125 protein-coding genes and 1 tRNA gene (1 of these 126 only partly in view) are annotated in these 115050 nt (G+C 42.1%); 94 read left to right on the top strand and 32 right to left on the bottom strand.

Annotated elements, in window-relative coordinates; genetic code table 11:
- The 3 genes from uvrB to mqo form a co-directional block, all read left to right on the top strand.
- Window positions 1-268: the 3' portion of an excinuclease ABC subunit UvrB gene (gene uvrB, locus H3T75_RS09110; RefSeq protein ID WP_198211555.1), read on the top strand. 1760 nt of this gene lie to the left of the window's left edge; only the last 268 of its 2028 coding nucleotides appear in the window; its start codon lies off the left edge, out of view; its stop codon occupies window positions 266-268.
- Window positions 269-431: 163 nt separating this feature from the next.
- Complete coding sequence (locus H3T75_RS09105; RefSeq protein ID WP_198211554.1) at window positions 432-887, top strand: hypothetical protein; 456 nt, start codon at window positions 432-434, stop codon at window positions 885-887.
- 384 nt (window positions 888-1271) lie between these two features.
- A complete protein-coding gene (mqo, locus tag H3T75_RS09100; protein ID WP_084550029.1) occupies window positions 1272-2783 on the top strand; it encodes a malate dehydrogenase (quinone) in 1512 nt (503 codons plus the stop codon).
- Window positions 2784-3715: 932 nt separating this feature from the next.
- On the opposite strand, the gene H3T75_RS09095 is transcribed toward mqo, so the two are convergent.
- The gene (locus tag H3T75_RS09095; protein WP_025330010.1) at window positions 3716-4063 is read right to left on the bottom strand and encodes a helix-turn-helix domain-containing protein; all 348 of its coding nucleotides are present in this window, start codon (window positions 4061-4063) and stop codon (window positions 3716-3718) included.
- 114 nt (window positions 4064-4177) lie between these two features.
- Between H3T75_RS09095 and H3T75_RS09090 the strand changes: the two genes are divergently transcribed.
- On the top strand, window positions 4178-4738 hold the full coding sequence (locus H3T75_RS09090; protein ID WP_078474777.1) for an NAD(P)H-dependent oxidoreductase: 561 nt from the start codon (window positions 4178-4180) through the stop codon (window positions 4736-4738).
- Window positions 4739-4999: 261 nt separating this feature from the next.
- Here the strand turns inward: H3T75_RS09090 and rnz are convergent, their stop codons facing one another.
- The 3 genes from rnz to H3T75_RS11055 all read right to left on the bottom strand — a co-directional run bounded on the left by rnz (window position 5000) and on the right by H3T75_RS11055 (window position 6548).
- Entirely contained in the window at window positions 5000-5917 is a 918-nt protein-coding gene (gene rnz, locus H3T75_RS09085) for a ribonuclease Z (RefSeq protein ID WP_174829776.1), read from the bottom strand.
- Window positions 5918-6011: 94 nt separating this feature from the next.
- On the bottom strand, window positions 6012-6236 hold the full coding sequence (locus tag H3T75_RS11060; protein WP_370570088.1) for a lysozyme inhibitor LprI family protein: 225 nt from the start codon (window positions 6234-6236) through the stop codon (window positions 6012-6014).
- A gap of 84 nt (window positions 6237-6320) precedes the next feature.
- A complete protein-coding gene (locus tag H3T75_RS11055; protein ID WP_370570087.1) occupies window positions 6321-6548 on the bottom strand; it encodes an MFS transporter in 228 nt (75 codons plus the stop codon).
- Window positions 6549-7106: 558 nt separating this feature from the next.
- Here H3T75_RS11055 and H3T75_RS09070 point away from each other — a divergent pair.
- From H3T75_RS09070 to H3T75_RS09045, 6 genes are all read left to right on the top strand, one after another.
- Window positions 7107-7883: a DUF3304 domain-containing protein gene (locus tag H3T75_RS09070; protein WP_198211553.1), complete on the top strand. Its 777-nt coding sequence runs from the start codon at window positions 7107-7109 to the stop codon at window positions 7881-7883.
- Window positions 7884-8283: 400 nt separating this feature from the next.
- The gene (locus H3T75_RS09065; RefSeq protein ID WP_198211552.1) at window positions 8284-9060 is read left to right on the top strand and encodes a DUF3304 domain-containing protein; all 777 of its coding nucleotides are present in this window, start codon (window positions 8284-8286) and stop codon (window positions 9058-9060) included.
- A 296-nt stretch (window positions 9061-9356) separates the two neighbouring features.
- Complete coding sequence (locus tag H3T75_RS09060; RefSeq protein ID WP_198211551.1) at window positions 9357-13835, top strand: phospholipase effector Tle1 domain-containing protein; 4479 nt, start codon at window positions 9357-9359, stop codon at window positions 13833-13835.
- 336 nt (window positions 13836-14171) lie between these two features.
- Window positions 14172-14948, top strand: coding sequence for a DUF3304 domain-containing protein (locus tag H3T75_RS09055; protein WP_198211550.1), 777 nt, complete (start codon window positions 14172-14174; stop codon window positions 14946-14948).
- Window positions 14949-15337: 389 nt separating this feature from the next.
- Window positions 15338-16120 carry a DUF3304 domain-containing protein gene (locus H3T75_RS09050; RefSeq protein ID WP_198211549.1) on the top strand — a complete coding sequence of 261 codons (783 nt, stop codon included), beginning with the start codon at window positions 15338-15340 and terminating at the stop codon, window positions 16118-16120.
- A gap of 398 nt (window positions 16121-16518) precedes the next feature.
- Window positions 16519-17301: a DUF3304 domain-containing protein gene (locus H3T75_RS09045; RefSeq protein ID WP_198211548.1), complete on the top strand. Its 783-nt coding sequence runs from the start codon at window positions 16519-16521 to the stop codon at window positions 17299-17301.
- Window positions 17302-17795: 494 nt separating this feature from the next.
- On the opposite strand, the gene H3T75_RS09040 is transcribed toward H3T75_RS09045, so the two are convergent.
- Complete coding sequence (locus H3T75_RS09040; RefSeq protein WP_084585097.1) at window positions 17796-18449, bottom strand: hypothetical protein; 654 nt, start codon at window positions 18447-18449, stop codon at window positions 17796-17798.
- Window positions 18450-19065: 616 nt separating this feature from the next.
- Here H3T75_RS09040 and H3T75_RS09035 point away from each other — a divergent pair.
- The 4 genes from H3T75_RS09035 (at window position 19066) to H3T75_RS09020 (ending at window position 25851) form a co-directional block, all read left to right on the top strand.
- A complete protein-coding gene (locus H3T75_RS09035) occupies window positions 19066-20757 on the top strand; it encodes a glutamine--tRNA ligase/YqeY domain fusion protein (protein ID WP_198185610.1) in 1692 nt (563 codons plus the stop codon).
- A gap of 128 nt (window positions 20758-20885) precedes the next feature.
- Window positions 20886-23042, top strand: coding sequence for a YccS family putative transporter (gene yccS / locus H3T75_RS09030; protein ID WP_198211547.1), 2157 nt, complete (start codon window positions 20886-20888; stop codon window positions 23040-23042).
- Between the two features lie 191 nt (window positions 23043-23233).
- On the top strand, window positions 23234-24799 hold the full coding sequence (proP, locus tag H3T75_RS09025) for a glycine betaine/L-proline transporter ProP (RefSeq protein WP_084585094.1): 1566 nt from the start codon (window positions 23234-23236) through the stop codon (window positions 24797-24799).
- 107 nt (window positions 24800-24906) lie between these two features.
- The gene (locus H3T75_RS09020; RefSeq protein ID WP_198211546.1) at window positions 24907-25851 is read left to right on the top strand and encodes a hypothetical protein; all 945 of its coding nucleotides are present in this window, start codon (window positions 24907-24909) and stop codon (window positions 25849-25851) included.
- A 320-nt stretch (window positions 25852-26171) separates the two neighbouring features.
- Here the strand turns inward: H3T75_RS09020 and H3T75_RS09015 are convergent, their stop codons facing one another.
- From H3T75_RS09015 to tsaD, 4 genes are read right to left on the bottom strand one after another with little or no spacing between them, the layout of a single operon-like run.
- Window positions 26172-26600, bottom strand: coding sequence for a DUF4124 domain-containing protein (locus tag H3T75_RS09015; protein ID WP_078474794.1), 429 nt, complete (start codon window positions 26598-26600; stop codon window positions 26172-26174).
- A 20-nt stretch (window positions 26601-26620) separates the two neighbouring features.
- Window positions 26621-27106, bottom strand: coding sequence for a hypothetical protein (locus H3T75_RS09010; RefSeq protein ID WP_025330034.1), 486 nt, complete (start codon window positions 27104-27106; stop codon window positions 26621-26623).
- Window positions 27107-27130: 24 nt separating this feature from the next.
- Complete coding sequence (locus H3T75_RS09005; RefSeq protein WP_084585868.1) at window positions 27131-29035, bottom strand: ATP-binding cassette domain-containing protein; 1905 nt, start codon at window positions 29033-29035, stop codon at window positions 27131-27133.
- 39 nt (window positions 29036-29074) lie between these two features.
- Window positions 29075-30097, bottom strand: coding sequence for a tRNA (adenosine(37)-N6)-threonylcarbamoyltransferase complex transferase subunit TsaD (gene tsaD, locus H3T75_RS09000; RefSeq protein ID WP_198211545.1), 1023 nt, complete (start codon window positions 30095-30097; stop codon window positions 29075-29077).
- Between the two features lie 201 nt (window positions 30098-30298).
- Here tsaD and queC point away from each other — a divergent pair, with 201 nt between their 5' ends.
- The 6 genes from queC (at window position 30299) to H3T75_RS08970 (ending at window position 39323) form a co-directional block, all read left to right on the top strand.
- The gene (gene queC, locus H3T75_RS08995) at window positions 30299-30961 is read left to right on the top strand and encodes a 7-cyano-7-deazaguanine synthase QueC (protein ID WP_198207614.1); all 663 of its coding nucleotides are present in this window, start codon (window positions 30299-30301) and stop codon (window positions 30959-30961) included.
- Window positions 30962-31071: 110 nt separating this feature from the next.
- Window positions 31072-31344, top strand: coding sequence for a YbeD family protein (locus H3T75_RS08990; protein WP_025330038.1), 273 nt, complete (start codon window positions 31072-31074; stop codon window positions 31342-31344).
- Window positions 31341-31985, top strand: coding sequence for a lipoyl(octanoyl) transferase LipB (gene lipB / locus H3T75_RS08985; protein WP_025330039.1), 645 nt, complete (start codon window positions 31341-31343; stop codon window positions 31983-31985). Before H3T75_RS08990 ends, lipB begins: the two co-directional genes overlap by 4 nt.
- Window positions 31982-32938, top strand: a complete 957-nt coding sequence (gene lipA, locus H3T75_RS08980; RefSeq protein ID WP_025330040.1) for a lipoyl synthase — start codon at window positions 31982-31984, stop codon at window positions 32936-32938. The genes lipB and lipA overlap by 4 nt, the downstream gene beginning before the upstream one ends.
- Before the next feature lie 459 nt (window positions 32939-33397).
- Window positions 33398-37864 (top strand): glutamate synthase large subunit, encoded by a 4467-nt coding sequence (gene gltB, locus H3T75_RS08975; RefSeq protein WP_198211544.1) that lies wholly within the window; start codon window positions 33398-33400, stop codon window positions 37862-37864.
- Window positions 37865-37913: 49 nt separating this feature from the next.
- Window positions 37914-39323 carry an FAD-dependent oxidoreductase gene (locus tag H3T75_RS08970; RefSeq protein ID WP_198211543.1) on the top strand — a complete coding sequence of 470 codons (1410 nt, stop codon included), beginning with the start codon at window positions 37914-37916 and terminating at the stop codon, window positions 39321-39323.
- Window positions 39324-39400: 77 nt separating this feature from the next.
- On the opposite strand, the gene H3T75_RS08965 is transcribed toward H3T75_RS08970, so the two are convergent.
- Both H3T75_RS08965 and H3T75_RS08960 read right to left on the bottom strand, forming a co-directional pair.
- Entirely contained in the window at window positions 39401-41029 is a 1629-nt protein-coding gene (locus H3T75_RS08965; protein WP_198211542.1) for an FAD-dependent oxidoreductase, read from the bottom strand.
- A 13-nt stretch (window positions 41030-41042) separates the two neighbouring features.
- Window positions 41043-42554 carry a polyamine aminopropyltransferase gene (locus H3T75_RS08960; protein ID WP_198211541.1) on the bottom strand — a complete coding sequence of 504 codons (1512 nt, stop codon included), beginning with the start codon at window positions 42552-42554 and terminating at the stop codon, window positions 41043-41045.
- A 194-nt stretch (window positions 42555-42748) separates the two neighbouring features.
- On the opposite strand from H3T75_RS08960, the gene H3T75_RS08955 reads away from it, so the two are divergent.
- The 4 genes from H3T75_RS08955 to speD are packed head-to-tail and all read left to right on the top strand — an operon-like array spanning window position 42749 to window position 46434.
- A complete protein-coding gene (locus H3T75_RS08955; protein WP_037391781.1) occupies window positions 42749-43147 on the top strand; it encodes a DUF350 domain-containing protein in 399 nt (132 codons plus the stop codon).
- A 31-nt stretch (window positions 43148-43178) separates the two neighbouring features.
- Complete coding sequence (locus H3T75_RS08950) at window positions 43179-44222, top strand: SPFH domain-containing protein (RefSeq protein WP_370570086.1); 1044 nt, start codon at window positions 43179-43181, stop codon at window positions 44220-44222.
- Window positions 44223-44230: 8 nt separating this feature from the next.
- Window positions 44231-46069, top strand: coding sequence for a DUF4178 domain-containing protein (locus H3T75_RS08945; protein ID WP_198211540.1), 1839 nt, complete (start codon window positions 44231-44233; stop codon window positions 46067-46069).
- The gene (speD, locus tag H3T75_RS08940; protein WP_110413904.1) at window positions 46057-46434 is read left to right on the top strand and encodes an adenosylmethionine decarboxylase; all 378 of its coding nucleotides are present in this window, start codon (window positions 46057-46059) and stop codon (window positions 46432-46434) included. The genes H3T75_RS08945 and speD overlap by 13 nt, the downstream gene beginning before the upstream one ends.
- Window positions 46435-46727: 293 nt before the next feature.
- On the opposite strand, the gene H3T75_RS08935 is transcribed toward speD, so the two are convergent.
- Window positions 46728-47534, bottom strand: coding sequence for an outer membrane protein assembly factor BamD (locus tag H3T75_RS08935; protein ID WP_037391728.1), 807 nt, complete (start codon window positions 47532-47534; stop codon window positions 46728-46730).
- Here H3T75_RS08935 and rluD point away from each other — a divergent pair.
- From rluD to H3T75_RS08835, 20 genes are all read left to right on the top strand, one after another.
- Window positions 47533-48663, top strand: coding sequence for a 23S rRNA pseudouridine(1911/1915/1917) synthase RluD (rluD, locus tag H3T75_RS08930; protein ID WP_198211539.1), 1131 nt, complete (start codon window positions 47533-47535; stop codon window positions 48661-48663). The genes H3T75_RS08935 and rluD overlap by 2 nt on opposite strands.
- 9 nt (window positions 48664-48672) lie before the next feature.
- A complete protein-coding gene (pgeF, locus tag H3T75_RS08925; RefSeq protein ID WP_198211538.1) occupies window positions 48673-49464 on the top strand; it encodes a peptidoglycan editing factor PgeF in 792 nt (263 codons plus the stop codon).
- Between the two features lie 320 nt (window positions 49465-49784).
- Complete coding sequence (locus tag H3T75_RS08920; RefSeq protein WP_174829805.1) at window positions 49785-50312, top strand: DUF6882 domain-containing protein; 528 nt, start codon at window positions 49785-49787, stop codon at window positions 50310-50312.
- 401 nt (window positions 50313-50713) lie between these two features.
- On the top strand, window positions 50714-51445 hold the full coding sequence (locus tag H3T75_RS08915) for a beta-ketoacyl synthase chain length factor (RefSeq protein ID WP_037392580.1): 732 nt from the start codon (window positions 50714-50716) through the stop codon (window positions 51443-51445).
- A gap of 41 nt (window positions 51446-51486) precedes the next feature.
- Window positions 51487-52212 carry a 1-acyl-sn-glycerol-3-phosphate acyltransferase gene (locus H3T75_RS08910; protein WP_232335809.1) on the top strand — a complete coding sequence of 242 codons (726 nt, stop codon included), beginning with the start codon at window positions 51487-51489 and terminating at the stop codon, window positions 52210-52212.
- A gap of 3 nt (window positions 52213-52215) precedes the next feature.
- Window positions 52216-52473, top strand: a complete 258-nt coding sequence (locus H3T75_RS08905) for a phosphopantetheine-binding protein (protein WP_037392583.1) — start codon at window positions 52216-52218, stop codon at window positions 52471-52473.
- Between the two features lie 37 nt (window positions 52474-52510).
- Window positions 52511-52768 carry an acyl carrier protein gene (locus H3T75_RS08900; protein WP_025330056.1) on the top strand — a complete coding sequence of 86 codons (258 nt, stop codon included), beginning with the start codon at window positions 52511-52513 and terminating at the stop codon, window positions 52766-52768.
- Window positions 52761-53309: a membrane protein gene (locus tag H3T75_RS08895; protein WP_041879327.1), complete on the top strand. Its 549-nt coding sequence runs from the start codon at window positions 52761-52763 to the stop codon at window positions 53307-53309. Before H3T75_RS08900 ends, H3T75_RS08895 begins: the two co-directional genes overlap by 8 nt.
- A gap of 2 nt (window positions 53310-53311) precedes the next feature.
- Window positions 53312-55015 (top strand): AMP-binding protein, encoded by a 1704-nt coding sequence (locus H3T75_RS08890; RefSeq protein ID WP_172397100.1) that lies wholly within the window; start codon window positions 53312-53314, stop codon window positions 55013-55015.
- On the top strand, window positions 55012-55752 hold the full coding sequence (locus H3T75_RS08885; protein WP_084564741.1) for a glycosyltransferase family 2 protein: 741 nt from the start codon (window positions 55012-55014) through the stop codon (window positions 55750-55752). The genes H3T75_RS08890 and H3T75_RS08885 overlap by 4 nt, the downstream gene beginning before the upstream one ends.
- Window positions 55745-56695 carry a glycosyl transferase family 2 gene (locus H3T75_RS08880; protein ID WP_078474298.1) on the top strand — a complete coding sequence of 317 codons (951 nt, stop codon included), beginning with the start codon at window positions 55745-55747 and terminating at the stop codon, window positions 56693-56695. The genes H3T75_RS08885 and H3T75_RS08880 overlap by 8 nt, the downstream gene beginning before the upstream one ends.
- A complete protein-coding gene (locus tag H3T75_RS08875) occupies window positions 56679-57128 on the top strand; it encodes a thioesterase family protein (RefSeq protein WP_084551338.1) in 450 nt (149 codons plus the stop codon). Before H3T75_RS08880 ends, H3T75_RS08875 begins: the two co-directional genes overlap by 17 nt.
- Window position 57129: 1 nt before the next feature.
- Window positions 57130-57732, top strand: coding sequence for an outer membrane lipoprotein carrier protein LolA (locus tag H3T75_RS08870; RefSeq protein WP_084564743.1), 603 nt, complete (start codon window positions 57130-57132; stop codon window positions 57730-57732).
- Entirely contained in the window at window positions 57716-60064 is a 2349-nt protein-coding gene (locus H3T75_RS08865) for an MMPL family transporter (protein ID WP_078474301.1), read from the top strand. The genes H3T75_RS08870 and H3T75_RS08865 overlap by 17 nt, the downstream gene beginning before the upstream one ends.
- Complete coding sequence (locus tag H3T75_RS08860) at window positions 60051-61304, top strand: NAD(P)/FAD-dependent oxidoreductase (RefSeq protein ID WP_084551340.1); 1254 nt, start codon at window positions 60051-60053, stop codon at window positions 61302-61304. Before H3T75_RS08865 ends, H3T75_RS08860 begins: the two co-directional genes overlap by 14 nt.
- On the top strand, window positions 61298-61738 hold the full coding sequence (locus H3T75_RS08855; protein WP_025330065.1) for a hypothetical protein: 441 nt from the start codon (window positions 61298-61300) through the stop codon (window positions 61736-61738). Before H3T75_RS08860 ends, H3T75_RS08855 begins: the two co-directional genes overlap by 7 nt.
- Window positions 61731-62951, top strand: coding sequence for a beta-ketoacyl-ACP synthase (locus H3T75_RS08850; RefSeq protein ID WP_174829812.1), 1221 nt, complete (start codon window positions 61731-61733; stop codon window positions 62949-62951). Before H3T75_RS08855 ends, H3T75_RS08850 begins: the two co-directional genes overlap by 8 nt.
- Complete coding sequence (locus tag H3T75_RS08845) at window positions 62932-63399, top strand: hypothetical protein (protein ID WP_084564751.1); 468 nt, start codon at window positions 62932-62934, stop codon at window positions 63397-63399. Before H3T75_RS08850 ends, H3T75_RS08845 begins: the two co-directional genes overlap by 20 nt.
- The gene (gene fabG, locus H3T75_RS08840) at window positions 63392-64126 is read left to right on the top strand and encodes a 3-oxoacyl-ACP reductase FabG (protein WP_025330068.1); all 735 of its coding nucleotides are present in this window, start codon (window positions 63392-63394) and stop codon (window positions 64124-64126) included. Before H3T75_RS08845 ends, fabG begins: the two co-directional genes overlap by 8 nt.
- Window positions 64120-65346 carry a beta-ketoacyl-ACP synthase gene (locus tag H3T75_RS08835; RefSeq protein WP_198211537.1) on the top strand — a complete coding sequence of 409 codons (1227 nt, stop codon included), beginning with the start codon at window positions 64120-64122 and terminating at the stop codon, window positions 65344-65346. Before fabG ends, H3T75_RS08835 begins: the two co-directional genes overlap by 7 nt.
- Here the strand turns inward: H3T75_RS08835 and H3T75_RS08830 are convergent.
- The gene (locus H3T75_RS08830; protein ID WP_198211536.1) at window positions 65330-65974 is read right to left on the bottom strand and encodes a 4'-phosphopantetheinyl transferase superfamily protein; all 645 of its coding nucleotides are present in this window, start codon (window positions 65972-65974) and stop codon (window positions 65330-65332) included. The genes H3T75_RS08835 and H3T75_RS08830 overlap by 17 nt on opposite strands.
- 33 nt (window positions 65975-66007) lie before the next feature.
- Between H3T75_RS08830 and H3T75_RS08825 the strand changes: the two genes are divergently transcribed.
- The 11 genes from H3T75_RS08825 to H3T75_RS08775 all read left to right on the top strand — a co-directional run bounded on the left by H3T75_RS08825 (window position 66008) and on the right by H3T75_RS08775 (window position 76314).
- The gene (locus H3T75_RS08825; RefSeq protein WP_198211535.1) at window positions 66008-66433 is read left to right on the top strand and encodes an excinuclease ATPase subunit; all 426 of its coding nucleotides are present in this window, start codon (window positions 66008-66010) and stop codon (window positions 66431-66433) included.
- 239 nt (window positions 66434-66672) lie between these two features.
- Window positions 66673-68463: a 2-isopropylmalate synthase gene (locus H3T75_RS08820; RefSeq protein WP_025330072.1), complete on the top strand. Its 1791-nt coding sequence runs from the start codon at window positions 66673-66675 to the stop codon at window positions 68461-68463.
- Window positions 68464-68943: 480 nt separating this feature from the next.
- Window positions 68944-69246, top strand: a complete 303-nt coding sequence (ureA, locus tag H3T75_RS08815) for an urease subunit gamma (RefSeq protein WP_025330073.1) — start codon at window positions 68944-68946, stop codon at window positions 69244-69246.
- A gap of 91 nt (window positions 69247-69337) precedes the next feature.
- The gene (ureB, locus tag H3T75_RS08810) at window positions 69338-69652 is read left to right on the top strand and encodes an urease subunit beta (RefSeq protein WP_100125125.1); all 315 of its coding nucleotides are present in this window, start codon (window positions 69338-69340) and stop codon (window positions 69650-69652) included.
- Window positions 69653-69755: 103 nt separating this feature from the next.
- On the top strand, window positions 69756-71477 hold the full coding sequence (gene ureC / locus H3T75_RS08805) for an urease subunit alpha (protein ID WP_198211534.1): 1722 nt from the start codon (window positions 69756-69758) through the stop codon (window positions 71475-71477).
- Between the two features lie 30 nt (window positions 71478-71507).
- Window positions 71508-72023, top strand: coding sequence for an urease accessory protein UreE (gene ureE / locus H3T75_RS08800; protein ID WP_198211533.1), 516 nt, complete (start codon window positions 71508-71510; stop codon window positions 72021-72023).
- A 13-nt stretch (window positions 72024-72036) separates the two neighbouring features.
- Complete coding sequence (locus tag H3T75_RS08795) at window positions 72037-72756, top strand: urease accessory protein UreF (RefSeq protein WP_198211532.1); 720 nt, start codon at window positions 72037-72039, stop codon at window positions 72754-72756.
- A 22-nt stretch (window positions 72757-72778) separates the two neighbouring features.
- Complete coding sequence (locus tag H3T75_RS08790) at window positions 72779-73336, top strand: HupE/UreJ family protein (RefSeq protein WP_084563224.1); 558 nt, start codon at window positions 72779-72781, stop codon at window positions 73334-73336.
- 151 nt (window positions 73337-73487) lie between these two features.
- Window positions 73488-74123, top strand: a complete 636-nt coding sequence (gene ureG / locus H3T75_RS08785) for an urease accessory protein UreG (RefSeq protein ID WP_198211531.1) — start codon at window positions 73488-73490, stop codon at window positions 74121-74123.
- Window positions 74123-74935 carry an urease accessory protein UreD gene (locus H3T75_RS08780; protein ID WP_198211530.1) on the top strand — a complete coding sequence of 271 codons (813 nt, stop codon included), beginning with the start codon at window positions 74123-74125 and terminating at the stop codon, window positions 74933-74935. Before ureG ends, H3T75_RS08780 begins: the two co-directional genes overlap by 1 nt.
- Window positions 74936-75204: 269 nt before the next feature.
- Complete coding sequence (locus H3T75_RS08775; RefSeq protein WP_198211529.1) at window positions 75205-76314, top strand: hypothetical protein; 1110 nt, start codon at window positions 75205-75207, stop codon at window positions 76312-76314.
- Window positions 76315-76414: 100 nt separating this feature from the next.
- Here H3T75_RS08775 and H3T75_RS08770 read toward each other — a convergent pair whose 3' ends face one another.
- Genes H3T75_RS08770 through mltG form a run of 6 tightly spaced genes read right to left on the bottom strand, consistent with a single transcriptional unit; the run spans window position 76415 to window position 80986 of the window.
- Window positions 76415-77206 (bottom strand): MBL fold metallo-hydrolase, encoded by a 792-nt coding sequence (locus tag H3T75_RS08770; protein ID WP_174829818.1) that lies wholly within the window; start codon window positions 77204-77206, stop codon window positions 76415-76417.
- A gap of 2 nt (window positions 77207-77208) precedes the next feature.
- Window positions 77209-77985 carry a TatD family hydrolase gene (locus H3T75_RS08765; RefSeq protein ID WP_198211581.1) on the bottom strand — a complete coding sequence of 259 codons (777 nt, stop codon included), beginning with the start codon at window positions 77983-77985 and terminating at the stop codon, window positions 77209-77211.
- Window positions 77985-78344 (bottom strand): PilZ domain-containing protein, encoded by a 360-nt coding sequence (locus H3T75_RS08760; protein WP_025330085.1) that lies wholly within the window; start codon window positions 78342-78344, stop codon window positions 77985-77987. Before H3T75_RS08760 ends, H3T75_RS08765 begins: the two co-directional genes overlap by 1 nt.
- Before the next feature lie 9 nt (window positions 78345-78353).
- Window positions 78354-79343, bottom strand: coding sequence for a DNA polymerase III subunit delta' (gene holB / locus H3T75_RS08755; RefSeq protein WP_174829819.1), 990 nt, complete (start codon window positions 79341-79343; stop codon window positions 78354-78356).
- Entirely contained in the window at window positions 79340-79966 is a 627-nt protein-coding gene (tmk, locus tag H3T75_RS08750) for a dTMP kinase (RefSeq protein WP_174829820.1), read from the bottom strand. Before tmk ends, holB begins: the two co-directional genes overlap by 4 nt.
- Before the next feature lie 15 nt (window positions 79967-79981).
- A complete protein-coding gene (gene mltG / locus H3T75_RS08745; protein WP_084551354.1) occupies window positions 79982-80986 on the bottom strand; it encodes an endolytic transglycosylase MltG in 1005 nt (334 codons plus the stop codon).
- A 239-nt stretch (window positions 80987-81225) separates the two neighbouring features.
- Between mltG and H3T75_RS08740 the strand changes: the two genes are divergently transcribed.
- Window positions 81226-81301, top strand: a tRNA-Ala gene (locus H3T75_RS08740).
- Between the two features lie 167 nt (window positions 81302-81468).
- Here the strand turns inward: H3T75_RS08740 and H3T75_RS08735 are convergent.
- The 9 genes from H3T75_RS08735 to H3T75_RS08700 form a co-directional block, all read right to left on the bottom strand.
- The gene (locus H3T75_RS08735) at window positions 81469-82140 is read right to left on the bottom strand and encodes a site-specific integrase (RefSeq protein WP_174829821.1); all 672 of its coding nucleotides are present in this window, start codon (window positions 82138-82140) and stop codon (window positions 81469-81471) included.
- Between the two features lie 754 nt (window positions 82141-82894).
- Entirely contained in the window at window positions 82895-83302 is a 408-nt protein-coding gene (locus tag H3T75_RS08730; RefSeq protein WP_174829822.1) for an ORF6C domain-containing protein, read from the bottom strand.
- Between the two features lie 96 nt (window positions 83303-83398).
- Window positions 83399-83968 carry a hypothetical protein gene (locus H3T75_RS08725; RefSeq protein WP_084585135.1) on the bottom strand — a complete coding sequence of 190 codons (570 nt, stop codon included), beginning with the start codon at window positions 83966-83968 and terminating at the stop codon, window positions 83399-83401.
- A 143-nt stretch (window positions 83969-84111) separates the two neighbouring features.
- A complete protein-coding gene (locus H3T75_RS08720) occupies window positions 84112-84579 on the bottom strand; it encodes a single-stranded DNA-binding protein (protein WP_084585134.1) in 468 nt (155 codons plus the stop codon).
- Between the two features lie 12 nt (window positions 84580-84591).
- Window positions 84592-84843 carry a hypothetical protein gene (locus H3T75_RS08715; RefSeq protein ID WP_174829823.1) on the bottom strand — a complete coding sequence of 84 codons (252 nt, stop codon included), beginning with the start codon at window positions 84841-84843 and terminating at the stop codon, window positions 84592-84594.
- A gap of 215 nt (window positions 84844-85058) precedes the next feature.
- Window positions 85059-85193 (bottom strand): hypothetical protein, encoded by a 135-nt coding sequence (locus tag H3T75_RS10975; RefSeq protein ID WP_255454428.1) that lies wholly within the window; start codon window positions 85191-85193, stop codon window positions 85059-85061.
- Between the two features lie 235 nt (window positions 85194-85428).
- Window positions 85429-86253, bottom strand: a complete 825-nt coding sequence (locus tag H3T75_RS08710; RefSeq protein WP_174829824.1) for a hypothetical protein — start codon at window positions 86251-86253, stop codon at window positions 85429-85431.
- Window positions 86254-86837: 584 nt separating this feature from the next.
- A complete protein-coding gene (locus tag H3T75_RS08705) occupies window positions 86838-87674 on the bottom strand; it encodes a hypothetical protein (RefSeq protein ID WP_174829825.1) in 837 nt (278 codons plus the stop codon).
- Window positions 87675-87862: 188 nt separating this feature from the next.
- A complete protein-coding gene (locus H3T75_RS08700) occupies window positions 87863-88234 on the bottom strand; it encodes a hypothetical protein (RefSeq protein ID WP_198190254.1) in 372 nt (123 codons plus the stop codon).
- An 810-nt stretch (window positions 88235-89044) separates the two neighbouring features.
- Here H3T75_RS08700 and H3T75_RS08695 point away from each other — a divergent pair.
- Window positions 89045-89791 carry a LexA family transcriptional regulator gene (locus tag H3T75_RS08695; RefSeq protein WP_198211528.1) on the top strand — a complete coding sequence of 249 codons (747 nt, stop codon included), beginning with the start codon at window positions 89045-89047 and terminating at the stop codon, window positions 89789-89791.
- 62 nt (window positions 89792-89853) lie between these two features.
- On the opposite strand, the gene H3T75_RS08690 is transcribed toward H3T75_RS08695, so the two are convergent.
- Complete coding sequence (locus H3T75_RS08690; protein WP_198211527.1) at window positions 89854-90576, bottom strand: S24 family peptidase; 723 nt, start codon at window positions 90574-90576, stop codon at window positions 89854-89856.
- Between the two features lie 113 nt (window positions 90577-90689).
- Here H3T75_RS08690 and H3T75_RS08685 point away from each other — a divergent pair, with 113 nt between their 5' ends.
- The 35 genes from H3T75_RS08685 to H3T75_RS08515 all read left to right on the top strand — a co-directional run bounded on the left by H3T75_RS08685 (window position 90690) and on the right by H3T75_RS08515 (window position 110667).
- A complete protein-coding gene (locus H3T75_RS08685) occupies window positions 90690-90875 on the top strand; it encodes a Cro/CI family transcriptional regulator (protein ID WP_198211526.1) in 186 nt (61 codons plus the stop codon).
- Between the two features lie 31 nt (window positions 90876-90906).
- Window positions 90907-91158, top strand: coding sequence for a DUF4054 domain-containing protein (locus H3T75_RS08680; RefSeq protein WP_198211525.1), 252 nt, complete (start codon window positions 90907-90909; stop codon window positions 91156-91158).
- Window position 91159: 1 nt separating this feature from the next.
- Window positions 91160-91741 carry a hypothetical protein gene (locus H3T75_RS08675; RefSeq protein ID WP_198211524.1) on the top strand — a complete coding sequence of 194 codons (582 nt, stop codon included), beginning with the start codon at window positions 91160-91162 and terminating at the stop codon, window positions 91739-91741.
- Window positions 91728-92108, top strand: coding sequence for a hypothetical protein (locus H3T75_RS08670; RefSeq protein WP_232339972.1), 381 nt, complete (start codon window positions 91728-91730; stop codon window positions 92106-92108). Before H3T75_RS08675 ends, H3T75_RS08670 begins: the two co-directional genes overlap by 14 nt.
- Entirely contained in the window at window positions 92078-92584 is a 507-nt protein-coding gene (locus tag H3T75_RS08665) for a hypothetical protein (RefSeq protein ID WP_198211523.1), read from the top strand. The genes H3T75_RS08670 and H3T75_RS08665 overlap by 31 nt, the downstream gene beginning before the upstream one ends.
- Before the next feature lie 8 nt (window positions 92585-92592).
- The gene (locus tag H3T75_RS08660; RefSeq protein WP_198211522.1) at window positions 92593-94065 is read left to right on the top strand and encodes a DUF3383 domain-containing protein; all 1473 of its coding nucleotides are present in this window, start codon (window positions 92593-92595) and stop codon (window positions 94063-94065) included.
- Between the two features lie 90 nt (window positions 94066-94155).
- Window positions 94156-94674, top strand: a complete 519-nt coding sequence (locus tag H3T75_RS08655) for a phage antirepressor N-terminal domain-containing protein (RefSeq protein ID WP_198211521.1) — start codon at window positions 94156-94158, stop codon at window positions 94672-94674.
- 84 nt (window positions 94675-94758) lie between these two features.
- On the top strand, window positions 94759-95208 hold the full coding sequence (locus H3T75_RS08650) for a hypothetical protein (protein WP_110413947.1): 450 nt from the start codon (window positions 94759-94761) through the stop codon (window positions 95206-95208).
- The gene (locus tag H3T75_RS08645; protein ID WP_198211520.1) at window positions 95208-95615 is read left to right on the top strand and encodes a hypothetical protein; all 408 of its coding nucleotides are present in this window, start codon (window positions 95208-95210) and stop codon (window positions 95613-95615) included. The genes H3T75_RS08650 and H3T75_RS08645 overlap by 1 nt, the downstream gene beginning before the upstream one ends.
- A gap of 8 nt (window positions 95616-95623) precedes the next feature.
- The gene (locus H3T75_RS08640; RefSeq protein ID WP_198211519.1) at window positions 95624-95824 is read left to right on the top strand and encodes a hypothetical protein; all 201 of its coding nucleotides are present in this window, start codon (window positions 95624-95626) and stop codon (window positions 95822-95824) included.
- Window positions 95805-96737, top strand: a complete 933-nt coding sequence (locus H3T75_RS08635; RefSeq protein WP_198211518.1) for a hypothetical protein — start codon at window positions 95805-95807, stop codon at window positions 96735-96737. The genes H3T75_RS08640 and H3T75_RS08635 overlap by 20 nt, the downstream gene beginning before the upstream one ends.
- Window positions 96721-96999, top strand: a complete 279-nt coding sequence (locus tag H3T75_RS08630) for a hypothetical protein (protein WP_198211517.1) — start codon at window positions 96721-96723, stop codon at window positions 96997-96999. The genes H3T75_RS08635 and H3T75_RS08630 overlap by 17 nt, the downstream gene beginning before the upstream one ends.
- A gap of 53 nt (window positions 97000-97052) precedes the next feature.
- Window positions 97053-98126, top strand: coding sequence for a glycoside hydrolase family 19 protein (locus H3T75_RS11050; protein ID WP_198211516.1), 1074 nt, complete (start codon window positions 97053-97055; stop codon window positions 98124-98126).
- A gap of 13 nt (window positions 98127-98139) precedes the next feature.
- Window positions 98140-98427 (top strand): hypothetical protein, encoded by a 288-nt coding sequence (locus H3T75_RS08620; RefSeq protein ID WP_198211515.1) that lies wholly within the window; start codon window positions 98140-98142, stop codon window positions 98425-98427.
- Window positions 98396-98557 (top strand): hypothetical protein, encoded by a 162-nt coding sequence (locus tag H3T75_RS08615; protein ID WP_198211514.1) that lies wholly within the window; start codon window positions 98396-98398, stop codon window positions 98555-98557. The genes H3T75_RS08620 and H3T75_RS08615 overlap by 32 nt, the downstream gene beginning before the upstream one ends.
- Window positions 98558-98615: 58 nt before the next feature.
- Window positions 98616-99206, top strand: a complete 591-nt coding sequence (locus tag H3T75_RS08610) for a DUF4236 domain-containing protein (RefSeq protein WP_198211513.1) — start codon at window positions 98616-98618, stop codon at window positions 99204-99206.
- A gap of 48 nt (window positions 99207-99254) precedes the next feature.
- Window positions 99255-99488, top strand: a complete 234-nt coding sequence (locus H3T75_RS08605) for a hypothetical protein (protein ID WP_232339971.1) — start codon at window positions 99255-99257, stop codon at window positions 99486-99488.
- A 290-nt stretch (window positions 99489-99778) separates the two neighbouring features.
- Window positions 99779-100285: a hypothetical protein gene (locus H3T75_RS08600; RefSeq protein WP_198211512.1), complete on the top strand. Its 507-nt coding sequence runs from the start codon at window positions 99779-99781 to the stop codon at window positions 100283-100285.
- Window positions 100286-100388: 103 nt separating this feature from the next.
- Window positions 100389-101033: an RDD family protein gene (locus tag H3T75_RS08595; RefSeq protein WP_198211511.1), complete on the top strand. Its 645-nt coding sequence runs from the start codon at window positions 100389-100391 to the stop codon at window positions 101031-101033.
- A 92-nt stretch (window positions 101034-101125) separates the two neighbouring features.
- Entirely contained in the window at window positions 101126-101335 is a 210-nt protein-coding gene (locus H3T75_RS08590; RefSeq protein ID WP_084562318.1) for a hypothetical protein, read from the top strand.
- The gene (locus H3T75_RS08585; RefSeq protein ID WP_198211510.1) at window positions 101332-102006 is read left to right on the top strand and encodes a type II toxin-antitoxin system death-on-curing family toxin; all 675 of its coding nucleotides are present in this window, start codon (window positions 101332-101334) and stop codon (window positions 102004-102006) included. The genes H3T75_RS08590 and H3T75_RS08585 overlap by 4 nt, the downstream gene beginning before the upstream one ends.
- Window positions 102007-102105: 99 nt before the next feature.
- Complete coding sequence (locus tag H3T75_RS08580; protein WP_198211509.1) at window positions 102106-102732, top strand: phage baseplate protein; 627 nt, start codon at window positions 102106-102108, stop codon at window positions 102730-102732.
- Complete coding sequence (locus H3T75_RS08575) at window positions 102729-103007, top strand: hypothetical protein (RefSeq protein WP_078474652.1); 279 nt, start codon at window positions 102729-102731, stop codon at window positions 103005-103007. Before H3T75_RS08580 ends, H3T75_RS08575 begins: the two co-directional genes overlap by 4 nt.
- Window positions 102997-103893, top strand: a complete 897-nt coding sequence (locus H3T75_RS08570; protein ID WP_198211508.1) for a hypothetical protein — start codon at window positions 102997-102999, stop codon at window positions 103891-103893. The genes H3T75_RS08575 and H3T75_RS08570 overlap by 11 nt, the downstream gene beginning before the upstream one ends.
- Entirely contained in the window at window positions 103871-104581 is a 711-nt protein-coding gene (locus H3T75_RS08565; RefSeq protein WP_198211507.1) for a Gp138 family membrane-puncturing spike protein, read from the top strand. Before H3T75_RS08570 ends, H3T75_RS08565 begins: the two co-directional genes overlap by 23 nt.
- The gene (locus tag H3T75_RS08560; RefSeq protein ID WP_198211506.1) at window positions 104578-104931 is read left to right on the top strand and encodes a hypothetical protein; all 354 of its coding nucleotides are present in this window, start codon (window positions 104578-104580) and stop codon (window positions 104929-104931) included. The genes H3T75_RS08565 and H3T75_RS08560 overlap by 4 nt, the downstream gene beginning before the upstream one ends.
- Window positions 104928-106124, top strand: a complete 1197-nt coding sequence (locus H3T75_RS08555) for a baseplate J/gp47 family protein (RefSeq protein WP_198211505.1) — start codon at window positions 104928-104930, stop codon at window positions 106122-106124. Before H3T75_RS08560 ends, H3T75_RS08555 begins: the two co-directional genes overlap by 4 nt.
- A gap of 20 nt (window positions 106125-106144) precedes the next feature.
- Window positions 106145-106753 (top strand): DUF2612 domain-containing protein, encoded by a 609-nt coding sequence (locus tag H3T75_RS08550; protein WP_198211504.1) that lies wholly within the window; start codon window positions 106145-106147, stop codon window positions 106751-106753.
- Window positions 106754-106886: 133 nt separating this feature from the next.
- Window positions 106887-107951, top strand: coding sequence for a phage tail protein (locus H3T75_RS08545; RefSeq protein ID WP_198211503.1), 1065 nt, complete (start codon window positions 106887-106889; stop codon window positions 107949-107951).
- Window positions 107952-107961: 10 nt separating this feature from the next.
- A complete protein-coding gene (locus tag H3T75_RS08540; protein ID WP_198211502.1) occupies window positions 107962-108603 on the top strand; it encodes a hypothetical protein in 642 nt (213 codons plus the stop codon).
- A gap of 44 nt (window positions 108604-108647) precedes the next feature.
- Window positions 108648-109124, top strand: coding sequence for a hypothetical protein (locus H3T75_RS08535; protein WP_198211501.1), 477 nt, complete (start codon window positions 108648-108650; stop codon window positions 109122-109124).
- Window positions 109124-109456: a hypothetical protein gene (locus H3T75_RS08530; protein ID WP_232339970.1), complete on the top strand. Its 333-nt coding sequence runs from the start codon at window positions 109124-109126 to the stop codon at window positions 109454-109456. Before H3T75_RS08535 ends, H3T75_RS08530 begins: the two co-directional genes overlap by 1 nt.
- 191 nt (window positions 109457-109647) lie before the next feature.
- Window positions 109648-109929, top strand: coding sequence for a BrnT family toxin (locus H3T75_RS08525; protein ID WP_025330148.1), 282 nt, complete (start codon window positions 109648-109650; stop codon window positions 109927-109929).
- On the top strand, window positions 109926-110138 hold the full coding sequence (locus tag H3T75_RS08520) for a BrnA antitoxin family protein (RefSeq protein WP_025330149.1): 213 nt from the start codon (window positions 109926-109928) through the stop codon (window positions 110136-110138). The genes H3T75_RS08525 and H3T75_RS08520 overlap by 4 nt, the downstream gene beginning before the upstream one ends.
- 190 nt (window positions 110139-110328) lie before the next feature.
- Window positions 110329-110667, top strand: coding sequence for a hypothetical protein (locus tag H3T75_RS08515; protein ID WP_198211499.1), 339 nt, complete (start codon window positions 110329-110331; stop codon window positions 110665-110667).
- A gap of 209 nt (window positions 110668-110876) precedes the next feature.
- On the opposite strand, the gene H3T75_RS08510 is transcribed toward H3T75_RS08515, so the two are convergent.
- From H3T75_RS08510 to H3T75_RS08500, 3 genes are all read right to left on the bottom strand, one after another.
- Window positions 110877-111575, bottom strand: coding sequence for a S24 family peptidase (locus H3T75_RS08510; RefSeq protein WP_174829855.1), 699 nt, complete (start codon window positions 111573-111575; stop codon window positions 110877-110879).
- Between the two features lie 263 nt (window positions 111576-111838).
- Complete coding sequence (locus H3T75_RS08505; RefSeq protein ID WP_174829856.1) at window positions 111839-112126, bottom strand: helix-turn-helix transcriptional regulator; 288 nt, start codon at window positions 112124-112126, stop codon at window positions 111839-111841.
- Between the two features lie 496 nt (window positions 112127-112622).
- Window positions 112623-113342, bottom strand: a complete 720-nt coding sequence (locus H3T75_RS08500) for a helix-turn-helix transcriptional regulator (RefSeq protein WP_084585048.1) — start codon at window positions 113340-113342, stop codon at window positions 112623-112625.
- A gap of 474 nt (window positions 113343-113816) precedes the next feature.
- Between H3T75_RS08500 and H3T75_RS08495 the strand changes: the two genes are divergently transcribed.
- Together H3T75_RS08495 and H3T75_RS08490 are read left to right on the top strand one after the other, a co-directional pair.
- Entirely contained in the window at window positions 113817-114416 is a 600-nt protein-coding gene (locus H3T75_RS08495; protein ID WP_038648669.1) for a hypothetical protein, read from the top strand.
- Between the two features lie 248 nt (window positions 114417-114664).
- On the top strand, window positions 114665-114970 hold the full coding sequence (locus H3T75_RS08490) for a hypothetical protein (RefSeq protein WP_198211498.1): 306 nt from the start codon (window positions 114665-114667) through the stop codon (window positions 114968-114970).
- Window positions 114971-115050: the final 80 nt, after the last annotated feature.

The raw sequence follows: 115050 nt of genomic DNA, 5'->3' as shown, positions 1-115050 counted from the left end.
CGGTATCGTGCCTCAGCAAATTAAAAAACAGGTACGCGACCTGATAGATGGCGTTTACCACGATGAAAACGGCAGCAAAGGGCGAGGTCGCAGCAAACTCAAAGTTGGAGAAATCCATAACGAAGATGATGCTGTTAAAGAAATCGCCAAACTGGAAAAAGCCATGCAGGCTGCTGCACGTGATTTACAGTTTGAAGAGGCAGCACAGATTCGGGACAAAATCCGTGCGATTAAAGAAAATCTGTTATTTGGTGCCAGCGAAGCTTAATCACTGGCTTTTTCTGCACCGGCTGCGGTAAAGTATCTAGTATCATGCCGGAGTAGTCAGAGATACTTAACACCAAACAGCATACTTGCATACGGCATTGTCAGGTACACTGAATAACACAAGCCGGCTCCTGTTAGCCGGCCGATCAGAACGGGACAGCATCATGCAGCACAAGCAGATCCATACCCATCATCCATCAGCTTTGGCCAGACTGCCCGCAATTATGCTGCAAACGCTAAGCAGTGTAATCATCACCGCTTTATTCTGTACTATATTATTTTACTGGCGCGCCAATAGTGAACTGCCCTTGATGCAGATCAGCTTACTTAATTTCAATGATATCAAGCTTATTCTTGTACTTATCTGTGGCTGCATGCTTTTTGCGTTAGTCCCTTCACTATTGGCGGCCGTATTCTGCTCTTATTTTATCTGGCGTCTGCCGCGCTTTCTGCTCAGCGCAGCCGCAGCCGCAGCCATTATTGCCTTTTCAGTCGCACTCCTGCAAAACTGGCTATTTAGCTGGCCGCTGGACTGGATACCGATACTGTTTAATGCACTGGTCGCCGCCATCAGTGCGCTGTGTGTAAGCCGTTTGCAACAACAGGCACAGAAAAAATAGCCATAACCGCAGCGGTCATAGCCGGCATAGTTATAATACCCTTGTTATTGATTTGTAAAAATTTGTATAAAAATATATAAAAATTAATTTAAAACAATAAAGATATAATCATTTGCTGTTACTATAAAATAGCATTGTCATGCTAATAAAAAACAATTTTCTTAATAAACAATAAAATAGTTAATAAAAAGCCATAGAGTCTGGTACATACCGTATTTTGCTATTGCTGCCTGTTAGTAAAAGTGCTTAAATTAACCACTTGTTATTGTCAATGATTTAAGTCAAAAACAAGTAAATCACACCAATATTGATTACTCCGTGTGCGAACTTCCAGATAAACATTTAATCAGAGTAGCCTGAAGAGAAGAGAAAAGAGTTTGCGTTATGAAAAACACCAATAGCGATAGCTCAGCAGACGTAGTATTAATCGGCGCCGGCATAATGAGCGCGACACTGGGAACCTTTCTTAAGGGGTTACAGCCAGACTGGCAGATTAATATCTACGAACGTCTCGCTGGAGTGGCTACAGAAAGCTCAGATGCATGGAATAATGCCGGTACCGGTCATTCAGCCCTATGCGAACTCAACTACACCCCTGAGCTGAAAGACGGCACAATCGAAGTATCCAAAGCAATTAAAATTATCGAACAGTTTGAATTGTCCAAACAATTCTGGGCATCACTTGTCGATGCCGGCATGATTGCCAATCCCAGTGAATTTATCCGCAGTGTGCCGCATATGAGCCTTGTACGCGGTGAAACTGATGTTGCTTTTCTGCGTAAACGTTTTGCCGCCTTGCAGCAATACCGCCTGTTTCAGGATATGGTTTATACCGAAGATAAAGAGCAGATTAGCCAGTGGGTGCCGCTCATGATGCAGGGGCGGGATAACAGTGAGCCAATAGCCGTTACCTGGTCGGATCTGGGTACCGATGTCAATTACGGCGCCTTAAGCCGCATCCTGATTAACAACCTCACCAGTCACGGCTGTCAACTGCATCTGCAACACGAAATTATCGACTTGAAACAGCAAGATGGTCGCTGGCACCTGAAAATCAAAGATTTAATTAATCAAACCTGCCAACAAGTATCTGCCCGCTTTGTATTTATTGGCGCAGGTGGCGGCTCCCTCAGACTGCTGCAGAAAAGCCAGATTGAAGCCAGCAAAGGCTACGGCGGCTTTCCCGTATCCGGTCAGTGGCTGGTATGTAAAAATCCCGAAATTGTCAGACAGCATAATGCCAAAGTATATGGCAAAGCATCAGTCGGCGCCCCGCCGATGAGTGTACCGCATCTTGATAAACGGGTTATCGATGGCGAAGATGCATTGCTTTTTGGTCCTTTTGCCGGCTTTACCACCAAATTTCTCAAATGCGGCTCATTTAAAGATCTGTTCCAGACCCTGAATTTTGCCAATATTTGCCCCATGCTCACCGTCGGCGTACATAACTTCGCCCTTGAGCATTACCTGATACAGCAGGTACGATTAAGCTTTACCGACCGCATGCAGGAATTACGTACCTTTTATCCCGAAGCCCGCGATGAAGACTGGCATCTGGCCGTTGCCGGCAATCGCGTACAGGTAATCAAAAAAGATCCGCAAAAAGGTGGCGTGCTACAGTTTGGTACTGAGCTGGTAAAATCTACCGATGGTACACTGGCTGCCCTGTTAGGCGCATCTCCGGGTGCTTCTACTTCCGTATCCATTATGCTTGAATTACTCGAACACTGCTTTGCCGATAAAGTCAGCGGCGAATGGAAGCAAAAACTGCATGAATGGATACCGAGCTATGGTCAGAAACTGGAACAAAACCCCGAGCTGGTACAGCGTATTCGCGACTGGACAATTAAATCGCTTAACTTACATACTCCGCAACAACAAACCATAAACAACTGAACACACACATACTAAAAACCATTATTGCCATAAACTTCCTTACCAAATTCTTGCTGAATTTGGTTTTTTTTGTGTTATTGCCGCAATTTAGAGCATACACGTACCGGTATACAGTGATAGTTTCGTCCGTAATTATTACTGTACTGGTTATACTGTAGTTACTTTCCAACACTATAATTTTAAAATCGCAACTAAAGCATAAAACTGAAAAAAACACTTGCTGTACGGATTAAATTTATTTAGTATAAGTTAAAAGTAAATAACATAGACATACAAAAATATATAATTATAACTAACACTTATAACTATATAGTGCAGTAATAAGCGCCACTTCATTTTTCAAAAATGCAGTGGCGTTTTTTTGTATCAGCCCGGTCGCAACAGGTATGATTTATACCGCCGGATAAAAATTTTTCCTGATAGCAGGGCAGAGCCTGCATTCACCGTCAATCCGGCATCTTCAAGCAATATTCCGTTTATAATAATACCGCTTAATCCAGCGGATATAGGACAATGTTTTTTTCCGTGTATCACTATCAGACACAGCAGAAATCTTATTTTCTGAACAATAGCCGCATATCCGTGCTTATCGCTAAAACTTATATAGAAAATCCATACACCTAAAAATACCGCTATATCGATAACACAATAAACTCAGGATAAACAAACAAACTGATTATGCAAGAATTCCGTATAACTGCATCGACATCAGCTATCACATTGATACTAAAGCTTAAATATAGTCTGATATATTGATTTATATATCTTTACTGCGTATTGTAATCAGCAGAGGAATAAAGATCAGGCAAAGAAATACCATAAATAGAATTTGATAATTTAAAGCTTCCAGGATTACCAATCCCTCCGCCACCAAATTCTGCCTTTAGTCATATAAATACGCCGACAATGTCGGCGGATAAAGTTTTTTCAGATTATGATAATGAGTCATTTTTATGATTATTTCCCCATTGGCAAAGCATATCTAAAATAGGAACTAAAGATTTACCTCGTTCTAATAACCCATATTCCACTTTAGGTGGAATTTGCGGATATTCTTTTCTAAAAATTAATTTATCTTTTTCCATCTCTTTTAGGGTATTACTCAGTGTCTTAAAAGAAATATGATTAATGCTTCGTTTAAGTTCATTGAATCGCATTGAGGGTTGATTTTCGTTTAACCAATAAAGAATAACAATTTTATACTTACCTCGAATCATTGAGAGAGTGTAATTAAATCCACTATCCTCAAAATGATCTTCGGCACAATGATGATTTTCCATGTAGATACTTTCCATAAAGATAGTACATAACAGTAATTACCGTACTTCAAAAATAATCGTATTAATATTAGTATGACTTAATTATTGATAAAAATATAGAAGGAATATTTAACAATGAAACGCACTTTAGTGATTGTTGCTCATCCTCACTTAGCCTCTTCAAGTGTTAACCGATGCTGGGTTAATAGATTAAATCAGTATCATGAACAAGTAACCATACATGATTTATATTCTTACTATCCCTCTTATAAAATAGACTCTGGTTTCGAACAAAACTTAATTGAAAATCATCAAAATTTGGTAATTCAATTTCCGATATATTGGTTTAATTGTCCACCATTATTAAAACAATGGTTAGATGACGTTTTCACTTACGGATGGGCATTTGGTGCCTTAGGCGATAAATTAAAAAGTAAAAAAGTAGGTTTAGCTGTTTCGGCAGGTATAAAGAAAGCGGACTATTCTCAAACAGGACATTATAAATATACACTTGAGCAAATTCTCAGCCCCTTTGAATTAACAATAAATTACGTTCAGGCTGATTATCAGCCCGTTTTTGCAATTTATGGCGCAAATAATGAGCCAGACTATCCGGATAAAATTACACAAAAAGATATAGATAAAAGTGCAGATGATTATGTGAACTGGATGAAAAAATTAGGAATGCTAATTTAAAACAGATCATTAAAGTTTATCCAAGCTTATTACTAAATAAAATCTGCTATGGACAAAAAATAAGAAATATACAGCATATTTCCTATTTTTTCTAAAGTAATGGGTATTTAATGATTTTATTCTGAATAAAAAATGAAACGGTACAGACTCCTGAATATTTTTTACAGAATCTGTAAATTTCAGGCTCAATGAGCTTTTCCTGCGAAATTTTATTACTCATTGAAACATCAGCAAACTAGCCGATAATGTCGGCATATTCTTCTATACCTGGAACGTGGCAAAATCAGTTGCGATTTCAGTATGGATAAAAATGCTCTTAGCCTCATTAACTAATTTAGCATTGTCATTGAGAGAATATCGAGGGCTTATATGCGTCATAATCAATCTTTTAACATTGGCTTGTTTAGCAATCGTGGCTGCATGAACAGTGGTAGAATGACCATGCTCAATTGCTTTTTGTCCTAATGCACTTTCATGCGTTGCTTCATGCACAAGTACGTCAACATCTTTAGCTAATTCAATTGAAGCATCACAAGGTACTGTATCACCTAAAATAGCCAGTTTTTTCCCTTGTTTAAAATCACCAAGATAATTACGACCATCAATGACACGGCCATCAGCTAGTGTTACTGTTTTACCTTCTTTTAAATAGGCATAATGTGGACCAGGATTAATATTATCTTGCTGTAATTTGTCGATATCTAAGACAGGTGATGAATCCTTTTCAATAACACGATAACCAAAACAAGGTACCCGATGCGCTAATAATTTGGCTTCAACCCGCAATTTAGTATCTTCAAATACCAAACCATCTTGATCAAGTTCAATAATGTTTAAAGGATAAGTTATCCAGGAATAACTAATATCAATCACAGTTTGAATAAATTGTTTGATACCTTTAGGGCCAATCAAAGTTAGTTCCGATTGATTTTGAGTTAATGAACGTGTAGTTAAAACACCCGGTAAACCAAACAGATGATCACCATGCAAATGTGTTATAAATATCATCTCTAATTTGGCTAAGCTGAATTTTGCTTTCTGCATTTGCATTTGAGTTGCCTCACCACAATCAAAAAGCCATAATCGTCCTCTTTCTTGTCGGAGATCAAGCATAATACTACTGACATTGCGCTCAGCGGTTGGTGAACCTGAGCTTGTTCCTAAAAAAGTGAGTTTCATAACTATATCAATCTTTTGTTGAATGTCTTATCACATACTGAGAATAACAATACATAACTTTATTTTGATGCAATAACAATAAGTAGAAAAAAATTTATAGCAGTAACAAACAATCAGACCGATAAAGATCAAGTTGTTTTGCTCGTTGAAAATTTAGTTCAGCTAAACATGTGTATTTTAACATATTTAGAGCATTACCAATTGCTCCACCCCCTAACGAATAAGCAAAGTCACACTGTAAATCACGATATTTAATCAATTCTTTATCAGATTTTTTAAGTTTATTTTTTGCAATTACCGATGTACACTTTTTCTTCATAATAATTTGAAAATACATTAAAAAATTTCTGCAGCGAATCTATTTAACTCAGCCTGACTGATATAAAAAATTTTTTCTAAACATTTAGTCAATTCTGCTTCTGAAGAGGAGTAATAGAATCTTCTTACAGCCATACCAATCACTATAAAAACCATAAAACGGTTGCAGCACACCATACGGAAAGAGATATGCAGTTAAAATAATACTTGCCTGAGAAATAGGGCTGCCAAAATCCACTGAAATATCGGGTAAAAAAAGTGAAGCCACCCAATTATCTGCGGCTGAAATAAACCCAGTAAATCCGAGTAAGATAAGAACAAAATAAATTTTTTATAAAATTCATCATTAATTCAGCTTAATATTCTGAGTTATACATTTTGTTACATATCGAAAAAATTTTAACAATCAGGTCACTATTATAGTCCTGAATATTTTCATTTATATATCAAATGATTAACAGATACATTTTAATTATATATTAATGATTACAGAGAGCCGGCGCGTCTTTCAACGATCCTCATTAATTATTTATAATCAACTTTATCGAAATTATTTCAACAACCAATCCTAAAGAAGAAATATCAATTCCATCAATCTTAATAAATTGATTCATATACAAATTTTCGACATAAATCAAACCTTCATCAGCAAAAATTAAATATAATATTCAATCTGTTGAGAGTGAATTAGCATTGCTCAATATGATTAATCCATTGCTATACTGTTTGTTTAATTCAATAACAAACAGGTTTAGTGCAGATAAAATACAGTAAGCACATTTATCGGATGATAGTCCGCTATCTATTATTGATTAAATCTGTAGGCCACAGAAACTAATATTGTCTTTTGTATCTATAAAGTGAGCATTAAATGACTGGAAGAAAAATATTCACCGCAAGCCGACTTATCCGGCTGAGCTTATTACTGCTGTCGGTAACCGCGGTTACCTCTTGTGGCGGAGGCTTCGAACCTTTTGTCGGCGTTACTTCCGGTAAAAACAAAGCTTATGCTTCGCCAGTGGAGGCACTTGTATACGTCTATGAAAATATAGATGGTGGTTCAATCAATGGTGGCTGTATTCCCGGTACTAATGGTGTAGATGATTATGAGGTGGGCAAAAAACGTTACGGGGGTGGTGCTACTTGTGGAGCTGCCTATTTGCCGGCGAAATGGAAACCGGGTATGACCGCACGTATAAACTGGCGGGTTTTTCCTTATCCAGGTTGGCGCGCAAAAGTATTAGATAAACCAGGATTAGTTTTTGATCGTAAAGAGTCAGTTATTATTGATCAATATGATGAAAACTATTCAGCGGTAATACCGTTACCACCTCCGCCACCATCTGCCGGTGATGATTTTGGCAAAGTAAGGAATATCACAGTGCATTTTCTGGCCTGTAATCAATTGTATATTACCTATGGAACAGTAGAAGAAGGCAGAAATACGCCAATGCATTACCAGCTTTTTGCCAAAAGCCAGAAACTATGCACCCCCCGCCCGTCAATCAAATCCATGGCAGATTACCGGCGCAATAAGGCTAAGCTGGATGCAATCAAGCAGGAACGGGCAAATATTAAGCAGGTGATTCTGCCGGAGTACATTAAAGAACTGGAGCAGCAGGGCAAGCTGCCGGTTACTGGTAAATAGACTGGCGGTTTTTGCTGCTTAGTGCGCCGGTTGATTTGGCAACAGTGACAGCCATCGCCGGCGCTGCAACCGGCACTTTCACCACAACGGAATTAATCCCGCATAGCCATAAAAACAAATAAAAACCAGAATATCGCAATATTATGCTGTAAAAAATTAATATATATATAAATAATGTCTTAGTCCGGAAAATTAATTATATTCAGCATATTAATATAAATAATATTCTGCGCCGGTAGTGGTAATTGTGTAAAATATTGATATAGGTAGTAAAAGCCGGAAGCGATACCATCAACCAAAACCGGCATAAAGCCGGCAAATCAGACACGGCTGCTAATACAAAGTTAACACCGAATTTTGCATAAAAATACCGTATCAATTTAAGAATAGTGAGAATCAAATGTCTGGAAGAAAAATATTTACGGCAAGCCGTCTTATCCGGCTGAGCTTACTACTGCTGTCGGTAACCGCGGTTACCTCCTGTGGCGGAGGTTTCGAACCTTTTGTCGGCGTTACTTCCGGTAAAAACAAAGCTTATGCTGCACCGGTGGAGGCACTTGAGTATAACTATGAAAATATGTCTGGAGGTTCAATCAATGGCGGCTGTATTCCCAAAACACCGGGCGTAGATGATTATGAGGTAGGTAAAACGCGCTACGGAGGTGGTTCTACATGTGGAGCAGCTTATCTATCGGCGAAATGGAAACCGGGTATGATGGCGCGTATCAACTGGCGGGTTTTGCCATATCCTGGCTGGCATGCCAGAGGATTAAATGTTCCTGGTATGGTTAGAGATCCTAAAGAATTAGCCATTCTTGATCAGTATGATGAAAACTATTCGGCAGTAATACCATTACCACCTCCGCCACCATCTGCGGGTGATGATTTTGGCAAGGTGGCAAATATCACAGTGCATTTTCTGGCTTGTAATCAATTGTATATTACTTACGGTACAGTTGAGGAAGGCAGAAATACGCCCATGCATTACAAATTGTTTGCCAAAAGCCAGAAACTATGCACACCGCGCCCGTCAATCAAATCCATGGCGGATTACCGGCGTAATAAAGCCAAGATGGATGCAATCAAGCAGGAACGGGCAAATATTAAGCAGGTGATTCTGCCGGAATATATTAAAGAACTCGAGCAGCAGGGTAAATTACCTACGCCGAGTAAATAAAACATCATTTAATTTTTCGCAGCCATACCGCAGCTTGCCGGTATGGCTGCGTTTTTTATATTGTGTTTTTATTTATAATTATGTAAATAAAACTACAGAAATTGTATTAAATATGTTAAAATAAGTGGTTACGGAAACAGTGCATTCAGATAGCGCTTATATCGGCATAAATGCACAGACCAGGGAGCAGCGTCGGCATCCGGGCAAACAGAATCAGCCTGCCTCACAATACGAAGTACTACCGGCCACCGGCACTCAGCTTATTTGTATTTCTTAGTTAAAGAGGGAAACCAGTTATGGCGAGTAACGACGATAATAAAAAACAGCCGAATGCACCTGCTGGTGCTCCGCAGCCGGGAGGTGCCGGTGGCGGTAAACCGGGTGCAGGCGGAAAACCAGCCGGTGGCGGTGCCGCAGGCGGTAAGCCGGGTGCAGGCGATAAACCTGCCGGTGCCGCAGGAGCGGGCAAGCCGGGTGGCGGCAAAGCGCCACTGCCAACGCCGAATAATCCGCACAATAAAGGAATCAGTATAGACAGCATCACTGCCGGCCACTCGCCAGAGCAGAATGATTTCGGAATTTATAAGGATGGTGACGCTGCCGATGCTGCCAATCATCCGCCTCCTGCCAACCCGAAAAAACCGCAGTCCGGGCAAAACCAACCAAATAAACCGCAGTCTGGACAAAACCAGTCGAACAAGCCGCAGTCTGGGCAAAATCAGCAGAATAAGCCGCAGTCCGGGCAAAACCAGCCGAATAAGCCGGCAGCTTCGCAGCAAGGTCAAAAACCGGGCGCTAAAACACCGGCGAATACAACAGCGAATGGTAACAAGCCCGACGACAAATTTCTGCCGCAAACCGGGCCGGGAGTACCCCCTCTGGACAAACCGCCGAGTATCGGAAAAAAGATCGGCGATAAGCTTAAGCCGTATTTGCCGACGATTAAGCCGATTGAATTTCAGTGGCCGGGCGTGCTTAAGCCGGATGAGTTTCCCACTGCCGCCGGTGGCCGCCTGCCGGCTTCAATCAGCAGCATCCAGGAAAACCGCAAAGACAATAATTTTGTCGACCGCACTAAAGCCAAGCCGTGCCAGAAAGTGCTTAAAATCAACTTCTTTTTTGATGGCACCAATAATCATGAAAAAGCCGATAAAGTAGTTTCCGGCGCCACGCCGCCGACCGCAGAGCAGCTTGATCCGCTTAAAGATGCTGCGGCTCAGCAGGCAAAGCTGATTAAGCCGTATACTTATCCGCGTACATCCAATGCGGCGCGTCTGTTTCATGCCTGTATGGGTGCCGGCGGTACACCGGGAGAAAGTAACCGTGATGAGGAAATGATTAAATACGGCTGGTTTAAGCATTATATCCAGGGCGTCGGCACCCGCTTTGAGGAAATCGGCGATGATGATCCGGGGATGCTCGGCGAGGCGCTGGCTAAATTCGGCCAGGCGCGGATTAACTGGGGCTTAACCCGTTTATGTGCCAGTTTAGGTATGTGTAAAATATTTAATGAAAAAGAGCTGCCACTGGAAACCGCGCAGAAAATGGTAAAAGGCATGGATTCGCGTGCCGGGCGCAAAAGCCAGCTCGACAGCTTTCTGGATACCTTGCAGCGCCCGGATTCCAAACCATTACCCGATGCAATTAAGCTGTATGTGGTCGGCTTTTCCCGCGGTGCCGCCGAGGCGCGCACCTTTATGAACTGGCTGCTCGACTATCTGCTCGACCGTGATGAAAATGCTGACGCACGCGAGCAGCTGGAAAAGCTGATGGCGGAGCAGGCGAAAGAGCGCATCAAACAGCGTAAAGACGACCGTGCTGCGGCAGAGGCTAAAGCCAAAGAGGAAGCCGAGGCGAAAAACAAAGACAAATCAGACGAGCAGGACAAGGATAAAGTCAAGCAGCCAGCTCCTACCGCCGCCGCACCGGTAAACAGCAGCGCTACCAAAGCCGCCATGCAGCGGGTGCAGGCGCAGGCTGCCAGCATGAGCGCCAGTGCTCCGAAAGGCAACAAACCGGCTAAGACCGATGATAAGAAGGCAGAAAAACCTTATGAAGGCATAGAGCTGAAGCTGCTCGGTATCCCGATTTATGTGGAGATGTGCGGCTTGTTTGATACCGTTGCCACAGTCGGTATGTCGCCGCTGGTGGCTATGGTAACCGGTCACTGCTCATGGGCGCACCGCACCATGTCGCTGCAGCGCGCCGGCAGCGCCGGCTTTATTAAAAACTGCTATCACTTTGTTTCGGCGCATGAGCAGCGCAAAAGTTTCTCGGTCGACAGTATCTGTGTCGACGGCGGCTATCCGAAAGGCAATTTTAAGGAATATATCTACCCCGGTGTGCATTCTGATATCGGCGGCGGCTATCCGCCCGGCGAGCAGTTTAAGAGTAATTATGGTATGGGGCATGTACTTTCGCAGATTGCTCTGCATGATATGTATGCGCGCTGCTGGCAGCATGGTATGCCGCTGCAAGTATGGCAGGATCATCCCATCTTAAAAAAAGATATGCAGAAACATCCGCGTTTTCAGTTAAAAAACTATGAATTCATGGATAAAGATACAGAAGGGGAATTTGACACACAACCAGAAATGGTTGAGCGCTTTAATGCCTGGCTGAAAACGCTGGAAACCTCGAATATCAGCACCGCACTGCAAAAGCAAGTCCATCATTTTACTGCCTATCGGATTCTGCGCTGGGTACGTTCCGGTATCGCCGGCTATGCGCGTTTCCTTGGTTTACAGCTTTCGAAGGATGGCAGCGTCGGAGAAAAGGAAGACAAAGAAACTAAAAACGGCCGTACGGATATTATCAATAAAGGGCGTAAAGAAGCCAACGAAGCCGGTAAAGGCAATTTCCCCGATAAGCCGGTTGCGGATAATGATGAAATGTGGAAGCAGGCCGGTCTGGAAGATATTCCAAAAGAGAAACGGCAGGAATTTCTCGATGGCATTATCAATAAAAATTACGTACCCGGTAACGACGGCTGGGACTTGATTGAAGGCGCCAAGGATTTCAAAGCCGATTATCTGCATGAATTTCATCTGGAGAATATGCTTTCCGCCGGTTTCCTGCTTGATACCCTGTTTGCCGGCAGCATGTATATGCTGAATAACGACGACGAGGCTGCCGAATACAAAGACATCCATGATAATGGCGATGAGTTGTATTTCGGCGCGAAAGTTGCTGATCTTAAAACGCCTGCATCAGGTAATACCAATACCCTTCCGCTGCCGCCACTGGCGAAAAATATTGTTGCCTCAGGCCCGCCGGCAGGCGGTAGTGCACCGGCAGACGGTAAAGGGCAGAAAGGCGAGAATAAAACCAAAATGCCATGGGATTATTCAACGCAGGAAATCAGCGAGATGTTCAAGAATGCCGATAAAGGCGCACTGGTTACCGGTACTCTGCTCGATGTCCTGCGCCAGCGTTATCAGAAGAATCTCCACGGCCTCGAACTGGCTACAAGTTCGGTGATGGATATCTGGCAGCGGCTGCAAAAGGCAGATTTGAGTGAGAAAACGGCGATTATAAACCGGCTGAAAACCCATGCAGAAAAATATTCCGCCAATTATCCGCAGATGGTGCAGATTTTCGACGACCAGATTCATGATTCGCGTGCCTGGTTTATGCATGATTCGCTGCTGCAAAGCCGCGAACCGTTTACCAGCTATTTTGCCCACCGTCTGGTGTTCAGCGGCGGCTTTTCGAATAAACCGCTGTCGCCGGTGCTATTGGCGAATCGCGTGGTCGGGATAGCCGGGATTGCCCGCAGCGCCTATATGAGCGTGAAATACGGCAATCCGGCCTATATTCTGATTGGTCTGAATAATCCCGAGCTGTTTGTTACCGATGCAGACAGAGCCGCATGGAATCTGCTTACTCAGGACTATCAGGCACTGGCCATTGATCCGGATACTGGTAAAATTCTGCCGACTGCTGACAACCTGAAAAAGCTGCGTCAGTTCACCAAGGATTTGCAAACCGCCACCCAGCAGATTAAAGCCGAATATGACAAGCAGAAGCCGTGGACCGATAAGGAATTTCTCGATAAGACCCTCGGTCAGGTTATTCAGAGCAGTGATGAAACCATCAAGAATCTGAATGAAATCCGCGAGCTGCTTACCGAGCAGCAAAAAGCGCTGGATAAGATGAAAGAGTCCAATGCGCAGCTGAAGCAGCAGGCTGAGCAGGTGAAACAAATGCTGGATAAGGTTACCGAAAATCAGAAACAGCTGGAAAATGCGGTGCAGCAGGCTAAAGCCGGCACACTGGATAAGCAGCAGTTGCAGGAAGCTCTGAAGCAGGGGATGACTGTTTATTCCGATCCGGTAGCGGCGCTGCCGCAGGCAAGCCTGATGCAGCCGCCCGGTCTGGAAGACATCAGCAAAGACAGTCTGGCCGAGCATTTACGCCAGCAAATCAGCCAGTACCAGCAAAACAGCCGCATCAGCGCGCAAAACAGTACTGCCTTGCTGGAGAGCGGTGCACAGGATCCGCAAACCCTTGCGCAGGCTTTTTACAACAACAGCGGCGGCGATATTTACGATCAGGCGGTAGAGCAGATGGGTAAATCCGCGCTCAACCGTCTTGGTCTCGGCGACCTGGAAATCAACCAGTATCTGCCGGAAAATATTGCCAGCCGCAGCCAGCCGGAAATTGCCAGCCTGTTGCAGCAGCTGCAAAGCGGTAATATTCCGCCGCAGATGCAGGCGATTTCGCCGCAAAAGATGGAGTTGATTAAAAAAGTACTGCAAAGCTGGCTGCTGTAGCCGTAAGCGGCACGCAGCGTTTATTCACGCTGTTTTTGTTGCAACGTCATTGCCGCCATGCCGGGGCAATGGCGTTTTATTCTGCTGCTTTGCCTGTATGTGAGTAAAGCGCATAGCCAGAATTTTTATCATCGCCGCTTAATTGCTTAAGCTGTTAACAAATATACTGCGCTATTGTGTATGATTGTGTAATATATTGATATATGGAATAAATACCGGAAGTAATACGATAGCTGACAATTGAATAAAGGGAAGGCAGAGATGCAGCGATGAAATCAATTATTAAATACACAATGCAGTAATCACAGCGTTTAACCCAAGAAGAGTGAGAATCAAATGTCTGGTAAAAAAATATTCACCGCTAGCCGCTTTATCCGGCTAAGTTTATTGCTGCTGTCGGCTACCGCCATTACCTCCTGTGGCGGCGGTTTTGAACCGTTTGTCGGTGTTACCTCCGGTAAAAACAAATCCTATGCCGCGCCGGTAGAGGCTCTTGAATACAATTATGAAGATATGTCTGGTGGTTCGATCAATGGTGGCTGTATTCCCGGAACTAATGGTATAGCTAATAATGAAGTAGGTCATAAACGTTATGGAGGTGGTGCTACTTGTGGAGCAGCCTACCTGCCGGCAAAATGGAAACCGGGTATGACTGCACGTATTAACTGGCGGGTTTTGCCTTATCCTGATTGGCAACCAAAAGTATTAAATAAACCCGGATTGGTTTTTGATAGTCAAGAATCAGCTATTATGGATCAGTATGCTGAAAATTATTCAGCGGTGATTCCTTTACCACCACCCCCACCATCTGCCGGTGACGATTTTGGCAAGGTAAGGAATATCACCGTGCATTTTCTGGCCTGTAATCAATTGTATATTACTTACGGTACAGTAGAAGAAGGCAGAAATACGCCCATGCATTATAAACTTTTTGCTAAAAGCGAAAAATTATGTACGCCACGCCCTATAGTAAAAACCATGGCAGATTACCGGCGTAAAAAAGCAAAAATGGATGCAATTAAGCAGGAACGGGCTAATATTAAGCAGGTGATTCTGCCCGAATATATAAAGGAACTGGAGCAGCAGGGCAAGCTGCCGGTTAGCAGTAAATAAGTTTTGCAGGCTTGCTATGGTCGCCGGCTGACAACTTACCGATGCAAGTAAGCTTGCGCCGGCAAGCCTGAACTGTTCTCTTTGCAAAAAAGCCGGCTGATTTAGCCATAGCCGGAATCTTCTGAAAATAACGCCATTGTTCCCATACGGGTACAGTGGCGTTTTATTATCCGCAGTGTAAATACAGGTTCGACTAATAAAAAATTTCCGTTTCTGCGCCAGATATTGGTAATATCATTGCATAAAAACTGACAGATGTAAGCAGTACCGTCAACAGGGTGATAACAAAAACCGGAATAAAGGGGAAGGTGCAGATGCAGCGATGAAATCAATTATTAAATACACCATGCAGTAATCACAGTGTTTAACCCAAGAAGAGTGAGAATCACATGTCTGCTAAAAAAATATTCACCGTAAACCGCCTTATCCGGCTAAGTTTATTGCTGCTGTCGGCTACCGCCATCACCTCCTGCGGCGGCGGTTTTGAACCGTTTGTCGGTGTTACTTCCGGCAAAAACAAAGCCTATGCCGCGCCGGTAGAGGCACTGGAGTATAACTATGAAAATATGTCCGGTGGTTCGATTAATGGTGGCTGTATTCCCAAAACACCGGGCGTAGATGATTATGAGGTTGGTAAAAAACGCTACGGCGGTGGTTCTACATGTGGCGCTGCTTATCTGCCGGCGAAGTGGAAGCCGGGTATGACGGCACGTATTTATTGGCGCGTTTTACCTTATCCTAGGTGGAATCCCAGAGGTTTAAATTTACCTGGTGTTAATTTTGATAAAAATGAAGCAGCTATTATAGCTCAGTATGATGAAAATCATTCCGCAGTAATACCATTACCCCCGCCTCCACCATCTGCCGGTGATGATTTTGGCAAAGTAAGTAATATTACTGTCCATTTTCTGGCTTGTAATCAGTTATATATTGATTACGGTACTACAGATGATGATACCCGTGAGGCAGTAAAGAAACAGTTCGCGCTGTTTGCGAAAAGTGAGAAACTATGCACACCGCGCCCATCAATTAAATCCATGGCAGATTACCGGCGTAATAAAGCCAAACTGGATGCAATCAAACAGGAGCGGGCAAATATTAAGCAGGTGATTCTGCCGGAATACATTAAAGAATTAGAGCAGCAGGGCAAGCTGCCGGTTACTGGTAAATAGACTGGCGGTTTTTGCTGCTTAGTGCGCCGGTTGATTTGGCAACAGTGACAGCCATCGCCGGCGCTGCAACCGGCACTTTCACCACAACGGAATTAATCCCGCATAGCCATAAAAACAAATAAAAACCAGAATATCGCAATATAATGCTGTAAAAAATTAATATATACATAAATAATGTCTTAGTCCGGAAAATTAATTATATTCAGTATATTAATGTAAACAATATTCTGTGCCGATAGTTGTAATTGTGTAAAATATTGATATGTAATAAAAGCTGGAAGCGATACCATTAACTAGAACCGGCATAAAGCCGGCAAATCAGACACGGCTGCTAATACAAAGTTAACACCGAATATTGAATAAAAATACCGTATCAATCCAAGAATAGTGAGAATCAAATGTCTGGAAGAAAAATATTTACGGCAAGCTGTCTTATCCGGCTAAGTTTATTACTGCTGTCGGCTAGCGCCATCACCTCCTGCGGCGGCGGTTTTGAACCGTTTGTCGGCGTTACTTCCGGTAAAAACAAATCCTATGCCGCGCCGGTTGAGGCTCTGGAATACAACTATGAAAATATGTCCGGCGGTTCAATCAATGGTGGTTGTATTCCCGGTACCAATGGTGTAGATGATTATGAGGTAGGTAAAAAGCGCTACGGAGGTGGTTCTACCTGTGGAGCAGCCTATTTGCCGGCGAAATGGAAACCGGGTATGACCGCACGTATTTATTGGCGGGTTTTACCTTATCCTGCTTGGCATCCTAAAATGTTAAATTTGCCCGGCGTGAATTTTGACGAAAAAGAATCAGCCATTATTAGTCAGTATGATGAAAATCATTCAGCCGTAATACCTTTACCCCCTCCACCTCCATCTATGGGTGATGATTTTGGTAAGACAAGTAATATTACAGTTCATTTCCTAGCTTGTAACCAAATATATATTGATTATGGAACCAAAGATGATGATACCCGAGAAGCAGTCAAGAAACAGTTTGCATTGTATGCGAAAAGTGAGAAACTGTGTACACCACGCCCGACTATCAAATCTATGGCGGATTACCGGCGCAATAAAGCTAAGCTGGATGCAATCAAACAGGAAAGAGCAAATATTAAGCAGGTAATTTTACCGGAATATATAAAGGAACTGGAGCAGCAGGGCAAGCTGCCGGTTAGCAGTAAATAAGTTTTGCAGGCTTGCTATGGTCGCCGGCTGACAACTTACCGGTGCAAGTAAGCTTGCGCCGGCAAGCCTGAACTGTTGTCTTTGCAAAAAAGCCGGCTGATTTAGCCATGGCCGGAATCTGGAATTTTATTAAAATAACGCTATTGTTCCTCTATTGGGGCAGTGGCGTTTTATTATCCGCAGTGAATATGACAAATATCGTTTGAATAATAACAAATCTCCAGTTCCGTGCTGGTTATTGATAATATATTTGCATAAAATGCTGATGGATGTATTTAATTATTTTTAATAAAGCAATAAATATAAATAGGAATACAGACCAGTGGAAAAATAAATTAACAGCTAAATCCTGAATATAAAGATAAAACGTTCAGCTGTTAATTTTGCCGGATTGGTTAGATATGCCGATGGTTTTATTTGATATTATAAATTATTTTCTCTGTTATTATTCTCTCGCTAATAATACGGTATGTGACTATTAAAAATTTATTTGGTTAATGATGTTCTTGCCGGATTTTGTGCTCTTTGTTTCGGGATTGTGTACTGCTATTGCGGATTTTGATGGGAGCAGGTGTATTTTTGATACCGGAATTCTGTAAAGTGTGTGTGTTGGTGATGCTGGCATGTTTTAATCTGATAATATTTCTGACCGATGCAAAGATAATTAAAGCAATACATATTAATACGGAGAATCTGGCGCTTGTTTGCAGTGAGCTTATGCGGTTTTTTCTTCTTACGGTTTTATCAGGGTTGAAATAGTAATGATACAGGCGCAAAAGCAGGGAAGGGGTTGCGGTGCGTGCAGATGTCTGTGTTTCCGGGCTGATTTTCCCTTTGCTTTGGGGCTGTTTATCACTGCCTGTTTGTTGCCGGTTTATTTTTTTAAATTTATTCTGCCGGTTGAATTTGTTTACTCGTACCATGATTAATCCTTTGATATCAGTTGCTTCCTGCCGGATATTCGTGCTCTTAATGCCTGAATAACTATTTGCCGGTATTAACACCTGCACTAAAGATGGTAACTGCGCAGGCTGTATGCCGGATTGTGTCTGGCACTGAAACTGGAAGAAAGCATGTGTTGATAAAAATTTCGGGTTGTTGATTGTGCGGGTAAAGATGTGTGTATTTTTATTTGAATGAATTTTCAAATTTAATTCTGATAATTGTACATAAAAACTTTGTTTTGTAGTCTGATTATTATATGAAATAAATTAATGCTGATATTAATGTATGCATGGGTTTATGGCGGTTCAGTGATTTATTATGGCTTTTTGTAACTGGCTGATGTGATGGGGTTCGTTTCCGGAAGATGTTTTGCTGAAAATATGTTTACGGAATGAATTGTGTTGAAGGCGCAATGCCATTTTAACGGATGTGGTATTACAGCTTGTGTGTTGTATTCTGTGCTTTACGGCTGGCTGGATTTTTATGCTTTGAATATTAAGCATATTTTATTTGGTACGGGCAGTGTGCGTCTGACAGGTAGGTATTGTCGCTGTTGAGTCTGCCCGATGGCAGACAAAGGCAATTTGGGTTTTTCCGGTGATGGATGCTGAATTTAATTAATCGGTAAATTATTGTTTGTATTTCATCTGATTTGGTTTAGTATTTGCTTAATTATTACTAAACTGTTTAATTGATACGTTTTTGGTTAGTATAATTGTATATTGCTTATATAAATTGGGTATATAATTATTACCTTTTAGTTGGTGTTTTCAGGCGTTTTTATTCTGCAAAACACATTTGCACATATTCAGAAGAACTATGCTTAATAAAGATCAGTTTGCCGATAATCATTTTATACGCTCTATTATTGAGGAAGACCTGCAAAGCGGGAAATGCCGGCAGGTAATTACGCGTTTCCCTCCCGAACCTAATGGTTATCTGCATATCGGCCATGCTAAATCGATTTGCCTGAATTTTGGTCTGGCTTATATTTATGATGGTTTGTGTAATCTGCGCTTTGATGATACGAATCCTGAGAAAGAATCGGATGAGTATGTGCGCTCGATTAAGGAAGATGTGCAGTGGCTAGGTTTTCAGTGGCATGAGGAACGTTTTGCTTCAGATTATTTTGAACGTTTGTATGAGTATGCGCTGGAGCTGATTAAAGCAGGTAAGGCGTATGTGGATGATCTGGATGCTGAGGAAATGCGTCAGTATCGAGGTACGTTAACGGAGCCGGGTAAAAACAGCCCGTATCGTGAGCGTACGATAGAAGAAAATCTGGATTTGTTTGCCCGTATGCGCAATGGGGAGTTTCCGGATGGCAGTAAAACGCTGCGGCTGAAAATTGATATGGCTGCGGGCAATATTAATCTGCGTGATCCGGTAATCTACCGTATCCGCCGCGTGCATCATCATCGCACTGGTGATAAATGGGTTATTTATCCGATGTATGATTATACGCATGCGATTTCGGATGCGATTGAAAATATTACTCATTCGCTGTGTACGCTGGAATTTGAATCACACCGGCCGCTGTATGACTGGGTGGTGGAGAATATTACGATTGCGCATCAGCCGCATCAGTATGAGTTTTCACGGCTGGAACTGCTGTATTCGATTACTTCCAAACGCAAGCTGAATCAGCTGGTAGTGCAAGACCATGTGTCCGGCTGGGACGACCCGCGTATGCCGACTATTTCCGGTATGCGCCGCCGCGGTTATACGCCGGAAGGGCTGCGTCTGTTTGCCAAACGGGTAGGTATTTCCAAGAGCGAAAATGTGGTGGATATGAGTGTTCTGGAAGGTGCTATTCGTGAAGATCTGGAAAGTGTGGCACCTCGGATGATTGCGGTGCTCAATCCGATTAAAGTTGAGCTGATTAATTTTGATGAGGCGATAACGCAAAGCCGTGAAGCACCGTTTCATCCGCATCATCCGGAAATGGGCGAGCGTCTGATACCGCTAACGAAAACGATTTATATTGAAGCAGACGATTTTGCGCTGGAGCCGCCTAAAGGCTGGCAGCGTTTAACGCTGGGCGGTGAAGTGCGCCTGCGTTACAGCTATGTGATTAAGTGTGAGGAAGTGGTGCAGGATGCGTCCGGACGGGTGGTGTCGCTGAAATGCTCGATAGACCATGACACGCTGGCTTCTAAGCCGCAGGGACGTAAGGTGAAAGGTGTTATTCACTGGCTGTCTACTGAATATGCTGTGCCGGCTAAGGTGCGGTTGTATGACCGGCTGTTTACTGTGGAACGTCCGGATGCGGTACGCGGTGATGATGGTCAGTATCGTGATTTTACTGAGTTTCTGAATCCGGCCTCGGTAACAGAAATTGATGCACTGGTGGAGCCTGTAGCAAATACGCTGGCACCGGAAACGCGCTATCAGTTTGAGCGTCTGGGCTACTTTGTGACTGACCGCTATGACCATACTGCGGAAAATCCGGTATTTAACCGTACTGTAACTTTGCGTGATACCTGGCAGGCACAGGCTGAGAAGAAATAATTGTGTCTGTATATGGAAAACCGGCTTTTTGAAGCCGGTTTTTTTATGCTGTAAATAATCTGTCCGGTTTATCCGGCAGCTTGCTAAAATGGGGCAGGTTGTGTTTTCTGGTCATTAGAGGCGATTAGATGCGAACAATTCCGGTACGTGCAGGTTATCTGGCCAATTTACCGATGCTGCTCAGTATGATGCTGGCGGCACTGTGGGTATGGTATACGGGCAATACGGCAGAAAGTACGGCACTGTTTCTGGGAATTATTGCCGGCGGGCTGGTGGATCTGGATGATGGATTTACCGGCCGTTTACGCAATCTGTTTTTTACGCTGATACATTTTTCTCTGGCTGCTACTGCGGTGCAGTGGACATTCGGGCATCCGCTGGCGTTTTCGCTGCTGATGGTGTGGGCGGCATTCAGTATGACGATGATGGGTGCTATTGATGTGCGATACCGCACGATTGCTTTTGGTACGCTGCTGGTGATGCTGTATACGGTGCTGACTTATTCGCCGCTTTTACCCTGGTATACCAATCCGATTATGCTGGTTTGCGGTACCAGTTTGTTCAGTCTGTGTACGCTGGTGCTGCATCTGCTGTTTCCCAACCGGCCGGTGCAGGACAATCTGGCCGGCTCTTTTGCCAGACTGGCCGATTATATGCTGGTAAAAGCTCAGTTTTTTGACCCGGATGAGGTGGATTTGCTTGCAGAAAGGGAACTTGAGCTGGCAATGAAAAATACGGCGGTGATTAATGGTTTTAATCAGTGCCGTACTGCTTTGTTTTACCGTCTGCGCCGGCAGCACCGGCAGCGTAGTATTGGCATGCTGCTGCAATATTATCTGACTGCACAGAATATCCATGAACGTATCAGTTCGCGCCATGTTGATTATGCGGCACTGGCGCATAAGCTGGCACATTCTGATTTAATTTACCGTATTCAGCGCTTGATTGTGTTGCAGGCTCAGGCTTGCCGGCAGATGGGTGAATGCCTGCAGGAAGATAAGCCGTATGCATTTAATCTGATGCTTCAGCGTGCCGGTGAAGGTGTACAGCAGGCTGTGGCACGTTATTGTGCAGAACATGGCAGTGATGAGGATTTACCGGGTTTACAGCAGTTAACGGCTAATATTCTGGCGATTAATGAACAGCTGTTGTGGCTGGAACAGGTAAAGAATAACAGTAAAGAACAAAACATCGGTGATTTGCAGATTGCCGGGCTGGATGTTGACCGGATACGCGATATTCTGCCGGCGTTAAAAGCACATTTTACTTTTCAGTCGAATGTGTTGCGCCATGCTGTGCGTCTGGCCATTCTGACTGCTGTTACCTGTGTGGTGGTTGAAAGTTTCCATCTGAAAATGGGTTACTGGATTTTGCTGACCGGGGTTATTGTCTGTCAGCCGAATTATTCGGCAACAACAGCCAGGCTGAAACAAAGAATTGTGGGTACGCTGCTTGGGGTAGTAGTGGGTTCAGCATTGCCTTATTTTGTGCCTGCGCTGTCTGGCAGGCTGATAATTGTGGTGGTTAGTACGGTGCTGTTTTTTGCATTCAGGGTTCGCCGCTACAGTTTCTCCACGTTTTTTATTACGGTTCAGGTGCTGGTGGGTTTTGCGATTATCGGTATGGATACGCAGTCAGCCATGCTGTCACGCTTTACGGATACGATTCTTGGCTCTGTGCTGGCATGGTGTGCGGTATCGTATTTGTGGCCGGACTGGCGTTATCTGACGCTGGGGCGGATTGCCGGGCGCGCCTTAAGTAGTGATGGTGTCTATCTGCGACAGGTAGCGCAGCAGTTGCAGAACGGGCTAAGCGACGATGTTGTTTATCGCGCGGCGCGACGCAATGCACACGAGCTGGCGGTTACGCTGAGTAATACTGTAGCTGATATGTCGATGGAGCCAAAACGTTACGGGCAACATCTGGCTGAGGGTAAAACCTTGCTGCAACTGAATTATGTATTGTTAAGCTGTATTTCTGCACTGGGTGCGATTCGTGCTCAGGTAGATCGCCTGCGTCCACAGCTGACGCCGGAACAGGTGCAATACTGGATGACGATTGCCAGCAGTCTGGCAGAATTGATGGAGCAGAAACCCGATTCCGCACTTTTTCAAACTAAGTGGGAGGCATTGGCAGAGCTGTTAAAAGTGAGCAGGCCGCTGCCGGATGATGATGTGGTTGAAAAGGTATTATGGCGGCAATTGCATCAGATTCATGTACAGCTGCCACTGTACAGGCAGGCTTTGCGGGCTGATGCCGGAGCAGGCAGGATAGCGGCACAGTAATGCGGCAAACAGGCTGTGAAAGTGAATTAATAAACTATGAAAAATCGGGGTGGAATAAAATAATTGTAGCACAAGCGCTCTTTTATCGATTATGCTGTAGATAGTTTTCTTTAAAATTCAATTACAAAGCGTTTTTCAGACGCATGTTATAATTGAAATATCATTTAAATATTAATAATGAGAGGATTATCATGACAGCTGTTAATAAACAAAATGAGGCTTCTTCTCATGTTCCACCACTGATTCCTACTCAGAACGGAACGCTGGAATTACACGATATCACTATTGTTGACCAGAATAAGCTTAAAAAGGCCATTTCTGCCGCTGCACTGGGTAATGCCATGGAGTGGTTTGATTTTGGGGTATATGGTTTTGTGGCTTATGCGCTGGGACAGGTATTTTTTCCGTCTGCTTCGCCCAGTGTGCAGATAATCGCCGCACTGGGTACCTTCTCCGTACCATTTCTGGTGCGCCCGCTTGGTGGTGTATTTTTCGGGATACTTGGCGATCGCTTCGGCCGGCAGAAAGTATTGTCGACTACCATTATTATTATGGCACTCAGTACTTTTTGTATTGGTCTGATTCCATCGTATAACAGTATTGGTATGTGGGCACCTGTGCTGTTGCTGTTGTGTAAGCTGGCTCAAGGGTTTTCTGTGGGCGGTGAATATACGGGAGCGGCTATTTTTGTCGCGGAATATTCACCCGACAGGCAGCGCGGGTTTCTGGGCAGTTTTCTGGATTTTGGTTCAATCTGCGGGTTTGTGCTTGGTGCAGGGCTGGTGGTATTGCTGGAAAATATTATGGGTTCGGCACATTTTCTCTCGTGGGGCTGGCGCATTCCGTTTTTTCTGGCTGCTCCTTTAGGTCTGCTGGGCTTGTATTTGCGCCATGCTGCGGAGGAAACTCCGGCTTTTCAGCAACATCTGGATATGATGGAAAAGGCTGAGCAGGAAGACGTTGGTAACCGGCCTCAGGTTTCGTTTAAGAAAATTATGCAGCGTTTCTGGCCTACACTGCTGGTGAGTGTCGGGCTGGTGTTAACCACAAATATCACTTACTACATGCTGCTGACTTATATGCCTAGCTATTTGTCGCATAATCTGCATTATGGTGAAGATCGCGGTGTGCTGATTATTATTGCAATTATGATTGGTATGATGTTTATGCAGCCGATTATTGGTTTTGTCAGCGATAAAATCGGACGCAAGCCATTTGTGATTGGCGGCTCAATTGCATTGCTGATTCTGGCTATTCCGTGTTTTCAGCTGATTACCAGTGGCAAAGTAGGGCTGATTTTTCTCGGGCTGTTTATTCTGGCGCTGATTCTGAATTCTTTTACCGGTGTTATGGCTTCTACGCTGCCGGCACTGTTTCCTACCCGTATCCGTTACAGTGCTCTGGCCAGTGCATTTAATATTGCGATTATTATTGCCGGTTTAACGCCGACTATTGCCGCTGCGCTGGTGGATGCTACTAATGATTTGTTTATTCCGGCTTATTATCTGATGCTGGTAGGAATTATCGGTATTGTTACCGGTATCTGCCTGAAAGAAACGGCCAACCGCCCGCTGCGCGGTGTGTCTCCTTCTGCTTCGAATAAGCAGGAAGCGCGTGAGCTGCTGGTGCAGACTTATCAGCATATTGAGCAGAGTGTGGATGATATTGATGCAGAAATTGCCCGCTTACAGGAGCAGATAGGTGAGCTGGAAAAGCGTAAGCAGCAATATATTGATTTACATCCGAAGCTGGAGTGAATGATTAAATAGATGGAATAAAATAAAATCAACTGATGTTAACTTGTGTATGTTAATATTAGTTGATTTTTTATTGATATAACATGATGATATGTCAAATTTAATTTATGGAAAAAATTAAAGAAATTACTCAATTAATACTAAATATATTTAAGATTATAAGTATTACATGTCCAACTATTGGAATTATTATTTTTACTTTTTACTGTATGGAGATACATTTTATTCCCCCAGATGTACAAATTAGTGAAACTTTAATATTTATATTAATAACTATAAGTTTTGGTATGCTATATGCATTGATTGTTGGTTTGCTATATTTGACAAATTTAGCAATTTTCTTTTTTGTTTATATATTAATAATAGGATTGCCTTCTATTATTTATTATAAAATAAAAGATTATAAAATTAAAAATTATAAATTAAAAGGAATTCCGTCATTAAGTATTATAATATTTATAATAGTTTATGGAATAATATCAGAAATATTTATATTAGCATTTAGTATTGGATCAGATATTTTTAGTTTAGAAAAAATAGTTATAGTACAAATTTTAATATTTATATTTTTTAGTTTAAAATTCTGTGTTGATAATAATATCTTTAAAAAATTAAAAAAAGTACCAACTCAAAAAATTGAAAAAGAAAAATCTGATAAAAATGAAAAAATTAAAAATATTACATTTTATATATTTTTATTGATTATAATTCTAATAGGAATAGGTCCGTTTTCAACTAATTCATTTAAATTTTCTTTTACTATATATGGTCTTAGAAAAACTAATGTATCACTATTAATAGATAAAAATTATTATAAAGTATTACAAAAAAATATAAATGAATTAAATTCGAAAGATTCTAAATCCAACTTCAAAATTACATGTGATAATAATTTTTGCGAACTAGAACATATAGATATTCTACTAACTAACGTTGGCTCCAAAACTTTAATTTTTATTCCGTCAATAGAGAATAAGACAAAAGGTTTACGTGTGGAGTTACCAAACAGTGCGATAAAATTAAATCTACAGGATTATTCTCAAAGTAATTAAGTTAAAAATTTGAGAAAAGAATCATTAGACGTAGATTGATTAATCAGAAAAAGAAAAATCTTTTTGTACTGATAGTGATGCTTATCTATTATTTAATCAATATTGATAGTAGTTTTAACAGATATTTGATTGATGCGTTGAGGCTGAGGATGATGTTATTACTTTATATCAGAAATGCTTTTATATGGTTTTATCTACGATTTATAATTGATAATACTGCCTGAATAATAGAGTTAATTCTCAGATATATACTTTTAATGAATCATTCAAGTTATTTACCGGCTAAAAAGTATTTTAAGCCGGTAAATTCTAAGCAGATTTTATTTGCCATTCAGAGCTTTATCCAAATCCTGCTGCCGGGATTTTACGGCATCTTCTAGACCTTTTATGCGTTCCTGATAGCGCACGTAGTTGCGTTCATTTCCCATACGAATTTTTTTACCGTCTTCCAGTGCTTTTTTGGCATCGGCAAGGTTTTTACGGGCAGCAGAAATTGCGGCCTGATCGGGCTGGTTGCGGGCGGCTGAATCTGCATCTTTGGAATTGGTATCAGGAGTAGCTACCGCAGGTTTATAGGCAGAAGTTGTTGAGAAATTCCCGCCCAGATTGCTGACAGAATGGCAGTTTTTACCTTTCGGAACTTCGCTGTAACTGTGATTCCCCCGGCTGTCGGTGCATTCATATATCTGTGCCAGTGCAGAAGTGCTTATCAGTGTACACAATGTGGCAAGTATCAGGGATTTTCTCATGATTTATCCTTTATCTGGGTTTACATACGACCAAGTTCCCGCTGTATGGCCTGAATGTTCTGCTGCCGGTCAAGTACCGCACTTTGCAGTTCGGTAATATTACCGCCTTTACCGGTACGGCTGCGGTTCAGTGCCTGCTGTGCCTGAGCAAGAGCATTACGTTCATTGGTCAGCTCCTGCTGCAAAATGGCACGACGGGTATTGTCGCTGCCTTTAGGAACGATATTAACTGTGGGTTGCAGGCCGCTATAGGCTGTTGCTACCTTGGTTGCAGGCCGCGGGCGGCTGCGTATTGTGGCCGAAGCGCTACTGTTGCGGTAACTGGGACGGCTGTCGCTGTAGCTACCGATAGCCGGTAAGTTGGCTACGGCACAATTACCCTTTAGTTTTGAGGTATAGACAACTTCGCCGTTTTCAAGACAGGTATACACTTTTGCAACGGCACTCTGTCCTATAAACAGGCCACTGGTAAATATTAGTATGGGAATGATTTTTTTGTATGTCATTATTGAGCCTTATACTGCAATAATTCAAGTAGTCTGGTTAATGTTTTCGACTTCTTGCTGCCATTCAAGCCATTTTTCTTCAGTCTGAGCTAATTTTACTTTGAGCTCGGCCAATTGGGTAAGGGTTTGTTGTAATTTTGTCTGATTTTCGTCAAGATATGCTTCTTCACTGGCTAGAAATGCTTCATGTTGTTTGCGTTGCTGCTGCCAGTTTCCCATATCCCGTTCGGCTTTTTCGATATTTTTCAATAACGGTTTAATCAGACGGGCACGCTGCTGACGTTGTTGTGCTTCAATGCGTTTCTGCTCTTTGCGATTGTGGTTATCACGCGAATCCTGCGGCTGTTCACCGTTATGCTGATCCTGAGTTAAACGCCACTGGCGGTAATTGCTGAGGTCACCATCAAAGTGTTTCAGTTCGCCATCACTGAGATAAATTAAGGCATCAGTAGTGGATTCAAGCAGACTGCGGTCGTGAGAGACTACGATCAGTGCGCCTTTAAACGTCTGTAATGCTACAGTTAATGCATGGCGCATGTCCAGATCAAGATGGTTTGTCGGTTCGTCCAGCAGCAGCAGGTTCGGTTTTTGCCAGACAATCATTGCCAGTGCCAGACGGGCTTTTTCTCCACCGGAAAAGGGGGCGATTGGTTGTAAAGCCATATCTCCGATGAAGGCAAAGCTACCGAGGAAGTTGCGGATTTCCTGTTCGCGTACGGCCGGTGACAGCTGCTGGATATGCCAGACCGGACTTTGGTCTGCACGCAGTGTTTCGAGCTGATGCTGGGCGAAATAGCCGATTTTGAGTTTTTCCGCACGGATAATCTGGCCGCTTAGTGGTTTCAGGCTGCCGGAAATGGCTTTGATAAGGGTGGATTTACCGCTGCCGTTTACCCCGAGCAGACCATAACGTGCTCCGGATTCAACTGAAAGGTCGATATCGTGCAGAACGGTTTTGTCACCATAGCCAAGGCTGATGTGTTCCAGTTTCAGCAGCGGATTAGGCAGATGGTCAGGCTGCGCAAACTGAAACGAAAACTCACTGTCCAGATGTGCCGGGGCAATGCGTTCAAGCCGTGCCAGTGCTTTGATTCGGCTTTGTGCCTGTACTGCTTTGGTGGCTTTGGCTTTAAAGCGGTCGATAAAGGATTGCAGGTGCTGAATATGAGCCTGCTGTTTAAGATAGGCAGCCTGCTGCTGAGTCAGCCGCTGTGCACGTTCCTGCTGATAAAAATCATAGTTGCCGCCGTAGAGGATAAGCTGCTGTTGTGTCAGTTCAACTGTCTGGGTAGTGGTGGCATTCAGAAAATCACGGTCATGCGAAATGATTATCTGGGTGGTATCCAGACCGGCCAGATGCTGTTCCAGCCACAATACTGTTTCCAGATCCAGATGGTTGGTAGGTTCATCCAGCAGAAGTAAATCCGTACGGCACATCAGTGCCTGAGCCAGATTCAGGCGCATACGCCAGCCACCGCTGAATGATTTTACCGGTTGCTGCTGTTCCTGCTGTGAGAAACCAAGACCGTTGAGCAGTTTGGCTGCACGTGCCGGTGCACTGTATGCGCCGATTTCATCCAGCCTTGCATGATATTCTGCCTGTTTGAAGCCGTCGTCGTCATCTTCGGCCTGTTGCAGTAGCTGTTGCAGTTGCTGCAATTCGCTGTCGCCCTGCAAAACATAGTCCAGGGCGGGAATATCCAGTGCCGGTGTTTCCTGTTTGACAGTGGCCAGTTGCCAGTGTTTGGGTAAACGGATATCACCGCTGTCATGGCTGATTTTACCTTCAATCAGAGCGAACAGGCTGGATTTGCCGGTGCCGTTTTTACCAATCAGGCCGATACGCTGACCCGGATAGATGGTCAGGCTGGCATTATTTAAAAGTTGTTTATTACCACGTTGTAAACTAAGGTTTTTAATTTCAATCATATTAATCTGTGCGGTTAACCGTGCTGAGGGTGCACGGTATTACTGAACAATCTGGCTGAGCGGCCAGCGCGGCTTTACATTAAAACCGGCAGCAGGCTGTGCGTTGCTCAGGTGCATGGCACCGGCAAAAGCAATCATGGCGCCATTATCTGTGCAGTAGGCCATTGGCGGAAAGAATGTCTGTATTCCCGGCAAGTTGCTGAGGCTCTGGCGTAACTGCCAGTTTGCGCCGACACCGCCGGCAACAACCAGCTGCTGATAACCGGTTTGTTTTAATGCCTGTCTGGCTTTGCTGGTGAGTACATCTACTACGGCGTTCTGAAATTCGCGGCAAATATCATTGCGAATTTGCTCCGGAAGCTGTTCTTTACAGCCTGTTTCTGTGCGGATTTTGTTTACTGCGGTCAATACTGCGGTTTTTAAACCGGAAAAACTCATGTTTAAGTCGTGTGAATGCAGCATGGGGCGGGGAAAATGCAGGCTGCCCGGTTGTCCCAGTTTTGCCAGTTCAGACAGTCTGGCACCGCCGGGATAAGACAGGCCAAGCAGTTTGGCGGTTTTATCAAAAGCTTCTCCGGCAGCGTCATCGATGCTTTCACCCAGAAGGGTATAGTCGCCAATCCCTTTTACGGCCATAAACTGGGTATGGCCGCCGGAAACCAGTAAGGCGACGAAGGGAAAGGCAGGTTTGTCTTCGCTCAGTAATGGTGAGAGCATGTGTCCTTCAAGGTGATGTACCGGAATAACCGGTTTGTTCAGGGCGAATGCCAGAGCATTGGCAAAGCTGGCACCGGCCAAAAGTGCACCGCCCAGACCCGGTCCCTGTGTGTAGGCAATAGCGTCGATATCACTGTATGTTTTATCTGCCTCTTGCAGACAGGCCTGAGTAAGCGGTGTCAGCCGGCGGATGTGATCGCGGCTGGCCAGTTCGGGCACGACACCGCCATATTCTGCATGCATGGCAATTTGTGTATGCAGTTGATGAGCCAGCAGACCGAGCGTGCTGTCGTACAGGGCGACGCCGGTTTCATCACAAGAAGATTCTATTCCCAGTACCAACATGTTTGTGTATTTGAAATATCAGCAATAAAGCCGGTTATTTTACCTGTTTTACACGCTTTCGTGACCAAACTGTCAGTATAAGAGGGCAAATGTTTTATAATTTGTAATAAATGACTGCGTGGTTCGCAAACCTCCCACGTCAGGCGGCCGGAAAGAGGGCTTTCCGGCTGGTTCTGAAATCAAAACTAAGGAATCTGGATAATGAAACAATATTCTAAGGCTCTGGTAATTTTTTCCGGCGGTCAGGATTCAACTACCTGCCTGTTGCAGGCTATTGCTGCTTACGGGCGTGAGAATGTGCAGACGATTACGTTTCAGTATGGTCAGCGTCATGCGATTGAGCTGGAAAAAGCACGCTGGATTGCACAGGATCAGGGTGTGGCACAGACAGTGATGGATTTGTCGTTGTTGCAAAGTATTACCCATAATGCGCTGATGGATAAACAGCAGACGATTGAGGCACCGGCTGAAGGGTTGCCCAATACTTTTGTTGACGGACGGAATGCGCTGTTTTTGCTGTATGCAGCCATTTTTGCTAAAGGTCAGGGTATTCATGATGTTATTGCCGGTGTCTGTGAAACAGATTTTTCCGGCTATCCTGATTGCCGTAATGTGTTTGTCCAGTCTATGAATGTAACGCTGAATCTGGCTATGGATTATGAATTCAGGCTGATAACGCCGCTGATGTATCTGGATAAGGCGCAAACCTGGGCATTGGCGGATGAGCTGGGCTATCTGGACTATGTACGGAAACACACACATACCTGTTATGATGGTATAGAGGGCGGTTGTGGTAAATGCCCGAGCTGTGTGTTGCGCGAACGGGGATTACAGGCCTATCTGGCACAAAAAACAGGTGTTTAGTCTGGCTGTACAGCTGTTCTTAGCTTTGGATTAAAAAAATTTACGTGAATAAGCCTGTTTTGCATGGGATTTACATGGTACAAACGTGAGCAGACAGGAAAGGTACAGAAATGAGTGATAATCTGAAAACCAGTATTATTGAATTTCCGCTGGATTTCCCGATTAAGGTAATGGGTGCACAGCATCCGGAATTTGAGGCTAAAGTGCTGGAGGTGGTGCAGCAGCATGCACCGGATACAGCGGCAGAAAATATTAATACCCGTCCGAGCAGTAAGGGTAATTATATTAGTGCAACGGTGGTGGTTCGTGCTGAAAATCAGGAACAGCTGGATAATATTTATCGTGCTTTAAGCAGCCATCCGATGGTGAAAGTTGTACTATGAAAGTGGTACAGCTGGGTTTACGCTCCTATCAGCCGGTTTTTGCGGCTATGCAGGAATTTACTGCACAGCGTACGGCTGATACTGAAGATGAATTATGGGTGGTTGAACATCCGCCGGTATTTACTCAGGGTATGGCTGGTAAGCCCGAACATATTCTGGTGCATGATGATATCGAGGTAGTGCAGATTGACCGGGGCGGACAGGTTACCTATCACGGTCCGGGGCAGCTGGTGGTATATACGCTGATTGATTTCAAGCGCCGGCATATTACTGTGCGTGAGCTGGTCAGCCGGCTGGAAAACAGTATTATTGCTACGCTGGCTGATTACGGAATTACAGCGGTAAATGATCCGAAACGTCCCGGTGTTTATGTGAACGGGCAGAAAATTGCTTCGCTTGGTCTGCGTATTAAACAAGGCGCGGTGTATCATGGGCTGGCACTGAATGTGAATATGGATCTGACTCCGTTTACACATATTAATCCGTGCGGTTATGCCGGTTTGCATATGACCCAGATAGCGGATTTTGTTAAGCCCTGCCCTGAGCTGGCCGATGTGGCTGAGCGTTTAACCGGCTACCTGACTTTAGAATTGAATGCACCTCCGCCTGAGCGGAAATCTACACAGAAAGTTGTACTATGAATCAAGATAACAGCCAAGGGGTAAAACATAAAGGTGCGGAAAAAACTGCGCGCATTCCGATTAAGGTTGTGCCGCTGGAAGAAAAACTGAAAAAGCCGGAATGGATACGGGCACGGCTGCCAAGCAGTCAGAAGTTTTTTGAAATTAAAAGCATTGTGCGTGAGCAGAAGCTGCATACTGTATGCGAAGAAGCCAGCTGTCCGAATATTGGAGAATGTTTCAGCAAGGGTACGGCAACCTTTATGATTATGGGTGATATCTGCACCCGCCGCTGTCCGTTCTGTGATGTGGGACATGGCCGTCCTAATCCGCTTGATCCGCAGGAACCAAAGCATCTGGCTGCTTCAGTGAAAGCAATGAATTTACGTTATGTGGTGATTACTTCGGTTGACCGTGATGATTTACGCGATGGCGGGGCACAGCATTTTGCCGACTGCATTACTGCCATTCGCGAGTCCAGCCCGCATACACAGATAGAAGTGCTGGTGCCTGATTTTCGCGGCCGTCTGGATACCGCGCTGGATATTCTGGCGCAGACACCGCCGGATGTACTGAATCACAATCTGGAAACCGCTCCGCGTCTGTATAAGCAGGCTCGTCCCGGAGCTGATTATCAGCATTCACTGAAACTGCTGAAACAGTACAAGGCATTAAGGCCGGAAGTGGCAACCAAATCCGGTCTGATGGTAGGGCTGGGAGAGAGTGATGAGGAAATTCTGGAAGTTATGCAGGATTTACGTGCTCATGATGTGGAAATGATTACTATCGGCCAGTATTTACAGCCAAGTAACAGCCATTTGCCGGTATTGCGTTATGTTACGCCGCAGCAGTTTAAGGAGTTTGAAAAGCGTGCTTACGAGATGGGCTTTAAGCATGGTGCCATTGGTGCCATGGTACGCTCCAGTTATCATGCTGATGTTCAGGCTGAACATGCGGGTGTCGTTAATGAATAATATTTATCGGGGAGATGCCGGCATCTCCCTTTTTTATTTATTACAGCCGAAAAGTAAAAAAACAGGATGCGCCTGTTTTTTTATATTTAAAGCCGGAAATAATTAAATCAGATAATTTTATATTGTTGAATTAGAATAATAATTGATTATTATTCTCAATTAAAATAATTTGCCAATAGCATAATTTGTGCTTTTGGCAATTTTTTTAGCCTTTTAGACAGTTATTATTAATTATCTCTAAATTGGTGAAAAATAGCAGATATTGTACTCAATTCCATTTTTATACGCAGTAAAACGGATTATCGTAGTGATTTAATCTAAATTTAAATGAAATCACAGAGTTTTTTTTGCGGTGCCGGAGAAAAAAGGTTTTGACGCTTATAGGTAAATTTTTGTATGTTTGTTACCTTGTCTAATTAATTTGTGCTTTGCAGTTAGTGCAGCAAATGAGGTTTCCCGATGTCCAGCTTATACGACCACTCTCTGGTAAAAGAAAACTGCGGTTTTGGATTGATTGCCAATATTGAAGGCGAAGCCAGCCACAAGGTGGTGCGTACCGCAATTCTTGGGCTGTCACGCATGCAGCATCGCGGTGCGATTTTATCGGATGGCAAAACAGGTGATGGTTGTGGCCTGTTACTGCAAATGCCGAAAAAATTCTTTCAGGCTGTTGCCGAAGAAGAAGGAATTACGCTGGCCAAAAACTTTGCCGTAGGGATGATTTTCTTTCCCCGAGATGAGGCTTTGCTAGAAGAATATAAAGCAATAATTGAGGAAGAACTGACCCGTGAAACGCTGAATATTTCATTCTGGCGGCCTGTTCCCACCAATCCGAAAATGCTTGGTTCCATTGCTCTGGCGGATATGCCTTATATTCAGCAGGTGTTTGTTAATGCGCCTGCCGGCTGGCTGCCGCGTGATTTGGAACGGCGGCTGTTTATGACCCGCCGGCGTGTTGAAAAACGGATTAATCATCGTGATTTTTATATTTGCAGCTTATCCAATCAGACGATGATTTATAAAGGGCTGTGTATGCCCAAGGATTTGCCGCGGTTTTATCCTGATCTGGCTGATTTGCGCATGCAAAGTGCTATTTGTCTGTTTCACCAGCGCTTTTCAACCAATACATTGCCACGCTGGCAGCTGGCTCAGCCATTCCGTTATCTGGCACATAATGGTGAAATTAATACTATTTCAGGGAATCGTGCCTGGGCGCGCGCACGCTCGTATAAATACCATACACCGCTGATTCCCGATTTGCAGACTGCTGCGCCGTTTGTAAATGAAACCGGTTCGGATTCCAGCTCTCTGGACAATATGCTGGAGCTGTTTGTGAATGGAGGTATGGATTTGTTCCGGGCTATGCGTCTGCTGGTACCGCCGGCATGGCAGCACAATCCGGATATGGATGAGGATTTGCGTGCATTTTACGATTTTAATTCCATGCATATGGAACCATGGGACGGTCCGGCCGGTATTGTACTGAGTGACGGCCGCTATGCGGCCTGTACGCTGGACAGAAATGGTTTACGGCCGGCGCGCTATGTTATTACTCAGGATAAACTGATTACGATTGCTTCTGAAGTAGGTATCTGGGATTACGCACCGGATGAAGTACTGGAAAAAGGCCGTGTCGGACCGGGTGAGTTGCTGGTGATTGATACGCGTGAAGGCCGGCTGATGCATTCAGCGGATATCAATACTGAGCTGAAAACCCGGCATCCGTATAAAGAATGGCTGGATAAAAATGTATTATCGCTGATTCCGTTTGAAAAACTACCGGATGAAGAGGCCGGTACCTCCAGTTTGTCAGCAGACCAGTTGCTGGTTTACCAGAAACTGTTCGGTTATGACATGGAAGAGTTGGAAAATGTGGTGCGGATACTGGGAGAAAACGGACAGGAACCGGTAGGATCAATGGGTGACGATACGCCATTTGCGGTGTTGTCACAACGGCCGCGGGTACTGTACGACTATTTCCGTCAGTATTTTGCTCAGGTAACCAATCCGCCGATTGATCCTTTGCGCGAAAAACATGTGATGAGCCTGAATACTTGTATCGGGCGCGAAATGAGTGTGTTTTTTGAGGCTGAGGGAATGTCACACCGGGTGAATTTTAAATCGCCGGTATTGCTGTACTCTGATATGCAGCAGTTATTGCAGCTATCAGCTGAGCATTATCAGCATCATCATCTGGATGCTGTCTATAACCCGAACGAAACCAGTTTGCAGGAAGCGCTGGTACATTTATGCGATGAAGCTGTGGCTGCTGTCAGAAACGGTGCTGTTCTGCTGGTGATATCAGACCGCAATGTCAGCCGGAATGCTATTGCTATTCCTGCTGTTTTCAGTGTCGGTGCCATTCAGCAGCGTCTGGTTGAAACCAATTTGCGCTGTGATGCCAATATTATTGTTGAAACTGCCTCGGCACGTAATCCGCACCATTTTGCGGTACTGATTGGTCTGGGTGCCACGGCAGTGTATCCGTATCTGGCGTATGAAAGTCTGGCCAGAATGGTTAGCATTGGTGCAATTACCAAACCATTACGGCAGGTAATGCTGAATTTCCGCAATGGTATTAATAAGGGACTGTATAAAATCATCTCCAAAATGGGTATTTCAACGATTTCTTCCTATCGTTGTGCCTGTTTGTTCGAAGCAGTGGGCTTTCATCACGAAGTGATGCAGTTATGTTTTAAGAATATGATTAACCGGATTGAAGGTGCAACATTTGCCCAGCTGGATGATGAGCTCAGATGGCTTCACAAGCGGGCATGGCAGAAAAGCCGCGGACTGGAAATCGGCGGTTATCTGAAATACAAGCCGCAGGGTGAGTATCATGCCTATAATCCTGAGGTGGTGAATACATTGCAGGCGGCCATAAATACCGGAGACTATAGCCGTTACCGTCGCTATGCAGATGCAGTTAACCACCGTCCGCCTGCTATGTTGCGAGATTTGCTGCGTCTGAAAACTGATAATGCAACGCCGGTTAAGCTGGAACAGGTAGAAGCCGCAGAAAATCTGTATAAGCGCTTTGACAGTGCGGCAATGTCTATCGGTGCACTGAGTCCGGAAGCGCATGAAGCGCTGGCTACTGCGATGAATCGTCTGGGTGGTTTCTCCAATTCAGGAGAAGGGGGCGAAGATCCGAACCGTTATGGTACTGAACGGGTATCACGGATTAAACAGGTGGCTTCCGGCCGTTTTGGTGTAACACCGGCTTATCTGATGAGTGCAGATGTTATTCAGATTAAAGTGGCACAGGGTGCCAAGCCGGGTGAAGGTGGTCAGTTACCCGGGGATAAAGTGACTCCGTACATTGCTCAGCTGCGCTTTGCCGTACCCGGGTCTACGCTGATTTCGCCGCCACCGCATCATGATATTTATTCAATTGAAGATTTGGCACAGCTGATTTTTGACTTGAAACAGATTAATCCGCGTGCGCTGATTTCAGTTAAGCTGGTGTCTTTACCGGGGGTGGGTACGATTGCTACCGGTGTGGCTAAGGCATATGCCGATCTGATTACTATTTCCGGCTATGACGGCGGTACCGGTGCCAGTCCGATAACCAGTGTGAAATACGCCGGCAGCCCGTGGGAGCTGGGTCTGGCTGAAACTCAGCAGGCTCTGGTAGAAAATAATCTGCGCCACAAAGTGCGCTTACAGGTCGACGGTGGTCTGAAAACCGGGCTGGATATTGTGAAGGCAGCTATTCTGGGGGCTGAAAGTTTTGGTTTTGGTACCGGACCGATGATTGCACTGGGCTGCCGCTATCTGCGCATTTGCCATCTGAATAACTGCGCTACCGGTGTAGCGACACAGGATGATACTCTGCGCCATGAACATTTCCACGGCCTGCCTGAGAAAGCAATGAATTATTTCAAATTCATCGCACAGGATGTACGCGAAATTATGGCGCAGCTCGGTGTAACTCAGTTAACGGATTTAATCGGCCGTACTGAGTTACTGGAAATTGTTTCCGGAATTACGCCTAAACAAGGTACGCTGGATTTGAGCAAGCTGCTGTATTCCCCGAAAGTACCGGATGGCAGCTCACGCTACTGTACCCAGACTAATCCTCCGTTTGATCCGGGACGCCTTAACCGTACCATCATGGAGGATATTGGCGGTGCGATACAAAGCGGTGAGGATGTTGAATTAAATTATGATATTAATAATACCGACCGTTCAGTAGGTGCCTCATTATCCGGCCGGATTGCGGAAACTTACGGTAATCGCGGTCACGTGCCTCAGCGTTTTGATATTTATCTGACCGGAACAGCCGGACAAAGTTTTGGCGTATGGCTGGCCGGAACGGTAAATTTATATCTCACCGGGGATGCCAACGATTATGTGGGTAAAGGTATGGCCGGCGGCAAAATTGTGATTCATCCGCACGGCGGCACAGCTTTCCGTCCTGAGGACACGACTATTATCGGCAATACCTGTCTGTATGGTGCTACCGGTGGCAAGCTTTTTGCTTCCGGTAAGGCCGGAGAGCGTTTTGCTGTGCGCAATTCCGGCGCTACGGTGGTCGTAGAAGGCATTGGTGACAATGGCTGTGAATATATGACTGGTGGTGTGGTATGCGTACTCGGTAAAACCGGAATTAATTTTGGTGCCGGTATGACCGGTGGCTTTGCCTATGTACTGGATGTAGACGGCTGCTTTAAACAGCGGATCAATCCGGAGCTGGTGGAAGGGCTGGATATCAGTGAATTAACTATGCATCAGGAAAATCTGCGCGGGTTAATTGCCGAGCATGTAGAGAATACCCACAGTCCGTTAGGGGAGCGCATTCTGGCAGAATGGGATAATTATGTCAGCCGTTTTGTGCTGGTTAAACCGAAAGCCAATGATGTTGATGCGTTACTGGGACATAAGCCGCGTACAGTTACAGAACTGCGTGCAGTGACCCAGTAAGCCCGCCGGATAATGCAGAAATAATTAGAAATATTGCAAGGAACACCAGATGAGTCAACGCGAAAATGTTTATCAGTTTATTGATGTGCCGCGTGTCGATCCCCCGAAAGAACCGCTGACTGTACGTCGGCATGAGTTTGCGGAAATTTATCAGCCGTTTACTACTGCACAGGCTATTGCGCAGGCAGACCGCTGTCTGGCCTGTGGTAATCCGTACTGTCAGAATAAATGTCCTTTACACAATAATATTCCCAACTGGCTGCGACTGGCCAATGAAGGAAGAATTATCGAAGCAGTTGAACTGGCACACTCTACCAACAGTCTGCCGGAAGTCTGCGGACGGGTTTGCCCGCAAGACCGCTTGTGTGAAGGTGATTGCACGCTGAATGCTGAATTCGGAGCGGTTACGATTGGAGCCATTGAAAAATACATTACTGAACAGGCTTTTGCACAGGGATGGCATCCTGATATCAGTAAGGTGGAAAAAGTAGGCAAAAAAGTGGCGGTAGTCGGTGCCGGTCCGGCCGGGCTGGGCTGTGCCGATGTACTGATTCGCAATGGTGTGGATGTTACGATCTACGAACGGGCGACAGAAATCGGCGGTTTACTGACTTTCGGTATTCCGGCTTTTAAACTGGAAAAAGAAGTGATGATGCGCCGCCGTCATGTACTGACTGATATGGGTATTGAGTTCAGACTGGGGGTAACAGTAGGTGAAGATGTTACCCTGCAAGAACTGGAACAGCAGTATGATGCGGTATTTCTGGGTGTAGGTACTTATCAGGGGCTGCGTGCAGGTATTGAAAATGAAGATGCCGCTGGTGTTTATCTGGCATTACCTTATTTAATCGGCAATACCGAACATTTGCTGAATATTCCCAGTAAAGATTATGTTTCTATGGCCGATAAACGCGTAGTGGTTCTTGGCGGTGGTGATACTGCCATGGATTGTGTGCGTACAGCTTTACGTCAGCAGGCAAAAGAGGTTATCTGTGCCTATCGCCGCGATGCGGCCAATATGCCCGGATCAAAAAAAGAATTCAATAATGCGCGTGAAGAAGGTGTTCAGTTCAAATTCAATGTGCAGCCACAGGCAGTAGTGACTGATGCTGATGGTACAGTAAGCGGTATTCAGGTAGTAAAAACCATAATGGGCGCGCCGGATGAACGCGGGCGCCGGCGTGCTGAAATTGTTGCCGGCAGTGAAGAAGTGATTGCCTGCGATGCGGTGATTGTGGCGTTTGGTTTTGCTCCGCACAGTATGCCTTGGTTAAACAGTGTTGGTGTTACTGTGGATGAACGCGGCCGGATTCAGACCTGTGGTGAATATAAACAGCAGACAGCCAACCCCAGAATTTTTGCCGGTGGTGATATTACCCGTGGTTCTGATCTGGTGGTTACTGCTATTGCCGAGGGTCGTGATGCGGCGCAAAGTATTATGGATTATCTTGAAGTTTAGAAACTTTGTTATCTGAATCAAACAGCTTGCTGCCATATTTCTGGCAGCAGGCTGTTTGTTTGTTCTGATACCGCATATTAGTGTTGTGCCAGTATCTGAACTGCCGCACGTTTACCCCAGTAGCAGGCTTCTTCAAAAATCGAATAACCGGATAAATCACTGTGTGCAAACTGTAAGCGACCGGTATAAGTACGCAGTGACTGTAAACCCTGATTGGACAGATAGCCCGGTTGCGGTACAGCCATGGCATGGCCACGTAAACTTAAACGCGCCTGCAACATACGCCGGCGTAGTTTAACTCCATAGATTTGCTCGAGTTCTGCGGCCGCACACTGATAAATTTCATCGGTTGATGCAGACAGCATCCAGCGGCGCACATTAGCAGGGGTATCATGATTCAGTGCAGTATAGGCGGTAAATGAGGTATAGGCTGGTGGCCCCTGCCGGATTTGCTGGTGGGTTGCCACCACATAACCCAGTCCTTTTCCCTGATAGAGGATATTATCCCAGGCGAGTTTGCTGCCCTTGCGTTCTGCCGGAAAACCACGCAGCAGAAAGTTCGCCACAATCCATGGTGCATATTGCGGCATATGGATATCCGGTTTGAATCCGTACTGCTGAATATCTTTAACCACATGGGCTGCAATATAAAGTGGCATGGCACATATAGCATGCTGTGCCTCAAGCCAATAATATTGTTGCTGCTCTGTACAGATAAGCAGGCGAACACCCTGATTATGCTCCTCAATTGAAACAACAAAGGCATTGATACTATATGGCTGAGTGCGTGACAAACTAATATTCGCCAGACTGGTTGCCGGATGCAGGCGGCAGAATGTGCGTATCCGTTGTGACAGTTCATTCAAACCATCAGGCCATGTCATTATTGTGCCATGCTCATTTTGCTGATTACCGCGCGCACAAAAATAGTGCAAACCTGCCCAGGCACTGATTTGTCTGATACCTTGTCCGTAATCATCACGGCAGCAATAGTCCAGATACCATAAAAATGTCGGCGAACGATAGTTTTGCTGCTCAAGCCAGTCAGCAAATGTTATTTTTTCCAGACGGCGCCATTGGCTATCCATGCTGGCTAAATCAAGCGGAATAGTGAATAAACGCTTACCATCCGTACCACGCTGATTACTGAGTCTGTGTATAAACTGAAAAAAGCGTTTACTGTCGGCATCTGTATGCGGCAGTAAATCGTTCTGCCATTGCTGCTGATAAAACAGACGCTCATTAGGTACTTGAAGTAAAGCCCGTTCATCATAGACACCATGCTGACAGAGCTGTAAATCACTAAGTAGTTCGCGAATATGTTCTGATTCAGGCGAAGGCAGGGGCAGATAATGGGCTCCGGTCGGATAGTTTACGCCAAACTGCTGTTCGCCGCGGTTATTGCCATTGCGTTCAGCCCCGTCAAGTAAAATATAATCCTGCATGCCTTGTCTGGATAATTGCCACGCCGCAGCCAGAGCTGCCGCCCCGCTGCCGACAATCACAGTATTCACACTGAATCCGGGTATCTCTGCCGGGACATTTATACGGGCATCACGAATAGCATGGCCGGTTGCCTTACCGGGAAAATCTATACTGACTGGCGGTTGCCCGGGTCTGAAATAGCGCCATGCCTCATAGCCGGTTAGACCTACCATACTGGCACCGAGCACATGGCTGAGAAAACGGCGACGACTGATTTTCATTTCTGCTATTCCTTTAGCGCATGACAGCGCGCCAGTCAGCCTCAAAATACTCTACCAGCTTTTGTGTATTCAGATGATTGGGTTCAACAGAGCGGCGTTGCATATCTTTCGGAAAAATAAACATTTCTTTTGTACTATCGGCATCCAGATAGCGTGTTGGTACCTGATAATGATCAGGAATCAGAAATTCACCGCTCTGATTTGCTATTACATAACCCCATTCACCGAATGACGGAACATAAACATGGTAAGGCAGAGTCTTTAAGCCGGCCGTTTCCAGCGTGTTCACAATACACCAGAACGCATTCGGGGCAAAATAAGGTGAAGTGGACTGCACTACGATATTGCCCAGCGGATTTAGATGCTGTGCAACCATCCGGTACATCGGAACTGAATACAGCTTGCCCAGAGAAAAATTAGACGGGTCGGGAAAATCGATAATGATTGCATCAAATTTCTGCTGATTGTGTTCCAGCCACTGTGCCGCATCCGCATTGATAATATGCATTTTCGGATTATTCAGTGAATTCTGGTTTAGCTGGCGCAAATGAGTAGAGTTACGGAATACTTTAGTCATGCTGGCATCCAGATCGACCAGAGTAACCTGCTTAACCTGAGGGTATTTCAGTACTTCACGAGCAGCCAGTCCGTCACCGCCGCCCAGTATCAGAACACTGGCAGTCTGAGGATTCTGTTCCATTACAGGCAAGACCAGTGCTTCGTGATAACGGGCTTCATCTATTGAAGAAAATTGTAAATTGCCGTTGATAAATAAACGGGTATCATTATGCCATTTTGTAATGACCAGACGCTGGTAAGGAGAGGCTGTGCTGTATACGACCGGATCGCCGAAATAATGCTGTTCTGCCTTATCGGTAATTTTATTGGCATAGCAGAAAAGAAGAATCAGAATAAGCAGAACTACATTACCGCGCAGATACAGGCTGCGGTAGCGGCGTAAGTTTCTTTTAAATAATCGCGCAGTTAATAATGCAACAATCGTATTCAGAATACCGAACAGCAGAGCACTTCTGGCCATACCGAGTTTGGGTGCCAGAATCAAAGGAAAGAGCAGGGAAACAGCCAGTGCACCCAGATAATCAAAAGTCAGCACCCGGCTAACGACTTCTTTAAATTCAACTTCCCGCAAATTGAGTACCCGCATGACCAGTGGCAGTTCCATTCCGGTAACAATACCAATGGTCAGCACCATTCCGTACAGTATCGAACGAAAAGGTGTCTCAGAGAAACCAAACAGAACAAACAGCAGCAGCGCAGAAATACCGCCAACGATACCCACCAGAATTTCGATATCAATAAAACGGCTTAATGCATCTTTGTCCCTGATATAGCGTGTCATATGTGCACCGATACCCATCGCAAACATGTACACGCCAATAATTGAAGAAAACTGAAGTATCGAATCACCAAGCAGATAACTGGCCAGAGCAGCAATAATCAGTTCATATGCCAGACCGCAGCTGGCTACCACAAATACCGATACAATTAAAGCAGGATTCACCATTTATCCTTTTATTCATTTTGTCTGCTTCAGGCACAGGCTGCTGTGAGGCATCCTGTCTGACTAAACTGTATATACTGATAAGGCAGCAGTTATATTCAGATGTTAAATTTCTGCATAATAAAGTAAATTCAACACTATACAAAATAATTATTATACGGTATGTTTAACATCAGAAATAATCGGGATAATAAATAATGACAATTCCTTTATTGCAATATCTCCAATATTTAAAATATTTTGCGGTGGCGCTATCCATGCTAATCGCATTTGCTTTGTTATATATGCGTATTACTCCTATAGCTGAGCTGAAATTAATTAAACAGGGGAATATTGCCTGTGCTGTTTCACTGAGCGGCTCAATGATTGGTTTTTGCATCACTCTGACTTCCAGTATGCTGCAATCAGTTAATCTGGTCAGTTTTATTATCTGGGGCATAGCAGCCATGATTATTCAGATTCTGGTGTATTTGATTGCTACATTGCTGATACCTAAAGCTAATCAGGAACTGGTAAATAATAATATTGCAGTCGGGATTCTGTTTTTTGGTTTGTCTGTGGCTATCGGTATTCTCAATGCTGCAGCATTAAGTTAAAAATTAACTTTATTTAAACTGGATACGAACAATGGTAATGAATTCAATTTTTGGCAGTAATGGTCTGGGTGGCTTCATTAAGAAACAATTTATTGACGTTATCCAGTGGGAAAATCCTGAACCGGATGTGTTAATGTGGCGGTTTCCCTTACAGGATCAGGAAATTCAAAATGGCGCTGCTCTGGTGGTGCGTGAAGCACAGTCTGCTCTTTTTGTGGATGAAGGTCAGATTGCAGATCAGTTTGGTACAGGAACATTTACCCTTAATACCCAGAATCTGCCTTTACTCACCAATCTGAAAAACTGGAGTAAATTATTTCAGTCTCCATTTAAATCGGATGTGTATTTTTTCAATCTGCGTCAGCAATTATCCAGACGCTGGGGAACTGCACAGCCGGTTACCATTCGCGACAGTGATTTTGGTGCCATCGCTGTACGCTCGTTTGGCATGTACACTTTCCGCATTGCCCAGCCGGCAGTTTTCTTTCGTGAAGTAAGCGGTGTCTGTGAAGAATACCGAACTGAAACATTGGAAGAGCAGCTGCGTAATCTAGTTATTACTCAGATGGCCACTGCTTTTGGCAATTCTTCTATTCCTTTTCTGGATATGGCTGCTAACCAGCTAATGCTGTCACAGCAAATGATAACATTACTGAAACCAGCTTTTGCAGAGCTCGGACTGGAGCTGGAAAAGTTTACTGTGGAAAGCATTACTCTGCCGGAAAATCTGCAAAAGCGTCTCGATGAGCGTATCGGCATGGGTATTGTCGGGGATATAGCACGTTACACCCAGTATCAGACTGCACAGGCCATTCCGCTGGCAGCGGAGAATGAAGGCGGTATTGCCGGAATTGGTGCCGGACTGGCTGCCGGTATGAATATAGCCACTGTGATGACTTCCGGTCTGACCGGAACGGTGGCTGCACAGACTGCACCGGCCGGTAGTACTGAAAACGGAACTTCAGATTTAACTGCCCGGCTCGCGCAACTGAAAACATTGCTGGAGCAAAACCTGATTAGTCAGAATGATTATGATACTGCCAAGGCTGAGATTATCAAAAAAATCACCGGTTAATTCGCAGTATGAATAGTTCATCCTCTTATCTGCTGCACACAAGCTGTCCCAGCTGCGGGGCTGAAATCGGAATCCGTTCAGCGACCGCTGTCACTGCGGTTTGCGGCTATTGTCATTCTGTTTTATTAGTTAATCAGAATAAACTGCTTCAGTCAGGGCGCCATTCTGCAGTATTGAATGATTTATCTCCGCTGCAAATCGGTACTACCGGTAAGTGGCAGGGTAAATCATTTATTCTGATCGGGCGTATACAAGTACATTATGAAGCAGGTTTATGGAATGAGTGGCATGCACTGTTAGAAGATGGCAGCAGTGCATGGCTGTCTGAAACTAATGACCGTTTTGCTTTCACCCGTTTGCAGCCGCCATCTGCCGGTGAGGAAAAATTACCCGAATTCAGTAGTCTGAAAGTCGGTAAAACATTTTTTAAGTATCAGTCACGTTGGTATGCTGTAGCTGATATTCACAAAACCAGCCGGGGTCAGTATGTGGCTGAAGGTGAGTTACCTGTATCGCTGCCAAATTCTGAAACAGCACTGGTAGCTGATTGCCGTAATGGTTTGTCATTTATTACGTTGGATTACTCATCCGGTCAGCAACAGCCTGAAGTATTTGCAGGCCGGGGAGTGAGCCTGAAATCACTGAAACTGCAAAACACTCGCAGAAAAGAACAGATACGCAGCCAGGCCGGTTATGTAAAAGGCAGTACTAAAAGAGGTAAATGCCCGAGTTGCGGCGGTGAAATTCTCTGGGTAAGCGGGGTAACCGATTACGTACTATGCCAGTATTGCCACGGTCAGATGGATATGAGTGAAGACGCGGCATTACAGAAAAACATCAGTGAGAAGCGTGAATGGTATGAGCGTCAGTTAACCATTAAAATTGGCAGTAAAGCACGTATCAACAATGAAGACTGGTGGGTACTGGGTGCAATGATACTGGTGGAATTACCAGTACAGATAGCTTTTCCGGATGTACCTTTGTATGTTCAGGTTATGCGTGAAGAGACAGAGGAAGAAGACAGTCTTGGCTGGACTGAATATCTGCTTTACTCACCCAGAAAAGGCTTTTTATGGCTGCTGGAGCTGGAAAATAATCAATGGGCAATGGCTTCAACACTGGACGATTGGCCTATTTTAAACGGACCATTGCAACCTCTCGATTTAAAAAGAGAAGATATTCCGTTTTTATATGATTATGCTGCCCATGTAATGTATGCTGCCGGTGCATTTTACTGGCAGGTTGCTCCGGGCGACAGAATGTATTATATCGATTATGGTTGTAAGGCGCATAAACTGTCTACAACGCTCACGGACAACGAACAATCATGGTCTGTGGTCAGCACCATCCCTGCTTCTCTGGTGGCTGCATGGTTTCAAAATGATAAAAATATCAGTATTAAAGCAAAACCCCTTGAGCGGGATAAAGCTGTTGAAATTGTGCGTGAACATCAAGGCATTAAAGCAAAAGATTTTAATGCCGACAATATCAGAAAATGGTCCCGGCAAACCTTTATAAATTCTCTGTTTAATATTTATAACCCTAATTTCTGGATAGCTTTATTTGTTGTTTTAAATTTACCAGTAATTTTTATAATATTGGTCGGCGGACCGGCTGATTATGACTATGGAATTGATGCGGTACTAGTGTTTATACTTGCTTTTAGTTTACTGTCGACTGTGCCCAAATTAAAAACTCGTCAATTAAATAAAACCAGAAAATATAATATTTATATTGCTGCAATACTATTAATTGCATTTACATGGATGGATTATGCCGCGCATGAAACAGATACAAACTCTTCGGGCGGGCATTATTATAGTAGCAGCGGGCGATGGCACAAATAAAACAGCTTAGTCATAGTGTAGGGCAGCACTGTTTACTGGATGTTTATCAAACAAACGGTAACTGGTTGCAGGATGCTGTTGCCATCGAAGAATTATTGCGTCAGGCTGCGCAGGCAGCACAGGCGCATATTCTTACCAGTTATTTTCATACTTTCGGCGGCAACGGTGGTGTTACGGGTGTATTGTTATTGGCTGAATCACATATCAGTATCCATACATGGCCTGAACATCACTATGCTGCCATTGATATATTTATGTGCGGACAGTTACTGACTGAAGCTGCTGTGGCAAAATTACAAAAATTATTACCGGATGCACAGATGCAGATTCGCTGGTTAGCACGCGAATATTTGCCAAAAGGATAAAATTTTTTCTGAACTGAAATCAGGGTAATAATAATCAAAACATACTTTTCAATTTCCGAAACGATGCCTGCAGAAATTCCGAGCATATTGAATAAATATTTGCTGTAAAAAAGAATACAGATTACTTGTACTTGTATTTGTAAGTCCTGATGACTTCTGTGCACCATGTGCAATAACTATACAGAGCAGAATAATCAATTGCGCATATACAAAAAATCAGACCAACATCTGCGCATTGGTCTGATTAAGAAGTGTAGCTTATCTGAGACTGAGTACCGGAATATCAGCCGTAATTACTTCCAGTAACGCCACCATGGAATGGTATTGTGATCCTGCCATGGTTTCTGTAAATACGGGCTGTTCGGGAAATTCTGTGCCAGTACACGTTTGGTATCATCACTGAGTTTCTGCTCGCCCAGATTTGCATATGCTGAAACCATGATTGCCAGAGCTTCTTCAACATTTGGCGTGTTCTGAAATTGAGAAATGACAGTCTGTGCCCGTCCTACCGCAGCAAGCCATGCACCGCGCTTCATATAATAGCGTGCCACGGAGAGTTCATTACCACCCAGTGCATCCAGCAGTTTCTGCATTTTGGCACGGGCGTCGTCAGCATATTTGCTCTGTGGAAAATACTGTACGAGCAGAGCAAAAGTAGCATAAGCTTCACGGTTTGCTTTAGGATCGCGGTCAGACCAGTCCTGTTTTGCCAGTTTGCTGACAAATGATTTGTCTTCATTGAGCTGAATCAGCGCTTTCAAATATAGCGCATAATCCATATTCGGATGTTGCGGATAAAGACGCTGGAACTGTTCAATAGCAACCAGTGCCTTATCGTTCTCATCATCCTTATAATAAGCATAAGCCGTATCCAGCTGAGCCTGTTCGGCATAAGAACCATAAGGAAAACGTGCCTGCAGAATTTCGTATAATTTCTCTGCATGAGTATAATTACGGTGCATCAGCTCATCATGTGCTTCATTGTACAGACGCTGAACTGACCAGTCCTGGGTAATCTGGGAATCTTTATCTACCGTACTTGTGCTGGCACAGGCACTCAGTAACAGGCCTAAGGCCACCGCCAAAAACAAATTTTTCATGAAAGACACTTCTTTGTTAGAGAATGATGACGATTATAACGATGATTTGCCATTTACGGCAGATGATAGTACACAAAGTTATAAAAATTGGACAGTACCTAATGAACTGGCCGGCCTGCGTCTGGATGCCGCACTGGCAAAACTGGCACCGGAATTTTCCCGCAGCCGGCTGACTGCGTGGATAAAAGACGACCATGTCACAGTCAATGGCAGCGTAGTCCCGCCCAAGTATAAACTGATTGGCGGCGAAGCCATACAGGCTGCCATCCAGCAGGATGAAAGTCAGCTGGCTTTCATACCGCAGGCTATGTCACTGGATATTATATATGAAGATGATAGTGTACTGGTACTGAATAAACCGGCCGGGCTGGTTGTACATCCTGCAGCAGGAAACTGGCAGGGCACATTACTCAATGGTCTGCTCGCGTATTGCCCGGCACTGACACAAGTACCACGAGCCGGTATCGTGCACCGTCTGGATAAAGATACCAGCGGATTAATGGTTGTTGCCAAAACCATAGTCGCACAAACTCATCTGGTTCGTCAGTTACAGGCACGGACAGTCAAACGTACCTATCGTGCTGTTGCTGACGGGGTAGTGCCGTTTGACGGTAAAATTGAAACACTGATCGGACGTGATCCGCATAATCGTACCCGTATGGCTGTTGTCCCTTTTGGCGGCAAAGAGGCCATTACGCATGTAAAAGTACTCGAACGTTATGCTGATTTCAGCTATATCGAATGTCAGCTGGAAACCGGCCGTACTCATCAGATTCGCGTGCATATGAAAGCTGCCGGACATCCGCTTGCCGGAGATGCTCTTTATGGTAATCCGCGCCATCACGCCACAACAGAAGTCAGAGACGCTGTTAAAATGCTGGCACGTCAGGCACTGCATGCCTACCGGCTGAGTTTTATTCATCCGCAAACTCAGGAGAACATGCAATTTGAAGCTCCGTTACCGGCTGATATTTATCATTTACTGTCTGTACTGCGTTTACAGGCTGGCATGGACTCTTCCATTAAAACCGAAGACCAATGGCAGCAGCGGCTGAGTGCGGAAGCATCTGAAGATGAAGACTGGGACGACGATGATTATGATGTGGATGTTATTTATGTACGCGAATAGGACAGAGGAATGAATCAGTGGGACATGAATCGGGCACTCGGTCTGAATCAGAATAAAAATGTCTTTTTTAATGCACAATGGCCGGCACCAGCCAGTGTGCATACCTTGTTTACAACACGTCAGGGCGGTGTGAGCCAGCCACCGTTCAGTTCATTGAATGTCGGAGCACATGTCGGTGATAACGCAGATGCCGTGCAGCATAATCGTGCATTAGTACAACAACAGGTAGCAAAACCTCTGGCTTATCTGAATCAGGTGCACAGCGCAGATGTTATTAATGCTGTGTCTGCGTTAACTGCGTTGCAGTCAGGTACACCGGCCAATGCTGATGCAAGCTTTTGTCACCGCGGCGAATCGGCAGCCTGTGCGATTATGACAGCCGATTGTTTGCCGGTATTATTGTGTGACCGTGCCGGAACTGTTGTTGCTGCTGCACATGCCGGCTGGCGCGGACTGGCAAACGGAGTATTGCAGAATACTGTAGAGGCTATGCAGGTTAACCCTCTGGAAATATTAGCTTACCTTGGTCCTGCAATCGGGCCGGAAGCTTTTGAAGTCGGCGCTGAGGTATGGGAGGTGTTTTGTCTGAAACAGCCAAAGGCACAGACTGCATTTACAGATATTGGTAATAAGCACTATCTGGCTGATATTTATGCTCTGGCACGGCTGGCTCTTGCAGATGCCGGCGTGCATCAGGTATATGGTGGAACGGAATGTACTGTATTGCAGCGTGAGCGTTATTTTTCTTATCGTCGTGACGGGAAAACCGGACGTATGCTTAGTGCAATCTGGCTCGAATAAAACCGCAATGGATTAAATTGCTTACAAATTGAATTCATTTTTTAGCCAGAGCATCAATGTTTTTTAGAAAAGAATCAACTTAAAAATAAATCGTTGATGTTTCTGCCGAAAAATTTAATCCGGTCATGCATGCTAATAAAGTGGTAAGTATCTAATAATAATGCTTAAATAATATTGTAGGTATATACTTTGTTAAATTAACTATATAAAACTGATTTAGAAGTTGATAATTATCGTGATATAATTCAACTAGTTATAACAATCAATAAATTATGTAAAATAATTGTTTCTTAACCAGCATTATAAACAGGGGATAAAACATGGGTAATTTCTTAAAAAAACTTTTTGGCAGCAAAGAGAAAAATACTGATCAGCATACAACAGAGCTTTCCGAGCCAGAGCTTACCATTGCACGCGCAAATAACGAGATACAATTACGCACGCAGATAGCAATAGATACTTGGGGTCTTGATACTGCTGAATGGAGTGCAGACCTTGATACCGGTACGATTACTTTTGTCAGTCATGAAAAAAAACTGATGGTAACTGCCCCAGTACAAATAGTTGGTACATACAATACTGAAGACAATACCTGGTTATGGGGATGGGATCATCCGTCAGTCAGTGAATCGCTCAGTGTAGCTGCACAAAAAGTACGAGATTTTGGTACAGAATATAATCTGGAAGCACTCACCACTCGCAAACTTGAGATTTCTATGGATGATGCATGGGGATTTGCTGCACTTGCGTGTTACCTCAGCGGCGGTGAAGGCTGCTATACCGGTTCGGCAGACACAACGAAAATATTCATGGTCTATGGTACGGTAACAATAAGTAATAAAGACTAACTAGCAAACTATTATCGAAGTAATCAGTAAGATTAGATGTGCATTACTTTGCGGATATGACATTGAAATTTCCATAAATAAGCGCTTTAACAGAGGAGCACGGCTTTTATGTGCTGATAGGTATATACTAATATCTGCAAATAAATTAATTTAAAATCCAAATAATAATTAACACTTAATTTAAATTTTAAATTACATTTAACCATTTACTCTTAATATTTTTAATCATTCACTATTAGATATTTATGGTATTTAATATTGTATAATCAAATACTTTAAAATTTACCAAATATATTGAAATTAAATTGATTCAAATGACATTAACAATTAACAAAAAATCTTATTGTTTATTGTTATATATTTACATATAATGCCAAGTTTATAAGATTTTCAACAGATATATGAAATTTTCAATATCTGACTGGCATGCTGTTAGTCCTTTTCATCATACGCCGGAAGACTGGCAAAAATGGGTTGCTCAGCGCAGAAATGTAGGTGGTTTACCGGTTAAAGATGTGGATTTATCTTTTTTGCCGGCAATGAAAAGACGCCGCTTAAGCTCTGCTGCTCGTTTGATGTTTGCTGCGTCATGGCCGCTGCTGCAAGAGGATGCTTCCTGTCCGGTAGTTTTTGTTTCTCATGATGGTGAGATCAACCGCAGTTTTCAATTGTGGAAAAGCCTGATACAGCAAGAAGAGTTATCACCCACTTCGTTTGCCTTATCAGTACATAATGCCATTATCGGACAATGGTCGCTGATGCGGGGTGATATGAGCGAAAGTATTGCGCTGACTGCCAGATACAATGGTTTGGAAATCGGAGTTACTGAGGCTGTAGGTCTGCTGGAAGAGGGGGCATCACAGGTTTTGGTAGTCGTAGTAGAAGAACCTCTGGCTGAGGAATATAACGTAGCTGCTGTACGTGCTCCGTTTCCGCTGGCACTGGGGTTAATTATTACCAGAGGTGAACAGGTAAGCCTGACTTATTCAACAGCAGATACTGGCAACGAATTATTATCTGGTGAACTGAATTATTACAGTAGTGCACTGGAATGGATTACACAGCAGATTACAGCGCAACCGGTGCGTCATCAATCTGCGGAGCAAGGTATCTGGCAGTGGCAAATTGGTTAACGGATTGGTGTAACTGGCTGTGGCGCTGGTGTGCAACAGCAATGGGTTTTGTAATTTTTGGTGTATTCGGGCTGCTGTTTAAAATAATTCTGTGGCCTTATACCTTACCTGCTGCAAGAAAAAATGCAGGCAGCCAGATAAAGGCGCGACGGCTGGTTGCATCTGTCTGGGCGTTATTTATCCGTTATCTGAGTATCACAGGAGTTATTGCTGTCCGCTATCATGGTTTTGAACGTTTGGGTCGCCCCGGGCAACTGATTTTAGTGAATCATCCTTCATTACTGGATGTTGTGTTTATGCTGGCCAAAGTACCGGTGCTCAACTGTATTGTTAAGAAGGATTTGTTGCATAATCCGGTAATGAAAAACTCGATACTTGCCTGTGGATTTTTACCGAATGATGAATCCTTACAGGTTATTGAGGATGCGGATGCAATACTGCGCAGCGGGCAGAGTATGCTGATTTTTCCTGAAGGCACACGTACCGGATGGGATAATAAAATTTGTTTTAATCGTGGTGCTGTGTCTATCGGATTACGCAGTGCCAGCGTAATTACTCCGGTCGTGATTGTCATGAATCCGCCGGCACTGAAAAAAAACCAACCCTGGTATCAGATACCAAAACAGAAAATTCATTATGATTTTTATGTTGGTGATGATATCGATCCACAGCAGTGGTTACAACACAAACCTTTGCCAATTGCGGCAAGACAACTTAACCAGCAGTTGCAGGAATATTTCCAGCAGGAATGCAGTAGAAGAAAGTAGTAAATGAGCGATTTAGTTATTCAGATTAAAGAATTAATTATTGACAGTTTAGGGCTGGAAGATATCACAACAGATGATATAGGTGATGATATGGCCTTATTCGGGGATGATGGTCTAGGACTGGATTCAGTAGATGCTCTGGAGTTAGGTCTGGCCATTCAGAAAAAATTTGGTTTGCAAATGGAAAGTGACAGCAGCCAGCTGCGCGAGTATTTTTTTAGTGTTAATACATTAGCAAATTACATCCAAAGCAAACGTTAAAGATAACCTGTTTTTATTTTAAAAGGGAAACCTGTGTATGACTGAACAGGAAATTTATGCCATTCTGGCAAATGCACTGGAAAATCTGTTTGAAATTGCTCCAGAGCGAATCAAGCCGGAAGCCGATTTATTTGCAGATTTAGAAATTGACAGTATTGATGCTATTGATCTGATTGATTATATCAAGCGCCAGACTGGACACAAATTACAGGCAGAGGATTTTCGCAATGTGCGTACGGTAGCTGATGTGATTCAGGCAGTCATGAACAAGGCCAAACAGGCCGAGAATGCCTAAATTATATCCGGTAATTAATACTGTACTCGTTCTGGTCAGTATCCTTTACCCGTTTATCTGGTATTTTGGTCAAAAATACACCGGTGTTATTCCGGTTGCAGTATTAATGGCGCTGATCTGGCTGTTACGGGCATTACTTAATCGTCAGCCATTACAAAAGCTGTTGTCATGTGCAGTAATGTTACTGTTTATCGTTTTAGCATGGCTGCATTCAGCTAAAGCCATGTACTGGTATCCGGTAATGGTAAGTGCGCTGCTTTTGCTGGTATTTGGTGCAAGTCTGTATAGCCGGCAGTCTTTAATTGAGCGTCTTGCCCGCTTACAGCGTCCTGATCTGCCTGCTTCAGGTGTACGCTATACCAGACGTATTACTCAGATATGGTGCGGTTTTTTTTGTGTGAATATCATAATTACCGCTGGTTTGATTACCGGTGAATACTGGCACGCATGGACTGTATATACAGGGCTGATTTCTTATCTGCTGATGGGAATACTGTTTGGCGGAGAGTTTCTGTATCGGCGGTTAATATTAAAAATATAAATATGATGACGTCAGAGCAATTCTGGGCAGAGCGGGCCCGAAGTCAGGCTTTATTTACTACTGGTCAGAGCAGCCTGAGCTGGCAGCAGGCCATGGCACAAATAACGGCATTAAGCCAGTATTTGTCTGATCATTCTGTCAAACGTGCCGGTCTGTATTTTGATGATAGTGCTCATTTTGCTATCGCTTTACTGGCATGTGTGCAGGCCGGTACAGATGTTTATCTGCCGGCTAATCTTTCTGATGAAAATGCTCAGTGGCTGGAGCAGACTGTAGATATTTATCTGTCTGATGAAATTAATAATCAACTGAATATTCCGTCATTACCGGCATCTGCATGGATTTCACAGAGTTACAGTGAGTCTGACAGAAAGCCGATAAATAATATCGCGGTATTTTTGCAAACATCAGGTTCTACCGGTAAAGCCAAACTGATTAAAAAAGACTGGAACGTACTGTGTCTTGAGGCACAGATTCTGGCAGCGGTATTACCGGATTCAGTTATCAAAGACCGGCCGGTTGTGCTGGGCAGTGTCAGTGTACAGCATATGTATGGGCTGAGCTTTCTTATTATGCTCAGCATGTATCTTGGATTGCCGCTTTATCGCCAGCGCCTTATTTTTCCGGAGTTATTGCTGGTAACTAGTCAGGCTTTTAAAAAAGTGATCTGGATCAGCAGTCCGACTTTACTGCATACATTCCGGCAAACTCATGATATCTCTCTGGCTAAAGGGCATGTAAGTGCTGTTATTTCTGCCGGCGGAATACTGGCACAAACCAATAAAGATTTTTTGCATGAACACATCTGCTCTGAAGTAATTGAAATTTATGGTAGTACTGAAACTGGCGCGGTAGCCAGTCGAATCAAACAGCCATACTGGCAGTTTTTTCCTGATATTAGTTATAGCGTTAGTCAGAATGGTTTGGCTGTTCAGTCGCAGCGCTGTACTACCGAGCAATTACTGGCTGATGCAGTGGTGGAACATGAAAATGGTTTTGATTTGTTAGGCAGGATAGACCGGATTATCAAACTGGCAGATAAACGTATTTCCCTTATGCAACTGGAAAATCAGCTTATGCAGCATGAATGGGTTGCTGATATTCATATTCTAAAGCATCCTGAGGGTACTCATCTTGCTGCATGGGTGGCTTTGACCGATGCCGGCATTCAGGAATGGTGCAAACAGGGGCGCAAAGTTATTATTCATCAGTTAAAAAACTATCTGGCTAAAAGTCAGGAAAAAATTGCCTTGCCGCGCCATTGGCGGTTTACAACAGTGTTACCGCGCAATACACAAAGTAAACTGAATCCGGAGGATGTACAACAGGCCATTTTACAGCCAGTTATCAATCCTGTTGTTCTGGATCAGAAAATGATTTCTGCAGATGAATACTGGTTACGTATTCAGGTCCCTCTGGATCTGGAGTATTTCAAAGGTCATTTCGATGTATTTCATCTGGTACCGGGCGTTATTCAGATTAAATGGATAATAGAACTGCTACAACAATGTTCGTGGCTGGTTCAGGCACCGTTACAAATGGAAAATCTGAAATTTCAACATTTTCTTCGGCCGGCTGATGTTGTTGAACTGGTATTTAAGCGTGATTGTGTCCGCAGAAAAATTTCCTTTCAATGCACAATGCAGGATAAAAAAATTACTTCCGGCCGGTTGGTGATACCTGATAGTGAAAGTGATGCATCATGAAAGTGCTGGCATTGATTCCGCATTATAACCATTTGCATACAGTAGGTAAGGTAGCTCAGTCGATGCTGGGCTACGGGATAGATTGTCTGATTGTAGATGACGGTTCTGATGAAACAATTCGTACGCAATTACGTGAATTATTACAACCCGGCATTGAAATAATTTATCGTGCCAGTAACGGTGGCAAAGGTGCAGCGGTTAAGGATGGCATAAAGTATGCTGCCGTACATGGCTATACACATATTTTGCAGGTAGATGCTGATGCACAGCATTGTCTGGAAGATACGCAAAAACTGATAACTGCCGCTGAAGCACAGCCTCATGCAGTTATTTGCGGGCGACCGGTTTACAATGACGATACACCAAAAGCACGTCTTTATGGACGTAAAATTACTAATTTCTGGTTGGCAGTAAATACGTTATCAATGGATATTCAAGATGGAATGTGCGGATTCCGTATTTATCCGCTGGTTCCTACCTTTGATGTGATCAGAGAAAAAAAAATCGGTAATTACATGGATTTTGATGCTGAGCTTCTGGTGCATCTGCATCGGCGGGGCTGTGTCTTTATCTGGATTGATACCCCGATTACTTATGCTTCCGATGGTATTTCCCATTTTCGGGTCTGGAAGGATAATGTTCTGATTTCCAGAATGCATGCACGTTTATTTGTCAATATGTTATTGAATTTACCGGAGATTTTGAGGCAGCGCCGGAAAAGGAAGCTCCATGGCTAATTCAATCCGACACTGGGCTAATCAGCAGGAACGGGGAAGTAGCTTTGCCTTGCTTCTGACCCGTTATCTGGTTAAATATTGTCCTGTACTGCTTTTGTCACCGATAGTTTGTATAGTAGTGGCATATTTTTATCTGACCGCGTCATCGGCACGCCGAAATGTTGCCTGTTATCAGCATTTATTAGCAGAAAACCATACAGAGCTGTCCCGGATTCTGTCCGTAAAAGGATCTGTATTCCGGCAATTTTATGCTTTTGCTCAGGCTATAGTCGACCGCTTCGCGGTCTGGCAGGGGCGCATCAGATATGAAGATCTGATTATTCATGATCCGGATAATCTTACTCAGTATATTGATCAGCCTGTTGCAGGTACTACGGGTCAGATATTTGTCTGTTCACATTTAGGAAATACAGAAATCTGCCGTGCATTAGTCAAAAAACATAAGAGTCTTATACTGAATGTGCTGATTCATAGCAGCCATGCAGTGAAATTTAATCAGGCTTTAAAAGACGCCGGTGCTTCACGGATTCGTTTAATTCAGGTGACATCTCTGGATACAAAGGTAATGATGGAGCTGAATGAAAGAGTGCAGCGTGGTGAGTGGCTGGCTATTGCTGCTGACCGTGTACCGGTAAGAGGAGAGAAAATTGTAGCCATCCCATTTCTCGGGCAGACAGCAAACTGGCCGCAGGGACCATGGTTATTAGCCGGATTATTAAAAGTACCAGTCAATACCTTGTTCTGCTTTAAACAGCAGGGTAAGTATCATTTACATATTCAGCGTTTTGCAGCAAATGTGAACTGGAAACGGCAAAAAAGGGAGCATTGTATTAAACAATATGTTCAGCAATATGCTCAATTGTTAGGTACTTATTGCTGTAAAGCACCAAGACAATGGTTTAATTTTTTTGATTTTTGGAATCAGAATGACAGAGCAATATAAGCAGTTACGGCACAGTGTGATTATTGAAGTACCTTTCTTTGATGTCGACTCAATGGATATTGTCTGGCACGGACATTATGTCAAATATCTGGAAGTAGCACGCTGTGCTTTTTTAAGTGCTATAGGTTATGATTACAACGTCATGAAAACCAACGGCTATGGCTGGCCGATTGTGCAACTGAATCTCAAGTATGTACGACCGGCTGTTTTCGGACAGAAAATCCGCGTTGAAGTTGTATTAAAAGAATATGAAAGCTGTTTGAAGTTTGATTATGTCATTAGTGACATTATCAGCGGCAAAAAGCTTACCAAGGCATCAAGTATGCAGGTTGCTGTGTGTATGCAGACACGGGAAACTCAGTTTCAGACGCCTGAAAGCTGGTTACAGGCAGTGCGAAATGCCATGCAAAATGGTTTGAAAGGGGAAGATTAATATGTTGAGAAAAATTTTATTTATTTGCTGGTGTTGCCTGTTTAGTGGATTGTTATGGGCTTTTGATTTAACTGAGCTACAAAATCAATTGCAACGGCCGCAAAATATAAAAGGTGATTTCACGCAGCAGCGTTTTTTGCGCGGTACCAATAAACCCATTATTGCACAGGGACAGTTTGTACTGGTACCAAAAGCCGGCTTATTATGGCAGATGAAAAAACCTTTTGCAGATACCATGAGGGTGCGTAAATCAGGTATTGATCAGCTAAACGCCAATAATAAATGGATTGCCAGCAAACAATCAGCCAGTGCGCAAAAAAATCAGGTAAAGCTTTTTCTGGATCTGCTTGCCGGGCAAACCAATAGCATACAAAGCCAGTTTACTATGCAGTTGCAAGGTACTGCTCAAAACTGGAAATTACAATTACAGCCGAAAAGTGTATTGATGAAACAAATTTTCACCAGAATTGATATTCAGGGTGATGAGTCGGTGAAAAAAATTGTACTGTTTGAAGTGCAGGGCGATCGTACAGAAATTACATTTTCCGCTTTGAAAATTAATACAGCCCTGAACAGGTTTGAGCAAAATGCCGTTTTACCGTAAACGCGTCTGGGCTGGTCTTTATTTACTGCTGATATTTTTTGTGGCGGCAGCGTTATTTTATAGCTTTCTGCAACAGAATCGTCTGGATACTGATTTAACCAGCCTGTTGCCTGATGACGGGCAGAATACACAGGCACAGCAAATGGCTAAAATGCGCATGAATCAGCGCATGAACCGTGATATTGTGGTTTTAGTGGGCAGTAAATCGCCTGACAAGGCGGTTGAGGCGGCACAGATGATTCAGCAAAAATGGCAGGATAGTCATATATTCCAGTCTGTTACAGGTAAACTTGAGCCAGATATTGCCGCTTTGCAGGCCAGTATGCAACGACTGAGCCTGGCTGTCGTTTCAGAACAAAGCTGGCGCAATATTATCAATCAGCCTGAAGAAGCTTTTGCCAGACAGGCGCAAACACTCGTTAATCCGTTTGCTGAGCGTAGCATATTGCCTGTTGATCAGGACTGGCTCGGACTGGGTAACATCATTATGCATCAGGCCAGTCAGGACGGACCTGTTTATTATAATTTTCAGACGGGCTGGCTGAATATAGATGATGGTGATACTACATGGGTTTTACTACGGGCGCGTTTACCGGAAAAAGCCGGACTGATTAATGTACCAGATGGTCTTCTTAAAGTAATTCATGATACTCAGGCATCTCAGGATGTGCAGGTACTGATGGCTGGTGGTGCTATTTTTGCCGCAGAAAATAAAGCCACCGGAGAGAAGGAAAGCCAGTATATGAGTATACTGGGTATGGGCTTAACTTTTCTGCTGCTGTTGTTGCTTTTCCGCAGTCTGCGTATTTTATATTTATTACTTCCTCTGGCAGTAGGCATCTTATTTGGTCTGGCAGCTACCGTAATGCTCTTCGGACATATCCATATTCTCACTCTGGTAGTGGGAACCAGTTTGATGGGTGTATTGCTGGATTTTCCTTTGCACTGGCTGGCCAGTGGCGTGATTCAGCAGCAATGGAATCGCTGGCAGGCTTTACATATTGCAGCTAAAGCCTTTTTATTAAGTTTGATTATTACTTTACTGGGTTATGCGGCTTTACTGATTACACCTTTGCCGATATTGCAGCAGACGGCGATATTTTCTGCTGCTGCGCTGATTAGTGCATTTTTATTCAGCTTACTTTGTTTACCTGCATTTTTTTCTACTACTCAGGCATATATCTATCCTCAGGCTTTGAGTGCCATGTTGTCTTTCGGTAAATTTATCGTCCGCAAGAGGCAGATTATGGTACAGAAAAAATGGCCGGTATTACTGATTCTGCTGCTTATTGGCGGAGGCTTATTGCGGCTGAACACTCAGGATGATATCCGCCAGTGGGCCAATCTGTCACCACAATGGATGGCACAGGCACAAAAAATCGGTTTACTTACTCAGACGATGCCGTCCGGACAGTATTTTGTATTACAGGCAGATAATGATGATGAATTGTTACTGAAAAGTCGTACTCTGGGCAAATCATTACAGGATTTGGTTATACAAAAACAATTATCTGGTTTTCAGTCTCTTGATCAGTGGGTTATGCCGCTTAGCATCCAAAAGCAGCGCCAGCAGGATGTAAGTCGTCTGTCAAGCAATACAGATAACTGGCGTGATTTAGTTAATTTGGGCATAGATGATCACAGTATCCGGGATTATCTGACTGGTTTACAAAAACTACCTTTGCAAACAATTTCCCAAAGTCTTGATAATGAACTGGGAACCGCATGGCAGGATTTGTATCTGGGCAAAATGAGTAACGGAAAAGTTGCGGCTATTGTCAGTTTGTCAGGAGTAAGTCAGGTTACTGCTTTACAGAAGCTGGCCGATAAAAATAACGGTATTTATTTTGTTAATAATTTACAGGCATTAAATCAGTTATTTACACATACGCGAAATCAGGCAATTGCTTTGAAGATAGCTTCTTATCTGGTGGCCATCGTATTGCTGGCTTATGCTTTTGGCTGGCGTAAAGGACTTTTAATGCTGGCTGTACCTGTTCTGTCTTCATTAGCCTGTCTGGCTGTATTTGCTTATGCAGGCTGGCCATTGTCTTTATTTGCTATTTTTGGTCTGTTTCTGGTAACGGCAATAGGTATGGATTATGCAATCTATGTTTCCGTCAAACAGATGGCAGTAGCCGAACGTCTGGCCGGTGTATTGCTGGCTGCGACAACAACAATGATTTCGTTTGCTATTCTTGGTTTCAGCGCAACTCCGGCTATTGCCAGTTTTGGTCGCAGTGTTGCTCTTGGGGTATTTTTTAGCATGATACTGGCTCTGGCCTTGTTGCCCGGAGCCGATAACAGGGGGAGGTGTAATGAGTCAGTTTGATGTAGTAATAATTGGTGCAGGTCCGTCCGGAGCTATTGCCGGTGCTTTATTAAATAAAAAAGGTTATCGGGTTTGTGTACTTGAAAAACAAGTTTTTCCCCGGTTTGTGATTGGTGAAAGCCTGTTACCTCATTGCATGGAATTTATTGCAGAGGCCGGAATGCTGGAAGCAGTAAATGCAGGTGTTGACGATGGTTTCCAGTTTAAAAATGGTGCGGCATTTAGCTGGGGTAATCGCTATACCACTATAGATTTTACCGATAAATTTTCACCGGGTCCGGGTACTACCTTTCAGGTAATGCGGGGGCGTTTTGATCATATTCTTATTAGTGAAGCACAGAAACAGGGCGTAGAAGTTCGTTTTGAGCATAGTGTTAACGGGATTGAGTTTGAGGAGGATGCTGCTGTTCTGTCAGTAACGGATACACAGGGAATGCCTTATCAGATTCGGACGCAATTTGTGCTGGATGCCAGCGGATACGGACGGGTATTGGCAAAATTGCTTGATCTGGAACAGCCGTCTTTCTTGCCTGAACGCATGGCTTATTTTACTCATATTGATGATAATGTTACAGATCCGGTATTTGACCGTAACAAAATTCTGATATGTACCCATCCTGATTTACGTGATGTGTGGTTCTGGTTTATTCCGTTCAGTAACAATCGTACCTCTATTGGTGTGGTCGGCTTGCCGGAATGTCTGAACAATCATGGAGCAGAGGGAGCGGAGGCTATTTTACAAAAATTTGTCAGTGAAGTGCCAATGCTTAGACGCATTCTGGTCAATGCACAATGGCACAACGATGTACCATTCCGGACCTTACGCAATTATTCTGCTAACGTTAAAAGTCTGTATGGAAAACGCTTTGCTTTATTAGGAAATGCTTCAGAATTTCTTGATCCGGTTTTTTCATCCGGCGTAACGATTGCCATGCATTCGGCCAAACTGGCTACAGATGTGTTGCACCGGCAGTTTTCCGGAGAAACAGTAAACTGGCAGCAGGATTTTGCTGATAAATTACAGATAGGTATTAACACCTTTAAGACTTATGTCAATGGCTGGTATAGCACAGCTTTTCAGGATGTTATATATGCTGAAAAAATAAATCCTGAAATCAGACGTATGATAAGCTCTATTCTTGCCGGCTATGCATGGGATGAAACCAACCCTTATGTTATCAATTCAGAACGTCGTCTGGCTGTTCTGGCAGAAATTTGTGGTCAAGCCAAAATATGTTAAAGAATTTTGTTATTTGGCTGATGATGTTGTTTTGTCTGAGCGCCTGTCAAAGTTTACCTGTGATTGATTCGTTACCGGTATTGAAGCAAACGCTCACTTTGCAGGTTACAGATAAAGATGGCAGTAACAGTTTGCTGTTAATAGAACCGTTGTCGGAGCAGCAATGGCGGTTTGTACAGGTTGATGGTTTAGGTGCGCCGATATCTAGACAGATTCTGCAACAGGGAAAATGGCATAATGACGGTTTTTTACCTCCTAATCCCAAAGCACGTCAGCTATTTACTGCTGCCTATGTTTATCTTGGTCATCAGTATCACTGGTCTGTACCTGCTGAACTGAATGATGTAAGAGTTTCTTCTGGTACAGATGGTATGGCTGCAGAAATAGAATGGCATAAACAGCATTGGAAAATCCGGGAGGTGACTGATGAATAAACCGGTTTTTCTAAGTCGTCCTGCTATGGTCAGTGCTCTTGGCTATGGTGTGCATGAGCATATAAGTGCTTTGCTGGGTGAAGCAGACAGCTATCTTACCCGTAGCGATTTCTGGGTAAACGGTAAATCATATTTATTCGGATCAGTCCAGACAGCATTAAGACCTTTTCCGGCCGGATTGAATCCGAATTTCTGTAGTCGTAATAATCAGTTGCTCTGGCACGCACTTTTACAGATTGAAGATGACATTCAGGCTGCCATTACTGAATATGGGACCGATCGGGTAGCAGTTGTACTCGGTACATCGACAACTGGCAGTGATGATAACAGGGCCGCTATTGAGTATGGTTTTACGCGGCAGGACTGGGCAAACAGTGGTTATAATCAGACCTTGCAGTTAATGTCTTCACCGGCAGATTTTGTGGCTGAGATGTATCAGCTGCGTAATGTCCGCTATGGTATATCAACTGCCTGTACTTCAGGAGCACGAGCACTCATAAGTGCGGCACGGTTATTGCGTACTGGTATGTGCGACGCTGTAATTTGTGGCGGAGTAGATACTCTTTCAGCGCTGACTATTAATGGTTTTCATGCATTACAGGTATTATCTTCCGGGCAATGTCAGCCATTTACCGCCATGCGTGATGGTATCAATATTGGTGAAGCAGCAGCTGTATTTGTAATGACCCGGAATCCGTCCAGAGGTCTGCCTCTATTAGGATATGGTTCAAGCAGTGATGCCTATCATATGTCCAGTCCGCGACCTGATGCAGAAGGAGCCAGAAAAGTAATTCAGCAGGCTTTACATAAAGCACAGTTGCCGGCCAGTGCTATTGGCTGGGTTAATCTGCATGGTACTGGCACTACTCAGAATGATGCTATGGAAGCGCTGGCTATTCATAACGAATTGGGTGAGGAAGTATCCTGTGCTTCAACTAAAGCACTTACTGGTCATACACTTGGGGCAGCAGGTGCACTCGAAGCAGCTTTTTTATGGACAGTAATCAGTCGCCAAATTAATCCTGATGGTAAATTACCCCCGCATCGGGCAAAAACAAATCTTGATCCCGAATTAGCATTCATTCATCTGACACAATTTCAAGAAGCATTCAATGCTGATAGTCCGCGCATAGCATTAAGTACTTCATTTGCTTTTGGTGGTAATAATACCGCACTGATTATGGGGAGCAATAATGCAAACCCCGATTTATGATGTGGCTTCCCTGCTGCCGCATAGTGGCAAAATGGTGCTACTGGATGAAATTGTAAATTATGATGAACATAGCTTAACAGCCTATGCATACGTAAAACCAGATCAGATCCTGGTAAAGGGAGAATGTCTTCATTCATGGGCAGCAATGGAAATCATGGCGCAGGGCGTAGCAGCATGGGCCGGAGCATTAGCTCATGACGCCGGTGAACCGGTGCGACTGGGTTTTTTACTGGGAACAAGAAAGCTTCAACTTTATTTTTCAGCATTACCAGTACCCGTTATTTTGCAGATTAAAATTCATGCTTCTTTACAGGATACAAACGGCTTTGGCGTTTTTGACAGCCAGTTATGGTTGTGTGATGAAGCCAGAAATCCGAATCAGTTGCTGGCGGAAGCAGCACTTAATGTATACAGTCCTACTGAAAATGATCTAATACATGATGAATAATGATAAAACTATTCTGGTTACCGGTTCCGCGCGTGGAATTGGCAGAGCAATTGCACTGACGCTGGCTCAGGCTGGCTGGGATATTGTACTGCATTGTCGCAGCCGGCGTGCTGATGCTGAAAAAGTAGCTGCTGAAATAGCGGCATTTGGCTCTCACAGCCGCATACTGACTTTTGATATCAGTGACCGGCAAGCCTGTCAGGAAGTTTTACTAAATGATATAGAACAGCATGGTGCTTATTATGGTGTGGTACTGAATGCTGGTATTACTCGTGATAACGCTTTTCCGGCACTAAGTAACGATGACTGGGATCAGGTGCTGGATACCAATCTGGATGGTTTTTTCAATGTACTGCATCCGCTGATGATGCCCATGATACGCCGGCGGAAAGCCGGGCGTATTGTTTGCGTTGCTTCTGTTTCCGGAATAATAGGTAATCGGGGGCAGGTAAATTACAGTGCATCCAAAGCCGGTATGATTGGGGCAGCCAAGGCACTGGCAGTTGAGCTGGCCAGACGCAAAATTACTGTTAATTGCGTAGCGCCCGGGCTGATCGAAACAGAAATGATTGATGAACATGTACCTGTTGCTGAGATTCTGAAGGCTATACCTATGAATCGTATGGGACGGGCAGAGGAAGTAGCCCATGCAGTAGCTTTTCTGGTATCAGAACAGGCTGCTTACATTACCCGGCAGGTGCTGGCTGTAAACGGAGGTTTATGTTGAGACGTGTTGTGATTACAGGCATGAGCGGTGTCAGCGCGCTGGGAAATGACTGGTCTACAGTTAAAAGCGGTTTGCTGGCTTATAAAAATAAAGTAGTCTGTATGGAAAGCTGGGATCGGTATCAGGATTTAAATACCAGACTGGCTGCGCCGGTGACAGACTATTCTCCTCCTGCACACTGGACGCGCAAACAACTGCGCAGTATGGGAAAAGTAGCCCAGATGTGTACACAGGCTGCTGAAAATGCACTGGCAGATGCAGGACTGCTCGGAGATGAGTCTATTAAGGACGGGCGGATGGGTGTAGCATGTGGTTCGTCTACAGGCAGTCCGCAGGATATTCGCGACATCAGCGAACTTGTTCTTAATGGCAGCTCTGCAAATTTTAATGCCAATACCTACGTACGTATAATGCCGCATACTACGGCTGCTAATCTGTCAATTTTCTTTGGTCTGACCGGAAGGGTAATTCCTACATCCAGTGCCTGTGCTTCAGGTAATCAGGCAATTGGTTATGCTTATGAAGCAATTAAATCTGGCAAAATTGATATGATGCTGGCCGGAGGTGGTGAGGAATTATGTGTTTCTGAAGCTTTCGTGTTTGATTCGTTATATGCAACAAGCTTGCGTAATGAGAATCCGGAGCTATCACCAAGTCCTTATGATGCTGATCGTGATGGTCTGGTTATTGGTGAAGGTGCAGGTATTCTTGTACTGGAAGAGTACGAAATGGCTAAAGCACGCGGAGCCAGAATTTATGCTGAAGTTGTGGGATTTGCCTGTACTAGTGATGGCTCGCACATCACCCGACCGGAACGTACGACAATGCGCCGTTGTATGCAGATGGCACTTGAAGATGCGCATCTGCCGCCTGCTGAGGTTGGTTATATTAATGGTCACGGTACAGCAACTGAACAGGGAGATATTGCGGAAACTCTTGCTACGGCGGATGTATTCGGATACGTGCCGCTCAGTTCGCAAAAAAGTTATCTTGGACATACTCTTGGCGCCTGCGGTGCACTGGAATCATGGTTTTCAATTCACATGATGAATGAAGGCTGGTTTGCACCAACTTTGAATCTTAATCAGATTGATAGCCGGTGCGGTGAGCTGGATTATATTGTCAACAAAGCCCGCAAAATTGATACAGAATTTGTTATGAATAATAATTTTGCTTTCGGAGGGGTAAATTCATCTCTGATATTTAAACGGATGAGCTAACGGGCCATTGATGCCAGTTAAATTTGTAGTTATGCCAGTGACCAAATCCATAAGTACAATTTAACGGGGATGCAGAGCAGACAGCAGGATAGACTACACTGATATGCCAGCAATTATCGACAATACAGCTGTATGCCTGAACCGGATTATCCAATGCCGGAATATAAATTCCATCATATCCGTCAGGTATTAAATTATATTGGTGCATATCAGATAACTGACCGTGTCTGACTTTAATCAATGCTTCTTTAAGCGTCCATAACTGGTAGAAAGAGCAAGATAGATTCTGCTGTTCAGATAGCCATTTCTGTTCGTTATCTGTACAGCAGAGCTTTGCCAGTGATATAAAATCACGTTCCTGTGCATACTCCATATCAATACCCGGAATATGCTGTATTGAAGAACAGGCGATTAAACCGGCAAAACCTTTCTTATGTGTTAGAGAAAGCCGTTTATAGAAAGCTGAAAGCTGCTGTTTCAAAAACCGGCTGCTTTGCCAGTCGGTACGCTGAGCTAAATGCGGATTTTTCTGTAAACGCTGTTTGTCTGCCTGATCCAGTTTCAGGTTACTATATTGTCCGGAGACTTCGGATGATGTAAGCAAAATCAGACAATCTTGATTCATCATGTAGTACACTTCATTAATTAAAAGGAGTAAGGAATGAAAAAGTTTTCTAAAATAATAACGCTGGCAGCATTGCTGGCTTGTGTGTCTGCTGCTTATGCACGTGATGATAAATTGCTTTTGTCTATTCAGGATGCAATTAATGCACCGGAAGCTGCACAGGTATTGAATCCGAAAATAAAAGTTTATTTTGCTCAGAGTTCCGGACGGGTAGTGCGTGCCGGTCTGGTTAGCAACCGTAAAACCAATAGTGTAGGCAAAACAGATGAAGAAGCCTGCCGTTGGGCATTTCTATCTGCTGTAAAACAGCTACAGGAACAGGCCGTTGCTCATAATGCCAGTAAAGTAACCAATATTGTCAGCTATTATAAGAAAAACAGTATGGCTAGTACAAAAGAATATGAGTGTCATGCCGGCGGAGTGGTTGCAGGTGTTGCTCTGAAAGGGGATCTGGCAAATTAAAATCACAGCTGTTTGCCATACAACCGCCATTTATCTGAGTAAAAGATAAACCGGCGGTTTTTTATCACAAGTATAAACTCAAAAATAATTATCTCTCTTTTGTCTAAAATGTCTAAATAAAATTATTCTATTAAGAAAAATAGAAATTTAACTTGCTTTAATGTCTAATTTTACGTATATTAGCTTAACGGAATATATTGTAGCACAATAAAATGAGTAAATTGGACAAAAGGTCAGTTATGCAATTGAATATAGACCGCTTAATTGCCTATTTTGGTGGCGTCAATGCTTTGGCAGAAGCACTCAAACAACATTATCCGGATAATGCTGCTTCTACAGCTGCTATTTATAAATGGCGTAAGCGTGGTTCATTACCATTAAATCAGTTACAAAAAATTATTCTAATGGCTGAGAAACAAAATAAGCCGCTGGATATCAATGCATTTATGCAACACAATAACACTACCTTGGAGAGACCAAGAATGACCAGTACCAATAATCGAGTCATTATATTTGACACCACTCTGCGCGATGGAGAACAGTCGCCGGGTGCAGCCATGACCAAAGAAGAAAAAATCCGCATCGCACGCCAGTTGGAGAAGTTAGGTGTAGATGTCATTGAGGCAGGATTTGCTGCTGCCAGTCCGGGTGATTTCGATGCTATTCACAGTATTGCCGAAATTATTCAGAATGCAACGGTATGTTCACTGTCACGAGCTAATGAACGAGATGTACGTAAGGCCGGCGAAGCCATTGCACCGGCAAAGCGCAAACGCATTCATACTTTTATTGCTACCAGCCCGTTGCATATGGAACATAAACTGCGCATGAAACCGCAACAGGTTAAAGAAACCGCAGTTAAAGCAGTAAAAATTGCACGCGAATATACTGATGATGTGGAGTTTTCCTGCGAAGATGCATTGCGCAGTGATATCAATTTTCTTGCCGAAATTTGTCAGGCAGTTATTGAGGCAGGTGCTACTACTATTAATATTCCGGATACAGTCGGTTATGCCATTCCTTTTCAGACTGAGGCATTTTTCCGTGAATTGATTCAGAAAACACCCGGCAGTGATAAGGTTATCTGGTCGGCACACTGTCATAATGATCTCGGGCTGGCCGTAGGAAACTCACTGGCCGCAGTAAGTGGTGGTGCACGACAGGTAGAGTGTACTATTAATGGTCTGGGTGAACGGGCAGGTAATGCCAGTCTGGAAGAAGTAGTCATGGCACTGAAGACCCGTCACGACATTTTTGGTCTGGAAACCAATATTGATACCACACAAATTGTTCCTACCTCAAAAATGGTTTCTACAGTTACCGGTTATCCTGTCCAGCCAAATAAAGCCATTGTAGGCGCAAATGCTTTCGCCCATGAGTCCGGTATTCATCAGGATGGAGTGCTGAAATGCCGCGAAACTTATGAAATTATGTCTGCTGAATCAGTTGGCTGGAGTACAAACCGGCTTACACTGGGTAAACTTTCCGGTCGTAATGCTTTCCGGACTAAATTACAGGAGCTGGGTATCGAGCTGGATAGTGAAGAAGCACTGAATGCAGCCTTTGCCCGCTTTAAAGAGCTGGCAGATAAAAAACGTGAAATTTTTGATGAAGACTTGCATGCGCTGGTTTCAGATGAGCTGGTTAGCCGTGCACCGGATCGTTACAAATATGTATCTCTGAGTATTCACAGTGAAACCGGAGAAGAGCCGGTGGCAGAAATTGTTTTTAATCTGGACGGAAACGAAAAACGGGCCAGCGGTCATGGTTCAGGACCGATAGATGCGGTGTTTAAAGCCATTGAGTCTAAAGTTAACAGTTCTGCCGATTTACAGCTTTATTCGGTAAATGCGATTACTGCTGGCCCTGAAAGTCAAGGTGAAGTAACCGTGCGTTTATCACGCGAAGGCTATATAGTTAATGGCCAGGGAGCTGATACCGATATTCTCGTTGCCAGTGCCAAAGCTTATTTGTCTGCTTTGAATAAGCTGGATAGTCAGCCGCGGATTAAAGCTCAGGGTGTGATTTAATCAGTGTAAAGCAAGTTAAAAGACTTAAAAATTAAATATTTTAAAATGCCTGCTTCTGTTACGGTATAAGTAATCAGAACAGGCATTTTTATATAAGGATCTACGATTTAACTGTACAAACTGTTTTATTTAAGTTTATTATGTTTTTATAACATTTGTTTAATAAATTTAAGTTTAAATAAGCATTTTGAAAGCTAATTTTTTAACTCAAATTTAATCAGATTATGAAATACATAAAACATTTTTTATGGTCAAGTGCCATATTTACTATTCCTATAACAAATGCTTTTGCGAATGTGGATGAAAATAGTACCACCTATAAAACTGGCTCCATCTTAGGAAGAATATTTTTAATTATTTTTCTAAGTCTGATCATTTATAAAATTTATCAATATTACAAAGATAGATAAATCTATCTAAGATATATAATAAAGTAATATAAAATTAATTCATCAATCCAATAATTTACAGAGAGAAACTATGCACTTAACCAGTCGTGAACAGGAAAAACTGATGCTGTTTCTGGCAGGAGAACTTGCGGCCAAACGCCGGGCGCGGGGAGTAAAACTAAACTATCCGGAAGCGATAGCTTATATCAGCAGCCAGCTACAAGAAGCTGCACGGGACGGTATGAGCGTGGCCGAACTTATGCAGTACGGAGCAACACTGCTCACCACTGCTGATGTTATGGAAGGTGTTGCCGATATGGTAGATGAAGTCCAGATTGAAGCTACTTTTCCGGACGGGACAAAGCTGGTTACCGTACATCAGCCTATCCGCTGAAATAAACGTCAGTTATTCTGAGATTAGCTGCAGGCGAATTATTATTAAACAGCAAATAATATCTGCTCAAAACAAATTCAGGAGAAACAGCATGATTCCGGGAGAATATATTCTGGCCGCAGATGACATCATGGCCAATCAGAACCGCCGTACAATGACCATTGTGGTCATCAATCGTGGTGACCGTCCGATACAAGTGGGTTCCCACTATCATTTTTATGAAACCAATCCGGCACTTGATTTTGATCGGGAACAGACACGCGGCATGCGTCTGAATGTTCCTTCCGGTAACGCAGTCCGGTTTGAACCCGGAGAATCGAAAACGGTAGAACTGACGGAATTTGGCGGGCATAAAAAAATATTTGGTTTTCATAATGCCATAAATGGCAGCGTAAACAGTGAATAATTTATCTGACTGAGCAATAACAGATTGATGTATATATTCTGATTAATAGCAAAAATAACTTACCGAAAAATCGATACAAATTATTTAGACAGAGAAACCAGCTATGAGCCTGAAAATTTCCCGCCGGCAATATGTTGCTACCTACGGACCAACAGTAGGCGATAAAGTACGTTTGGGTGATACCGAATTATTTGCAGAAGTAGAGCGTGATTTGCTTACATATGGTGACGAAGGAAAATTCGGTGGTGGTAAATCCATCCGGGACGGAATGGCACAGTCGGCTACAGCAACGCGCAGTAATGAAAATGTGCTTGATATGGTTATCACTAATGTACTGATACTGGACTATTGGGGCATTGTAAAAGCTGATATTGGTATTCGTGACGGCAAAATTGTTGCTGTAGGTCAGTCAGGGAATCCGGATACAATGGACGGAGTGCACCCCAGAATGATTATTGGTGCTGCTACCGAAGTGCATAATGGTGCCAACCTGATTGCGACCGCAGGCGGGATTGATACCCATATTCACTTTATTTCTCCGCAACAGATTACTCATGCCATCGAATCGGGTATTACTACCATGATTGGCGGTGGTACTGGTCCGGCCGATGGTACCAATGCCACCACAGTCACACCGGGCGCATGGCATATTCAGAAAATGTTACAGGCTGCTGAACAAGCGCCGGTTAACCTTGGTTTTTTCGGCAAAGGTAACTGTGGGACTCTGGAGCCGCTGCGTGAACAGATAAATGCCGGAGCACTTGGGTTAAAAATCCATGAAGACTGGGGTGCTACAGCCGCCGTCATCGATGCATCATTACGGGTGGCCGATGAGATGGACGTACAGGTGGCAATTCATACTGATACGCTGAATGAAGGCGGTTTTCTTGAAGATACCATGCGGGCAATTAATGGCCGTGTAATCCATACCTTTCATACTGAAGGTGCAGGTGGCGGGCATGCTCCGGATATTATTAAGGCTGCGATGTATCCGAATGTATTACCGGCTTCCACCAATCCTACCCGTCCGTTTACAGTTAATACCATAGACGAACATCTGGATATGCTGATGGTGTGCCATCATCTGGATAAAAGTGTAGCAGAAGATGTGGCGTTTGCTGATTCACGAATTCGTCCTGAAACCATTGCTGCCGAAGATATTTTGCATGATATGGGTGTATTTTCGATTATGAGTTCAGATTCGCAGGCTATGGGCAGAGTGGCAGAAGTCATTCTGCGAACATGGCAAACTGCCGATAAAATGAAACAGCAGCGAGGACGTCTGACCGAAGAAACAGGTGCGAATGACAATTTCCGTATTAAGCGATATCTGGCGAAATACACCATTAATCCGGCTATTGCTCAAGGCATCAGTGATTATGTTGGCTCAATTGAAGCAGGTAAAATTGCCGATTTGGTTTTGTGGAAACCGGCATTTTTTGGAGTTAAGCCAGAAATTATTATCAAGGGCGGCAGCATCAGTTATGCACGTATGGGTGATCCGAATGCCTCCATTCCGACACCGCAGCCAGTTATTTACCGGCCGATGTTTGGCGCGCTGGGGCGTGCTGTTCAGGATACTGCCGTGTTATTTGTCTCTCAGGCAGGGGTGGATAATGATATTCGCAAAAAATACGGTTTATATAAACAGACTCTGCCTGTGCATAATTGTCGTGCAATCGGTAAAAAAGACCTGATTCACAATAATGCTATGCCGGAAATCAGCGTAAATCCGGAAACTTATGAAGTGTGGGTGAATGGCGAACATATTACCTGTAAACCAGTAAATAAAGTGGCTTTGGCGCAGCGATATTTTCTGTTTTAATATGCAATAATATTTTTTATAAAATCACAAATGAATCTAATTATCCAAACCATTATCGGTAATCTGCAAACACTTACACAGGAGAAGCAGATTATTACTCAGAAGCTGGACACTGTTTGTTTGCAATGGTTTGAAGCAGACCGGCGCATTATCCGTACTACAACTGCCGGCGGGCGCGAAATTGCTTTTCGCCTGCTGAAAGAGGGGCAGCGACTGCATCATGATGATGTGGTTTATCTGGATAAACAGCTGGTCATTGCAGTGCAAATCGAGCTAAGTGAAGTCATGGTACTTGCTCCGCAAACTTTGCCGGAAATGGCACGTGCCTGCTATGAAATCGGCAATAAACACACACCATTGTTTCTGGATGGTAATGAATTACTGTTGCCGTTTGATAAACCTTTATTTGAGTGGCTGCAGGCTGCCGGATTCGCACCGACACGTCAGCAACGAAGATTAAGTGAACAGTTGCGAGCTAATTCAGCGCCTGGTATCGGCGCAGGACACAGCCATAGCCATGATATAACCGGCCATCACCATCATTAATGAATTGCACTATATGTCCGGCTCAGACCGAAAAATTGATATAGAAACACTGACACGCGCAGGATTATTGCTGCAACTGGCCGACCCAACGCTACCAATCGGTGGTTTTAACCATTCCGGAGGGCTGGAGACTTTTGTTCAGCAGGGCATTATTTATGATGCTGTTACACTGAAAGCATTTGCTGAAACACAGCTAAAGCAAAACTGGTTACATAATGATGGTGCTTACATGTCTCTGGCTTATACTGCTGCTACTGAACATAATCTGAATGCTCTGATATCTTTGGACAGGCAGATAGGGGCGACAAAAATCGCACGTGAATTACGGGAAAGTAGTTATAAGCTCGGCATACGTCTGCTGAAAATTTTTGCACCACATACCAGCGCAGCAATAGTGGCTTCCTATCAGGCTGCGTTAACAGCACAGCAGGTACGCGGGTTTTACCCGCTGGTATTTGGATTACTTGCTGCATCCTTGCAACTGGATAAAGCGGCAGCATTGCAGGCATTTTATTACAATGCGGTAGTAGGTTTAGTTACCAACGGAGTTAAGCTGATACCGCTCAGCCAGATGGCCGGACAGGAAATGTTAATTGAATTGCATGCAGTAATAGCTCATATCGTTATTGCAAGTATGCAACCGCAACAACCGCAACTTGGCGCTACAACACTGGCAACGGACATTCGGGCAATGCAGCACGAGCGTTTGTATAGCCGTTTGTATATGAGTTAATGTCTCAACACTGGAGGAAAACATGAAAAAAATATTTGCTTTGTTATTATTAACCCCGGCATTTGCTTTTGCTCATCCCGGACACCTTACCGAAGGCTGGATGGCAGGTGTTCAGCATCCGCTCAGTGGTTGGGATCATCTGCTGGCTATGGTAGCAGTGGGTTTATGGGCGGCAACTTTTCAGGGTAAAGCACGCTGGCTGATTCCTGTTACTTTTGTCAGTGTGATGACTGCCGGATTTGTGATGGGAGCGCAGGATATCCGAATACCAATGCTGGAGCAGGGGATTGCCGCTTCCGTACTGGTATTGGGGCTAGCTGCGGCCTGGCTGAAAAAAGTACCGGCAGGTGCTGCTATGCTGGTGGTTGGTCTGTTTGCTTTGTTTCATGGTATCGCACATGGTGCCGAAATGGGCTCACACGGTGCATTCAGTTATGCCTGTGGCTTTATTATTGCAACGGCGGCTTTGCATGCCCTTGGATTTGCACTGGGTACAGTAATGAGTAAACATCAGTGGGTGTTGCGGTTTACCGGCAGCGTGATTGGTTTGATTGGTTTCGGTATGCTGTTTGCAGGCTGATAACAATACCCGGATAAAATCAGTTCAGACAGAAGTGGCTTCTGAACTAATTGTTTAATAAACAAGCTGTTCTGTCTGAATAGAAGCAGCTGAGTTATTCGTGAAACACTGTATCAATCCGAATAAATGGAATCGATGCAGAAGGAACACCATGCGTGAATACATTAAAATCGGCGTTGCCGGTCCGGTAGGTTCCGGTAAAACTGCACTGATTGAAAAACTTACCCGTCATATGGCTCAGGAATATAGTATTGCGGTGATTACCAATGATATCTATACGCAGGAAGATGCTGAATTTCTGACCAAAAACAGCCTGTTGCCACCAGAACGAATTATGGGCGTAGAAACCGGTGGTTGTCCGCATACTGCCATTCGTGAAGATGCAAGTATGAACCTGGAAGCAGTAGATGAAATGACAGCACGCTTTCCAGATATTCAGATAGTATTTATCGAAAGTGGCGGTGATAATCTTTCAGCTACTTTCAGCCCTGATCTGGCTGATGTTACGCTGTTTGTTATTGATGTGGCGCAAGGAGAAAAAATTCCGCGCAAAGGCGGACCGGGTATTACCCGTTCTGATTTGCTGGTTATCAATAAAACTGATTTAGCGCCGTATGTGGGTGCCAGCCTTGAAGTGATGCAGCATGATTCACAGCGTATGCGTAAAGGGCAGCCATTTGTATTTACCAATCTGATGGCAGAGGAAGGTATTAACACTGTAATCAAATGGATTAAAAAATACGCCTTACTTGAGAACACAGACGAACCAGCCGGTCTGATACGTTAATGCACAGCCGTTTACATCTATCTACTCAGCTAAACCGGCACGGACAGACTACCTTTGCCAGTTGCTTTTATACACCACCGCTGAAAATTTTGCCTTTACCGCAAATGATATCACCGGTATGGTCGCAGGCTTTGCCGGCGATACAAATGAGTTCATCACCGGGATTACTGGCAGGGGATGGTATTGATATTGATATAGAGCTGGCAGAACAAACCCAATTGTATTTGTTTACCCAGGCATTTACCCGGGTGCAATCCATGCCGGCTGCTATGGAAGCACAGCAGCATACCCGTATCTACTTGCATGAACACAGCCGGCTATGCTATCTGCCTCATCCTTTGGTATTGCATCGTGATGCAGCTTTAACACAAACCATGCACATTACTCTGGCAGATAACTGTCAGCTCATTCTAGGTGAAATCATAGCCTGCGGTCGCGTGCTTAATCAGGAAAGCTGGGATTTTCGCTATCTGTCTTCACGCATTAACATTGATTACCGACAGCAGATATTGCTTAATGACAATATATACTGGCATCCGCACCAGCAGCCGTTAAATGTACTGGGACAGATGGAGCAATATACCCATCAGGCTTGTCTTTACTATGTCAATACCGCTGCCAGCAAAAACGAAATCCAGCAACTGGTTAACGAAATCTATTCTGCACTACAGCCAGACTGGCCGTTAGAAAATAATCAATATCTGTGGGGGATTACTCAGGCGGCTGATTGTGCTTTATGTATACGTGCATTAGGGTTGAGCGCAGAAACATTACAGCAGATATTAGAACAAACAGCACATTATTTAAGTTAATACAATCTTATATTTATCCTGATAATGATTAAAATGAACTAATGCTATTGTTAATTTTTTAATAATTTTTGTATAAATATTTTTTATTTTTGGATAATATAGTTAATAGAGAAATTTATTTTAGTAAATTGTGTATAACTCTGTATCTGAATCAGTAATTATTAAAAATAATCGTTTTACTTAGTTTTATTCAGAGCTGTCATTAATTTTTGTGATTCTGATATAGACAATAATAGTTATCATAATTAAATGTGGACAGGATGCGGTCTATGGCTTACTACACCGAAATTTTTACTCCGGAAACATATCAGGCTTTTACTCAATCAGATCGATCGATTGATGGTTTTTATGAACGACATAAAGAAGTTGCGAAACGGGTTAAAGCCGGAGATATTTTAGTTTGTTATGTTACCCGTATCTCTCGCTGGTGTGGTTTACTTGAAATACTTGATAACGAACCGTTTAGGGCTATTAAACCTGATTTTGTAGAAACAGACGATCAGCATGTTTTGTGTTTTCATGTACGACCAAAAGTATGGTTATCCTTGCCTGATTCAATCCCAATTCGTGACGATAAAATCTGGCATCATCTTTCTTTTACTCAGTCATATCCTAAAAATAGTAGTATCTGGACTGGTATTCTGCGAAACAGTTTAAATAAACTTAATGATAAAGACGGTGAGTTATTGGCAGAGATACTATCGATGCAGGCTAATAATCCTTTTCCATATCCTTTAGATGAAAAAGAGTTGAAAAACTTAAAAAAACATACTGTGAATCGTATAGATAAGGTAGTTCAAGTTTCTGTGCCTGAAAATGATGAATCTATAGATGATAATGAAGGCAGTCAAAATAATGATGTTCGTGAATCAATTAAAATGCAGGCATTACTGGCTCAGATAGGAGCTTGTATGGGACATCGAATTTGGTTACCTAAGGCTGATCGCAGCAGAGTCTTAAAAGAATGGAACAAAGGTACCGAAGCTTTATTGGACAGATTACCACTTAATTATGATGAAGCGACAATAAGCACGATTGAACAAATAGATGTTATTTGGTTAAAAGGGCGTTCAATTGTTCGGGCGTTTGAAGTAGAGCATACGACTTCAGTTTATTCAGGTTTATTGAGAATGGCCGATTTACTTGCGCTGCAACCGAATATGAATATCAAATTACATATTGTTGCACCCGATTACCGGCAGGAAAAAGTTTTTCAGGAAATACTCAGACCAGTGTTTTCTCTATTGGAGAAAGCCCCTTTATCTGAAATTTGTAGCTATATTTCATATAGTAAACTGAAAGAACTGAGTAAACAAAAGCATTTAGACAGAATGAATGATGGGGTATTAGATGATTATGATGAGCAAGCAGAATTGTAATTTTGATTTATTTTTCAAAATTTAAATTGATGATTTTTATAATTAAAATATAGTAAAAATTTATTATTAGTAATGTTAAGATATTTATGATAAAAGTATATTAATAATAGCTGCTTACAATTAAACCATCATAAGCCGGTGCGCAGTTTTTGGGGCAGCGATGTTTGAGTGCGTGATATTCCTGACTATGAGTCATATGAATAAAGTAAGTTTGTCTGGCATTGATACGCTTAGCATAAGTAAAAGCTTGTTCGGTACTCAGATGACTTGGATATGGGGTATCCATCAGGCAATCGAGAAAGAGATAATCCAGCCCGTTTAAGTACGGAAATATAGATTCATCTATATGGTTAAGATCGGTAAACCAGGCGATGTTGCCAATACGAAAGGCACTGGTTGTCCAACTACCATGCGGGACACCAAAGTGCCATACAGGTACACCTTCAATAGTCAGAACGCTATTCTTACCTTGATTCAATGGCAGTTCATATGCACGTAATACCGGCCGGTTCCAATGGTTATTCTGCTCCAGAAAGGCATAATCGAAACGGTTCTGAATATTGGACAAGGTGTCATGGTGTCCGTAAACAGGAATAGCTGCACGTTGTCTGTAGCAGAATGCACGCAAATCATCAATGCCGTTAAGGTGGTCTGCATGCGGATGAGTATAAAGCACCCCATCGATACGCTGCAGCTTATGTTGTAAGGCCTGATGATAAAAATCAGCACCAGTATCAATTTGCCAGTATTGTTCACCAATCTGTACATGCGCACTGCAACGAGTACGCCGATTTTTGGGATCTGTGCTGCTACATGCAGAACAGTCACACCCAATAACCGGTGTACCGGATGAGCTACCACAGCCAAGTACAGTAACGGTAATCTGTGTCATGGCTAATTGCGGACTGGCGGAATTTTATTAAAAAGCCGATAAGTATTAGCCGTTGTAGCTTCTTCAATGCTGGTGATGCTGTCTCCGCGCAGTTGTGCTACAAATTCGGCAGTATAACGCACGTAAGCCGGTTCATTTTGTTTACCGCGTTTAGGCACAGGTGCCAGATAGGGAGCATCAGTTTCCACTAGTATCCGGTCTAACGGAACATAGCGACAGGCTTCCTGTATCTGTATGGCATTTTTAAAGGTTACAATTCCGGAAAAGGAAATATAAAAACCTAAATCCAGTACAGCTTTGGCAAATGCAGTATCTTCTGTAAAACAGTGAATCACACCTTGTTGTGCTTGATTTTCATGCAATAGGCGCAATGTATCGCTGGCAGCTTCTCGTGTATGGATAATCAGAGGTAAGCCGGTCTGATTTGATGCCTGAATATGTGTACTGAAACGTTGATGCTGCCATGCCAAATCTCCGCTACACCAATGATAATCGAGTCCGGTTTCTCCAATACCTACTACTTTTGGATGTTGGGCAGCAGCAACCAATTCATCCACGCTCATTTCTACTGAATTCTGATCTTCAGGATGAACACCAACACTGGCAAACAGATTGGTATGCTGTTCTGCCAGCGCCAGTACTTCAGCAGCGCTGGTACGGTCTACACTAATAGCAATAGCCTGACCTATGTCTGCCTGAACCATATTGTCCAGTATTTGCGGCAATCTGGCTGCCAGATCAGGCATATTTAAATGACAGTGTGAATCGATAAGCATGATTACAAAGTATAGGTAGGGCGTTCGCTTAACAGTATTCCGGGCAAAATATCTTCAATTGACTGCTTTACTGCAATGCTATCTTCATCTTTACCAAATGCCAGCCCGATTCCCTGTGGCTGCCCGGTGGAAGTGGTAGCAGTGTTGATCCATACTACTGTGGTACGCAAATATTTGGCTTCGTTGAATTCTGGCAAGTTAACGACCAGTAATACTTCTTCACCCATATTAAATGTATCAGTGGTAGGGGCAAACAGACCGCCATGCTGCAGAAAAGCCATGTAACTGCGATACAGTTCCGGTTTGTCGGGTATCGTTAAATTGAGCATTTTGCCCGGCAGATTAACAGGAGCTTCAGCCATAGATTTCCTTTAAGATTTTGTGTTTTTTTGCTGCCAAATATTCAGATATTCAATTAATAAATCTTCCAGCTGCATTTTAACATTGAGTGTATGTTTACCGTAAGGGGTAAGTTTGTTTACTTTATCAATTAAGGCAAACAACGATAATGTATCTGCTTGCCGGCTAATCTCATTTAACGCTTTACTCCATGCAGGGTAATACATGGGTTGCATATTTTGCTGGGCTAGTGACAGATCAAGTAACCATTTAGCCAGCCAGTCGAGAAAAGTAGCCAGTGCCAGTTTGTGTTTATCAAAAGTAGCGGCATAATCCAATAAAGCAATCAGACGCGGCTTAACCAGCAAGGCGATTAATTCGTTACGAAGCCGGGTATGGCTGTCGTTTTCATTAAACAAGGGGGCTCCGCCGTGAAAGGCTAGCAGTTCAGCTGCATTATCTCCGTGTTGCTGCTGTGCATAAGCCAGTGCCTGTGCAGGCGCCGGTATGGTCAACACCACTTGCCGGCAGCGGCTTTTAATTGTTGGTAACAGACGGTCTTTCTGATGGCTTACCAGAATAAATACCATACCTTGCGGCGGCTCTTCCAGAATTTTCAGCAGGGCGTTGGCTGCTTGCAGGTTCATATTTTCTGCCGGATAAATCAGAGCTACACGTTTGCCGCCACGATGAGCACTCAGATGGGCAAAATCCAGAACATTACGTATAGTTTCCACCTTAATCAGTGGCTGTTTACGCTCTCCGCCTTCGCCATCAGTTTCTTCGGGGGTAACCAGCAGAAAATCGGGATGGCTGTGCTGACTGTATAAATGACAGGATGTACACTCACCACACGGCTGATGGTTAGTACCCGGAGACTCGCATAATAATGCTTGTGCCAGATATTCAGCGAATTCCCGTTTACCAATTCCCGGATGACCATAAAGCAGCCATGCATGCGGTTGTTGCTGCCAGTGTCGGGCTATCTGTTGCCAGACTGGTTCAAGCCAGGGATAAATCATGAATCTAATCCAAACAACTGTGCTAACCCGTGGTTAATTTGCTGTGCCACATCCTGAAGATTCAAACTGCTATCAATAATAGAATAGCGTTGGGGTGTGGCCGCAGCTCGTTCCAGATAGACAGCGCGAGTATGCTCAAAAAACGCAGCATCGAGTTGTTCAAAGCGGTCAGGATGGCTATTCTGGCTGAGACGTTGCTGTGCAACTGTAAGAGGTACATCTAGTAATAAAGTTAAATCGGGCTGAAAACCTTGCTGCACCCAGTTTTCCAGAATAGTGATATCTGTCAGCGGTAAACCACGGCCACCTCCCTGATAGGCGAATGTAGCATCGGTAAAACGATCACTGACTACATGTATGCCTTTTTCCAGTGCCGGTTTAATAACCTCATCCAGATGCTGCTGGCGTGCAGCAAATATCATCAGAGTTTCAGTACGGGCATTAGCATGAGTAGCCGGGTTTAATAATAATTCGCGTAATGCCTCACCAATGGGCGTACCGCCGGGTTCACGGGTAAAGAGTACCGGCAGCTGGTGTTTTTCAAACCAGCTACGTATGGTATTGAGGTTAGTTGATTTACCGGCACCGTCAATTCCATCCAGAGTAATAAATTTTGCTTTCATCTATAGTAAACCCGGTTAATGCTTTTTCAGGATATATTGGCGAACAGCAGCATTGTGTTCATTCAGATTATGGCTGAACTGGCTGCGTCCTGTACCATCATTTCGCGCTACAAAGTAAAGATAATTGTTACTGGCCGGATGTGCCGCTGCTTCGAGCGCTGCTTTACCCGGCAAAGCAATAGGAGTAGGCGGCAGACCGGAACGAGTATAAGTATTGTATGGTGTATCACGGCGTAAATCCGCTTTTCCAATCTTGCCTTTATAACGGGAACCCATACCATAAATGACAGTAGGATCTGTTTGTAATCTCATGTGCTGATTGAGCCGGTTAACAAATACAGCTGCTACATTGTTTCTGTCTTCAGCATGACCGGTTTCTTTTTCAATCAGGCTGGCCATAATTAGTAAATCATAGGCAGACTGATAGGGTAAATCACTGCGACGCTCTTCCCATGCAGCCTGTAAATGTCGCTGCATCGTATTAAATGCCTGCTGATAAAGAGATAAATCACTACTGTCTGAACTAATATCATAAGTAGCCGGAAAAAACAGCCCCTCCGCCTGAGTGTAATTACTTTCAGCATTTAGCTGCTGTAGCAATTTGCTGTCCGGCCAGTCTTTCGTAATATGCTCAATATCCGGTGTGTTATCAATTAACCTGCGCATTTGCGCAAATGTACTGCCTTCAATAATCTGCACCGTAATACTATCTGGTTTACCGTTGCGCAGCCTTTGTAAAATTTGCCAGCTGGAAGCTGAATGGGGAATGCGATAATTACCCCGATTGATTTTATCTCCCATACCCAGCATATAAGCAGTACCGACAAAAACCCAGCGGCTATAAATCACATCATTAGCAGATAAATTACGACTTACTCCGCTAATGCCGTAGCCAGCCGGTACTTTTAACCTATAGCCTGTATTGCTTTTAGGCAGAAATAAAAGTGTTGCCCACATCAGCGCAAATACCAGTAAGCCTGTTAATATTAAAAGTATAGTCTGTCTTTTTTTGCGCTGCATAAACGCTTTCCTGTTTGAGAACAAAAAATCTGGGTTAGCATGTAAGTATAAATTTAATTATCAGATGCGACTACTTTATCAATCCATGTTTATTATGGGATAAGTGTTATATTCAAAAATCATACCAGTTGAAAACCATATTTTCTCTCATTCTCAGCAAAGATTGAATCAGGTCTTGCAAAATTCGGTAGTTCAGGTAAAATGCGCAACCTATTCAGCAGTAACTCGCTGCACACAGTGGGGGTATAGCTCAGTTGGTAGAGCGCTTGCATGGCATGCAAGAGGTCAGCGGTTCGATCCCGCTTACCTCCACCAGTTAACATATTGTTTAGTAAATACAATTAGACGCTCGCCAGCGTCTATTTTTGTATTTACTAAATCTTTGTGCGGGTTTTGCGCGGGTCATGGCACTTTCTTTCTTACGATTGTTAGGGATTTGCTCAGTTACAGGTCTGTTTCCAGCACTTTATTTGTCAACTCAATCATACATTCATGCGCGCATATCTTTTTACCATCTTTTCACCAGACCAGCCGTCTAACTCAGTTAGTTGCCGCGTGGGTGTCCCTTGTACTGCGTGATTAGTTGCCCACGTATGCCGGTTATCATGAAATCTATAATTTTCAATCTTGGTTCGCTTTAATGCTTTTTTCCATGCGGTGCCGGCAGGGTTTTTAATTGGCTTACCGTTGTAAGTAAAGACATTCGTTTTATGCTTACCTCGCTGGCTTAAAATTGCGCTCATGGCTTCATCATTTAGCTGAATTCCTATGGGCTTTGATGATTTTGCCTGAGTAGCAAAAATCCATGCGATCCTTCGCGATAAATCAATTTGCGACCATTTCAAGCCTGCAACATTCGCCCTTTTAAAACCTGTCGCCAGTGCAAAAGTTACAATTGGTTTTAAATGCTCTGGCAGCTCCTTGAACAATCTTTCTTTTTCCATAGCGGTAAGCCATCGCTCCCTTGGTTCTGGCTCCTTGAGCATCTCAATATCTGGTACTTTAGGCAGCCATCCCCATTTATTAGCAGCTAATAAAACAGTTTTAACTTGATTTAAATACGCATTTACTGTCCTTGGTTTACGTCCTTGATTCAGCTTAGCGTCGCGTATTTCGCGAATATTTACACGCTCAATCTGATTAACCGTGAGCATACCAAGAAAATGATCCAGCCAGCGTAAATATGATAATGTGGTTTTATCCTCCTGTTTATGCGGGTTTTCTTTTAATCATTCAACAACACATTCGCGCCATGTGTATTCACGGCTATAACCAAGCTTTTGCACCTCAAACATTTCATAATAATGTTTAGCTGCTAATTCATTCGCTTGTTTTTTGTCGTCAGTCCCAGCAGCCTGCCGTATTCGCTGTCCGTTACATTCACTAGGTACAATTTGCTCTCTCCGATAAATATAAACTGTTATATTTTCATGTGTATGATAAATTAAAATATCTCGAACAAAAAAACAAAAAAGATGGCTTCTTCTATAGAGCAATGCACGTAATTTTTATTATTTCCAGGATCTCCACTTACAAAAATTCCATATAAATATTTATCTGGTTCCTTTAAATAATTGCCAATCATGGTAATCCCCATTAAAAAGTCGCTTAAAAGCGGCTTATCATATTAAAAAATTTAATATTGATTACTTATTTTGTATTTTGGTTACAACGTAGCTATTTTAAAGTGAGGCCAAAAACTGTCATAGGGATATTTTCAAAATGCAGTAAAATGTGTCCCTTTTGTGCCTCCTTATCAAGTTTGACATTTGTTCAATAATCCAGCTATACCTGTTCGATAATTCAGCTATATCGGTTCGATAATTCAACTATATTGTTTTATAGAACAACAAATAAATTTCTCCAAAATAAAAGCCAGCAATTAGCTGGCTTATTTTTGTTACAGAATCAAATAATAATTTTAGGATGTAGCTCCTCAATCGGGTAATCTAACCTTGAGCTGTTGCAGTCTCCTGATATTACCTTCATGCGGCTTGCCAGTTCTGCCAGATACTCTGCCTGCTGCTTTGTCTGTTTCAGCAGCTTTCTAAACACATCGGCCTTGATACGGTTATAACCGTTGATATTCTCTGCATATGTAACTTTGTAATTTTCGACAATTACCAGCCGGCGTCCGTCCTGATTCATATTAGATAATGCAGACTGATTATTGATTGGCTTAACTGAGCCACCTAAAAATGAAAGTGCCTCATCAAAATTCTTAGCAAGAATGTCTTGGTATCTGGGTACTTTAAACTTGGTATAGAGACTTCTATACACAGACTGATATGTTTTGCCTGTTTGGGCAGCATTCATTATTAAGTACAGCCTCTTTAATCAAATATTGCTGCTGCTTATTTAATGTTAGAGAGTAGCCGCCTGTTTTACGGATAGAGGGCAGGACTTCACTAGTTACCCATTTCTTAAACTGTTTAGCCTCAGTTTTGTGACTATGTAATATAAGTCAGTAAAAGCCGCTTTCATTGATGATGTTATAGCTCTGAGCACCTCGTCCAGCTCGATCCTCATTATTAATGAGGGTTGTCTTTTCATTACTATACTATCATCTTCATCAGTTTTAATTTCAAAAATACCCAAATCTCGTCGTTTTCTATTGACTTTTTTCCCACCCGGACACAAATCCGATTGCCCGGATTCTTCAATTTGTAATTGTATATGTGTTTCATCAATTTTTTTAAAGATACCGTCCGAATAATAAAAACAATCGTTACCACATTCAGAAGTGGTCGTTGAAAAGTAAGTACCATCAGCCTTAAGATATAAAATTGGACTATAACGAAATCTAAAACTATCTGAATCCTGTTTTACATCTTTATATATCATATATGAATCAACTTTATCATTTATAACGGAACTAATACTAATTGCCCGAGTGCCATTGCCATATTCCCAAAAATTACTTATTTCACTTTGTGCGAAACAGGTAATTGGAAGCAATAATAAAAAAAGGATTTTTTTCATAGTTATTTTCTTTCCACAATAAGAAAATTTATATATTTATAATATTACATTTACATTTCTTTGAGTATATAAAAAAACCTTTAAATATTTCAATATTTAAAAGGTTTAATATTTTTGATTTTGATCAATTTAATTTTTTTCAATCAAAACGGAATATCGTCATCAATATCATCTATTGGCGCGGTTGTAGATTCATGTTGAGGCGGTTGCCGATGTGGTGCTGGTGGTGGGTTCGATGATGTAAGTGGTGCAGCGTTATTATTGCCAGAATCAGAACCATCATTACGATTGCTCGGCATTTTCATCTCATTGCCGATAATATTGTATGCCATGCGTTCGATACCATCTTTATCGGTATATTTACGGCTCTGAATTTTGCCCTCAACAAACACTTGGCTACCTTTTCTCAGGTACTGGTTAGCTATTTCTCCTAGTTTGCCGTACAGGGATACGTTATGCCACTCTGTACGAGTCTGGCGTTCTCCATTACGGTCACGCCACTGTTCATCAGTTGCTAGCGAGAAATTCGTTATGGCGTCGCCATTGGGCATATATCGTGTTTCAGGGTCGCGCCCAAGGCGACCAATTAGAATTACTTTATTAACAGACATAATGAAATCCTTTTATGCGACCTGTTTTAGCAGCAAGTCATAATATTCCTGGCAAATTTCTACTTTTTCTTTAATCTTTTCGATTATTTTTTCATCTCTTGTTACCGTAACCGTTGTTAACCTCTTAGCGATAGGAATATCTTCAACCGCATCAATCAACATGGCCGGATTATCGTAAGTACCCAGCAGATTTTCAGGGCAGGGGAATAGCCAAAAATCTATATCAGCTTTATCACAATCAAATAGCCACATATAACCCTGCATCTGATAGATATATCCTGCTTTTTCTGCCTTTTTTTGCGCCTCTTCAATAAAAAACGGGTGAGTGCCTATATCCCAAGAACATTTTGTATCAATAATAAAACGTTCTTTAGGGTCATAAATATCACATTCACCTGTGATCCAGTCATTTTCTAAGCGCGTCTCATAAAAAACCAGCTATTTAGCTGGGCGGGAATGTCAACAATCATCACCTAAAATCATTTAAGCTCTGCATCACCTTTCATGCGTTCGCTATCACTCATGCGCGCATATGTATCAGCTAACCGTTTTACTTCCAGATCTGCCTGGTATTCTTTCTGCTGCATTTGTCTTGCTGTATAACTGCGCTGCATATCTAATTGCTCCTTATCAGACAAAGCAGGGGACACTGAAAGAGCAGCAGACATTAAAAAAACTGCAATAAATCCAGTTATAGAATTTTAATCATGTACAATTCCCTCGTTGTTGCTGTTACATGGGTTAATTTATCGTGTTGGAATATCACCTCTATAGCTAATAAAAAAGCCAGCTATTTAGCTGGCTTATGTTGCTTACTTTATTACTTATTCATATGTTGTGATAACTAAATCAATCGTCATCACTATCTGCATAAATTGTTATCTTTTTCCGATCTGCCTTTATTTTCGCGATTACGTTATTTATAGCTCTAGTTAGCTCTTCTCTTTCAAAATTATTTTTAGGAGCAGGTCCCCAAGTAAGTGATCTAAGCTCTTCTAAATAAGTGTCTGTAGTTTTCACTACCTTAATCAACTCGGCAGGATCAGCATTTAAACAGCCTACTCTATATGTAAAACTATCAGCATATTCAAGCATTATATCATTTGATCTTTTATTTGAAATTACAATGGCTTTTTTAGATTTTAATCTATATACAAATTTTTTTATACCGGTATAACCACCATCAAGAGTTTTCCCTTCCACTTCACCGCAAACATATAGATGTTCTTTGTAGTGGGTATTTACAGACATTTCAACATGATAAAACTCAGCTGAATCAAGATTTTTCAATGTATTTCTAACCGCCTCTTTTGCTTCCGCGATGAGTTTAGAGTGCATGAAGTAAACTGCTGTACCGGTAATCAGTGCAATTACAACAACCAAAATCAGATACAGTTTTTTATTACCCTGTTTTGTCTTTGCTGGTGGCTGTGGTTTTGCTTTTTCTACTGATTCAGGCTCAGGCGGAGGGGTTAAAAGTTCTGGATATTCTGCAAATAAACGAGCATTGTATTGTTTGCGCGCCTCTACATCTAAAAGATTTAGTTTGCATAGTTTTAAATCCTCTAAAGTAATTGTCTGTTGCTGCGCTGCTTGCTTCATTGCCTTGGCAATGTCTGAGCGTGATGCTGTCGGCTTTATATTTAAAAGTGCATATAAATTTTTAATGTCCATTATGTTCCCCTTGATACATTTCAAAATGTTAACACAGCACACAGAAAATGTTAAATAATGTTAAATATGTCTACTAATCCACACAAGCGCACTTGTTTAAATGTGCTTGGATTGATTAGCCTGAGTTCAAAATTAAAGCCAGCGTTTTGGCTGGCTTTTGATTTAATAAGCATGCATTAAAATATAATCAGTTACTATTTTTTCTGCCTCTAATGACAGATGGCTTAATAGCTGTCTTACTGTCATATCTTTATGGCAGCCCAATACAAGTGCCTTAACTATTCCATTTATAAGTCTGTCCGCTTCATCAGAATATTTTGTAGCTTCTCCAGCGATATATACTAGTTCATCGTCTCCAAGCTTTTCCAGTATTTCTTATTTCTTTTCTTTGGCTGCGTCACTTACTCTTTGCGAGGCTTCCTCATACGCTATCAAATCATGGTATCCGACAGGTTCTGGGTTTGTTGTATTTTCATTCCAACTATTAATAACCCTATTCATTTTTTTAACCTATTAAAAAAGCCAGCTATTAGCTGGCTTGTGTTGCTTACTTTGTTACTTATTCATATGCTGTGATAACTGAATCAATCGTCATCACTATTTGTATAAATTGTTAGCTTTTGCTCTTCTGCCTTTGTCTTCGCGGATAAGTTAGCTATAGATTTAGCTAGCTCTTCTCTTTCAAAACTATTTTCAGAAACTTTTCTTTTGTCAATAAGAGATAAAACCTTTCCTGCATAATCGCCTGTAGTTTCCATTGCCTTAAGTAATTCTGCAGGATCAGTATTTAAACAGCCTACTCTATATAAAGTACTATAATAATATTCAACAATTACACTATCTGGTCTTTTATCTGGGATTACAGTGGCTTTTTTAGATTTTAATTCATATACAAATTTTTCTTTACCAGCATAACCTCCAGCAAGAGCTCTCGCATTCATTTCACCGCAAACATATATCTCTTTGTTGTGGGTATTTACAACCTTTTTAACATCATAAAACTTGGCTGAATCAGGATCTTTCAATAAATCTCTAACCGCCTCTTTTGCTTCTGCGATGGGTTTAAAATGTTTGAAATAAGCCACAGTACCAATCAGCACAATTGCAGCGGCTACAACAACCAAAATCAGATACAGCTTTTTATTGCCCTGCTTTGTCTTTGCTGGTTCTAATGGCTTAACTTCTTCTGCTTTTTCGGATTTCGGTTCAGGCGGAGGGGCTAAAAGTTCCGGGTATGCGGAAAATAAACGTTCGTCATATTTATTGCGTTCCTCTTCATTTAAAAGATATTGTTTACACAGCTTTAAATCATCTAAAGTGATTGTCTGTTGCTGCGCAGCTTGCCTCATTGCCTTGGCAATGTCTGATTGTGATGCTGTCGGCTTTATTTTTAAAAGCGCATATAAGTTTTTAAAGTCCATTATTTATTCCTTTGCTGGGTAATGAAATGTTAACACAGCACCCGATGAAGGTTAAATAATAGACTTTAAACCTAGGTATCTAATTTACATGTTTTCTTCCTTTTCGTTAGAATTAAAAAGCCAGCGGTTAGCTGGCTTTATTCACCTCATAGTTGAATTGTTAAAATTTCGATTGATTCATAGATCAATTAATTAGATACAGAGGCTTGTCTTTCATTCTGCAGATGGCACGCCAAAGACATAATATGTGTTAAGCAATTATTAACACCGCCTAATAATGATGTGATATTACTTGCAAACTCCAAAAAATCCTCAAGCTTTAAATAAGCAATAACATCTTTATTAGCATATCCCATATGTAGCATACTTAATGCTTCTAGTATCGTGTTGGAATTATCCGATACGTTAATGCAGCACGATATAATATCCGCTAAGTCCTCTTCGCTAATATGCTTAAACTGCTCATCAATTGGCGTTGCGTAACTATTTACAACTCCCACAATATCAGCATTAGATATCAAATTAGCCAAATCATCATAATAACTAGAAAATTTACTCATGATTAATACTCCGGACTTATTAACTGAATTAATAAAATGATAAAAAGATATAGAAATTGTTTCTGTTTATCTTTGGTTATGCTGATTGATTTAAGCTGCCAAACTCTTCCCAGTCTTTTCTGATAATAGTTCGCGCATTTCTTAAATTACTGACGTTGTAATATCCCTCTATATCAGGCGTTATCTTGTTCACCTCTTTAGGAAAAATTAAAACATAATGTCAATTAGAAACTTGCAGCACTAGCAATCTGGTCGGGCGATGTTCCCAACAGGCATACTCACTAGCTCGCCCGTATATCAACTTAAAGTATGAAAAAGAATTTAAATTTATAATTTATAAAAATAGTAAGTTTTCATTACGTTTCCTTTCTTTGAAAATTTAATATTAATTTAACTTTTGTTGTTTCATGAATCTATCAAAAATTAATATTTAAAGTCGTTCTCCTTTCATAAAGTTCTTTGGATTTTTAGACTTTTCTGTTTGTAAGTCCTACATGAACTTACCAATTTTGTTTCGGCCGCCCGCGAAGGCTTAACGGCTTGCCAGCAAGCTCCTATTTGCCTCAGGCTTTTATATTCCGCTGCCTTGAGCCGATGCGGATAATGCTACGAATAAAAATAATCAACTGAGTTGATTAAATCGTTTTAATGGTTGGAGTATAGAAAAATAAACAAATTATCTATTATTGACATTATATTCTGATTTTAAACAATAAAAATTTAGAAAACTAAATTTAAAAATAAAAATGGTAGTGATATGTAAAAAATATGTAACAATTAGATATTAAATTAATTTATTGACAGAGCTACATGAATAAGAAAATGCATGAAACAGCAGCAAGATTGTATAAAGTCGTGGCGAAAAATAACAATATACACAAGCAAAGTGAATTAGCTCATGTTCTTGGTGTCGTTCAGCAATCAATTGTAAACTGGGAAAAAAGAGGAATCTCAAAACAAGGATTGCTGCTGATTCAGAAAAAATTAAAAATCAATCCAGATTGGTTAGTATCAGGAGTTGGGAATGAATTAATTATCGATAATCCAAACGACGGAATTAATAATCAATCAAATATCGAATTATATGGTGATTTCTTTTTGTATGATGAAAATTCCCTCTTTTCTGGGCATTATGTACTGATACCTTTGTATCATGACACTTATGCACTTGACGCAAAAACAGGTATTTACCGTTATCAATTTAATCAATCTGATTTCAAATTGCCATGTTCCAAAGAATTATTAAAAAAATTTGGCGTCCAAAAAGAGAACGTAGTTTGCATAACAGTTGCTGGCAGCAGTATGGAGCCTGTTTTAAAAGATGGCTCTATTGTAGCTATAGATACATCAAGTAAAATTATTAAGGATGGAAGGATTTATGCGATTAAACAGGGCAGCCTTGTTAGAATCAGAAAATTATATAGAATCGCAAGCGATGTCTTAAAAATTAGTTGTTACAATCAAGAAGATAAAGTATATGCTGATGAGCTAGTAAAAATTGATAAAATAGAGATCATCGGTGTAGCCTTTTGGTGGTCTGTAGTTCAAAGTATTTAAAATTAAATATATAAAGCCACTAAAAGCGGCTTTTATGCAATATTCATTATTCATTTTAAAATTTATATATCTAGAAAATCCAAGGGCAAAGCTTTCCAAAATTTACCATGGATAACTAACTGGTCTATTTCATTAGGTTTAACGTCAAAATCTGTATCTGAATATAATTTATTATCAGATATTACTTTAATTACACCTGATTTCCCCCTTGCTAATCTTTTGATGTATGTATATCCATCAAATGTAATTAAATAAACACCACTATCTTTAAATTTATCTATATCTGTTTTAATTAATGTAATAGATCGCCTTGGTATTGTTGGTTCCATTGAATCGCCATCAGGAGGCATTAGTTGTACTCCTTGTAAATTAGTCGTTCCTAGTAACTCTAAAAGAGCGTCATTAGGAATTTCAATAGTTCTAAGAAGTTCTGGAAATTCAGGAATTATGATTCCTTGACTGCAAGAAGCACTCATATCATATAATTTCAGGGTTGTGGTATTACTATCGGCTGCTTCCAATGGATTATACATTTTATATGAATCAAATAAATTAATAGCATTATCTTTATATTTATTTCCTGTTCCATTTGCTAGCCATTGTGCTGAAAATCGTGTTTTCTTCTCTAATTCTAGTAACGGCTTTTTCCCAAGACCTGTATCACCATTAAACCACTGATGAACTAATCCTTTGCTAACCTTAGCAAAATCTGCAAGCTGTGTTTGGGTTTTTAATCCATACTCCCGCATTAATTCATGAAGACGTTCTTTTAGCTTATTTGTCATAGTATAAATGTCCTTTCATTTGTTTAGTATTCTAAACTATAAAAAGTATAGTTTACTTTACATTATTTAGTAAACTTATACTTTTTATAGTTTAAGAATAGAAAGCTAACAAAATGTATGAAAAGGATAATAGATTCATAGAGATATTAGGTAGCGATACGGCTGTAGCAAAATTATGCGGTATAACACGCGGTGCTGTTTCGCAATGGGAAAAATTAGGTATTCCAAAAGCTCAACTAAATTATTTAAAGACACTGCGAAAAGAAGAATATTTAAATACTTTTATAAGTAAAAATTAAAAGTTTTATTAAAAATCTTGATGGGCGTGAATTGCTACTGTTTCTGCTGGTAGCGCATATTGCTACCTTACAGCAGCGTACAGACAGCGGTAACGAGGCAGTCGGTCGTATTGCCAGTGCTTCTGAGGGCAGTGTATCTGTATCACTGGATAACGGCCAGACTACCCAGTCGGAAAAGTGGTACCAGCAGACACCATACGGGGCGCGCTACTGGGCATTGATCAAACAATACCGCTCATTCTTTTATGTGCTTGGCAAGTTTCCCATGCCGGTTAGGCGTTAGTATGAAAAAAATCGGTGATTTATCGGATGCACTGAAAAAATATGCAGCTGGTAAAAATAAAAAGGTGCGGGCAGGTATTTTTGAGAGTGCAACCTATGCACAAGCAGATAAAGAGCCTTTACATGTTGCACAGGTAGCTTTCTGGAATGAATACGGCGCACAGATTCAGGTTCCGGAACATCAGGTAACCGTTTACCGGCTGGTTAGTGAAAAAACCGGGGATTTCCGGCTTAACGGCCGTTTTGTTAAACATTCTAAAGCCAATTTTGCCACTACTCATACCGTACCGGCGCATACAATCAACATTCCGGCGCGCTCATTCTTTCGTAAAACAGTACGGACACATAAGGGCGAATGGATAAAGGCTTTACCGGGGCTGGTCAGCCAGCATGGCACGGTTAAAGGACTGGAACTGGTCGGCGAGGCAATGAAAGGCAATCTGGTTGAATCAATCATGACATGGACAGACCCGCCTAACTCAAAAGCGACTATCGCCAGAAAAGGCAAAGACGCTCCATTGCGTGACACTATGCAGATGTCCAGATCGATCGGTGTAGAGGTATCAGATAATGATGAATCTTAGAGGGATGGCTAACAGCATTATTGCCGGGGTTAATCCTGATCAGGAGGCAGTATTAAAAATCAATTCTGACTCAGCAGTAGATGAATCCGGTTCCGTTGCGCCATGCTTTGAGGAAAAGCCCATAACTATTCAGTTGCAAAGCATTTCCTCTGCCGACCTTGAGCACCTTAACCTGATTAACCAGCAAGGGCAGTTTATCTACGCCTATCTAACCGGTCAGATAGCTGCAATCCGCCGTTCACAGGGTAAAGGTGCGGAACGGGTAATTTTTACCGCATACGGCGAAAACGAGACCTCAGAATGGATGGTTAAACAGGTGCTGGAATCCTTTCCGGCATGGTGCAAGGTGCTGCTATGGCGACAGTAACGCATAAACAGATTTACACAGAAGTCCGCGCATATCTGCTCGGGCTTTTTTTATGCCCGCCTGAATCAGTCATACAGGGTTACCAGAATGATGCACCTTTACCTGATCAGGCGATTGTTATGTCAATTCTGTTTGAGCAGGCACTGGATGTCTCCGCGCATTATTACGAGCCGGCAGACAATCAGACCTTTGTACAGCAGTCTGTTGAGATAACCCTGCAAATTGATTTTTATGGTGCTGATTCAGGCGATAAAGCGCGTAAGTTGTGCAATCTCTGGAAAAGCCACTATTCCACAGCGCGGCTTATATCCTGCCAGCCGATTTACTGCAAAGACCCTGTACAGATGACGTTTATCAATGAGCAGTCACGCTATGAGCAACGCTGGATGGTCGAGCTGCTTTTGCAATACAACCCTGAATTTTCGCATGAACAGACTTATCTGGACATGCCGGTTGTAACTTTGAAAAATCTATAGGAAATATTATGTTACCTTCAATTCCTGCAAGTAATATTGTTACCGTCAATCCGGCGGTAATCGGTACAGGCGGTGATGCGCTAGACTTAAATACCGTCGTACTGTCAGACAGCAGTGTGTATCCGATAAATCAGTATGCCAGTGCCGCCGATGTGGGTGCTTTATACGGTTATAACAGTGAACAGTATAAGTTTGCTCAGTGTTATTTTGATGGTTATGTCGGTTCAACTATCAAGCCCGCAACCCTGTTTATCGCCCGATACAATCAGACAGATATTAATGCTCGGCTGATTGGCGCCAGTGTTAAATCAATGCAGTTAAATGAACTGCAAGCCATCAAAGGGGAGTTAACCCTGACCATAGACGGCACGGCAACCACTGCAACAATCGATTTAAGCAAAGTCAAAAGTTTCAGTGATGCCGCGGTAAAAATCAAAGAGGCTTTAACTAACGATGTTGTCTTTGATACGCAGTTGCAGGCATTTATTATCAGCTCGCCGTCTGCCGGTACAGGTTCAGGTTCGGCTATTTCCTTTGCCAGCGGAACAGCAGCAGAAGCCCTCTGCCTGACTGAAAATACTGGGGCGATTGCCGATAATGCCACTAAGGCAGACAGTCCGGATTCTGTAATGGAGCGAGTATCAGGCTATACCCTGAATTATGCTGTTATTACTACCATTGGCGATGCATTTACTCAGGATATTTTGAAAGCACTGGCTAAGTGGAACAGCAAACAGAACAGTCGTTACTGGTTTGTTTATTATGCGCAGGAGCCAACTGCCCTGATTGCCAATAATACCAACTGCTTTGCCTCATGGCTTAAAGAAAATGCCATATCCGGAACAACAGCGATTTACGGCACACTCGAACAGGCAGGGCTGGTCTGCGGTTATGCCGCCTCCATCAACTTTAGTGAAAAAAACGGTCGCTCGACTATGGAATTCAAGCGGCAAAGTGGTATCGCTGCCTCTGTCACCGCCCTTAAAGATGCCACGGCACTGGAAAGCAACGGCTACGCCTATTATGGCGCGTGGGCAACAGCGAATGAGCGGTTTATCTTTTTCAGAAATACCAGAGTAAGCGGCGATTTTGCCTGGGTGGATACTTACCTGAATCAGGTGTATTTCAACGCTCAACTGCAACTGGCGTTTATGAATATGCTTATCAGCTATAAAGCTATCCCGTATAACGCTGAAGGTATAGCTATTCACCGCGCAGCTGCACAAGACCCGATTAATGAAATGCTGAATTTTGGTGGTATCCAGCGCGGGGTAAACCTTTCAGAAGCGCAGAAATCGCAGATTAATTATGAGGCCGGTTTTGATGCAGCTCGGCAGATTGAAACAGCCGGTTACTGCCTGCTGATAAATAAAGCTTCAGCACAGGTACGCGGTCAGCGCGAATCACTGCCGTTAAAGCTCTGGTATGCAGACGGCGGCAGTGTTCATACTGTGAATCTAGCTTCTATCGCGGTGCAATAACACTGAAATCAAATAAGGGAACAACTCTAAAACCACCCTGAAAACCCGTACAAAATGTACGGGTTTTTATTTATTCATTCGGAGTTAAACATGGAATATTTAAACGTTAATTTTTTAGGTTCAGAAATAATGATAATTGACCGCGATGGTGAGCCTTATGTGGCTATGCGTACAGTTGTTGAGGGCATGGGGCTGGGCTGGGGTAGTCAATTTATAAAGATAAAAGAGAGATTTAAATCAACCGTTATGGAGATCGAAACGGTTGCCAATGATGAAAGAAATCGTTCAATGCTTTGCCTTCCATTAAGAAAACTTTTTGGCTGGCTGATGACCATTAACCCAAACAAAGTAGTCTCACATAAAAGGCAAACCATTATTCGCTATCAGAATGAATGTGACGATGCATTATGGCAGTACTGGACTACCGGCATAGCCAATCGTGAAAAAATTTTGCAGGAAATGGAACTGCTAAAAAAGCAGCAGGCTGAATCTGAGGCGCGCGGCAGTGCAGCAGGTAAAGCCTTAAATCAGCGCAAATTAGAAAAACGGCAGCTTGAAATGCAACTGGTTGCAATTAATCAGCTCGACCTTTTTAAACAAACAGCATAAGCACGTTTTGCGTGCGCCCATTTTTGGGCTTACCAAGTCTTATATATACCAGTTACAGCTTTTGAAGCTTTAGGAGATTAAATCATGCCAATGGGACATAACCCGCTAACGATTACATCAGCCAATTCCGTACTTATGGTGCGCTGCGCAGGTGTTTACGACAACTATATTACGATGCAAGGCTTTCAGGCAGATAACGCCTGGGGCTTTGGTGATGCCAATATCTCAGAAACCCGCATGGGTGTGGATGGTAAACAGTCAATAGGCTATACGCCGCACGAAGTGGAATGGATACTGCATTTAGAAGCAAACAGCCCGTCAATCGAGCACATGGAAAATATCCGCAAAGACTTTAATGCCAATATGGAAACACGCCCGATTGATATTGTGGTTGAAATTCCGTCTGTAAAAAAACGCTATAGCGCCACTGGTGCACTGGTTAAATTAACCGGCGGGGCTTCCGGTCAGAAATTACTGGCAGGCAGCCAGTACACATTCAGATTAGTTCTGAATGGCGCAGAGGAGATTAACTGATGGCATGTAAAACAAGAACAATCTGCATAGATACCGGTCGAGATAAAGGTAAAACCTTTCTGATCACCGAAATGCCGATTATGCAGGCAGATAAATGGGCACAGCGTGCACTATTTGCCCTTGCCGGAAGTGGCATTGATACAGCGGGTATCAATCCGAACGGCGGCATGCTGGAAATGGCAAAACTGGCCATTAGTGTTATCAGCAAGATAGACCCGCAGATAGGCGGTGAATTGCTGGATGAACTGCTTACCTGCGTGCAGATAGTGCCCTCTGGCGGACTGGCGCGCAGTCTGGATATAGAAAGTGACATTGAAGATTTAAAAACACTGTTTGAATTACGCAAAGAGGCTTTACTGGTGCATATCGATTTTTTAACGGACGGCAATTCCCCAGATACGAACTAACGGCGGGATTGTCTTTCCGTGAAGGCGTGCTTGCACAAATAGTAAATGTCTCTTCTTTAGCCAGTCAGGTTATTACAGCCGGACTGGCTTCTTACGTTGAGCTTGATAGTGTGCTGGGGCTTGAGGATGTGCTGAATATTCTTGAGGTTTATCAGGTTTCTGAACATAACAAAATGTTGGTGAATAAGTATGACAACGAATATAGTTGAACAAATACTTGTCGAGCTGATGCTTGATACGTCTAAATTTGCTGCGCAGGCAGATAAGGCGGAAAAGAAAAATCAGGCACTCGAAAAGTCTCTGGATAAAACCGAAAAAGCCTCAAAGCAGGCAGGAAAGGCTAACGAGGAACTAGCTAAGAAATACCACAGTTCAATTGAACAGATTGCAACAATGGGACAGGAATTAGCCAAAGTCACTAAGGAATTAACTAAGTTTTTTGGTGCTATCATTGGTTCTACAGGGCTGTTTAAACTGGCTAATGATGCTGCGCATGCCAATATGGAAGTGTCAAAGCTTTCCGGGCAGCTAGGTATGGCTACTGCAAGTATTACAGACTGGCAGAATGCGGCAGGTGCTTTCGGTGGCAGTGCGCAGGGCATGACAGCCTCTTTAACCGGCATTAAACAGGCTATGAACGGGCTGGTGATGTTAGGTGACGCCAGTATGCTGCCTTATTTCAATGCCTTGGGTGTCAGTGTTGTTGATGATGCCGGTAAGGTTCGCAAACTGGATGATGTAATGCTTGATCTGGCTGATTCATTCCAGAAAATGCCAAAGGAACAGGCTTATACAATCGGCAAAAAAATGGGCTTTGATGACGGCACAATCAACGCCTTAATTTCTGGTCGTAAAGAGTTACAGGAAATTCTGGATATTCAGAAAAGAATGTATCACTCAGACGAGAAAGCCATTGCCCGTAGTCGCGAATTAACCAAACAGCAAGCGATATTGAGCGCACACTGGCAAAGCATGAAGCAATTGGTGGGTGATGCATTAACGCCGATACTGCTTACTCTGATTAAGGTAGTAAACAGCTTCTTTGAGTTTCTGCAACGGCATGAAAAGGTTGTTAAGGCGGTATTCCAGACCGCAGCTATTGTAATTGCCTACCTTACTTAGTGCCGGACGTGCACTGCTGGCGTTTATTGCTCCGTTTACGCCGTTAATCCGCCTTATGGGTGCCCTTGGAATCGCGATTAATCCGGTTATTGCTGCGGTAACTGCTCTGGCAGGTGCTTTTGTACTTCTGTACGACGATTACGACACTTGGGCTAAGGGCGGTAAATCTCTGTTTGACTGGGGTGCATTCAGTGCCGGTATTAAAGACAGCAAAATGTCTGTTGATACTGTACTGCATTTGGCAATCTGGTTGATGCGGTAAAAAATAATACCATTCCTACCCTGAAAGGTTATGCTGAAATTCTGGGTAAACTGGTGCGCGGCGATTTTACCGGTGCAGCTAAGCAAGCCAAACAGATGATTGACAATTATTCTGATATTGCAACAGGCATAATTGCCGATGCAATGGGCGAAAAGAAAGAAAATGTAGCAGATTTCATCGGTGAAAGTATGTACCGGCTGTTTCATGGCGGTAAGGATTACTTTGAACAGAACGGGATTCAGAAGCCTGTAGAGGGTAATGCTAGTCGAGGTTCTACTGCCAAAGGCTCGGTTACTAAAGGTAAAGGTTCTTTTGTTCAAGAATTGAATGCAGCAATGGATAGATATGGAATAAAAGACGCAAAGGCTCGCGCTTCATTCTTATCTAATGTCGACAATGAGACCGGTGGAGGGAAAAAACTTACTGAGAATCCAAACTTTTCACTTAAACGTTGGAGGGAACTGGCTGGTAACCAAAAAAATATTAGAAATTGGCTTAATGCTCATAAAGATAATCAAGAGGCTGCATTTAAAGCTTTATCTCAACAGGATAAGGTTAATATTATGTACAATAAAATGATTGGCAATAAATATGCAGATGATCCGTGGAAATTTAGAGGACGCGGAGGAATGCAGCTTACTGGACGTGCAAATTATCAAGCCTATGCGGATTATTCTGGTAGGCAAGATATTATGTCTAACCCTGATTTAATAGCAACAGATCCGCGTTTAGCTGCCGATTCTGCTGCTTGGTTTTTTATGAAAAGGAGTAAAGCGGGACAACAGGCACAAGCAGGTGATATTGCAGGTGCGAGAAAAACGGTAAACGGCGGCACTATTGGTATGAATAACTACATGAGGCTGTATGGTCAATATTTGCAAGGGAAAGGAGTGCTATCAAATAACAACATACAAGAAAATGCTTTAAAGGCTCAAAGTATGATTGCATACGGGCAACGAATGCAAACTGCTCCTGTGACGCATAATGACAACAGAAAATATGTTAATGTTAATATACCAAATATGAATGTTAACACTTCATCAAATACAGTTAGTGGAAATACTGTAGCAGCGATGAAAGAAGTACAAAACTATACGTTTAATCAACTTGGAGTATCGATGACATAATAAAAAAATAATTGTGGCTGTTTTAGTATCGACCATCTCTGTATCTGGATTTGCAGCTAATCATTTAATTTTTTCTTGTACCAATAATCAAGGCAAAAAAGTAGAGGTTAAAGAGATTGGGCAAAATATACAGTATAGTTTTGGTCGTCCGGGAAATCCTGAATTAGTTTTTAAAAATTCTAAAACACAAGTTGCAAAACAGACAAAAGAAAATCCTCCTCTGAATTATCATGAGCAATGGATTGTTCTAAAAAACGGAGAGTATATATATGCCAAGAACGTATATAGGGAATCCAGATAAAAACGGCAAAATTGCAACTGAGGCTGGCGTATCGGTTAAGAGAAATGATAAAGAAATATCTAGTATTATTTGTGATAAAAGGAAAAAAGATTTATATGTGAATTTTGATGAGGATTTATCTGGATACTAAATAAAATATTAAGAACATACAATATAAAATTATATTTATCGCAGAGGATAAGGTGAGTATGGGATGGAGATTTCGTAAAACAATTAAACTTGCACCGGGTTTAAAAATTAATGTAGGGAAGACAGGGATCACAAGTGCAACGATAGGAAAGCGTGGAGCTAGTATAAATATTGGAAAAAAGGGGACATATGCAAATTTAGGTATTCCAGGTACGGGGCTATCTTATCGTAAAAAAATAAAATTGAATGGGGCTGGAAATATGAAAGCTAGTAAGATAAACCAATTAGAAAAATTAGAAAGGCTGCATAGTAATGGAAGGATTTCTGATTTTGAATATCAACAATTACGTGCTGATATTTTAGGTTATTCATACTCAAATGAAGAAGTCCCTAAAAAAGGTTGTTTTACTTCACTATGGACATTAATAAAATGGATATTTTTTATTTTCGTTTTATTCATGGGATATTCAATTTATCAAAAGCATAATTCTCAGCCAAAAGTAGACTCCGTTAAATCGATTAATTTACCTCCTCCTAATACTATTGAGGAAAAAGTAATTGATAGACGTCTTCGATATGATGAAAATGTAGATAAAACAGATAAGCACAAAAACAAGAAAGATAACAAATCGCTTGATAATTTGTTTTAAAAGTTGGTTCCGTAACACAATCAAAACCACTCTTCGGAGTGGTTTTTTATGGCAAAAAATGCCCGCAAAGATTCGTACTCTTTGTGGGCTTTGTTATTCAAAGAGCGCTTGAACAACATGGCTAATGATAAACGATTTACATTTAAGTTTCTAGGAGTGCATATGGAAGCTATTAATTTCACACCCAAAGAATTACGCAAAACCATGTGGACGGCTGCGTTAATTATTCTGATGATTATAATTGCGTGGAGGTTGCCTGAGATTATCAGTGCTATCAGATAGTGAATTTGTAGCCAAAGTGTTCGGTAAAGAGCGTTGTAATGTTTTGGTTAATATAAAAAGCATGTTTATGTTAATATAAAAGCATAAATGTTAAATATTTATCAAATACTGTTAGCTTGGATACTATAGTCGCGATGAAAGAAACACAAAACTATATGTTTAATCAGTTTAGAGTATTGATGACATGATTAAGAAATTAATTGTTTCAACAGCCATGCTGTGCACTATCGACAGCGTGCGATTTAGAAAATAAACAATTATATATTTAATTAACTTGAAAGTTCTGTTATATGAAAAAACTATTACTTGCTGTTTTGGGATTATGTATCAGTTCATGCGTTTTTGCCGAAATATTCAGACCTAAAGTGAACTACATAAAAAGAATTTATGAAGAAAGCATAAGACTTGAAAGCGGAGGAACAACTTATAACCCTCATTTTTATTTAAAATATTTTGATAGCAACCTCAGAAAAATATACGAAAGAGATGATGAATACCAAAAGGCAACTGGTGGTATAGCTTGTATTGATTATGATGTTTTATGGCAGGGGCAAGATTTAGATCCAAATACTAAGCTAACATTTACCCAGCCAACTGGAAATAAAGTTAAAGTAACAATCGGAGCTACAAAAGGGTTTGAAAAACGCTCGGTTACTTATCAGGTTATATGTCTAAAAGAAACTAATGATTGCAAAATCACTGAGATATTTGAAAGAGGGAAACTTTTCACAAAAGATAAATCTAAATGTCTTGATGATTTTTATCGCACTGAAATCAAAAAGCAACGACATAAATAAACTATACGTTTAACCAATTATGTCAAAGAACAAAATTCAGTACTATTGTTATTCTAAACATAATTATTGTATATTGATTTTATAATAATTTATTGAGAATAGTATGAGTGTACGTGATTTTACAAAAATACAAAATCTAAATAAAGATGACAATACTGCACAAGATTATGTGGCGGCTACTCCCTTAAAACGATTAATAGCAGGCATAATCAATATACTATTATTTTTTATTCCTGCAAATGTCGTATATATCTTTTTTCATACTAAATATATTAAAGCTATTTTTGCCATTCCTTTTGTTTGTCTCACACTAGCTAGCATTATATTTTTAATGATTCTTCCATTCTGGCAATGTTTCTGGATGTGGAAACGGGGGCAGTCTATAGGTAAAAAAATAATGGGTATTAAGGTAATACGCCTTGATAACAGATCGCCTGATTTTTGGAATAATGTGATAAAAAGGGAATTTATTTATTATATATATATGTATATTCTTGCAAGAAGTTGTTTTTATTCACAAGGTCTGCAGGATGTGTTTTTTTATATATGTCTCATGTTTATGCCACCTGATTTGTTTTTTTCAGTAGAGACAGCTCGATTAGTACCTGTGCTTCTTTTGATAGTTATATTCAATTTGATGTGTTTATATCGTTTATTTTCGAATAAGTTTTTATCTGTAACTTTACAGGATAAACTGGCAAAAACTAGGGTAGTACAAAATGTCTCAAATAATAAGCTTATTATTTGATTGTGTAACAGATTCAAAGCCGGCACAGTTCCGGCTTTTTATACTCTTATTAAAGTGTATGATAGAATAAAAACAATCTTGAGGAATAAATTATGGAAAATATTGATAAAAATCTTAGTATTATAAGGTTATTAGAGACAACCCTTAGTAATAAAGTTTCAGCAGAAGCTGATAAGATAGTTCAGGAATCTATGGAAGAAAGGCTGTTGAGAATGAAAACGGTTAACGTAGATAAAGCTTTTAATGCATTATTAAACGATCAAAAAATTTTGGACGTGTTTATTCGTTTGCGTGATAAATGAATTTAGTTGCGTATATTACATTAGAAGAAGCTATTGCCAAACATGATGAAATAATTTTGGCAAGCGGAGGATTATTAGGGCTTCGTGATGAGGGATTGTTAATTAGTGCGTTAACAATGATTCAGAATGATTTTTATTATTATAAATACCATGACAAATTAGCGCATTTAATTTTTTCAATAAACAAAAATCATTGTTTTATAGATGGTAATAAACGCGCATCAGTTAGCTTAGGGGCGTTATTTCTGTTAAAGAATGGATGGCCATCTGAGTTTATAGCAGATTTCATTATCGCGATGGAAGAAGTGGTTGTATGGCTTGCAAATGACGAAATTAATAAAAATGATTTACAACAAATAATAAAATATTTATTTTTTAAATTAGTAAGCAACAATGATTATACTTGTGAAAAGATTAAATCTCTTTTAAATATTTATAAATTGTCGGAAGAAGGCATATTTGATTTAATTCGAATTTGTAATGAGTTAACTGAAATAACTAATGATATGATTAGTGGCTCAAAAGAATTGAATGACATCGATAAAATACAAATTTTTGAAAATGACATAATTATAATTGAAGATGGAATAATTAACCTTGAAGAAAAAAGATGTGAGATACAAAGGAGAAGAAAAATATGGGAATTAATTTTAAAATTTCTTCAAAATTAATTTATTAGTGTTTTTTCTTTTATTTTAACGGATTCAAGCCAGCCAAAACGCTGGCTTTTCTATTGCAGCCTTCGGGCTGCTTTTTTATTGGAGTAAACTATGCTGCCAATTGACGGTATTCCTAACATACCAAACTTTAAAGGCTTGAATGTTGCCGGTACTAATGCCCTGATCAGTCTGGGCGGTGCGGCATTGATAAATGCCGTTTTCGGTAATTACTGGGGTGTATTTAACGAGTATGGAATACCTATTCTGCTGGCTGATAACGTTACCTCTCTCAAATACAGTAATTCCGCCAAAATAGCACAGGCACCGGTTGAAAAAGGCTCATTCGCCTGTTACAACAAAGTCTCTAATCCGTATAAAGCCACTGTACAGCTTACCAAAGGCTCAGGAGGCACTTTAATGCGCGGCGTGTTTCTCGGACAGATTGAAACACTGGCGGCCAGTACACTGCTGTTTTACATCATTACACCTGAATATGTTTATACCAACGCCTGTATTGTTGGTTACGACACTGCGCGTGAAGCGTCAGACGGTGCACAACTGATCAAAGTAAATCTCCATCTAGAAGAAGTGCGTGAAGTGGTAGTGAAATACGATACCGAAGAGGTAAAAAATCCTGATGATGCAAAAGAAAGCGACGGCGGAGAAAAACAGCCCGAAAAACCCGGGGAATCTTTGCTATATCAGGCAGTAAACGCTATTAAAGGGTGGTTTAAATGACAACAGTAACCATACCGCTGGATGCTAATCCTAATCAGAATATATCTTTTGTGATTAACGGCAGTCGCTGGCATATCCGGTTGTTTACGCGGCTCGGGCAGCTTTTTGCCAGCATAGAAAACGACAAAGACGGCGTACAGGTACAAAACCGCGTCTGTCTCAACGGAACGCCGATAACCAGAAATCTTGTATTCATAGATACCCATGGCGACGATAACCCGACTTACACCGGCCTGAATGGCCGGTTTGTTTTGGTATATACCGATGAAACGTAAACAGATAAAAGTAACCGTTACCCTGCGGGACAAGGACAAACAGGGTGAGCAGATTGTTTTTACCGGCAACTATAACCAGATCAGTGCAACCGGCTTTCGTGTGATGTGCAACATCATGTTCGGTTACGGCTCAGTAATGCCGGTAGCGCAAATACGAATCTACGGGCTGGCATTAGAGAAAATGGCCAAACTGTTCCGTGTGCACTGGAATACGCTTGATGCACTGATGAACAGGGTAAAAGTTGAAGTCGGAGAAGAGAGTGATCAGCTGATTACTGAATTTGAGGGCAATATTACTTTTGCGACAATGGATTTTTCCGTGGCTCCCGATGTCTGTCTGGTTATTGAATCTCAGGCGGCCATTCTGGAGTACAAAAAACCGCAGCCGCCATATGAAAAAGAAGGTGAGGTGGATATTGCCGATGCAATCAAGGATATCTGCGACAGTATGGGTTATCAGCTTGAGAATAACGGCGTATCTGCAATCACCAAAAACTTGACCTTAAACGGCTCTAATCTGGATAAGCTTAAAACGCTTGAACATGATTTTGAGTTTGATATGTACATTGAGAATAACCTGATTGCGGTTACACCGAAAGGCGGCTCACGCAACATCAAAATTCCGGTCATTACGCCCACCTCAGGACTGATCAGCTATCCGGTACCTGATATACGCGGCGTAACCTTTAAATGTCTGTACGACCCGTTATTGCGTTTCGGCGGTATCTGCAAGATACAGGACAGTCAGGTCGAAGTATGTAACGGTGAATGGCGCATATACGGCATGCATAAAAGCCTTGAATCCAATCAGCCGGACGGAAACTGGTTTTGTGATATAGCCGCAACATGGAGAGACAGCAAAGATGCAGCAATCAGCAGAATATGAAAATCTGGACAACCTGAATATCAATCATTCACTAGGCGGAGCAGCAGAATTTAACGCGGTTATTTCCAATCTGATATCGCGGGTTCAGACCGTAACCCTTGTCAAAGTGCTGGCGGTTTCAGGTATCGGTGTCAGTCCGGTGGGTGAAGTAAACGTACAGCCGCTGGTGCAGATGCTTGACGGTGCAGGTAATGTCTACTCACCAGGCAGAATATTCAGCGTTCCGTATTTCCGCTTACAGGGCGGCAGCAATGCTGTTATCTGTGATCCGGTCGCGGGCGACATCGGTTTATGTGCATTTGCCTCACGCGATATATCCGCAGTTAAGCGCAATAAAGCCGAATCCGCACCCGGCAGCCGTCGCCAGCATGACTGGAATGACGGGCTGTATATCGGCGGATTTTTAAACGGCACACCGCAGCAGTACATTAGTTTCTCAGACAGCGGTATAGTGATTCACTCACCGACCAGTATCACGCTGGAGGCACCATCAATCAACATGCAAGCTTCAGCGGTAACTACTACGACAGGCAGCTATGCGGTCAATGCTTTACAGACCGCACAGTTTACCGGTGGCGGCGGTATCAGTGCCGATGGAGATGTTAAAGCCGGTTCAGTCAGTTTGCAAAATCACACTCATCAGGGAGTAACCACCGGCAACGGCAATACAGGGAAGCCCAATTCATGAAAACGTTATTTTTAATGCCTGATACATGGGATCTGGTGCTTGATGCTGATGGCAACATTGCTGTTGCTGAAAACACCTATCAGCAAGCGCAGGACATTGCCAGTGCCTGCCGTACCATGAAAGAAGATATGTATTTTAACCAGCAGGAGGGAATACCGTATTTAACGCGCATTCTTGGCAACGGACGCTATCCGCTGGCTTTATACCGCAAACATCTTCACGATGCCGCGCTCAGCGTTCCCGGAGTTGTCACAGCTCAGGCAGAATTAATGCTTGACGGTGACCGGATTATCCATGGACAGATTAAATTTACTAACAGCAATCATAAAACGGGAGTAATTGGTTTATGAGCATTCCGCAATTACAGGTTATTGATAAGGGGATTATTGCACCGTCTGCAGATGAAGTAATTAGTGGCTTATGGGAGCTGTTCAGAAATGCTTTCGGGCAGGATTTGAATACTGCCTTGAACACACCGCAAGGGCAGTTAGTAACTTCTCTGGCTGCCATTATTACCGATGAGCGCAATCAGATGATAACCCTGCTGAATCAGTTCGACCCGCGTTATGCGCAGGGTATCTGGCAGGACGGGCTGGGCTATATCTATTTTATGACCCGCAAACAGGCTACGCATTCCAGTGTAATGCTGGTGCTAAATGGGCTGGCTGGGGTAACTATTCCTGCCGGCACAGTATTTAATGACAATAACGGTAATAAATGGCAGTTAACTAACGAAGAAACCATAACTCAAGACGGTAAAGTAAGCGTGCATGCGCAGTGCGTATCTGCCGGCAATATCAATGCCGTACCCGATACGATAACCGGTATCCCTAAAGCAATTACCGGCTTAGATCGGGTAACCAACCCATATGCTGCCATTGCCGGGGTCGAGGAAGAAAGCCGTCTGGATTTTGAAAAACGCCGGCGGGCATCGGTAGCGATTAACAGCAAAAATACCAATGCCTCAACTTATGGTGCAGTGGCTGATTTAGCCGATGTTAAAGATGTGTATGTTATCGACAACCCGACAGATGAGACTATACAGGTTGGTGCCACGAATTATCCGGTCATCCGTAACAGTATTCTGGTTTCTGTAGTGGGCGGAGATGATGAAACCATTGCTCGTACCATTTTGAACAAAGCCGGCTCGGGCTGTTCTTTTAATGGCAATACAGAATGCGTGATAGCGGATACAGAAAATTTCCCCGTCAGACCGCCGACATACACCGTAAAATTTTTACGACCGGCTTTTGTGCCGGTTTTTTTTCAGGTTATGGTTGATGATCCTGATTTGCTGTCATATCAGGATAGCGAGGCTGTAAAAGCGGCCATTATTACCGGTTTTACAACCGGAGCCGCAAAGGCTGCAATCGGACAGCCGGTTATCGCTTCTAAATTTATCTGTCCGGTTGCTGCAGCCATTCCTCATTTAAGTATTGTATCCCTGCGGGTGAATAAGGACGGTAAAAAATGGGCAGACATGCTCGAAATCGGCGTGGATGAATACCCGACAGTCTCAATTTATCAGATTAAAATATCATGAAAAATATTCAAGACACTTTAATGTCACAGTATGCAAACAGTCCGGTTATCTGCAATCTGATTGAAAGCATGAATGAATGCATAGACCCTGCCAGATCAATTGATGATTTTTACCGGCTGGCTTTCAATGTGAAAACTGCACAGAGTTTCGGGCTGGATATCTGGGGGCGGATTGTGGGTGTGAATCGCAATATCAGTATTCCACCTGATGATATTGATACTTTCGGCTTTAAAACCAGTCCGCAGGCTTTTACGCCGTTTAATAACCAGCCGTTCAGTGCATCAGGAGCGCGGTTTGCTGCTTATAAATTATCGGATGAGCGTTTCCGGTTACTTATTGTGATTAAGGCAGCGGCCAATATTCTTCATGCAACAGCACCGAATATTAATAAATACCTGCGCATGATATTTCCGGAAAAGCGCGTGTATTTTTTAATTACCGGTCATATGAAAGGGCGGTATTTTTTTGAATTTATACCCAATAAATTTGAAAGGCATATTATCTATAATCTGCAATTATTACCGCGCCCGTCCGGCGTTTTAATTGATTATCGTGAATCCCCGCCTGCGGGGATTTTTGGTTTTTCCGGAACAGGTTTTCAACCATTTAACCAGGGAAGTTTCGCATGAGTAAAAATCCAGTATTAATCCCGCAGCGCAGGCATTTGCGGCTAACGGCAGTAAAAACAATATTCAGAACACCCGACAGCCCGGACAAGATCCGGAGGATGCAACATGGAGCGACGGTTTTCCGAACGTAACCATGCAGCCGGTAGAATCGGGCGGCCTGCCTCCAAAGGGTATGGACTTTAACGGCATTCTTAACGCCTTATCCGCCACTATTGTACATATGCAGAAAGGCAATCTGTTCTATTTTGATAAAGCCTACTGTGATGCTTTTGGCGGGTATCAGAAAGGTGCGGTATTGCTGGCTGATGATGGTTCGAAGGTATTTATCTCAGTTGCAGATAAGAACACCAATAACCCTAATCAGAATCCCCAGTACTGGGAGGTTATTGCCGGCATAGGACTCAACGCTGTTTCAGCCTCAAAATTATTTGAAGGACGCAATATTGGCGGGGTTTTCTTTGACGGTACGCAGGACATAGATCTGCCCGGCGTGAATACCAGAGGTAACCAAGATACTACAGGCAATGCTACTACAGCTACATATGCCAGTCAGATTGCGGCGCGTAAAATCGGTGGCGTTACTTTCAATGCCAAAACAGATATAGATTTACCGGGTGTCAATATCAAGGGTAATCAGGACACATCAGGCAATGCCGCAACCGCTACAAGGCTACAGAATGCAGTCTGTATTAATGGCATACCGTTTGACGGTAGCAAAGATATTAATGCCACACCTGCCGGAGCTGTGCAGTTTTTCGCTATGGATACCGCACCTGTCGGCTGGTTAAAGGCTAATGGCGCAGCAGTATCACGCACATCATATGCCAGTCTGTATGCGGCTATTGGTACACGCTTCGGTGCAGGGGACGGGAAAACTACCTTTAACCTGCCGGATTTAAGAGGTGAGTTTTTATGCGCATATGATGAGGGTAGAGGCGTTGATGATGGCAGGCAGTTAGGGAGTCGCCAGTCCGATACAGTACAGCGTATGACTGGTGAAATTGGTGATATCACTTTTGTGGGTAAGGATTATTCCGCTGGTGTTTTTAGCAGAGAGAATGCAAGTACTGCAAAAATCGGAACGGTCACACCATTAACACTAAACTTTAAAGTTAAATTTGACAATGCGGCAGTAGCAAGAACATCAGCAGAAACACGACCACGCAATATTGCACTGCTTGCCTGTATTAAGATTTAAGGAGTAATGAATGAAAGAATATCCACCAACTATTTCCGTTTGCCAACTGGACGAAAATAACTATTTCGTTGGCATGACTGTCGCAGATTTAGCACCTCTGAACACGGATGGCAATTACCTGATACCACGGCTGTGTATCATTGCCGATGAGCCTGAGTTAAAAGCGGGCTATATTCCGCAATGGCTTGGCAATGCATGGAAATATATTGAAGACCATCGCGGCGAGATCATTTATAGCAAGCAAACCGGTGAACGCGTGGATATACTGGAACTGGGAGCACTTCCGGATGATGTAACAACACAAGCACCATTACCCTATAGCGAATGGTCAGAAAAGGCAGAAACATGGATAGAAGTGTCTAATGCCGATGAATTGCGTCTGCTCGATAAAAGAAAAAATGCCGGTATGCTGAATCGCAGCCAGATATTAACTCAGATTGAGCTGGAGCACGGGGAAAATAAAGAAAAACTGGTGGAAATTGCAGAGCGGGAATTGACCGGTATTCATCTGATTAAAGTGCGCAATGCCATCATGGAAGCACAGACATTCACACTGGAAAATGATGATATCTGGCAGTTTTTCACTGATATCTTGGATATTGATCAGGACAGGCTGTTTCGGCTATGGGAAGAAGCTAAAAGCAACTATTAACTGATAACCGCTGAAAAGCGGTTTTTTTATGGAGTAAATATTTCATGACAAAAGTGATTAAATGGTTTTACTGGTTACTGGACTTCCGGTTTTTACCGGACAGACTGCAAAACTGGCTATTCGGTACCGGCACGCGAATAATCGAAGTACTGAACGGATTCGCTATGCTGGGTTTTGCGCTGGTGTTCGGCCTGCATGGTGACGAGATAATTAAGGAGGATCTATACGGCAAATTCCCGCATTTATACCCTAAGGTGCTTGTGACCATTTTAATTGTGGTTGCCATCGGGCAGCTATTTACTGCCTTTTGTCATTCCAGCCGCAGCAATATTCTTTCCGGTTGCTGCCTGTTATGGTCGGCACTGATCTGGTTTGTGATATCCGGAACATTTATCGCCGCCTATCCGCCACTGTCCACAGGCATGACCACCTATCCGCTGATTGCCATCATATGCGCACTGGCCGGCAGGAATCTGATTAAAAACACGCAACAGGCAGAAGATAAAAAAGGCGGTGAATGATGAATGAAGCATTTACACTGGCGACTTATTTTGCCCTTGCCGGTGGCTTTCTGGGCTCGCTGGTAGTGTCTGATTACCGACGCTATGGCGTCATGCTCACTGTGACATTCATCATTATAGGCATGGTTTTTTCAGCCGCAGTAACAGAGTATTTCTTTACACAGGATCACCTGTGGCTGTTTGCCGGTGCTGGTGTGTTTGCCGGTATGGCCTCAAAATCTCTGTTAGACGCATTCAAAGCAACTGCGCCGAAGCTGGCTAAAAAACTGATTAATGCTGTGTGTAACAGGGCAGAAAAGATAATCGGTGATACAGATGATAAGCATAAATAGTGATTTGATTGTAGTTTTTTGATTATTTAACTGATTTAAGCCAGCTAAATGCCGGCTTTTCTATTTGGAGCGCTGGTGCCATTGATACAGTTGTAACTATAGATGATGTGAAAAAATCATCTATATGAAAATTAACTACTTGTTGTATATTTAAAATATAAATATAATATATTTACAACTAAGGGGATAAAATGATTAATGGTTTTGAATGGAATCAGGAAAAAGCAGCAAGCAATATCCAAAAGCACGGTGTATCATTTGATGAAGCTGTTACGGTATTTTGGGACGAAAATGCTTTAATAATTAATGATCCGGATCATTCCGAAGATGAAGACCGTTTCATATTGCTAGGGATGAGTGAGAATTTACGTGTATTAGTGGTTATTCATTGTGAAAGAGGTAATACAATCCGTTTGATTTCAGCAAGGACAGCCACCAAGCAAGAACGCAAACAATACGAGGCACATTTATGAAAAAAGAGTACGATTTTAGTCAAGCAAAACGCAATCCGTATTCCGGACAGTTAAAGAAAACAATCACTATTCGGATTGATGAAGATAGTATTACTTATTTCAAAGATATGGCTGATGAAACCGGATTACCGTATCAGGTTTTAATGAATATGTATTTAAAAGATTGCGCCGAAAATAAGCGTAAGCTTGATATTAAATGGACTAAGTGAGTTTTTGTGAATTGAATAAGCTGCCAGTAGGCAGCTTTTTTTATGTCAAAAAAATACCCTCAAGACGGAGGAGTTTTTGAGGGCTTTAAATTAATTAAAGGGGATTAAATTTAATAATACATTAATAAATGTAAATAGTCTATACATAGCAGCCGTTCTGACTGCTTTTTTTATTTATGAAAGGTTTGATATGTACAAATTAGGCAGTCGTTCTCTGAACAATTTACGCGACGTTGATGCCAATCTGGTTAAGGTCGTTAAGCGAGCCATTGAAATCTCTAAGCAGGATTTTACCGTTATTGAGGAGAAAAGAAGTAAGGAACAGTGTTTCATCAATTACGGTAAAGGGCGTACACCTAATGAATGCGTGAAAAAGGGAGTTGATCCGAAATACGCGCGGCCGAATGAAAAAAAAGTGACTTGGGTAAGTACACCGCTGGCGAGTAAGCACGCAACAAGGCGCGCGGTGATTATTTATCCGTACCCTATCAATAGGAAAGATAACGACCCGAAGATTCGCTGCAATTAATGAAACCATGCAACAGGCAGCCAAGGAGCTGGGCGAAAAAAATCAACTGGGGCGGCAACATTTATCAAGGTATTGCCATTTAATATGTGCGAATTTTGATGTCCTCCACACTATAAATGACTAGGTTTTCGGCTATTTAGATAAAATAGCAATTTAATGTAATAATCTCTCTCTTTTTCTTTTCTTGCAATTTAAAACATAAATTTATGTTATAGCAAAACTGACCACCAAAATATTTTTCCAATAACAGTAATTGCTCCTGTATCAACCTCTTCATCAGGATATGAGTTAAAATTATAACTTTGTATCAGAATTTTGTTGCCAGGTCGTCTTTTTAGGATTTTGATACATAATAAACCGTCATGATTAATTGCGTATAATTTACCATCTTTAATCTGAGTATTACTCGTATTGATTCCAACAATTGCTCCATCTGGAATAGCTGGTTCCATACTATCATTATCAGCCACAATACATACTAAACATCTTAGATCAATACCTTTTTGATTTAACATTGTTCGTGAAAAGCGCATTTTCATATTATTAAAATTTTGTATATCTGATACAAATCCGTTACCTGAGCTTAAAATATTATCCGTATAAAAAGGAACTTCAATCTCATCATTCCCCAATGGGCATGATTCGTCATATATATATCTGGGTGCTCCTAGATGAAAGGCATTTGATTGATTAATTTTGATTTTATTGTCTTCTTCTTTAGCTAACCAACCTGATGGTAGATTTAAAGTTCGTTCTATATGTAAAGCCAAAACGTCGCCAACAGCCCTGCGATTAGTTACCCATTGATTAACTTGAGCTGGAGATCTTTTAATTGCCTCTGCAAATTTTACTTGGCTTCCGTTGAATGAATTATTTATTAAATACAATATTTTATCTCGTCTATCCATTTTTAAATCCTAATATTAGAGTTGTGAATTATAGTTAATTGTAAAATCTATTGTTTACCTAGAAATTGATCAGCTGTGTAACATTTAGAATTAATTAGTTTTTCTGCCAAGTTTATTATGGTTGCTTGGAATGTATACTATAGAGATTTAGATGTCCTTCAAACAAAAAACACCGGTAAACAGCTGCCGGTATTTACATGCAAAAATACTGTGTTAATACGGCTGAAATCATTTAAATAATGAAAATAAACTGTTAATTTAAATTATATATCAAAAAAATCTAAAGGTAATGCTTTCCAAAATTTACCGTGAATTATTAATCGATCTAAATCATCTGGTGCAATATCAAAATCTGTATATGAATAAAGTTTATTATCAGATATTACATTGATTACCCCCGATTTCCCTCTTGCTAGTCTTTTAATATAGGTATAACCATCAAATGTTATAAGATAAATTCCGGTATCTTGAAATTTATCTATATCAGTTTTAATGAATGTTATGGAGAGTCTGGGTATAGTAGATTCCATTAAATCCCCGTCAGGAGGCATAAGCTAAACACTTTGTAAATTTGTTGTGCCTAATAGCTTTATAATAGCATCGTTAGGAATCTCAACTGTCCTAAGAAGTACTGTACTGGAAATTCAGAAATTATGGTTCCTTGACCGCAAAAAGCACTCCTATCATATAATTTCAGGATTGTAGAATTGCTATTTACTGTTTCCAATGTGCTTGATTTTTGAGCTAATGAATCAGTGTCATTTGTTTTATATTTTGGATCTGTTCCATCTGCTAACCATTGAGCTGAAAAAGCTGTATTTTTTGACAGTTCTAACAAAGGTTTTTTACCAAGCCTGTATCACCATTAAACCATTGATTAACCAATTCTTTACTAAACTTAGCAATATTGGCTAGTTCGATTTGTTTGCTGAGCCCACACTCAGCCATTAATTCTATTAAACGATCTCTTAGTGTACTAGGCATTTTATTTGTAATAAATATCGATAGAAAGTTTTATTATAATTTATTCTTAAATAGATCTACGCATTAAGCTAAAACAGACCACCAAAACACCCTACCAATTATATGTATTTCTTCCCGATTGACTTCTTCGTCCTTATATTCTGAAGAATTAAAACTTTGGATCAATAATTTGTTTCCTGGGCGTCTTTTTAAAATATTTATACGCAGTAATCCATTATGATTTATTGCATATATTTTGCCATCTCGAATATCTTTATCATCTGTATTGATCCCGATAGTACTGCTATCTGGAATAACAGGATACATACTATTGCCATTTGCTGTAACGCACACAACGGATTCTGGATTAATGCCGTGCTTTGCAAAAATAGAACGCGCAAAACAAAGTTTATATATATTGTAATCTTTGATGTATTCTGCAAAATCATTACTTGCCGAAAAACTAATTTCCTTATAAAACGGTACTTCTATTTCAACGTCACCTGAAGGTTTAGAATAGCCCCAGATTTCTAGAGTGCCGAGATACACAGAATTTGATTTTGAATTTTTTTGGTGATCTTGATCCATCCATCCCTTAGGTTTATTCATGGCTTCTTCTAATTTTGAAGCCATATTTGATCCGATATTTTTTGCTTTGCCATTTTGAACAGGTGTGCGATTAATTATTTGATATAAGTAACTAGACTGTTTATATCCTGCTCTTTTAGCTAGTTGCGTTACACCTCCAGCTTCTTTGACTAATAGGTTTAAATTTTCAAGTCTTATTTTAGATGTAATTTTCATAACTTATCCTAAATAATTTCCAAAACACAATTCTAGTTGTGACTTTTTATTTTCACTAGTTTTTTATTAAAATTTTATCAATATATTCAAAAGACAAAAGGAGCGCTTTTATAGCGGTTTAATTATCAGGGATTGTCGTGTTTTATTTGCTTTAATAACTAAAAAAAACCGGTTAACCGAGGCTTTATAATTAAAAGTAAATCAGTTAACAATATCATTTTCTAAATATGTCTTGTTAAGAGACGATATTGAATTAAATTTATACAGCATTATAGTGATAAGGAATGATCGCAAAAAGAATTTACTCAAGTGATTTAGTAAATTAATTGATTAAAGATTGATATTGCTATAGAAAAGATTCATTTGATCGATTTCTTCAGATTAAGAAAGGGATGAGATAGTTCTGAAGAAAAGAAACTAGTAGTATGAAAATCGTAATAGTTGTTGAGTGACATTTCCTAAGGATAAATTCAGATGATTATTGAAGATTTAAATATAAACTGGAAAGCAGATGGTTTATCAACATATGATTGGCCTGCAATGGATAAAAATGGAAAAATTGCAATAATGGTGAATGAATCTTGGGGAGATTTACCTAAAGCTCTATTATCCAATGATAATGCAAAATCATTACTAAATCCTTTTTTTGAACACATCTATGAAGGTCTGGATGAATATAGTCAATATTCATACAACAAACATGGACAAACAATATTGGATTTATATACTAATAATTATACGGATTTAAAAAAAAGGAAAGATGTTGAAAAGTCAGTAGCAAAGTTATCTAAGCAGAAGGTACTTTTAGATGAGGGACTATCTGCAAAAAAGGGGGTGTTTGTATATTATGGATTTCTTGATTATGAGGAAAATTATTTTTTAGTTGATTATATAGGAAAAATTAAAACCGGGGATTATTATAGATCTTATCTTCCAACAATCTATGCTTCAATCGAAGATTTACCGAAAGAGTTGTGGCCGGTAATCGTCGTATCTGATACGGTGGATTTTACAAAAGATAGAATATTCGATAATGATAAAATTAGTGAGTATTTTCCCAGAATGTTTAGCTAAAATATAGTTTAATTAAAAGCTCAGCTTATGCTGGGCTTTTATAATTTAAAGAATCTGGAAAATTATTATTATTTAATGGAACTGAAAATTTTTAAGAAGGAAAATATTATCGTGAAAGAACATGTGCTAAGGTAGTCAGTAAAAACGTTAATTCTTTAAATATTTATAGACTACTAAAAAATGGTAGCTGGACAAGGCAAGAATACCCACTAAGTATGTTTGGACGATTCCCAAAAAGGTAAAAAATAATGGATAAAAGAGAAATTTATATAGAGATGCTTTATTGGGCATTACCTCATATTAGAAATCTTCAAACTCATGGTATGCTTAAAAAAGCTTTGGATAAATCCTGCTGTTTAGAAGCTCAACTGGTACATAATTTGCCATTAAAACTTTTGAATTCAGATTTTAATGAATCTGATGTGCATTTCTTGAATTATCAGGCTAAATATTATTTTGAAAATTGTAATAATAGAATATCACCAAACTATAATATACATATTGAATGTATTAAAAAATTATTTAAATTAGTTCCCGATGAATTAAAAGTGTAACTATCCCCTAAAATAGTACAGCAAGAAAGTAGAAAATTCTCTATGATATTTTTAAGGAGAATTTCAATATGAAAAAATTT

It is taken from the genome of Snodgrassella sp. W8135 (genome assembly GCF_016101225.1).
Lineage (GTDB): Bacteria > Pseudomonadota > Gammaproteobacteria > Burkholderiales > Neisseriaceae > Snodgrassella > Snodgrassella alvi.
The sequence above is the reverse complement of the archived record's forward strand: the minus strand, read 5'-3'. Positions and strand labels throughout refer to the sequence as shown.

Bases quoted from the DNA above. Each gene is read 5' to 3' on its own strand.
- H3T75_RS09105 (WP_198211554.1), top strand. From the start codon at position 432: ATGCAGCACAAGCAGATCCATACCCATCATCCATCAGCTTTGGCCAGA.
- mqo (WP_084550029.1), top strand. From the start codon at position 1,272: ATGAAAAACACCAATAGCGATAGCTCAGCAGACGTAGTATTAATCGGC.
- H3T75_RS09095 (WP_025330010.1), bottom strand. From the start codon at position 4,063: ATGGAAAATCATCATTGTGCCGAAGATCATTTTGAGGATAGTGGATTT.
- H3T75_RS09090 (WP_078474777.1), top strand. From the start codon at position 4,178: ATGAAACGCACTTTAGTGATTGTTGCTCATCCTCACTTAGCCTCTTCA.
- rnz (WP_174829776.1), bottom strand. From the start codon at position 5,917: ATGAAACTCACTTTTTTAGGAACAAGCTCAGGTTCACCAACCGCTGAG.
- H3T75_RS11060 (WP_370570088.1), bottom strand. From the start codon at position 6,236: ATGAAGAAAAAGTGTACATCGGTAATTGCAAAAAATAAACTTAAAAAA.
- H3T75_RS09070 (WP_198211553.1), top strand. From the start codon at position 7,107: ATGACTGGAAGAAAAATATTCACCGCAAGCCGACTTATCCGGCTGAGC.
- H3T75_RS09065 (WP_198211552.1), top strand. From the start codon at position 8,284: ATGTCTGGAAGAAAAATATTTACGGCAAGCCGTCTTATCCGGCTGAGC.
- H3T75_RS09060 (WP_198211551.1), top strand. From the start codon at position 9,357: ATGGCGAGTAACGACGATAATAAAAAACAGCCGAATGCACCTGCTGGT.
- H3T75_RS09055 (WP_198211550.1), top strand. From the start codon at position 14,172: ATGTCTGGTAAAAAAATATTCACCGCTAGCCGCTTTATCCGGCTAAGT.
- H3T75_RS09050 (WP_198211549.1), top strand. From the start codon at position 15,338: ATGTCTGCTAAAAAAATATTCACCGTAAACCGCCTTATCCGGCTAAGT.
- H3T75_RS09045 (WP_198211548.1), top strand. From the start codon at position 16,519: ATGTCTGGAAGAAAAATATTTACGGCAAGCTGTCTTATCCGGCTAAGT.
- H3T75_RS09035 (WP_198185610.1), top strand. From the start codon at position 19,066: ATGCTTAATAAAGATCAGTTTGCCGATAATCATTTTATACGCTCTATT.
- yccS (WP_198211547.1), top strand. From the start codon at position 20,886: ATGCGAACAATTCCGGTACGTGCAGGTTATCTGGCCAATTTACCGATG.
- proP (WP_084585094.1), top strand. From the start codon at position 23,234: ATGACAGCTGTTAATAAACAAAATGAGGCTTCTTCTCATGTTCCACCA.
- H3T75_RS09020 (WP_198211546.1), top strand. From the start codon at position 24,907: ATGGAAAAAATTAAAGAAATTACTCAATTAATACTAAATATATTTAAG.
- H3T75_RS09015 (WP_078474794.1), bottom strand. From the start codon at position 26,600: ATGAGAAAATCCCTGATACTTGCCACATTGTGTACACTGATAAGCACT.
- H3T75_RS09010 (WP_025330034.1), bottom strand. From the start codon at position 27,106: ATGACATACAAAAAAATCATTCCCATACTAATATTTACCAGTGGCCTG.
- H3T75_RS09005 (WP_084585868.1), bottom strand. From the start codon at position 29,035: ATGATTGAAATTAAAAACCTTAGTTTACAACGTGGTAATAAACAACTT.
- tsaD (WP_198211545.1), bottom strand. From the start codon at position 30,097: ATGTTGGTACTGGGAATAGAATCTTCTTGTGATGAAACCGGCGTCGCC.
- queC (WP_198207614.1), top strand. From the start codon at position 30,299: ATGAAACAATATTCTAAGGCTCTGGTAATTTTTTCCGGCGGTCAGGAT.
- H3T75_RS08990 (WP_025330038.1), top strand. From the start codon at position 31,072: ATGAGTGATAATCTGAAAACCAGTATTATTGAATTTCCGCTGGATTTC.
- lipB (WP_025330039.1), top strand. From the start codon at position 31,341: ATGAAAGTGGTACAGCTGGGTTTACGCTCCTATCAGCCGGTTTTTGCG.
- lipA (WP_025330040.1), top strand. From the start codon at position 31,982: ATGAATCAAGATAACAGCCAAGGGGTAAAACATAAAGGTGCGGAAAAA.
- gltB (WP_198211544.1), top strand. From the start codon at position 33,398: ATGTCCAGCTTATACGACCACTCTCTGGTAAAAGAAAACTGCGGTTTT.
- H3T75_RS08970 (WP_198211543.1), top strand. From the start codon at position 37,914: ATGAGTCAACGCGAAAATGTTTATCAGTTTATTGATGTGCCGCGTGTC.
- H3T75_RS08965 (WP_198211542.1), bottom strand. From the start codon at position 41,029: ATGAAAATCAGTCGTCGCCGTTTTCTCAGCCATGTGCTCGGTGCCAGT.
- H3T75_RS08960 (WP_198211541.1), bottom strand. From the start codon at position 42,554: ATGGTGAATCCTGCTTTAATTGTATCGGTATTTGTGGTAGCCAGCTGC.
- H3T75_RS08955 (WP_037391781.1), top strand. From the start codon at position 42,749: ATGACAATTCCTTTATTGCAATATCTCCAATATTTAAAATATTTTGCG.
- H3T75_RS08950 (WP_370570086.1), top strand. From the start codon at position 43,179: ATGGTAATGAATTCAATTTTTGGCAGTAATGGTCTGGGTGGCTTCATT.
- H3T75_RS08945 (WP_198211540.1), top strand. From the start codon at position 44,231: ATGAATAGTTCATCCTCTTATCTGCTGCACACAAGCTGTCCCAGCTGC.
- speD (WP_110413904.1), top strand. From the start codon at position 46,057: ATGGCACAAATAAAACAGCTTAGTCATAGTGTAGGGCAGCACTGTTTA.
- rluD (WP_198211539.1), top strand. From the start codon at position 47,533: ATGAAAGACACTTCTTTGTTAGAGAATGATGACGATTATAACGATGAT.
- H3T75_RS08935 (WP_037391728.1), bottom strand. From the start codon at position 47,534: ATGAAAAATTTGTTTTTGGCGGTGGCCTTAGGCCTGTTACTGAGTGCC.
- pgeF (WP_198211538.1), top strand. From the start codon at position 48,673: ATGAATCAGTGGGACATGAATCGGGCACTCGGTCTGAATCAGAATAAA.
- H3T75_RS08920 (WP_174829805.1), top strand. From the start codon at position 49,785: ATGGGTAATTTCTTAAAAAAACTTTTTGGCAGCAAAGAGAAAAATACT.
- H3T75_RS08915 (WP_037392580.1), top strand. From the start codon at position 50,714: ATGAAATTTTCAATATCTGACTGGCATGCTGTTAGTCCTTTTCATCAT.
- H3T75_RS08910 (WP_232335809.1), top strand. From the start codon at position 51,487: ATGGGTTTTGTAATTTTTGGTGTATTCGGGCTGCTGTTTAAAATAATT.
- H3T75_RS08905 (WP_037392583.1), top strand. From the start codon at position 52,216: ATGAGCGATTTAGTTATTCAGATTAAAGAATTAATTATTGACAGTTTA.
- H3T75_RS08900 (WP_025330056.1), top strand. From the start codon at position 52,511: ATGACTGAACAGGAAATTTATGCCATTCTGGCAAATGCACTGGAAAAT.
- H3T75_RS08895 (WP_041879327.1), top strand. From the start codon at position 52,761: ATGCCTAAATTATATCCGGTAATTAATACTGTACTCGTTCTGGTCAGT.
- H3T75_RS08890 (WP_172397100.1), top strand. From the start codon at position 53,312: ATGATGACGTCAGAGCAATTCTGGGCAGAGCGGGCCCGAAGTCAGGCT.
- H3T75_RS08885 (WP_084564741.1), top strand. From the start codon at position 55,012: ATGAAAGTGCTGGCATTGATTCCGCATTATAACCATTTGCATACAGTA.
- H3T75_RS08880 (WP_078474298.1), top strand. From the start codon at position 55,745: ATGGCTAATTCAATCCGACACTGGGCTAATCAGCAGGAACGGGGAAGT.
- H3T75_RS08875 (WP_084551338.1), top strand. From the start codon at position 56,679: ATGACAGAGCAATATAAGCAGTTACGGCACAGTGTGATTATTGAAGTA.
- H3T75_RS08870 (WP_084564743.1), top strand. From the start codon at position 57,130: ATGTTGAGAAAAATTTTATTTATTTGCTGGTGTTGCCTGTTTAGTGGA.
- H3T75_RS08865 (WP_078474301.1), top strand. From the start codon at position 57,716: ATGCCGTTTTACCGTAAACGCGTCTGGGCTGGTCTTTATTTACTGCTG.
- H3T75_RS08860 (WP_084551340.1), top strand. From the start codon at position 60,051: ATGAGTCAGTTTGATGTAGTAATAATTGGTGCAGGTCCGTCCGGAGCT.
- H3T75_RS08855 (WP_025330065.1), top strand. From the start codon at position 61,298: ATGTTAAAGAATTTTGTTATTTGGCTGATGATGTTGTTTTGTCTGAGC.
- H3T75_RS08850 (WP_174829812.1), top strand. From the start codon at position 61,731: ATGAATAAACCGGTTTTTCTAAGTCGTCCTGCTATGGTCAGTGCTCTT.
- H3T75_RS08845 (WP_084564751.1), top strand. From the start codon at position 62,932: ATGCAAACCCCGATTTATGATGTGGCTTCCCTGCTGCCGCATAGTGGC.
- fabG (WP_025330068.1), top strand. From the start codon at position 63,392: ATGAATAATGATAAAACTATTCTGGTTACCGGTTCCGCGCGTGGAATT.
- H3T75_RS08835 (WP_198211537.1), top strand. From the start codon at position 64,120: ATGTTGAGACGTGTTGTGATTACAGGCATGAGCGGTGTCAGCGCGCTG.
- H3T75_RS08830 (WP_198211536.1), bottom strand. From the start codon at position 65,974: ATGATGAATCAAGATTGTCTGATTTTGCTTACATCATCCGAAGTCTCC.
- H3T75_RS08825 (WP_198211535.1), top strand. From the start codon at position 66,008: ATGAAAAAGTTTTCTAAAATAATAACGCTGGCAGCATTGCTGGCTTGT.
- H3T75_RS08820 (WP_025330072.1), top strand. From the start codon at position 66,673: ATGCAATTGAATATAGACCGCTTAATTGCCTATTTTGGTGGCGTCAAT.
- ureA (WP_025330073.1), top strand. From the start codon at position 68,944: ATGCACTTAACCAGTCGTGAACAGGAAAAACTGATGCTGTTTCTGGCA.
- ureB (WP_100125125.1), top strand. From the start codon at position 69,338: ATGATTCCGGGAGAATATATTCTGGCCGCAGATGACATCATGGCCAAT.
- ureC (WP_198211534.1), top strand. From the start codon at position 69,756: ATGAGCCTGAAAATTTCCCGCCGGCAATATGTTGCTACCTACGGACCA.
- ureE (WP_198211533.1), top strand. From the start codon at position 71,508: ATGAATCTAATTATCCAAACCATTATCGGTAATCTGCAAACACTTACA.
- H3T75_RS08795 (WP_198211532.1), top strand. From the start codon at position 72,037: ATGTCCGGCTCAGACCGAAAAATTGATATAGAAACACTGACACGCGCA.
- H3T75_RS08790 (WP_084563224.1), top strand. From the start codon at position 72,779: ATGAAAAAAATATTTGCTTTGTTATTATTAACCCCGGCATTTGCTTTT.
- ureG (WP_198211531.1), top strand. From the start codon at position 73,488: ATGCGTGAATACATTAAAATCGGCGTTGCCGGTCCGGTAGGTTCCGGT.
- H3T75_RS08780 (WP_198211530.1), top strand. From the start codon at position 74,123: ATGCACAGCCGTTTACATCTATCTACTCAGCTAAACCGGCACGGACAG.
- H3T75_RS08775 (WP_198211529.1), top strand. From the start codon at position 75,205: ATGGCTTACTACACCGAAATTTTTACTCCGGAAACATATCAGGCTTTT.
- H3T75_RS08770 (WP_174829818.1), bottom strand. From the start codon at position 77,206: ATGACACAGATTACCGTTACTGTACTTGGCTGTGGTAGCTCATCCGGT.
- H3T75_RS08760 (WP_025330085.1), bottom strand. From the start codon at position 78,344: ATGGCTGAAGCTCCTGTTAATCTGCCGGGCAAAATGCTCAATTTAACG.
- holB (WP_174829819.1), bottom strand. From the start codon at position 79,343: ATGATTTATCCCTGGCTTGAACCAGTCTGGCAACAGATAGCCCGACAC.
- tmk (WP_174829820.1), bottom strand. From the start codon at position 79,966: ATGAAAGCAAAATTTATTACTCTGGATGGAATTGACGGTGCCGGTAAA.
- mltG (WP_084551354.1), bottom strand. From the start codon at position 80,986: ATGCAGCGCAAAAAAAGACAGACTATACTTTTAATATTAACAGGCTTA.
- H3T75_RS08735 (WP_174829821.1), bottom strand. From the start codon at position 82,140: ATGCTCACGGTTAATCAGATTGAGCGTGTAAATATTCGCGAAATACGC.
- H3T75_RS08730 (WP_174829822.1), bottom strand. From the start codon at position 83,302: ATGAATGCTGCCCAAACAGGCAAAACATATCAGTCTGTGTATAGAAGT.
- H3T75_RS08725 (WP_084585135.1), bottom strand. From the start codon at position 83,968: ATGAAAAAAATCCTTTTTTTATTATTGCTTCCAATTACCTGTTTCGCA.
- H3T75_RS08720 (WP_084585134.1), bottom strand. From the start codon at position 84,579: ATGTCTGTTAATAAAGTAATTCTAATTGGTCGCCTTGGGCGCGACCCT.
- H3T75_RS08715 (WP_174829823.1), bottom strand. From the start codon at position 84,843: ATGCAGGGTTATATGTGGCTATTTGATTGTGATAAAGCTGATATAGAT.
- H3T75_RS10975 (WP_255454428.1), bottom strand. From the start codon at position 85,193: ATGCAGCGCAGTTATACAGCAAGACAAATGCAGCAGAAAGAATACCAG.
- H3T75_RS08710 (WP_174829824.1), bottom strand. From the start codon at position 86,253: ATGGACATTAAAAATTTATATGCACTTTTAAATATAAAGCCGACAGCA.
- H3T75_RS08705 (WP_174829825.1), bottom strand. From the start codon at position 87,674: ATGGACTTTAAAAACTTATATGCGCTTTTAAAAATAAAGCCGACAGCA.
- H3T75_RS08700 (WP_198190254.1), bottom strand. From the start codon at position 88,234: ATGAGTAAATTTTCTAGTTATTATGATGATTTGGCTAATTTGATATCT.
- H3T75_RS08695 (WP_198211528.1), top strand. From the start codon at position 89,045: ATGAATAAGAAAATGCATGAAACAGCAGCAAGATTGTATAAAGTCGTG.
- H3T75_RS08690 (WP_198211527.1), bottom strand. From the start codon at position 90,576: ATGACAAATAAGCTAAAAGAACGTCTTCATGAATTAATGCGGGAGTAT.
- H3T75_RS08685 (WP_198211526.1), top strand. From the start codon at position 90,690: ATGTATGAAAAGGATAATAGATTCATAGAGATATTAGGTAGCGATACG.
- H3T75_RS08675 (WP_198211524.1), top strand. From the start codon at position 91,160: ATGAAAAAAATCGGTGATTTATCGGATGCACTGAAAAAATATGCAGCT.
- H3T75_RS08670 (WP_232339972.1), top strand. From the start codon at position 91,728: ATGATGAATCTTAGAGGGATGGCTAACAGCATTATTGCCGGGGTTAAT.
- H3T75_RS08665 (WP_198211523.1), top strand. From the start codon at position 92,078: ATGGTGCAAGGTGCTGCTATGGCGACAGTAACGCATAAACAGATTTAC.
- H3T75_RS08660 (WP_198211522.1), top strand. From the start codon at position 92,593: ATGTTACCTTCAATTCCTGCAAGTAATATTGTTACCGTCAATCCGGCG.
- H3T75_RS08655 (WP_198211521.1), top strand. From the start codon at position 94,156: ATGGAATATTTAAACGTTAATTTTTTAGGTTCAGAAATAATGATAATT.
- H3T75_RS08650 (WP_110413947.1), top strand. From the start codon at position 94,759: ATGCCAATGGGACATAACCCGCTAACGATTACATCAGCCAATTCCGTA.
- H3T75_RS08645 (WP_198211520.1), top strand. From the start codon at position 95,208: ATGGCATGTAAAACAAGAACAATCTGCATAGATACCGGTCGAGATAAA.
- H3T75_RS08635 (WP_198211518.1), top strand. From the start codon at position 95,805: ATGACAACGAATATAGTTGAACAAATACTTGTCGAGCTGATGCTTGAT.
- H3T75_RS08615 (WP_198211514.1), top strand. From the start codon at position 98,396: ATGCCAAGAACGTATATAGGGAATCCAGATAAAAACGGCAAAATTGCA.
- H3T75_RS08610 (WP_198211513.1), top strand. From the start codon at position 98,616: ATGGGATGGAGATTTCGTAAAACAATTAAACTTGCACCGGGTTTAAAA.
- H3T75_RS08605 (WP_232339971.1), top strand. From the start codon at position 99,255: ATGGCAAAAAATGCCCGCAAAGATTCGTACTCTTTGTGGGCTTTGTTA.
- H3T75_RS08600 (WP_198211512.1), top strand. From the start codon at position 99,779: ATGAAAAAACTATTACTTGCTGTTTTGGGATTATGTATCAGTTCATGC.
- H3T75_RS08595 (WP_198211511.1), top strand. From the start codon at position 100,389: ATGAGTGTACGTGATTTTACAAAAATACAAAATCTAAATAAAGATGAC.
- H3T75_RS08590 (WP_084562318.1), top strand. From the start codon at position 101,126: ATGGAAAATATTGATAAAAATCTTAGTATTATAAGGTTATTAGAGACA.
- H3T75_RS08585 (WP_198211510.1), top strand. From the start codon at position 101,332: ATGAATTTAGTTGCGTATATTACATTAGAAGAAGCTATTGCCAAACAT.
- H3T75_RS08580 (WP_198211509.1), top strand. From the start codon at position 102,106: ATGCTGCCAATTGACGGTATTCCTAACATACCAAACTTTAAAGGCTTG.
- H3T75_RS08575 (WP_078474652.1), top strand. From the start codon at position 102,729: ATGACAACAGTAACCATACCGCTGGATGCTAATCCTAATCAGAATATA.
- H3T75_RS08570 (WP_198211508.1), top strand. From the start codon at position 102,997: ATGAAACGTAAACAGATAAAAGTAACCGTTACCCTGCGGGACAAGGAC.
- H3T75_RS08565 (WP_198211507.1), top strand. From the start codon at position 103,871: ATGCAGCAATCAGCAGAATATGAAAATCTGGACAACCTGAATATCAAT.
- H3T75_RS08560 (WP_198211506.1), top strand. From the start codon at position 104,578: ATGAAAACGTTATTTTTAATGCCTGATACATGGGATCTGGTGCTTGAT.
- H3T75_RS08555 (WP_198211505.1), top strand. From the start codon at position 104,928: ATGAGCATTCCGCAATTACAGGTTATTGATAAGGGGATTATTGCACCG.
- H3T75_RS08550 (WP_198211504.1), top strand. From the start codon at position 106,145: ATGTCACAGTATGCAAACAGTCCGGTTATCTGCAATCTGATTGAAAGC.
- H3T75_RS08545 (WP_198211503.1), top strand. From the start codon at position 106,887: ATGCAGCCGGTAGAATCGGGCGGCCTGCCTCCAAAGGGTATGGACTTT.
- H3T75_RS08540 (WP_198211502.1), top strand. From the start codon at position 107,962: ATGAAAGAATATCCACCAACTATTTCCGTTTGCCAACTGGACGAAAAT.
- H3T75_RS08535 (WP_198211501.1), top strand. From the start codon at position 108,648: ATGACAAAAGTGATTAAATGGTTTTACTGGTTACTGGACTTCCGGTTT.
- H3T75_RS08530 (WP_232339970.1), top strand. From the start codon at position 109,124: ATGAATGAAGCATTTACACTGGCGACTTATTTTGCCCTTGCCGGTGGC.
- H3T75_RS08525 (WP_025330148.1), top strand. From the start codon at position 109,648: ATGATTAATGGTTTTGAATGGAATCAGGAAAAAGCAGCAAGCAATATC.
- H3T75_RS08520 (WP_025330149.1), top strand. From the start codon at position 109,926: ATGAAAAAAGAGTACGATTTTAGTCAAGCAAAACGCAATCCGTATTCC.
- H3T75_RS08515 (WP_198211499.1), top strand. From the start codon at position 110,329: ATGTACAAATTAGGCAGTCGTTCTCTGAACAATTTACGCGACGTTGAT.
- H3T75_RS08510 (WP_174829855.1), bottom strand. From the start codon at position 111,575: ATGGATAGACGAGATAAAATATTGTATTTAATAAATAATTCATTCAAC.
- H3T75_RS08505 (WP_174829856.1), bottom strand. From the start codon at position 112,126: ATGCCTCCTGACGGGGATTTAATGGAATCTACTATACCCAGACTCTCC.
- H3T75_RS08500 (WP_084585048.1), bottom strand. From the start codon at position 113,342: ATGAAAATTACATCTAAAATAAGACTTGAAAATTTAAACCTATTAGTC.
- H3T75_RS08495 (WP_038648669.1), top strand. From the start codon at position 113,817: ATGATTATTGAAGATTTAAATATAAACTGGAAAGCAGATGGTTTATCA.
- H3T75_RS08490 (WP_198211498.1), top strand. From the start codon at position 114,665: ATGGATAAAAGAGAAATTTATATAGAGATGCTTTATTGGGCATTACCT.